General features: G+C 71.1%; 107 protein-coding genes, 1 tRNA gene, 2 pseudogenes and 1 riboswitch (2 of these 111 running past the window's edge). Of the genes and pseudogenes, 60 read left to right on the top strand and 50 right to left on the bottom strand.

The annotated features are described in order from the left end of the window. The 4 genes from IE260_RS18230 to IE260_RS18215 form a co-directional block, all read right to left on the bottom strand. Nucleotides 1-264: the 5' portion of a homoserine dehydrogenase gene (locus IE260_RS18230; protein ID WP_189873111.1), read on the bottom strand. It extends 1029 nt beyond the left edge of the window; only the first 264 of its 1293 coding nucleotides appear in the window; it begins with the start codon at nucleotides 262-264; its stop codon lies beyond the left edge, outside the window. A 159-nt stretch (nucleotides 265-423) separates the two neighbouring features. Beyond that, the gene (lysA, locus tag IE260_RS18225) at nucleotides 424-1815 is read right to left on the bottom strand and encodes a diaminopimelate decarboxylase (protein ID WP_189873109.1); all 1392 of its coding nucleotides are present in this window, start codon (nucleotides 1813-1815) and stop codon (nucleotides 424-426) included. A gap of 18 nt (nucleotides 1816-1833) precedes the next feature. Further along, nucleotides 1834-2943, bottom strand: coding sequence for an ArgS-related anticodon-binding protein NrtL (gene nrtL / locus IE260_RS18220; RefSeq protein ID WP_189873107.1), 1110 nt, complete (start codon nucleotides 2941-2943; stop codon nucleotides 1834-1836). Nucleotides 2944-3046: 103 nt separating this feature from the next. Then, on the bottom strand, nucleotides 3047-3565 hold the full coding sequence (locus IE260_RS18215; RefSeq protein ID WP_189873106.1) for a response regulator: 519 nt from the start codon (nucleotides 3563-3565) through the stop codon (nucleotides 3047-3049). Nucleotides 3566-3696: 131 nt separating this feature from the next. On the opposite strand from IE260_RS18215, the gene IE260_RS18210 reads away from it, so the two are divergent. Beyond that, nucleotides 3697-3768 (top strand) — tRNA-Arg (locus IE260_RS18210). Nucleotides 3769-4123: 355 nt separating this feature from the next. Then, nucleotides 4124-4438, top strand: coding sequence for a hypothetical protein (locus IE260_RS18205; RefSeq protein ID WP_189873104.1), 315 nt, complete (start codon nucleotides 4124-4126; stop codon nucleotides 4436-4438). An 85-nt stretch (nucleotides 4439-4523) separates the two neighbouring features. On the opposite strand, the gene IE260_RS18200 is transcribed toward IE260_RS18205, so the two are convergent. The 3 genes and pseudogenes from IE260_RS18200 to repSA all read right to left on the bottom strand — a co-directional run. Further along, entirely contained in the window at nucleotides 4524-5897 is a 1374-nt protein-coding gene (locus tag IE260_RS18200) for a tyrosine-type recombinase/integrase (protein ID WP_189873102.1), read from the bottom strand. After that, the gene (locus IE260_RS18195; RefSeq protein WP_189873274.1) at nucleotides 5894-6064 is read right to left on the bottom strand and encodes a helix-turn-helix transcriptional regulator; all 171 of its coding nucleotides are present in this window, start codon (nucleotides 6062-6064) and stop codon (nucleotides 5894-5896) included. Before IE260_RS18195 ends, IE260_RS18200 begins: the two co-directional genes overlap by 4 nt. Nucleotides 6065-6080: 16 nt before the next feature. Further along, nucleotides 6081-6599, bottom strand: a pseudogene (gene repSA / locus IE260_RS18190) (replication initiator protein RepSA); the annotation flags it as partial. Nucleotides 6600-7106: 507 nt separating this feature from the next. Here repSA and IE260_RS18185 point away from each other — a divergent pair. The 5 genes from IE260_RS18185 (at nucleotide 7107) to IE260_RS18165 (ending at nucleotide 11897) form a co-directional block, all read left to right on the top strand. Continuing rightward, nucleotides 7107-7565, top strand: coding sequence for an NUDIX domain-containing protein (locus tag IE260_RS18185; protein WP_189873100.1), 459 nt, complete (start codon nucleotides 7107-7109; stop codon nucleotides 7563-7565). Then, entirely contained in the window at nucleotides 7562-7738 is a 177-nt protein-coding gene (locus IE260_RS18180; RefSeq protein ID WP_189873098.1) for a hypothetical protein, read from the top strand. Before IE260_RS18185 ends, IE260_RS18180 begins: the two co-directional genes overlap by 4 nt. Before the next feature lie 220 nt (nucleotides 7739-7958). Further along, the gene (locus IE260_RS18175) at nucleotides 7959-8375 is read left to right on the top strand and encodes an SANT/Myb-like DNA-binding domain-containing protein (RefSeq protein WP_189873096.1); all 417 of its coding nucleotides are present in this window, start codon (nucleotides 7959-7961) and stop codon (nucleotides 8373-8375) included. Between the two features lie 668 nt (nucleotides 8376-9043). Next, the gene (locus IE260_RS18170) at nucleotides 9044-10636 is read left to right on the top strand and encodes a hypothetical protein (protein ID WP_189873094.1); all 1593 of its coding nucleotides are present in this window, start codon (nucleotides 9044-9046) and stop codon (nucleotides 10634-10636) included. A 790-nt stretch (nucleotides 10637-11426) separates the two neighbouring features. Next, on the top strand, nucleotides 11427-11897 hold the full coding sequence (locus tag IE260_RS18165; protein WP_229880859.1) for a GNAT family N-acetyltransferase: 471 nt from the start codon (nucleotides 11427-11429) through the stop codon (nucleotides 11895-11897). A gap of 108 nt (nucleotides 11898-12005) precedes the next feature. On the opposite strand, the gene IE260_RS41690 is transcribed toward IE260_RS18165, so the two are convergent. Together IE260_RS41690 and IE260_RS18160 are read right to left on the bottom strand one after the other, a co-directional pair. After that, nucleotides 12006-12395: a DUF6083 domain-containing protein gene (locus tag IE260_RS41690; RefSeq protein ID WP_229880856.1), complete on the bottom strand. Its 390-nt coding sequence runs from the start codon at nucleotides 12393-12395 to the stop codon at nucleotides 12006-12008. A 280-nt stretch (nucleotides 12396-12675) separates the two neighbouring features. Further along, nucleotides 12676-13017, bottom strand: a complete 342-nt coding sequence (locus IE260_RS18160) for a VOC family protein (RefSeq protein WP_189873092.1) — start codon at nucleotides 13015-13017, stop codon at nucleotides 12676-12678. A 61-nt stretch (nucleotides 13018-13078) separates the two neighbouring features. Between IE260_RS18160 and polX the strand changes: the two genes are divergently transcribed. Next, nucleotides 13079-14839, top strand: a complete 1761-nt coding sequence (gene polX / locus IE260_RS18155; RefSeq protein WP_189873090.1) for a DNA polymerase/3'-5' exonuclease PolX — start codon at nucleotides 13079-13081, stop codon at nucleotides 14837-14839. 21 nt (nucleotides 14840-14860) lie between these two features. On the opposite strand, the gene IE260_RS18150 is transcribed toward polX, so the two are convergent. Further along, nucleotides 14861-15142, bottom strand: coding sequence for a hypothetical protein (locus tag IE260_RS18150; RefSeq protein WP_229880854.1), 282 nt, complete (start codon nucleotides 15140-15142; stop codon nucleotides 14861-14863). Between the two features lie 237 nt (nucleotides 15143-15379). On the opposite strand from IE260_RS18150, the gene IE260_RS18145 reads away from it, so the two are divergent. Next, nucleotides 15380-15841 (top strand): TIGR03668 family PPOX class F420-dependent oxidoreductase, encoded by a 462-nt coding sequence (locus IE260_RS18145; RefSeq protein ID WP_229880852.1) that lies wholly within the window; start codon nucleotides 15380-15382, stop codon nucleotides 15839-15841. 32 nt (nucleotides 15842-15873) lie between these two features. Then, complete coding sequence (locus IE260_RS18140; protein WP_189873085.1) at nucleotides 15874-17286, top strand: RtcB family protein; 1413 nt, start codon at nucleotides 15874-15876, stop codon at nucleotides 17284-17286. A gap of 30 nt (nucleotides 17287-17316) precedes the next feature. Here IE260_RS18140 and IE260_RS18135 read toward each other — a convergent pair whose 3' ends face one another. Continuing rightward, the gene (locus IE260_RS18135; RefSeq protein ID WP_189873083.1) at nucleotides 17317-17772 is read right to left on the bottom strand and encodes an archease; all 456 of its coding nucleotides are present in this window, start codon (nucleotides 17770-17772) and stop codon (nucleotides 17317-17319) included. A 193-nt stretch (nucleotides 17773-17965) separates the two neighbouring features. Continuing rightward, entirely contained in the window at nucleotides 17966-19846 is a 1881-nt protein-coding gene (locus IE260_RS18130) for an FAD-dependent oxidoreductase (protein WP_189873081.1), read from the bottom strand. A 486-nt stretch (nucleotides 19847-20332) separates the two neighbouring features. Here IE260_RS18130 and IE260_RS18125 point away from each other — a divergent pair, with 486 nt between their 5' ends. The 11 genes from IE260_RS18125 (at nucleotide 20333) to IE260_RS18075 (ending at nucleotide 29923) form a co-directional block, all read left to right on the top strand. Then, entirely contained in the window at nucleotides 20333-21538 is a 1206-nt protein-coding gene (locus IE260_RS18125) for a SchA/CurD-like domain-containing protein (RefSeq protein WP_373303360.1), read from the top strand. A gap of 109 nt (nucleotides 21539-21647) precedes the next feature. Further along, the gene (locus IE260_RS18120) at nucleotides 21648-22091 is read left to right on the top strand and encodes a cupin domain-containing protein (protein WP_189873077.1); all 444 of its coding nucleotides are present in this window, start codon (nucleotides 21648-21650) and stop codon (nucleotides 22089-22091) included. Then, complete coding sequence (locus IE260_RS18115; protein WP_189873075.1) at nucleotides 22088-23377, top strand: beta-ketoacyl-[acyl-carrier-protein] synthase family protein; 1290 nt, start codon at nucleotides 22088-22090, stop codon at nucleotides 23375-23377. Before IE260_RS18120 ends, IE260_RS18115 begins: the two co-directional genes overlap by 4 nt. Continuing rightward, nucleotides 23374-24627: a ketosynthase chain-length factor gene (locus IE260_RS18110; protein ID WP_189873073.1), complete on the top strand. Its 1254-nt coding sequence runs from the start codon at nucleotides 23374-23376 to the stop codon at nucleotides 24625-24627. The genes IE260_RS18115 and IE260_RS18110 overlap by 4 nt, the downstream gene beginning before the upstream one ends. Before the next feature lie 14 nt (nucleotides 24628-24641). Then, on the top strand, nucleotides 24642-24911 hold the full coding sequence (locus IE260_RS18105; RefSeq protein ID WP_189873071.1) for an acyl carrier protein: 270 nt from the start codon (nucleotides 24642-24644) through the stop codon (nucleotides 24909-24911). A 1-nt stretch (nucleotide 24912) separates the two neighbouring features. Next, a complete protein-coding gene (locus tag IE260_RS18100; protein ID WP_189873069.1) occupies nucleotides 24913-25392 on the top strand; it encodes an SRPBCC family protein in 480 nt (159 codons plus the stop codon). A gap of 24 nt (nucleotides 25393-25416) precedes the next feature. Next, the gene (locus IE260_RS18095; protein ID WP_189873067.1) at nucleotides 25417-25749 is read left to right on the top strand and encodes a TcmI family type II polyketide cyclase; all 333 of its coding nucleotides are present in this window, start codon (nucleotides 25417-25419) and stop codon (nucleotides 25747-25749) included. Nucleotides 25750-26063: 314 nt separating this feature from the next. Beyond that, the gene (locus IE260_RS18090) at nucleotides 26064-26987 is read left to right on the top strand and encodes a DUF3152 domain-containing protein (RefSeq protein ID WP_189873065.1); all 924 of its coding nucleotides are present in this window, start codon (nucleotides 26064-26066) and stop codon (nucleotides 26985-26987) included. A gap of 59 nt (nucleotides 26988-27046) precedes the next feature. Continuing rightward, a complete protein-coding gene (locus IE260_RS18085; RefSeq protein ID WP_189873063.1) occupies nucleotides 27047-27481 on the top strand; it encodes a PPOX class F420-dependent oxidoreductase in 435 nt (144 codons plus the stop codon). A gap of 937 nt (nucleotides 27482-28418) precedes the next feature. Next, nucleotides 28419-29165 carry a DUF4142 domain-containing protein gene (locus tag IE260_RS18080; protein ID WP_189873061.1) on the top strand — a complete coding sequence of 249 codons (747 nt, stop codon included), beginning with the start codon at nucleotides 28419-28421 and terminating at the stop codon, nucleotides 29163-29165. Between the two features lie 224 nt (nucleotides 29166-29389). Further along, nucleotides 29390-29923, top strand: coding sequence for a hypothetical protein (locus IE260_RS18075; protein ID WP_189873059.1), 534 nt, complete (start codon nucleotides 29390-29392; stop codon nucleotides 29921-29923). A gap of 83 nt (nucleotides 29924-30006) precedes the next feature. Here the strand turns inward: IE260_RS18075 and ku are convergent, their stop codons facing one another. Further along, nucleotides 30007-31062, bottom strand: a complete 1056-nt coding sequence (ku, locus tag IE260_RS18070; RefSeq protein WP_189873057.1) for a non-homologous end joining protein Ku — start codon at nucleotides 31060-31062, stop codon at nucleotides 30007-30009. A gap of 76 nt (nucleotides 31063-31138) precedes the next feature. Between ku and ligD the strand changes: the two genes are divergently transcribed. After that, complete coding sequence (ligD, locus tag IE260_RS18065) at nucleotides 31139-32020, top strand: non-homologous end-joining DNA ligase (protein WP_189873055.1); 882 nt, start codon at nucleotides 31139-31141, stop codon at nucleotides 32018-32020. 209 nt (nucleotides 32021-32229) lie between these two features. Here the strand turns inward: ligD and IE260_RS18060 are convergent, their stop codons facing one another. Next, nucleotides 32230-33033: a nuclease-related domain-containing protein gene (locus IE260_RS18060; protein WP_189873053.1), complete on the bottom strand. Its 804-nt coding sequence runs from the start codon at nucleotides 33031-33033 to the stop codon at nucleotides 32230-32232. 113 nt (nucleotides 33034-33146) lie between these two features. Between IE260_RS18060 and IE260_RS18055 the strand changes: the two genes are divergently transcribed. From IE260_RS18055 to IE260_RS18015, 9 genes are all read left to right on the top strand, one after another. Further along, the gene (locus IE260_RS18055; protein ID WP_189873051.1) at nucleotides 33147-33653 is read left to right on the top strand and encodes a protein-tyrosine phosphatase family protein; all 507 of its coding nucleotides are present in this window, start codon (nucleotides 33147-33149) and stop codon (nucleotides 33651-33653) included. Between the two features lie 88 nt (nucleotides 33654-33741). After that, complete coding sequence (locus IE260_RS18050; RefSeq protein WP_189873049.1) at nucleotides 33742-34503, top strand: hypothetical protein; 762 nt, start codon at nucleotides 33742-33744, stop codon at nucleotides 34501-34503. Continuing rightward, nucleotides 34500-35744, top strand: coding sequence for an ATP-binding protein (locus IE260_RS18045; RefSeq protein ID WP_189873047.1), 1245 nt, complete (start codon nucleotides 34500-34502; stop codon nucleotides 35742-35744). Before IE260_RS18050 ends, IE260_RS18045 begins: the two co-directional genes overlap by 4 nt. Before the next feature lie 260 nt (nucleotides 35745-36004). Beyond that, the gene (locus IE260_RS18040; RefSeq protein WP_189873045.1) at nucleotides 36005-37372 is read left to right on the top strand and encodes an FtsW/RodA/SpoVE family cell cycle protein; all 1368 of its coding nucleotides are present in this window, start codon (nucleotides 36005-36007) and stop codon (nucleotides 37370-37372) included. A 46-nt stretch (nucleotides 37373-37418) separates the two neighbouring features. After that, nucleotides 37419-38876, top strand: a complete 1458-nt coding sequence (locus IE260_RS18035; protein ID WP_189873044.1) for a penicillin-binding transpeptidase domain-containing protein — start codon at nucleotides 37419-37421, stop codon at nucleotides 38874-38876. A 276-nt stretch (nucleotides 38877-39152) separates the two neighbouring features. Next, the gene (locus tag IE260_RS18030; protein WP_188183380.1) at nucleotides 39153-40091 is read left to right on the top strand and encodes an AurF N-oxygenase family protein; all 939 of its coding nucleotides are present in this window, start codon (nucleotides 39153-39155) and stop codon (nucleotides 40089-40091) included. Between the two features lie 207 nt (nucleotides 40092-40298). After that, nucleotides 40299-40952 (top strand): TetR/AcrR family transcriptional regulator, encoded by a 654-nt coding sequence (locus tag IE260_RS18025; RefSeq protein WP_189873042.1) that lies wholly within the window; start codon nucleotides 40299-40301, stop codon nucleotides 40950-40952. Between the two features lie 10 nt (nucleotides 40953-40962). Then, nucleotides 40963-41262 carry a DUF8847 domain-containing protein gene (locus IE260_RS18020; protein ID WP_189873040.1) on the top strand — a complete coding sequence of 100 codons (300 nt, stop codon included), beginning with the start codon at nucleotides 40963-40965 and terminating at the stop codon, nucleotides 41260-41262. Nucleotides 41263-41365: 103 nt separating this feature from the next. Next, entirely contained in the window at nucleotides 41366-42532 is a 1167-nt protein-coding gene (locus IE260_RS18015; RefSeq protein ID WP_189873038.1) for a C40 family peptidase, read from the top strand. Here IE260_RS18015 and IE260_RS18010 read toward each other — a convergent pair. From IE260_RS18010 to IE260_RS17990, 5 genes are read right to left on the bottom strand one after another with little or no spacing between them, the layout of a single operon-like run. Next, nucleotides 42496-43758: a styrene monooxygenase/indole monooxygenase family protein gene (locus tag IE260_RS18010; RefSeq protein ID WP_189873036.1), complete on the bottom strand. Its 1263-nt coding sequence runs from the start codon at nucleotides 43756-43758 to the stop codon at nucleotides 42496-42498. The genes IE260_RS18015 and IE260_RS18010 overlap by 37 nt on opposite strands. Before the next feature lie 15 nt (nucleotides 43759-43773). After that, nucleotides 43774-44415 (bottom strand): GTP-binding protein, encoded by a 642-nt coding sequence (locus tag IE260_RS18005; RefSeq protein ID WP_189873034.1) that lies wholly within the window; start codon nucleotides 44413-44415, stop codon nucleotides 43774-43776. Next, on the bottom strand, nucleotides 44396-44827 hold the full coding sequence (locus IE260_RS18000; RefSeq protein ID WP_189873032.1) for a DUF742 domain-containing protein: 432 nt from the start codon (nucleotides 44825-44827) through the stop codon (nucleotides 44396-44398). The genes IE260_RS18005 and IE260_RS18000 overlap by 20 nt, the downstream gene beginning before the upstream one ends. Continuing rightward, entirely contained in the window at nucleotides 44824-45327 is a 504-nt protein-coding gene (locus IE260_RS17995; RefSeq protein ID WP_189873030.1) for a roadblock/LC7 domain-containing protein, read from the bottom strand. The genes IE260_RS18000 and IE260_RS17995 overlap by 4 nt, the downstream gene beginning before the upstream one ends. Next, on the bottom strand, nucleotides 45324-48224 hold the full coding sequence (locus tag IE260_RS17990; RefSeq protein ID WP_189873028.1) for a sensor histidine kinase: 2901 nt from the start codon (nucleotides 48222-48224) through the stop codon (nucleotides 45324-45326). Before IE260_RS17990 ends, IE260_RS17995 begins: the two co-directional genes overlap by 4 nt. A 435-nt stretch (nucleotides 48225-48659) precedes the next feature. Here IE260_RS17990 and IE260_RS17985 point away from each other — a divergent pair, with 435 nt between their 5' ends. Next, a complete protein-coding gene (locus IE260_RS17985; RefSeq protein WP_189873026.1) occupies nucleotides 48660-49448 on the top strand; it encodes a protein phosphatase 2C domain-containing protein in 789 nt (262 codons plus the stop codon). Nucleotides 49449-49942: 494 nt separating this feature from the next. On the opposite strand, the gene IE260_RS17980 is transcribed toward IE260_RS17985, so the two are convergent. After that, nucleotides 49943-50455, bottom strand: coding sequence for a MarR family winged helix-turn-helix transcriptional regulator (locus IE260_RS17980; protein ID WP_189873024.1), 513 nt, complete (start codon nucleotides 50453-50455; stop codon nucleotides 49943-49945). 214 nt (nucleotides 50456-50669) lie between these two features. Here IE260_RS17980 and IE260_RS17975 point away from each other — a divergent pair, with 214 nt between their 5' ends. Then, entirely contained in the window at nucleotides 50670-51497 is an 828-nt protein-coding gene (locus IE260_RS17975; RefSeq protein WP_189873022.1) for a lysozyme, read from the top strand. A 69-nt stretch (nucleotides 51498-51566) separates the two neighbouring features. On the opposite strand, the gene lon is transcribed toward IE260_RS17975, so the two are convergent. After that, nucleotides 51567-53990 (bottom strand): endopeptidase La, encoded by a 2424-nt coding sequence (lon, locus tag IE260_RS17970; RefSeq protein WP_189873020.1) that lies wholly within the window; start codon nucleotides 53988-53990, stop codon nucleotides 51567-51569. A 202-nt stretch (nucleotides 53991-54192) separates the two neighbouring features. On the opposite strand from lon, the gene IE260_RS17965 reads away from it, so the two are divergent. The 4 genes from IE260_RS17965 (at nucleotide 54193) to IE260_RS17950 (ending at nucleotide 60936) form a co-directional block, all read left to right on the top strand. Beyond that, on the top strand, nucleotides 54193-54873 hold the full coding sequence (locus IE260_RS17965) for a spermine/spermidine synthase domain-containing protein (RefSeq protein WP_189873018.1): 681 nt from the start codon (nucleotides 54193-54195) through the stop codon (nucleotides 54871-54873). A 113-nt stretch (nucleotides 54874-54986) separates the two neighbouring features. Then, nucleotides 54987-55727: a response regulator transcription factor gene (locus IE260_RS17960; RefSeq protein ID WP_189873016.1), complete on the top strand. Its 741-nt coding sequence runs from the start codon at nucleotides 54987-54989 to the stop codon at nucleotides 55725-55727. Further along, entirely contained in the window at nucleotides 55724-56833 is a 1110-nt protein-coding gene (locus IE260_RS17955; protein WP_189873014.1) for a sensor histidine kinase, read from the top strand. The genes IE260_RS17960 and IE260_RS17955 overlap by 4 nt, the downstream gene beginning before the upstream one ends. Nucleotides 56834-57114: 281 nt before the next feature. Further along, nucleotides 57115-60936 carry a multifunctional oxoglutarate decarboxylase/oxoglutarate dehydrogenase thiamine pyrophosphate-binding subunit/dihydrolipoyllysine-residue succinyltransferase subunit gene (locus IE260_RS17950; RefSeq protein WP_189873012.1) on the top strand — a complete coding sequence of 1274 codons (3822 nt, stop codon included), beginning with the start codon at nucleotides 57115-57117 and terminating at the stop codon, nucleotides 60934-60936. A gap of 256 nt (nucleotides 60937-61192) precedes the next feature. Here the strand turns inward: IE260_RS17950 and IE260_RS17945 are convergent, their stop codons facing one another. Then, nucleotides 61193-61372, bottom strand: a complete 180-nt coding sequence (locus IE260_RS17945) for a DUF6104 family protein (protein ID WP_003992906.1) — start codon at nucleotides 61370-61372, stop codon at nucleotides 61193-61195. A gap of 173 nt (nucleotides 61373-61545) precedes the next feature. Here IE260_RS17945 and IE260_RS17940 point away from each other — a divergent pair, with 173 nt between their 5' ends. Then, nucleotides 61546-62505 (top strand): DUF4097 family beta strand repeat-containing protein, encoded by a 960-nt coding sequence (locus IE260_RS17940; RefSeq protein ID WP_189873010.1) that lies wholly within the window; start codon nucleotides 61546-61548, stop codon nucleotides 62503-62505. A gap of 1 nt (nucleotide 62506) precedes the next feature. Continuing rightward, nucleotides 62507-63553, top strand: a complete 1047-nt coding sequence (locus tag IE260_RS17935) for a PadR family transcriptional regulator (protein ID WP_189873008.1) — start codon at nucleotides 62507-62509, stop codon at nucleotides 63551-63553. A gap of 70 nt (nucleotides 63554-63623) precedes the next feature. Here the strand turns inward: IE260_RS17935 and IE260_RS17930 are convergent, their stop codons facing one another. The 4 genes from IE260_RS17930 to IE260_RS17915 form a co-directional block, all read right to left on the bottom strand. Further along, nucleotides 63624-64184 carry a Clp protease N-terminal domain-containing protein gene (locus IE260_RS17930; protein ID WP_189873006.1) on the bottom strand — a complete coding sequence of 187 codons (561 nt, stop codon included), beginning with the start codon at nucleotides 64182-64184 and terminating at the stop codon, nucleotides 63624-63626. Beyond that, a complete protein-coding gene (locus tag IE260_RS17925; RefSeq protein WP_188183355.1) occupies nucleotides 64184-64393 on the bottom strand; it encodes an RNA polymerase sigma factor sigma-70 region 4 domain-containing protein in 210 nt (69 codons plus the stop codon). The genes IE260_RS17930 and IE260_RS17925 overlap by 1 nt, the downstream gene beginning before the upstream one ends. 111 nt (nucleotides 64394-64504) lie before the next feature. Continuing rightward, the gene (locus IE260_RS17920) at nucleotides 64505-65470 is read right to left on the bottom strand and encodes a zinc-binding dehydrogenase (RefSeq protein ID WP_189873004.1); all 966 of its coding nucleotides are present in this window, start codon (nucleotides 65468-65470) and stop codon (nucleotides 64505-64507) included. Between the two features lie 631 nt (nucleotides 65471-66101). After that, nucleotides 66102-67331 (bottom strand): NAD(P)-dependent malic enzyme, encoded by a 1230-nt coding sequence (locus tag IE260_RS17915; protein ID WP_189873002.1) that lies wholly within the window; start codon nucleotides 67329-67331, stop codon nucleotides 66102-66104. A gap of 482 nt (nucleotides 67332-67813) precedes the next feature. Between IE260_RS17915 and IE260_RS17910 the strand changes: the two genes are divergently transcribed. The 3 genes from IE260_RS17910 to IE260_RS17900 are packed head-to-tail and all read left to right on the top strand — an operon-like array spanning nucleotide 67814 to nucleotide 70697. Beyond that, complete coding sequence (locus IE260_RS17910) at nucleotides 67814-68923, top strand: ABC transporter substrate-binding protein (RefSeq protein WP_373303359.1); 1110 nt, start codon at nucleotides 67814-67816, stop codon at nucleotides 68921-68923. Between the two features lie 29 nt (nucleotides 68924-68952). Then, nucleotides 68953-69894, top strand: a complete 942-nt coding sequence (locus IE260_RS17905) for an amino acid ABC transporter permease (protein ID WP_189872999.1) — start codon at nucleotides 68953-68955, stop codon at nucleotides 69892-69894. Then, nucleotides 69891-70697, top strand: a complete 807-nt coding sequence (locus IE260_RS17900; RefSeq protein WP_308434671.1) for an amino acid ABC transporter ATP-binding protein — start codon at nucleotides 69891-69893, stop codon at nucleotides 70695-70697. The genes IE260_RS17905 and IE260_RS17900 overlap by 4 nt, the downstream gene beginning before the upstream one ends. Before the next feature lie 52 nt (nucleotides 70698-70749). On the opposite strand, the gene IE260_RS17895 is transcribed toward IE260_RS17900, so the two are convergent. Continuing rightward, entirely contained in the window at nucleotides 70750-71523 is a 774-nt protein-coding gene (locus IE260_RS17895) for a class I SAM-dependent methyltransferase (protein ID WP_189872997.1), read from the bottom strand. A 98-nt stretch (nucleotides 71524-71621) separates the two neighbouring features. Here IE260_RS17895 and IE260_RS17890 point away from each other — a divergent pair, with 98 nt between their 5' ends. Further along, nucleotides 71622-72251: a CGNR zinc finger domain-containing protein gene (locus IE260_RS17890; protein WP_189872995.1), complete on the top strand. Its 630-nt coding sequence runs from the start codon at nucleotides 71622-71624 to the stop codon at nucleotides 72249-72251. On the opposite strand, the gene sodX is transcribed toward IE260_RS17890, so the two are convergent. Continuing rightward, nucleotides 72155-72589, bottom strand: a complete 435-nt coding sequence (gene sodX, locus IE260_RS17885) for a nickel-type superoxide dismutase maturation protease (protein ID WP_189872993.1) — start codon at nucleotides 72587-72589, stop codon at nucleotides 72155-72157. The two genes, IE260_RS17890 and sodX, sit on opposite strands and share 97 nt — an antisense overlap. Nucleotides 72590-72734: 145 nt before the next feature. On the opposite strand from sodX, the gene sodN reads away from it, so the two are divergent. After that, complete coding sequence (sodN, locus tag IE260_RS17880; RefSeq protein ID WP_189872990.1) at nucleotides 72735-73130, top strand: superoxide dismutase, Ni; 396 nt, start codon at nucleotides 72735-72737, stop codon at nucleotides 73128-73130. Nucleotides 73131-73400: 270 nt separating this feature from the next. Here sodN and IE260_RS17875 read toward each other — a convergent pair whose 3' ends face one another. The 4 genes from IE260_RS17875 to IE260_RS17860 form a co-directional block, all read right to left on the bottom strand. Further along, nucleotides 73401-73646: an LITAF-like zinc ribbon domain-containing protein gene (locus IE260_RS17875; protein ID WP_189872989.1), complete on the bottom strand. Its 246-nt coding sequence runs from the start codon at nucleotides 73644-73646 to the stop codon at nucleotides 73401-73403. Nucleotides 73647-73729: 83 nt separating this feature from the next. Then, the gene (locus tag IE260_RS17870) at nucleotides 73730-74341 is read right to left on the bottom strand and encodes a GNAT family N-acetyltransferase (protein ID WP_189872987.1); all 612 of its coding nucleotides are present in this window, start codon (nucleotides 74339-74341) and stop codon (nucleotides 73730-73732) included. A 236-nt stretch (nucleotides 74342-74577) separates the two neighbouring features. Further along, nucleotides 74578-75711: a family 2 encapsulin nanocompartment cargo protein polyprenyl transferase gene (locus tag IE260_RS17865; RefSeq protein ID WP_189872985.1), complete on the bottom strand. Its 1134-nt coding sequence runs from the start codon at nucleotides 75709-75711 to the stop codon at nucleotides 74578-74580. An 87-nt stretch (nucleotides 75712-75798) separates the two neighbouring features. Further along, entirely contained in the window at nucleotides 75799-77205 is a 1407-nt protein-coding gene (locus IE260_RS17860) for a family 2B encapsulin nanocompartment shell protein (RefSeq protein ID WP_189872983.1), read from the bottom strand. A gap of 310 nt (nucleotides 77206-77515) precedes the next feature. Here IE260_RS17860 and IE260_RS17855 point away from each other — a divergent pair, with 310 nt between their 5' ends. Together IE260_RS17855 and IE260_RS17850 are read left to right on the top strand one after the other, a co-directional pair. Further along, nucleotides 77516-78106, top strand: coding sequence for an N-acetylmuramoyl-L-alanine amidase (locus IE260_RS17855; protein ID WP_189872981.1), 591 nt, complete (start codon nucleotides 77516-77518; stop codon nucleotides 78104-78106). A gap of 37 nt (nucleotides 78107-78143) precedes the next feature. Then, nucleotides 78144-79052, top strand: coding sequence for a 1-aminocyclopropane-1-carboxylate deaminase/D-cysteine desulfhydrase (locus tag IE260_RS17850; RefSeq protein WP_189872979.1), 909 nt, complete (start codon nucleotides 78144-78146; stop codon nucleotides 79050-79052). Between the two features lie 16 nt (nucleotides 79053-79068). On the opposite strand, the gene IE260_RS17845 is transcribed toward IE260_RS17850, so the two are convergent. Beyond that, complete coding sequence (locus IE260_RS17845) at nucleotides 79069-80664, bottom strand: Na+/H+ antiporter (RefSeq protein ID WP_189872977.1); 1596 nt, start codon at nucleotides 80662-80664, stop codon at nucleotides 79069-79071. 61 nt (nucleotides 80665-80725) lie between these two features. On the opposite strand from IE260_RS17845, the gene IE260_RS17840 reads away from it, so the two are divergent. From IE260_RS17840 to IE260_RS17830, 3 genes are all read left to right on the top strand, one after another. Continuing rightward, on the top strand, nucleotides 80726-80986 hold the full coding sequence (locus IE260_RS17840; protein WP_189872975.1) for a UBP-type zinc finger domain-containing protein: 261 nt from the start codon (nucleotides 80726-80728) through the stop codon (nucleotides 80984-80986). A 247-nt stretch (nucleotides 80987-81233) separates the two neighbouring features. Continuing rightward, nucleotides 81234-81647: an ATP-binding protein gene (locus tag IE260_RS17835; RefSeq protein ID WP_003973726.1), complete on the top strand. Its 414-nt coding sequence runs from the start codon at nucleotides 81234-81236 to the stop codon at nucleotides 81645-81647. A 17-nt stretch (nucleotides 81648-81664) separates the two neighbouring features. Further along, the gene (locus IE260_RS17830; RefSeq protein WP_189872973.1) at nucleotides 81665-82774 is read left to right on the top strand and encodes an RNA polymerase sigma factor SigF; all 1110 of its coding nucleotides are present in this window, start codon (nucleotides 81665-81667) and stop codon (nucleotides 82772-82774) included. A gap of 30 nt (nucleotides 82775-82804) precedes the next feature. Here the strand turns inward: IE260_RS17830 and IE260_RS17825 are convergent, their stop codons facing one another. Further along, nucleotides 82805-83251 (bottom strand): hypothetical protein, encoded by a 447-nt coding sequence (locus IE260_RS17825; protein ID WP_189872971.1) that lies wholly within the window; start codon nucleotides 83249-83251, stop codon nucleotides 82805-82807. Nucleotides 83252-83377: 126 nt separating this feature from the next. Between IE260_RS17825 and IE260_RS17820 the strand changes: the two genes are divergently transcribed. Both IE260_RS17820 and IE260_RS17815 read left to right on the top strand, forming a co-directional pair. After that, entirely contained in the window at nucleotides 83378-84346 is a 969-nt protein-coding gene (locus IE260_RS17820) for a diacylglycerol/lipid kinase family protein (RefSeq protein ID WP_189872969.1), read from the top strand. A gap of 319 nt (nucleotides 84347-84665) precedes the next feature. Continuing rightward, the gene (locus IE260_RS17815; RefSeq protein ID WP_029383210.1) at nucleotides 84666-84923 is read left to right on the top strand and encodes a WhiB family transcriptional regulator; all 258 of its coding nucleotides are present in this window, start codon (nucleotides 84666-84668) and stop codon (nucleotides 84921-84923) included. A gap of 191 nt (nucleotides 84924-85114) precedes the next feature. Here IE260_RS17815 and IE260_RS17810 read toward each other — a convergent pair whose 3' ends face one another. Together IE260_RS17810 and IE260_RS17805 are read right to left on the bottom strand one after the other, a co-directional pair. After that, nucleotides 85115-86581: a sensor histidine kinase gene (locus tag IE260_RS17810; protein WP_189873266.1), complete on the bottom strand. Its 1467-nt coding sequence runs from the start codon at nucleotides 86579-86581 to the stop codon at nucleotides 85115-85117. Nucleotides 86582-87006: 425 nt separating this feature from the next. After that, nucleotides 87007-87669 carry a TetR/AcrR family transcriptional regulator gene (locus IE260_RS17805; protein WP_189872967.1) on the bottom strand — a complete coding sequence of 221 codons (663 nt, stop codon included), beginning with the start codon at nucleotides 87667-87669 and terminating at the stop codon, nucleotides 87007-87009. Between the two features lie 96 nt (nucleotides 87670-87765). On the opposite strand from IE260_RS17805, the gene IE260_RS17800 reads away from it, so the two are divergent. After that, on the top strand, nucleotides 87766-88518 hold the full coding sequence (locus IE260_RS17800; protein WP_189872965.1) for an SDR family oxidoreductase: 753 nt from the start codon (nucleotides 87766-87768) through the stop codon (nucleotides 88516-88518). A 15-nt stretch (nucleotides 88519-88533) separates the two neighbouring features. Here the strand turns inward: IE260_RS17800 and IE260_RS17795 are convergent, their stop codons facing one another. Then, on the bottom strand, nucleotides 88534-89607 hold the full coding sequence (locus IE260_RS17795; protein ID WP_189872963.1) for an SIS domain-containing protein: 1074 nt from the start codon (nucleotides 89605-89607) through the stop codon (nucleotides 88534-88536). 405 nt (nucleotides 89608-90012) lie between these two features. On the opposite strand from IE260_RS17795, the gene nagB reads away from it, so the two are divergent. Then, nucleotides 90013-90798, top strand: coding sequence for a glucosamine-6-phosphate deaminase (nagB, locus tag IE260_RS17790; protein ID WP_189872961.1), 786 nt, complete (start codon nucleotides 90013-90015; stop codon nucleotides 90796-90798). Nucleotides 90799-90883: 85 nt separating this feature from the next. On the opposite strand, the gene IE260_RS17785 is transcribed toward nagB, so the two are convergent. From IE260_RS17785 to IE260_RS17770, 4 genes are all read right to left on the bottom strand, one after another. Then, entirely contained in the window at nucleotides 90884-92374 is a 1491-nt protein-coding gene (locus tag IE260_RS17785) for a glycoside hydrolase family 3 protein (protein WP_189872959.1), read from the bottom strand. 9 nt (nucleotides 92375-92383) lie between these two features. Next, nucleotides 92384-93277 carry a carbohydrate ABC transporter permease gene (locus IE260_RS17780; RefSeq protein WP_373303357.1) on the bottom strand — a complete coding sequence of 298 codons (894 nt, stop codon included), beginning with the start codon at nucleotides 93275-93277 and terminating at the stop codon, nucleotides 92384-92386. Then, nucleotides 93274-94266 carry a carbohydrate ABC transporter permease gene (locus IE260_RS17775; RefSeq protein WP_189872957.1) on the bottom strand — a complete coding sequence of 331 codons (993 nt, stop codon included), beginning with the start codon at nucleotides 94264-94266 and terminating at the stop codon, nucleotides 93274-93276. The genes IE260_RS17780 and IE260_RS17775 overlap by 4 nt, the downstream gene beginning before the upstream one ends. Nucleotides 94267-94411: 145 nt before the next feature. Continuing rightward, nucleotides 94412-95713, bottom strand: a complete 1302-nt coding sequence (locus IE260_RS17770) for a sugar ABC transporter substrate-binding protein (RefSeq protein WP_189872955.1) — start codon at nucleotides 95711-95713, stop codon at nucleotides 94412-94414. A gap of 407 nt (nucleotides 95714-96120) precedes the next feature. Between IE260_RS17770 and IE260_RS17765 the strand changes: the two genes are divergently transcribed. From IE260_RS17765 to IE260_RS17740, 6 genes are all read left to right on the top strand, one after another. Continuing rightward, nucleotides 96121-96885, top strand: a complete 765-nt coding sequence (locus IE260_RS17765; RefSeq protein WP_189872953.1) for a GntR family transcriptional regulator — start codon at nucleotides 96121-96123, stop codon at nucleotides 96883-96885. 136 nt (nucleotides 96886-97021) lie between these two features. Beyond that, on the top strand, nucleotides 97022-97279 hold the full coding sequence (locus tag IE260_RS17760) for a DUF3311 domain-containing protein (RefSeq protein ID WP_189872951.1): 258 nt from the start codon (nucleotides 97022-97024) through the stop codon (nucleotides 97277-97279). Further along, nucleotides 97276-98904: a monocarboxylate uptake permease MctP gene (mctP, locus tag IE260_RS17755; RefSeq protein WP_189872949.1), complete on the top strand. Its 1629-nt coding sequence runs from the start codon at nucleotides 97276-97278 to the stop codon at nucleotides 98902-98904. Before IE260_RS17760 ends, mctP begins: the two co-directional genes overlap by 4 nt. A gap of 72 nt (nucleotides 98905-98976) precedes the next feature. Next, the gene (locus tag IE260_RS17750; RefSeq protein ID WP_189872947.1) at nucleotides 98977-99498 is read left to right on the top strand and encodes a GNAT family N-acetyltransferase; all 522 of its coding nucleotides are present in this window, start codon (nucleotides 98977-98979) and stop codon (nucleotides 99496-99498) included. A 556-nt stretch (nucleotides 99499-100054) separates the two neighbouring features. After that, nucleotides 100055-100203, top strand: a riboswitch (cobalamin riboswitch). 124 nt (nucleotides 100204-100327) lie between these two features. Beyond that, entirely contained in the window at nucleotides 100328-102685 is a 2358-nt protein-coding gene (locus IE260_RS17745; RefSeq protein WP_189872946.1) for a ribonucleoside-diphosphate reductase subunit alpha, read from the top strand. After that, nucleotides 102685-103713 (top strand): ribonucleotide-diphosphate reductase subunit beta, encoded by a 1029-nt coding sequence (locus IE260_RS17740; protein ID WP_189872945.1) that lies wholly within the window; start codon nucleotides 102685-102687, stop codon nucleotides 103711-103713. The genes IE260_RS17745 and IE260_RS17740 overlap by 1 nt, the downstream gene beginning before the upstream one ends. Here the strand turns inward: IE260_RS17740 and IE260_RS17735 are convergent. Further along, entirely contained in the window at nucleotides 103626-103886 is a 261-nt protein-coding gene (locus tag IE260_RS17735; RefSeq protein ID WP_189872944.1) for a hypothetical protein, read from the bottom strand. The two genes, IE260_RS17740 and IE260_RS17735, sit on opposite strands and share 88 nt — an antisense overlap. Before the next feature lie 92 nt (nucleotides 103887-103978). On the opposite strand from IE260_RS17735, the gene IE260_RS17730 reads away from it, so the two are divergent. Beyond that, on the top strand, nucleotides 103979-104947 hold the full coding sequence (locus IE260_RS17730) for a GlxA family transcriptional regulator (RefSeq protein WP_189872942.1): 969 nt from the start codon (nucleotides 103979-103981) through the stop codon (nucleotides 104945-104947). 6 nt (nucleotides 104948-104953) lie between these two features. Here the strand turns inward: IE260_RS17730 and IE260_RS17725 are convergent, their stop codons facing one another. The 8 genes and pseudogenes from IE260_RS17725 to sigR all read right to left on the bottom strand — a co-directional run. Beyond that, the gene (locus tag IE260_RS17725) at nucleotides 104954-106330 is read right to left on the bottom strand and encodes a bifunctional albaflavenone monooxygenase/terpene synthase (protein ID WP_189872940.1); all 1377 of its coding nucleotides are present in this window, start codon (nucleotides 106328-106330) and stop codon (nucleotides 104954-104956) included. Beyond that, nucleotides 106327-107412, bottom strand: a complete 1086-nt coding sequence (gene cyc1, locus IE260_RS17720) for an epi-isozizaene synthase (RefSeq protein ID WP_189872938.1) — start codon at nucleotides 107410-107412, stop codon at nucleotides 106327-106329. The genes IE260_RS17725 and cyc1 overlap by 4 nt, the downstream gene beginning before the upstream one ends. 290 nt (nucleotides 107413-107702) lie before the next feature. Beyond that, complete coding sequence (gene def, locus IE260_RS17715) at nucleotides 107703-108353, bottom strand: peptide deformylase (protein WP_189872937.1); 651 nt, start codon at nucleotides 108351-108353, stop codon at nucleotides 107703-107705. 151 nt (nucleotides 108354-108504) lie between these two features. Further along, nucleotides 108505-109485, bottom strand: coding sequence for a tetratricopeptide repeat protein (locus IE260_RS17710; RefSeq protein WP_189872934.1), 981 nt, complete (start codon nucleotides 109483-109485; stop codon nucleotides 108505-108507). A gap of 114 nt (nucleotides 109486-109599) precedes the next feature. Next, on the bottom strand, nucleotides 109600-110856 hold the full coding sequence (locus tag IE260_RS17705) for an HD-GYP domain-containing protein (RefSeq protein WP_189872932.1): 1257 nt from the start codon (nucleotides 110854-110856) through the stop codon (nucleotides 109600-109602). Between the two features lie 656 nt (nucleotides 110857-111512). Beyond that, a pseudogene (locus IE260_RS17700) lies at nucleotides 111513-112820 on the bottom strand (HD-GYP domain-containing protein); the annotation flags it as partial. Between the two features lie 108 nt (nucleotides 112821-112928). Continuing rightward, on the bottom strand, nucleotides 112929-113240 hold the full coding sequence (gene rsrA / locus IE260_RS17695; protein ID WP_189872930.1) for a mycothiol system anti-sigma-R factor: 312 nt from the start codon (nucleotides 113238-113240) through the stop codon (nucleotides 112929-112931). Further along, nucleotides 113237-113675 carry the 3' portion of an RNA polymerase sigma factor SigR gene (gene sigR / locus IE260_RS17690; protein WP_189872928.1) on the bottom strand. 245 nt of this gene lie beyond the right edge of the window, so the window shows 439 of its 684 coding nt (coding positions 246-684); the start codon falls outside the window, past its right edge; it ends in the stop codon at nucleotides 113237-113239. The genes rsrA and sigR overlap by 4 nt, the downstream gene beginning before the upstream one ends.

The following is a 113675-nucleotide window of genomic DNA, read 5'->3' as shown; positions in this document are numbered from 1 at the left end:
GGCGGGCTCGATCCCCCCGATGACCTCGACGACCACGTCGATGTCACCGCGTTTCACCAGGGCGGTGGCGTCGGTGGTGACGAGGGAGGGGTCGATGCCCTCGCGCACCTTGTCGGGCCGCCGTACGGCGACGCCCGCCAGCTCGACGGGCGCCCCGATCCTGGCGGCGAGGTCGTCGGCGTGCGTCGTCATGATGCGCGCCACCTCTGAGCCGACCACTCCACAGCCCAGCAGCGCCACCTTCAGCGGACGCGTACGCATCATCCGACCTCGTTTCCTCATACCGTCTGCGGTTGGACCAGTCTCACTCACCGGACGGGATTTTCTGCCTTTCGTCCGGATCGTGAGACATTTATTTCACTTACACGGGATGCGAAGACAGAAGATCTTCCGCCCGCACCCTGCCGTCACCGGCCGTCGGAATCATCCGACGTCGAGACGCAGGAGGTCTTCCTCGGTCTCCCGGCGGACGATGACCCGCGCCTCGCCGTCCCGTACGGCGACGACCGGCGGGCGCAGCACGTGGTTGTAGTTGCTGGCCATGGACCGGCAGTACGCCCCCGTAGCGGGCACGGCGATCAGGTCGCCCGGCGCCACGTCGGCCGGCAGGAAGGCGTCCCGGACCACGATGTCGCCGCTCTCGCAGTGCTTGCCGACCACGCGCACGAGCATCGGCTCGGCCTCGGAGGCCCGGGAGACGAGCGCGACGCTGTACTCGGCGTCGTACAGCGCGGTGCGGATGTTGTCCGACATGCCGCCGTCGACCGAGACGTACGTCCGCAGCCCGTCGAGGGGCTTGATGGTGCCCACCTCGTAGAGCGTGAAGGCGGTGGGCCCGACGATGGCGCGTCCGGGCTCGACGGAGATCCGGGGCGTGCGCAGCCGGGCACCCTCGCACTCACGGGTGACGATCTCGGTCAGCGCCTTGGCGATCTCGTGCGGCTCGCGCGGATCGTCGTCGCTGGTGTACGCGATGCCGAGCCCGCCGCCGAGGTCGATCTCGGGCAGCTCGATCCCGTGCTCGTCACGGATGTCCTTGAGCAGCCCGACGACGCGATGGGCGGCGACCTCGAACCCGGACATGTCGAAGATCTGCGAGCCGATGTGGCTGTGGATGCCGATCAGCTCGAGCCCGTCGAGCTGCAGCGCCCGCCGCACGGCCTCGGCGGCCTGGCCCCCGGCCAGCGGGATGCCGAACTTCTGGTCCTCGTGGGCGGTGGCGATGAACTCGTGGGTGTGAGCTTCGACACCGACGGTGATACGGATCTGCACGCGCTGCCGCGTGCCCAGCTCCTGGGCGATGTGGGCGACGCGCACGATCTCCTGGAAGGAGTCGAGGACGATCCGCCCGACCCCGGCCTCGACGGCCCGCCGGATCTCCTCGGGGGACTTGTTGTTGCCGTGGAAGGCGATGCGGTCGGCGGGCATGCCGGCGGACAGCGCGGTGGCCAGCTCGCCCCCGGAGCACACGTCCAGGTTCAGCCCCTCCTCGTCCAGCCAGCGCACGACGGCCCGGGACAGGAACGCCTTGCCGGCGTAGAACACGTCGGCGTCGGCCCCGAACGCGGTACGCCAGCTCCGGGCCCGCGCCCGGAAGTCGGCCTCGTCGAGGACGTAGGCGGGGGTGCCGTACTCCTCGGCGATGCGCGTGACGGGGATGCCGCCGACGGTGACGACACCGTCGGCGTCCCGGCCGACGGTCTGCGCCCACACCTTCGCGTCGAGCGCGTTGAGGTCGGCGGGCGGGGCGGAGTAGTGGCCCTCGGGCAGGACATCGGCGTGACGGGGCCCGGCGGGGTGTGCGGAACGGCTCATGGCGTCTTCTGGGCTCTCTCAGAGATGGTCGGGTGCGTCGATGCCGAGCAGGGACAGGCCGCCGGCCAGCACCGTCCCGGCGGCTTCGGCGAGGGCGAGCCGGGCACGGTGGGCGGCCGAGGGTTTCTCCGCACCGCGCGGGAGCACGGTGGGCAGCAGGGGCAGCGCGGCATCGGCGACGGTGACGAGGTGCCGGGCGAGCCGGTCGGGAGCGCGGTGCCGCGCAGCGGCGGCGAGGACGCGGGGGTGATCGGCGAGGGCGGCGAGCAGGCTCTGCGCGTCGGCGGTCACGGCCCCGGGCTCGGGGGCGAACCCGAGGTCGGAAGCATTGCGGAGGAGGGCACGGCTACGGGCGTGGGCGTAACGCACCCGGAAGAGGGGGTTGCTCTCGCGCTGCACGAGGTGCTCGTCGCCGATCCGGGGGAGGTCGTGGGCGGCGGGGTGGAGCAGGGCCCAGCGGGCGGCGTCGCGGCCGAGTGGGACGGGGTCGGCGGGGGCCGGGACGGGACGGAGAACGGCGGCTGCCGATGCTGCGGGCGCCGCCTCGGAGGCGTCGACGTCGACGCCGAGGATGTCCTGCCACTGCGGCGCGGGGCGGCCCTCGCAGCCGGTACGGACGCGGACGCCCTGGGAACGCAGGATGCGGGCGGTGGCGTCCATGACGACGACGGCGCGGACCTCGTCGGGGCAGTGGAGCCGTACGGTGTCGCGGCGGGCGGGGTGGCCGTCGGGTCCGTCGCCTGTTGCTTCGCCTGTTGCCTCGACTGGTCCCCCGCCTGGTCCTTCGATGTGCCCGTACCGGGTCCCGCGCCGGAGGATCTCCTCGACGAGGGCGGCGGGAGCGGTGTCGTACAGGCTGATGTTGAGGAATCCGGGCCCCGTGACGACGACGTCGGTGATGCCGTCGGCGCCGACGAGGTACGGCCGCAGCACCTCGGCGACGCCGAGGGGCGTCCGCCCGGCCGGCCGGGCGAGCTGGAGGGCGACGTTGGTGGCGTAGTCCCCGCACCCCCCGGGCCCCGGCGGCGTGACCACGACGCGCTCGGGCGGGGTCACGCTCAGCTGTCCCGCGTCGACGGCACGACGTACCGCATGCAGCACGGTGCGGGAGAGCTCGGCAGGGGTCACGGGTCAAGCGTAGGGGAGGAGGGGGGTGGGTAAGCCAACTGGTTTGGGCGGGGTCCCGGGATGTGGACGGGACGCGTGCGCGAGGCTTGGCGGTGGCCCTGACCTACCCGGACACCTCACTGTCGCCCGCGGCCGCGGCCCCGAGCACACGCCCGAGCGAAGGGCCCTTGTCCACACCCCCGGCCTCGCGCCGTGCGGGCTTCCCCTCGACCAGCTGCCGTACGAGACCGACGAGCTCGGCGGGTTCGAACGGCTTGGAGAGGAAGGCGTCGACACCGGCATCGAGCCCGGCATCGACCTCGTACTGCGTACAGGCGCTGACGATGGCCAGCGGGAGATGCCGGGTCCGCGGATCCGCACGCAGCCGGGCGGCGGTCCTGAGCCCGTCCAGCCGCGGCATGACCACGTCGAGGGTGACGGCGTCGGGTCGCACCTGATGGACGACATCCAGACACTCGGCACCATCGGCCGCGGTCACCACCTCGAAGCCCTCCAGCTCGAGGTTGACCCTGATCAACTGCCGGATGACCTTGTTGTCGTCCACGACAAGGACCCGGCGCGACGCCCCTGGCACAACTCGAGAGTAGGTCCGGACCGGCCACCGCGTCCGGGTTTTCCCCACTTCCACCCCGTCCGAGGGAGCCAGCCCCCTCCCCCGCCCGACCCGACCCGCAGAAACCCGTTCCTGACCACCCCGGCGAAGCTGGTAGTGTTCTACCCGTCGCCGCGAGCAACCCGCTCCACCAGCGACACGCCCCCGTAGCTCAGGGGATAGAGCAACGGCCTCCGGAGCCGTGTGCGCAGGTTCGAATCCTGCCGGGGGCACCCTGTATGAGGTGCTCAAAGACCCCGTCACCAGCGGAAACGCTGTGAACGGGGTCTTCGCGTATGTGCAGCCGTAGGCCGCCCCGAGCGGGCGTATGTCGGTGTCTGTGGACGAGGCGTGGACGGGATCTTGAAGCATCGCCGCAGATGAGTCCAGCACCTCCGAGGAGCGTGTGGCCGGGAAGGCGAGCAGTCCCCGAACGACCACTACCTTCGCTGCCACGGTCTGGCGATCACGACCTCGTCGGAGCATGATGCCTGCATGCCTCGGGGGGAGAAGGACTATCGATGGCCGCATGTACGTGTGTGGCTTTGGACCGACGAGTCAGGTCAATCGCGCCTCTCGTTCGATCGCGTGCAGGATGTGAAGCCCCAAAAGTTCGAGATGCCCAGAGATCCTGAGTCGCTGATGGCACTGGTCAATGCCACGCGCGGTGCGCTGCGCGAACTAACTGGACTTGATGATCCAGAGGAAGCACGGCTCCTCCTGCGCAAACAGGTCTTCGAGAGCAGAGAGCGCGAAGTCGAAAAGAAGCGCCAGGAAGCAGCTGAATTCGAGGCACGCCGTTGGCGCAGTGAGCCTGTCGACTCGCCACCGGCGTCGGAGGCGAGCGAGAGCATTCGCACATTGTCTGGAGGGCTTCCTACGCTAGGACGCCGTCGACGCTGAGGTCAGCTTGCTCGTTTGTGTCGATGTCCCGGAAAGCAACGAGGCCCCTGGGCGATCGCAGAGGCCTCGAATGCCGAAGTCCTACTTACTCGTACTCACGAAGTAGGTCCTCGATGCGCCGGTTGGCGACGTCCTGCCGTCCGTCGAGGCACTTCGCGTAGCGGGTCAGCAGGACCTCGACGCTGTTGCCGGCACGCTCGGCCACCTCTGTCGGATCGACCCCGGCGTTGAGCCACGTCGACAGCGCCGAGTGCCGGAGGTCGTACGGCCTACTCGCGAGCGGCGAGGCTGCGACGGCCGGCGGAAGCGCGAGGAGCCGGGCCTCCTGCCACACCCGGTAGTAGGTCGAGGACGGGACGACCGAACCCTTCTCACTGAAGAACAGCCGCCCGTCGTCCGTCGTGCCGAAGGTGGCCAGGTGCTCGCGGAGCACGGCGACGAGGTGCGGCGGGATAGGCACCCGGCGGACGTCCTCAGTCGGTCGGTTCTTCAGCCCGCGGTCGTCGTGGGTCTCCCCCAAGTCGGTCCACTGCTTGCCGACCGACGGACGGGTCCGATGGAGCAGCGCCGAGCCCCAGCCGCTTTCGGGGAGGTTCAGATCAGTCTCGACGAGGCCGACCGCTTCCGCCGGCCTGAGACCACCGAAGTACATGGCGGCGAACAGCCCCACGAGGCGACGGCCGCGGGCACGCCGGTACCCGCCCACGTAAGAGACAGCCGCCAGGAGATTCCGAGCCTGCTCCGGGTTAGCAACCACTCGCGGATCAACCTGGTTGGACACCTTGGGCTTCTGCCAGCGAACGGCCGTGATTGGGTTCTCCCTCAGCTCTCCCAGGTCGACCGCGTAATTTGCAGCGTTGACGAGCGTCCGACGCTTACGCCGCACGGTTTCGGCTGCTGCCGCTGTTCCGTCGAGCTTGAGTTTCAGAGAGTCGAGCACTGCGCGCGCCGTGGCGGGTTCGGCGAGATCAGTGAGCGGCCGAGACGCCTTGGAAACCCAGTGGAGAACATTGCGCACGTCGTCCGGGACTTCGCGGTCGTTCGGTGCCGGCAGTACGAAGGCCCAGTTGCGGAGTGCTTTGCGGATCGTGTCGTCAGACGGCCGTCCAGGACGCTCATCCAGAAGTTCCATGGTCACGCTCGTGAGCGACTCGTTGATGCCGTCTCGCGTGTTGGGGGCAGCATGCGGCCACTTCATCGCGAGATAGCGAAGCGCGAAGTCGTACCAGGACACGGCCGACTTCGTCTCCTCCGTCGAGGCCGCAAGACCGGTCTCCGTATCGAACTCCTCGCCGTCGCGCATCGCACGCATGAGCTTCGTGCGGTAGTGGTCAGCGAGCGCCTTCGTGCGGAAGGACTCGGAGAAGACGTTGCCGGCTACCGACCAACGCACTCCGTATGACGGTGTTTTTGTGTCCCGCTTACGGACGCTCCAGACCTTTACGTCGAGAGACTTCACGCGGCGGCCTCCAACTGCCGCAGCCAGGTCCGGAAGTCGCTTCGCCAAATCCGCAGTTCCCCGTTGGGGAGCTTGAAAGCAGCTGGCCCCTGCCCGAGCTCGCGCCACCGATAGAACGTCCGCCGGGAAACTCCCCCGAGCTCTTCGAGGATCTGCGGGACGGTCATCAGCTCGTCTTTCACGTCAGGCTCCTTCCAGGGCCAAGAGTTCTTCGCCGGCGGTTTGGCGGTTGAGCTGGATGTCGCGGGCGATGGTGGCGGCGAGCGCGGATTCGCCGGGGGTGTGGCCGTGGCCGGCGTACTGCCAGTCGGCCAGGACCAGGACGGTGTCCGGCTCGCGGTCGTCGAGACCGAGGGCGGCGTGTTCCTGTGCGGCGCGGTAGTCGGCACGTGCCTGGCGGAGGGCGCCGAGGGTGGTCGAGTAACCGCGGGACTTGGAGGAGAAGTGGCCGCGGAAGCCGAGCATGTGAGCCCAGGCCCACAGGCGCCGGTCCTGGTAGAGCGGATCGAGCGTCTTGCACGCTTCGATGAGCCGGCGAGCGTGGTCGGGGACGCCGTGGCGGTCGAGTTCGGACAGCTCACCGATGCGGCGGTCCAGGGTGCCGGTGTTCTCAGCCGCCTTTGTGGCGTACTTGGCGACGTAGGAGGCGACAGCCTGTTCGGTGATGTCGGAGCCGTCCCCGAACGCCTTGACCGGGCGTCTGTTTCTGGCCGGGTCCATGGCCTCGGCCCGTGCGGACGACCGGGCCACGACGCGAACCTTCCTGGACGAAGCAGAACGGGCAGCCCGCCGACTCGGGACCGACGCTAACCACGTCTGGACCGCCTTCGGCCCTACCAACGTCGCGATCCACCGAGTAGCCACGGCCGCCGAGCTGGGCGACATGCAGGTCGCCGTCGACCTGGGCCCGCGGATTGACACGGCAGGACTGCCGACTGAGCGCCGGACGCGGCACAACCTTCGAAGTGGCGCGAGCGCTCAGCGCCTACAACCGGATGGATGACGCGCTCGCGAAAGTCCTCGAAGCAGAGAGCTGGGCCCCTGAACAGGTGCGGAGCCACTACCTGGCGCGCGAGCTGGTGCTCACCTGGGTGCGGGGGCAGCGCGGCCGGCCGAGCCGGAACCTTTCGCTTCGTGTGCGTTCGCTGCCATGCAGCCGAGGGTACCCAGCTCAGACGACGTGCAGCCTGTCGGCCAGGTCCGCAAAAGATGGCGCATCCGCGCATGGCGGCGGGTGCGCTTTTCTTTGACGACGCGGACCGCGTCCTCATGGTGGAGCCCACGTACAAGGACTACTGGGACATCCCCGGCGGCTACGTCGAGGCCGGCGAATCCCCCCTTCACGCTGCCGTGCGCGAGGTACGCGAAGAGCTGGGGATCACCCCGCCCATCGGACGCCTCCTCGCGGTCGACTGGGCACCGAACGAGGCCGAGGGCGACAAGGTGCTGTACCTCTTCGACGGCGGTCAGCTCAGCCGAGAGCAATTGGCCAGCATCGAGCTGCAGGCCGACGAGCTGAGAAGGTTCGAGTTCCTGGCCTTGGAACAGATCGCCGAGCGCACCATCCCACGACTGGCCCGACGTATCCTCGCAGCGGCAGAGGCCCGGGAGGATGCGGTTCTGGTGTACCTGGAGCACGGGCAGAAGCCCGACAGCCAAGCTGCATGAGCCGCGAGGAAGCCATCCGTCTCGTGCAGCGGCTCATGGACTCCACCTACGCGGACGAGGCCGAGTGTGACGCCATGATCGCGGCCCTCGAACGCGGCACCGGTTGCCCGCACATCAGCGACTACGTCTTCTGGGGACTTCGATCCCGAGCTGACAGCCGCCAAGATCGTTGATCGAGCCATCTCGTACAAGCCGTTCGCCCTGTGATCAGAGCGCGGTAAGACTTTCCCTACTTCATCAAGCCCGCGCACGGCGCGGGAGCGCGCCGCCTGTACGGCGGGGCCGCCGCCCTGTCTTCGCCAGCGGCGGCCCCGCCCGGCGGCGCGCTGCGTGCAGCGGACAAGGACGAGAAACGATCTACCGCGTGCCCAACCGGAACGCCAGGATGGCCCCATGGGGGATTCCACCGTGCGCACAGCGTTCCGTCTGACGTTCAACGACTATCACCAGGACCCGAACGACAGCGACGTCCTACGGCGAGCTGTGACCATCCATGCCGACCGGATCACGTTCGACGACGGCCACCTGAACCTCTGGCTCGCAGGCACCCACGTCGGAGAGTTCCCCCTCAACATCATTGAATCCGTCTGCCCTCATGGCGACGCCGGCAAGAAGCGTGAGACGCCAGAAGAGCTACGAGCTCGCTTCCCACGGATGGGCCACCCTTGGTCGCCCGAGGACGACGCCCGCCTCCTTTCCCTCTACCAACAAGGCGAACGGAACTTTGACACCCTCGGCAAGCAGTTCGGCCGGAAGCCCAGCGCCATCCGGTCGCGACTGGCCAAGCTCGGCCTCGACAGCCTCGCCTGACAGTGCTGAGGCTCAGACGTCGGTGGCCGGGGCAGTCGGCTCCACGGCTTTAGGCAGCCACTTTGGGGCGAGCCTCTAAGATCATGGCCCCAACGTCGTGCTTTAACGGGCAGGTCCACAGACTGCCCGACGCGCCGGAAGCTTACGGGGCCATGATCACTCGCCCCAAAGCAGCTCCAGCCCAAAGCCGCTCCACCGACTGCGTGCTTCAGCTAAGGTCACTTGGAGCTGTGCTGAGCTCGGCGCTGCCGAGTCTCGCACTGTCCCTCTTCGCGGTAGCCGTCATCTGCAAGGTCCTGGCATCGAAGTTGAGCACCAACCAGGACACGAAGACGAACGAGCGTGAGGAGAACCGCATGGCTGATGAATCGAAGTCGAGCAGGATGAAGCAGTGGGCTAGTGCTACTTGCGACGTACTGGGAGACCTTGTAGTCGGCTTCGCGGGTGGGGCAGTGTCGAGCTGAGCGCAGCTCCATGCCGTACAGCACGGAAGTACAGCAACTACAGCAACCGACCATGGCTCACAGTGCCCACCCACGCGGCCTGTGTAACTCACGATGACCGATCTCTGTAGAGCCTCTCCTTAGGAATCAAAACTCGGCAGTACGGGCGTGAAGACCTTGCGGCTGGAGCGCATCGAGGTCGACCATTTGTGACATTTTCAGATATTGAAATTCGGGGGAATTCCTGTGACGCCGGAACAAGAGCTACGTGGTCTGATCTCGGACTGGCGCAAACAAGTCGACCAACTGCCAATTTGGTCAACGGGTGAGGAGCGGCTGCATGCGCTCATGTCGCAAGCCCTCAGCGTGAAAGCAAGCTTCGCACGGAACAGGGTGGATTTTCCAGAGTTTTCGTGGGAAATGTTGCTGGATTTTCTGATCTCATGGCACTTTAAGCATCCGATTGGTAGCGAACCTTGCTATGAAGACGATGTATCAAATGCCGTGAAGGCTGCCGTGGAGGCGACACGCCTCGAATCGCTTGACGCCGCCCTTCGTGCGCAAGCCTATAGGGTTAGAAAGACTGGCGGCACAAAATTTAGGGTCTCATATAAGTGGGATATGGGTCTTGAAGTTGCCGACTTGTATCTTGAGCGACAGGCTGTGCCTGGGAATCGTGAAGAGCCCACACAGAAAGAAGTGGAATGGGCCTCGAAGCAATCTCGCGGAAGGCTTAATGCTTTTATCCCTCCGGATGACGTCATCAGTTCTGCGATGGAGCGGACTCGTCGAGCAGTTCAAGCATGGCGCGCAGTTCACCAAGACCCTCCATTGTCGGATGACACTGACCTTGGCGACGGTCTAACCGTCGGAATAATGGCAGAAGTCCTAGCTGCACTCATGGCAATGGCGGAGCTAGGCGAGATGGCACACTCATCAGCGCGCCTGCGTGGCACGACTCTTCAACACAGCACCGAAGAGGCGATCGTCGACTGGCTCGCACGCCTATGTGGGAGCGTGCCGCGAGAGCTCGCTATACAGGCCATACATAGACTCATGGCCGGCCCGGGTAAGTCGATGAGAACGGCAATCCTAATCCCCAATCATGGGCTTATTACAGTCCTTCCGCTCGTAATGTTCCCTCGCGCCATTGATGCAATCGTTCTGCGAACTGCCGCATCAGATCCGGCCCGATACGGCCCTATTGGCAAGCGCCAAGGCGAGCGAGCCAAAGCGTGGGGTCGTTGGCTGAGGGAAATCCCCGGCGTTAAAGTCACTGAGGGCACGAAAGTGCGGAATTTGAAGGGGCAGGCTGTAGGTGACCTTGACGTAGTGGCGTTCGACCCAGTGTCACGTAAGGGTCTTATCCTGGAAATCAAATGGCCTATCGATGCCCTTACACTTGCTGAAACCTCCAAGACGGATCAAACTATTGTGCTTGCGAGCGCACAACTAGGGAAGGTCAGGAGTTCGCTCGTAGCTGGCGATGTGCAAGCGAAGTTGCCGCCTGACTGGCCAGCCTTTGATGAGATCGACTGGGCGTGGGGAGTCGGCATGCCGCAGCAGCTGACGCCTCGACCTATGCCGGAGCCTGACATGTTTGCTACGTCTTTTCGGTATGTTTCAAATCTCAACCCCGTCAACTCGCTGATTGAATTGATTACTCTGCTCAAAAATCCTATAGTGCCTGAACTGAATAGGCACTACCAAATTCGGAATGTCACGATTCCCCTCCTGGGGCGATACTCCGTTCGCGTTGAGCGGCTAGAATGCCAAGAAATTGACTGGAGCCCAGTGGTGGATGCAAAAAGCGGCTGAAATTCGGCCAACCCTTCCGATCAGTGGTAGAGCGTGCGGACGCTCCTTAGGACAACCCTCGTCGTCACCACGTACCGCCGCACAAGAGCCGTGGGTTGTCTTGGGCCTCTAGCGTCTCGGACCAGGCCCCGAGGCCTCAGCGACCCTCCCGCCCGTAGTTCGTCGAGGAGGGCCAGGCAGTCGCGTCCCGTGGAGCTCCGGAGGGCGCTTCGGTCCCAGCTGTGTGCGCAGGTCACCGGAGATCCTGCCCACCAATAGTCCACGGACCCCCGTCATAGGGCCGCTCGACGCTGCATACGCCTGTACACACAAGAAGACCCCGCACTCAGCGTTTCCGCTGGTGACGGGGTCCTTTGGCACCTTCCTCGAGGTGCCCCCGGCAGGATTCGAACCTGGCGCACACGGGGCCTTCGGTTGATCGACTAACGCTGGCCCGTCCACAAATGGTTGGCTCTTTTATCCAGGTCTGCCCATCCAGCTGCCGAAGGGGCGGCGGTCTAGCCCTAGCCCCAGCGCAAATGATCACGCAACCGGCATTCCTGGCTCCTGGCGCTTTGGGCTCTTGGCATGAGCATCGCCACGTCAGGCCGAGTTGCTCTCCCTTAGGGGCTGCCTTGGACGGGGTCGCAGCCCGGCGTGCCAGTCCCGCTTCGGATCGCCTGTGTCGCATACGCTGCGAAGACGTCCGACCTGGCGGCCTCGATAACGCGGATGCGTGGGAATGCCGCCCGGTGGCGGCTCTTGATCTAGGCCCGGACGGCGCAGCTGTCGGATGCAGAAGGGGTGTGGCATGAGATCCCCGGGCGTGCACCTACGGGAGATCACCGACGACGACCGGGATGCCGTTCGTGCCCTCCGCGTCCGACGTGACCAGAAGCAGTTCGTCGCCTCCGTGTCCCAGTCGCTCAAGGAGGCGGCGAAGAAACCGGAGGCCAATCCGTGGTACCGCGCCGTGTACTGCGGTGACGAGCCAGTCGGCTTCGTGATGCTGTCGTGGAAACCGCCGGCTGGTTTGTACAAAGGGCGGCACTTCCTCTGGCGGCTCCTCGTCGACAAGCGGTACCAGAGGCGTGGGATCGGCCGAGAAGCGCTCATGCAGGTCGCCACGCTGGTGCGCGCGGACGGCGCCACCGAGCTGCTGACCAGCTACGAGCCCGGTGAAGGCGAACCGTGGCCCTTCTATCGGAAGTTCGGGTTCGAGCCCACCGGGGAGATCGACGACGGCGAGATCGTTCTGCGGCTCGCCTTCCCCGCTGAGTGAGCTCATACGGGAGGCGGACGGTTTTGACCTCCGGTGGCCGAACGGCGAGAGGCTGGTGGGCACCTGGAAGTCGCTGCCCATCAGCTGCAGGTCCGCCCCAAGTGACCGTTACCCCGCATCTGGCCATTCCTCCAGAGGCTCTGGCGGCTCCGGGTCGGCCTGCAACTGCCGCTCCGCTCGCCGCCCGTTCTCCGCTCGCAGCGTCGTCAACCACGGCCAAAGGTCCGGTAGCCGTTGTGCCGAGCAGGCCAGCCGGTGTTCGATACGGCAACGTTGAGACGCATCTGGCGGACACACGCCGTAGACGGTGACCCGACCGTCGGAGGTCTCGATCCACCGATGCTCTGCCGGCACCGTATGGGCCAGCGGAGTCATGTCCGGTTCCAACAAGACCCATTCATGCTCGAGCGTCGCCACTCGGTCCTGTAACAGACCGCAGTACGGGCAGCGCAACTGCCCACCATTCAGTCGACGCGGCTCCCCCGGCAATAGCCCCATGACGCCAGAGTCGACAGCTCGGCGGCGCATGCGTAGAGCGCGAATCGGACGAGACTCATGTGGCAGCTAACCACTGGCGAAACGGAAGGCGACGCGGCAGGTGCTGTTAGCAACCAAAGGCCGAAGGCGTGCGGCTGGTATACGACGAAGCCCCCAGCCGGGCGCTGTCACCCAACCAGCGCCCTGGGTGCTGATCGAGCCGTTGCCGTCGCGTGCAGCGCTGTGCGAACGCCTCTGCCCGGTCCGGTAGGGCGGGCTGTGCGGCGGCGGGGGCCCCTCGTCAGAGCGGGGTGCCGCCGAAGCCGATTTCGTTGCCGTCCGGGTCGCGGTACATGGCCTTGCGTACGCCGTTCGCGTACGTCTCGCGGGTCCAGGGTCTCAGGCCCCGGTCGGCGATGCCGGCGACGCGGGTGTCGAAGTCGTCGACGAAGACGGTGTGCATGGCGTGGCCGGCGTGACCGGGGCGGAGCTCGATGTACAGGTAGCGGTGTTCCGCCAGCTCCCACACGGCCTCCGTGTCGTTCGGGATGAACGCCGGTGGCGAGCCGAGCAACCGCTCGTACCAGGCCAGCGCCGCTGCGTAGTCGGTGACTGGGATGCCTGCGAAGAGGTCGACGGCCATGGCGCCATCGTAGGTCCGGCGCCTGCCTCGCGGGGCTGCGCCGCGTGCCTACGCTGGAGGTGTGGCTCGGTCCAATGACGAGGTCGCCGCGCTGTTCCAGGAGTACGCCGACCTGATAGCGATCACCGGTGGGGATGCGTTCAAGGCGCGTGTCTACGAGAAGGCCGCCCGTGCGATCGGTGGGCATCATGCCGATGTGGGCACGCTCGACGCGAAGGGGCTGCAGGAGATCCCGGGCGTCGGCAGGTCCATTGCCGAGAAGGTCGTCGAGTATTTCCGCGATGGGCGTGTCTCCGCCGTGGAGGAGTTGCGGGCGAAGATTCCCGCCGGGGTGCGGCAGCTGACGGCCATCCCCACGCTCGGGCCGAAGAAGGCGCTGGTGCTCCACGAGGAGCTGGGGATCTCCTCCGTCGACGAACTGGCCGACGCGATCCGGGCGGAGCGGCTGCGGGATCTCAAGGGGTTCGGGCCGAGGACGGAGGAGAACATCCTCCACGGCATCGAGCTCCTGCAGTCCTCCGGGGACCGCGTCCTGCTCGACGTGGCGCTCGACCTCGCTGAGGAGACCGTCGCCGGGCTGGCCCGGGTGACCGGCTGCCGGCGGTGCACGTACGCCGGGTCGCTGCGCCGCTACCGGGAGACGATCGGCGACATCGACGTCCTCGCCGCGGCGGAGAGGCCGGCGCCCGTGATGCGGGCGTTCACCGGGCTGCCGTACGTCACGGAGGTCATCGCCCACGGCGACAAGAAGACGTCGGTCCGCACCAGCAAGGGGCTGGCGATCGATCTGCGGGTGGTGCCGCCGGACTCCTGGGGCGCCGCCCTGCTGTACTTCACCGGCTCCAAGACGCACAACATCCGCGTCCGCGAGATCGCCGTGCGCCAAAGGCTGAAGCTCTCCGAGTACGGGCTGTTCGACGTCGAGAGCGGCGAGAAGGTCGTCTCCGCGACGGAGGAGGACGTGTACGCCCGGCTCGGCCTGCCGTGGATCGAGCCCACCCTGCGCGAGGACCGCGGCGAGATCGAGGCCGGGCAGCGCGGTGAGCTGCCCGACCTGGTCACCGAGTCCGACATCCGGGGCGACCTGCACACCCACACCGACCTCACCGACGGCCTCGCCCCGCTGGAGGAGATGGTCCGGGCGGCGGCGGAGCGCGGTTACGCCTACTACGCGATCACCGATCACGGGCCTGATCTGTACATGCAGCGCATGACCGACGAGCGGATGCTGGCCCAACGCGATCAGGTGCGGCAGCTCGACGGCGCGTACGGAAAGCAGGGCAAGCGGGGCGGCATGCGGCTGCTGCACGGGGTGGAGCTGAACATCGCCCCCGACGGCGGCGTGGACTGGCCGGACGACTTCCTGGCCGGCTTCGACCTGTGCGTGGCCTCGGTGCACTCGCACTTCAACCAGGGCCGCGAGGCGCTGACCCGGCGGATCGTGCGCGCCTGCGAGAACCCGTACGTGAATGTCATCGGCCACCCCACGACCCGCATCATCGGCAAGCGGCCGGGGATCGACGCCGACCTCGACCAGGTCTTCGCCGCCTGCGCCCGCACCGGGACGGCCCTGGAGATCAACGCCCATCCGGACCGGCTCGACCTGCGCGACGAGGACATCCTGCGGGCCAGGCGGCACGGGGTGAGGTTCGCGATCGACAGCGACGCCCACGCCACCCTCCATCTGGCCCACATGCGCTACGGCGTGGGCACGGCGCAGCGCGGCTGGCTGACCAAGGAGGACGTGATCAACGCCTGGCCGCTCACCCGGCTGCGACGCTTCCTGGACAAGGGCCGGCGAGGGCGGCGTTCCGCGGCCTGACCGGCGGGGCGGCGGCTCCGGTCAGGGGTGCATCGCGGTGGGGTCGCGGGGCTGGTACGTCCGTGACCTCCTGCGGTGGCGGTGCGACGCCCCGCTCTTCACCGCGGCCACGCCCAGACAGAAGAGCAGGGCCAGCGCGAGGCCGGAGCTGAAGATCGCGAGCGTGTTCAGGGTGACCATCTGCTGGCCGAGCACCGACACGGTGTACTCGGGCCCGCCGGACAGGTTGCCGACGATCACCAGGGCGGTGAAGGCGCCCGTGGCGGCGAGGAGGAGCAGGCCGAGGAACAGCATTCGAGTCATCTCCTCGGAACGAGTGCGTCACCCGTGCGGATACCCCCGCCTCGGCCGGCCATACGACGGGCGGCACGAAGGGGATGCGGGAGAGGGTCGGGAGTCCGAGGAAGGGGTACGCGGATCTCTCAGCAGATCCGCTCAGCAGATCCGCTCAGCAGACCGTTCGGTGGTCCGTTCGGCGGTCCGTTCGGCGGATTCACCGGCAGGTCCTCACGGGCGGACCCCAGGACCCAGGGAGCCCGCGTGCCGGAGATGGGACGGGACGAGGCGCGGCGGCGGTTCGGTGCGGCCCGGGTCGCGCGGCTGGCGACGATCGGACCCGCGGGACGGCCGCATCTCGTACCGGTCGTATTCGCCCGGCGCGGTGACGACGTCGTCACCGCGGTCGACGACAAGCCGAAGCGGTCCCGGCGGCTCGCGCGGCTGCGCCACATCTCCGTACAGCCGGCCGTCAGCCTTCTCGTGGACGCCTACGACGAGGACTGGGACCGTCTGTGGTGGGTACGGGCCGACGGAGAGGCCCGGACGCTGCCGCCCGGCGCGCCCGACGCGCGGACACGGCAGGAGTACGCCGGCGCCGTCGAGCTGCTGCGGTGCAAGTACCCCCAGTACCGGCAGCGTCCGCCGGAGGGACCGGTGATCGCGGTCGGTGTCCTGCGGTGGACCGGCTGGCGGGCCGTACAGGAAGACGACGGGGCCTGGTGAACGCGACCCGGGCACCCGGTTGAGAGGCCGCGATGGAACTCGTCGAGGAGCGTCCCTACCGCTACCGCATCGAGCGGCGGGGGCCGATGCGCGTGCCCGGGGTGGTGTTCGCCTCCCGGGACCTGCTCGCCGATGCCGAGCAGTCGCTGGAACAGGTCGCCAACGTGGCCACCCTGCCGGGCATCGTCGGCGCCTCGTACGCCATGCCGGACATCCACTGGGGGTACGGCTTCCCCATCGGCGGCGTGGCCGCGACCGACCTCGACGACGGCGGGGTGGTCTCGCCCGGCGGGGTCGGGTTCGACATCTCCTGCGGGGTGCGGCTGCTGGCCGCCGACGCCGACCGGCGGACGGTGGAGCCCGCCCTCCCCGCGATCATGGACGGCCTGGACCGTTCGATCCCGCGCGGGGCCGGCCCCGGCGGCGTGTGGCGGATGACCGGCCCCGGACAACTGGAGCGGATCCTGCGTGGCGGCTCCCGGTACGCCGTCGACGAGGGGTACGGCGAACAGCGGGACCTGACCCGCTGCGAGGACGGCGGAGCGGTCGCCGACGCCGACGTGGAGCAGGTGAGTCCGCGGGCGCGGGAGCGCGGCCTCGGGCAGGTCGGCAGCCTGGGATCGGCCAACCACTTCCTGGAGGTCCAGCAGGTCGCCGGCGTCTCCGACGAGCGGGTCGCCGCCGCCTTCGGACTCTCCGTCGGCCAGGTGTGCGTGATGATCCACTGCGGTTCGCGCGGTCTGGGGCACCAGATCTGCACCGATCACGTCCGGGCGATGGGCGACGCCATGAGCCGGTACGGCATCACCGTGCCCGACCGGCAGCTGGCCTGCACCCCGGTCGACTCCCCTCAGGGGCGGGACTATCTGGGCGCGATGGCCGCGGCCGCCAACTACGGACGCGCGAACCGTCAGTTGCTCTCCCATGCCGCACGCCGGGTCTTCGAGAAGGCCGCGGGCGTGGGCCTGTCGCTGGTGTACGACGTCTCCCACAACCTCGCCAAGATCGAGACCCATACGGTGACCGGATCCCGGCGACGCCTGTGCGTCCACCGCAAGGGCGCCACCCGTGCCTTCCCGCCCGGGCACCCCGACCTGCCCGAGGACCTGCGGGAGTTCGGTCAGCCGGTGCTGATCCCCGGAACGATGGGAACGGCCTCGTACGTCCTGGCCGGAGTGCCGGGCGGCGACGCCTTCTTCTCCACCTGCCACGGCGCCGGCCGCGTGATGAGCCGCCACCGGGCCGCCCGTGCGGTCACCGGCAGGGAGCTGCGGGCCCGGCTGGAGGCGGACGGCATCGCGGTGCGCCCGAAGTCGTGGCGGGGGCTGGCCGAGGAGGCGCCGGAAGCGTACAAGGACGTGAGTGAGGTGGTCGCCGCGAGCGAGGCGGCGGGGTTGTGCCGCTCGGTGGCCCGGCTGGTTCCGCTGGGCGTGGTCAAGGGCTGACGTGAGGTCGTCGAGCGGCGGCGGTGCGCCTCACACGTCGACGGTCACCGCGCACGACCAGCCGTACGCGTCCGGCCCGATCCGTAGCTGGTGCCAGGAGACGCCTTTCGGCACCGCGCCGACGATCTCCACGTCCGCCAGCGCGGCGACGGCCAGGCGCACCTCCAGGCCGCCGTCGGCCTCGTCCGTCTCGACGTCGACGGGCACCTGTCCGTGCACCTCCAGCCGGTAGACCACCTCGTCCAGCAGCGCGGCCAGCAGCTCGTCGTCACCGGCCTCGGTGAAGCGCACCCGCTCCACGGCGGTGGGCCGGGCCGCCGAGACGTCCGCGAAGCAGCCCACCATGCCGAGGACGGCCTCCGCCAGGCAGCGCTCCCGGCTCGCCCCCCACGCCTCGATGCGCACGTCGGCCGTGTGCGGCACCAGCCGGTGCCCGCTCTCGCCCTGTCCCCGTGCCGTCCTGTCGTCACCTGATTCGCCGACCATGCTCTTCACCTGCCCGCCCGGCGGCCCGGCACTGCGTGCGCAGGGCCATCCGGCTGACGGTGCCGCGGAGGATCACAGGCCCCGGGGCAGTGGTGGTCGCGTCACCGCGGTCCGGCGGGTGCGGCGCCGTCGTGCGGGCGAACCGGGGCCGGCGGGAGGTCCTCCTCGGCCGGCCCCGGGCCCTCTGGTCGCGTCACGTGGTCCGGGACAGGACCGTCCTCACCACCTGGCCCAGCATCGCCTCCGCGTCCGGGGCCGGGCCCGGGGAGCGCCAGGCGACGAAGCCGTCGGGGCGGACCAGGACCGCGCCCCGGCGGGTCACGCCGTGGTGCTTCGCCCAGTCGGCGTCGGCGTCGTCGGGGGCCAGGTCGGCGTCCGGTGCCGTGCCGATGCGGTACGACGCCAGCGGGACCGGCATCTCCTCGGCCACGCGCGTCGCCGCCTCGTGCCAGTCGCCGCCCTCCACCGCGTCGCTGAGCAGGACCAGGGTGCGTTCGTAGAGGTCGAGGGTGGAGATGCGGTCGGTGCCGCGGCGGAGCCAGAGGTGGGGGGCCCTGCTGCCGGGGGCACCGGAGAGGTCCAGCCCGTCCGGGACGACCGGGGTCGCCGGGTCGGCGCCGACCACGGCGCCCTGCGGGTAGCGGTAGCCGAGGGCGACGTTGAGGATGCCTCGCCCCGGGCCGCCGCCGGGGCCGCCCGGGCCGCCCTGACCTCCCGGAGCGCCGCCGGGGCCACCGCCACCTGGGCCGCCGATGCCAGCGCCGCCGGGGCCACCGCCACCTGGGCCGCCGATGCCAGCGCCGCCCGGGCCTCCCGGAGCGCCGCCGGGACCTCCCGGACCGCCCATGCCTCCCACGCCGCCGACAGGCGGAGTGAAGCCGGGGTGGCTGTGTTCCACCGAGCGGCCGGCCGCGCGGGCGCTGGTGGCCTCCGCGACCGGGCGGCGTTCGGCGTCGTAGGTGTCGAGGAGGCCCTCACCGGCCCAGCCGTCCAGGACCGCGGCGAGCTTCCAGGCAAGGTTGTGGGCGTCCTGGATGCCAGTGTTGGAGCCGAAGGCTCCGGTGGGGGACATCTCGTGGGCCGAGTCGCCGGCCAGCAGGATGCGGCCCGAGCGGTAGCTGCGTGCCACGCGCTGGGCGGCGTGCCAGGGGGCCCTGCCGGTGATCTCCACGTCGATGTCGGGATCGCCGACCGCCCGGCGGATGTGGTCGATGCAGCGTTCGTCGGTGAATTCCTCGAGGGCCTCGCCGTGTTCGGGGTGCCAGGGGGCGTGGAAGACCCAGTTCTCGACGTTGTCCACCGGGAGCAGGGCGCCGTCGGCGTCCGGGGTGGTGAGGTAGCAGACGATGAAGCGGCGGTCGCCCACGACGTCGGCCAGGCGGCGGGAGCGGAAGGTGATGCTGATGTTGTGGAAGAGGTCGCCGGGGCCGCTCTGTCCGATGCCGAGCTGTTCACGGACGGGGCTGCGGGGACCGTCGGCGGCCACGAGGTAGTCCGCGCGGATCGTGGTGTGTTCGCCCGTCTCCCGGCTCTTCACGATCGCCGTGACGCCGTCCGCGTCGGCCTCGAACGACAGCAGTTCCGTGTGGAAACGCAGGTCGCCGCCCAGGCCGACGGCGTGGTCCAGGAGTTCCGGTTCCAGGTCGTTCTGGCTGCACAGGCACCATGAGCTGGGGCTGAAGCGGGCCAGTCCGTTGCCCGGGTCGATCTCCTTGAACAGCCACTCGCCCGCGTCGCCGACGAGGGTGGGTGTCTGGAGGATGCCGTGGTTGTCGGCCAGCGTGGCGGCCGCCCGGCGGATGGCCGGCTCGACGCCGGCCACGCGGTAGATCTCCATGGTGCGGACGTTGTTGCCGCGCCCGCGGGGGTGGATGGAGGTGCCCGCGTGGCGCTCCACCAGCGTGTGCCGGATCCCCAGCCGGCCCAGGAACACCGAGGTCGACAGGCCGACCAGGGAGCCTCCGACGATGAGCACGGGGACCCGGTGGGCCCCGGGGCCGGCTCTGTCCGCTCCCCTGCCCTCGGCCCCGGCGGCCCCGTCGATGCCCTGGGCTCGCTCGGCTCGTTCGTTCATCGCTCGTCCTCCATTGCGTCGTGGCCTCCCTCGTGTCGGGACGTGTCGTTGTCGGGACGTGTTGTCGTGGCGCGCTGGTCGCCCCGTCCGTTCGTGTCACCTCGTCCGTTCGTCTCGCCCGTTCGTCTCGTCCGTTCGTCCCGTCCGTTCGTCGAGTCCGTTCTTCCGGTGCGTACGTACGGATGCGGCTGCGGCTGTCGGGGCCGGTAGCCGCCGGTCGGCCCGCGGCGTTCGGACGGGGCCCGGCCGGGATCTTCATGCATGCCCCGCGAGGCCTGCGGCGGCTCAGGCTTCACCCGCTTAACCCGTCTGGTTCGCGGTCTCCCGGGGTACGGCCCACGATCGTGCTTACGCGACCGGCGGATCCGCCTCGTCACGCGACGCGGCGCGGCGGTCGCTCCCAGTCCATGAGGAAGTTCCCCCGAGAAGAGGTGGCGGATGACGGTCTCTCCCGCCCTGTCGACAGACGCCGTCCCGACAGACGCCGTGGCGACAGACGCCGTGGCGACGGACGCCGTGTCCGCGGGCACCGTGTCCACAAAGGTCCCGGGCGTCTGGTCCGCGGCCGCGGACGGCGTATCGACATCGGCGTTCGACGGATCACGAGTGCGGGTCGTTCTGATGCTGGACATCCACGACGGAACCCAACAGGAGTTCCTGGAGGCCTACGAGCGCATTCGTCACCGGGTCGCCGCCGTGCCGGGCCATGTCAGCGACCAGCTGTGCCAGTCCTTGGAGAATCCCACCCAGTGGCTCCTCACCAGCGAATGGGAGAGCGCGGCTCCCTTCCTGTCCTGGGTCAACAGCGAGGAGCACCTGGACACGGTCCAGCCCCTGCAGAACTGCGTCCGCGACACCCGCTCGCTGCGCTACAGCGTCCTGCGGGAGACCGCCGGCGTCCACGCGGGTCCGCCGAAGGGCGCCGACGAGCAGCTGCGGGCCGCTCCCCGGGTGGGGAGCAACATCGTCCGGCATGCGCTGACCTTCACCGTGCGGCCCGGCAGCGAGGCCGCGGTCGCCGAGATCCTTTCCGGTTACGCATCGCCCGAGCCGCGTGTCGACGACGCCACCCGGCTGCTGCGCACCTCGCTGTTCCTGCACGGCAACCGGGTCGTGCGGGCGGTGGAGGTGCGGGGCGATCTGCAGACCGCGCTGCGCCATGTCGCCCGGCAGCCCGAGGTGCGGGCCGTCGAGGAGGCGCTCAACCCCCATCTGGAGCGGGAACGCGACCTCGACGACCCGCAGTCCGCACGGCGGTTCTTCACCCTGGCCGCCATGCCGGCCGTCCACCATGTGGCGTCCGGGGGCCAGGCGGCGGCCCCGCAGCGGATCGCGCTGTTCTATCCGGTCGTACCCGGTGCCGGTGCCGAACTGGCCCGGTTGCTGGCCCGGCAGGACGAGGCCGCGGCCCACGCGCCGGGCAATCCGGTCCGCGCCGCCACGGTCTTCCACCGCGACGACCTCGTCACCCGGGTCGTCGACGTGGCGGGCGAGCCGGACGAGGCGCCCGCGTTCGTGCTGGCCCTGCGAGGGGCCGCCGGTGACGACGGTGCCGCCGCGCAGGCCGGACGGCTGCTGGACACGGCCGCCGCCGGCCTCGACGGGCCGTTGACGGACCACCGCACGCTGCTGCGGCTGCTCGCGCACGCCCGTATGCGGCCCCTGACGGACCGGCGTTCGCCGGCCTCCTGACCTCGCGGTCCCGGCCGACCGGCGTCCACCGGCCCTGTGCCTCTCGGCTCGCCGTCCGTGCCGCGTCCCCTACTTCTCCCACCGCCTCCCGTTCTCCGGAGTGACCGATATGACAGACCAGCAGGCACGCATCGTCTCCCTCGGCGACGTAGCGCCGAACCGCCGGCGCGGCGGTGACCTCCGCGCCCTTCTCACCCCCAGCACGGCCGGGTCGACCAGCGGCTTCATGGGCGTGGCCATCGTGCAGCCCGGGGAGCGCATCGGCGAGCACTACCACCCGTACTCCGAGGAGTTCGTGTACGTCACGGACGGCTCGTTCGAGGTCGACGTGGACGGCGCGCCCCACCCCCTGGGCACCGGGCAGGGGATGCTGATCCCACCGAATGTGCGGCACCGCTTCCGCAACGTCGGAGACACGGAGGCGCGCATCGTCTTCCACCTGGGCCCGCTGGCCCCGCGGCCGGAGCTCGGCCATGTGGACACGGAGGACGAGACGCAGGGGAACGTGCCCGGGAGCGAGCGCCCGGCCGCTGCCGCCGAGGTGATCTCATGAACGGGCGTCGGGTCGCGGTCACCGGCATAGGCGTCGTCGCCCCCGGCGGGATCGGCGTCCCGCAGTTCTGGGACCTGCTGTCCAACGGCCGCACGGCGACGCGTCGCATCTCCCTGTTCGACCCGGTCGAGCTGCGCTCGCAGATCGCCGCCGAGTGCGACTTCGATCCCTCCGCGCACGGTCTGGACCTGGCAACGGTCCAGCGGTCCGACCGGTACGTGCAGTTCGCGCTCGTCGCCGCCGCCGAGGCGGTCCGGGACGCGAACCTCGACCTGGGCCGGGAGGATCCGTGGCGGGCGGGCGCCACGTTGGGCACCGCGGTCGGCGGCACCACCCGTCTGGAGCACGACTACGTCCTGGTCAGTGAGCGGGGCTCGCGCTGGGACGTCGACGACCGGAAGGCGGAACCGCATCTGCACCGCGCCTTCACTCCCAGCACGCTGGCCTCGGCCGTGGCCGAGCAGTTCGGTCTCCACGGTCCGGTGCAGACGGTGTCCACCGGGTGCACGTCCGGCCTCGACGCGGTGGGGTACGCCTACCACGCCGTCGCCGAGGGGCGCGTCGACGTGTGCCTGGCGGGCGCCGCCGACTCTCCGATATCCCCGATCACGATGGCATGCTTCGACGCCATCAAGGCGACCTCGCCGAACAACGAAGACCCCGCGCACGCCTCCCGCCCGTTCGACGCCGACCGCAACGGGTTCGTGATGGGCGAGGGCGCCGCGGTGCTGGTCCTGGAGGACCTGGAGCACGCCCGGGCCCGCGGTGCGGAGGTGTACTGCGAGATCTCCGGCTACGCGACCTTCGGCAACGCGTACCACATGACCGGGCTCACCAAGGAGGGCCTGGAGATGGCGCGGGCGATCGACACCGCGCTCGACATGGCCCGGCTGGACGGCTCGGCCGTCGATTACGTCAACGCGCACGGCTCCGGCACCCAGCAGAACGACCGGCACGAGACCGCGGCCGTCAAGCGGTCGCTGGGCCAGCACGCTTACGCGACCCCCATGAGCTCGATCAAGTCCATGGTGGGCCACTCGCTCGGCGCGATCGGCTCGATCGAGCTCGCCGCGTGTGTCCTCGCGCTGGCACACCAGGTGGTGCCGCCCACGGCCAACTACGAGACCCCGGACCCCGAGTGCGACCTGGACTACGTGCCGCGCGAGGCACGGGAGCGGGCGCTGCGGCACGTGCTGTCCGTGGGCAGCGGTTTCGGCGGTTTCCAGTCCGCGGTCGTGCTGAGCGGCTGCGGTTCCGGTTCCGGCTTCGAAGGAGGAGGGCGATGAGCGGACGACAACGGTCCCGGCGCGCGGTCGTCACCGGCCTGGGCGTGGTGGCTCCGCACGGCATCGGGGTCGAGGCGTTCTGGAAGGCGACCGTGGACGGAGCCAGCAGCCTCGGTCCGGTCACCAGGGAGGGCTGTGACCACATGCCGCTGCGCGTGGCGGGCGAGGTGCGGGGCTTCGACGCGGAGGAGGTGATCGAGGGGAGGTACCTCGTCCAGACCGACCGGTTCACGCACTTCGCCCTCGCCGCGGCCGAACTGGCCCTGGCCGACGCCCGGTTCGGCCGCGCCGACGTCGAGTCGCCGTACTCGGTGGGCGTCGTGACGGCCGCGGGGTCGGGCGGCGGCGAGTTCGGGCAGCGGGAGCTGCAGAACCTGTGGGGTCAGGGGTCGCGGTACGTGGGTCCGTACCAGTCGATCGCCTGGTTCTACGCGGCCAGCACCGGCCAGATCTCCATCCGCAACGACTTCAAGGGACCTTGCGGTGTGGTGGCCGGGGACGAGGCGGGCGGCCTGGACGCCCTGGCGCGTGCCGCGCTGTCGGTGCGGCAGGGCACCGACACGGTCGTCTGCGGCGCGACGGAGGCGCCACTGGCCCCGTACTCGATCGTCTGCCAGCTGGGCTACCCCGAGTTGAGCCGTGCCACCGAACCGGACCGCGCCTACCGCCCGTTCACGGACGCCGCCTGCGGTTTCGTGCCCGCCGAGGGCGGGGCCGTGCTGCTGGTGGAGGCCGAGGAGGCGGCGCGGGAGCGCGGGGCGGAGGCGCGGGCGACGGTGGCGGGGCACGCGGCGACGTTCACGGGTGCCTCCCGCTGGGAGGAGTCCCGGGCCGGACTGGCCCGGGCGATCGAGGGGGCGCTGGCGGAGGCCGGCTGCCGGCCCGAGGAGGTGGACGTCGTGTTCGCGGACGCCCTCGGTGTCCCGGAGGCGGACCGGGCCGAGGCCCTGGCGCTGGCCGATGCGCTCGGCCCGCACGCGCGGCGCGTGCCCGTCACCGCGCCCAAGACCGGGACGGGACGGGCGTACTGCGCGGCACCGGTGCTCGACGTGGCGTCCGCGGTGCTCGCCATGGAGCACGGACTGATCCCGCCCACGCCGCACGTGTCCGACGTGTGCCACGACCTGGACCTGGTGGCCGGCCGGGCACGGCCCGCCGAGCCGCGTACCGCCCTGGTCCTCAGTCGAGGGCTCATGGGCTTCAACTCGGCGCTCGTCCTGCGACGGGGCGCGGCGCCATCCTCCGAGTGAAGGAGCACATCCGCATGACCGATCAATTGGACTACCAGATGACCATCGAGGATCTGTCGACGCTGATGAAGCGGACGGCCGGGGTGCACGTCGACCCCGTCACCCTGCGTCGTCAGGCCGAGGCCGGCTTCGACACCTTCGGTCTGGACTCGCTCGGCCTGCTGGGCATCGTGGCCGAGTTGGAGAAGCGGTACGGCTTCGGCCTGCCGGAGCAGGCGGAGCGCTGCAAGACGCCCGCGGATTTCCTCGCGCTGGTCAACGGCGCCCTGAAGACGGGAGTGTGACATGGCAGGGCACACCGAGAACGAGATCACCATCGCCGCGCCGATGCAGCTCGTCTGGGACATCACCAACGACATCGAGGGCTGGCCGCGGCTGTTCAGCGAGTACGCCTCCGTGGAGGTGCTGGAACGGGACGGCGACAGCGTCACCTTCCGGCTCACCATGCACCCGGACGAGAACGGGAAGGTGTGGAGCTGGGTGTCCGAGCGCGTCGCCGACCCCGTGTCGCGCACGGTGCGCGCCCACCGGGTCGAGACCGGTCCCTTCCAGTTCATGAACATCGTCTGGGAGTACGCCGAGACCGCGGAGGGTACTCGAATGCGTTGGATCCAGGACTTCGCGATGAAGCCGGACGCGCCCGTGGACGACGCCTGGATGACGGACAACATCAACCGCAACTCCCGTACGCAGATGGCCCTGATCCGGGACCGGATCGAGCAGGCCGCGGGCGAGCGGCGGACCGCCGCGGCGCTCGCCGACTGACACCGACCGAAGGACGGCCTCCCCATGCACCACACCCTGATCGTGGCCCGTATGGCACCGGGCGCGGCACCCGACATCGCCAAGGTGTTCGCCGAGTCCGACCGTGGCGAACTGCCGCACCTGGTGGGCGTCACCGGGCGCAGCCTCTTCGAGTTCGGTGACGTGTACCTGCACCTCATCGAGAGCGAGAGCGACCCGGCCGCCACCATCGCGGGACTGACCGGCCATCCCGAGTTCCGCCAGGTCAGCGAGCGGCTCTCCCCGTACGTCTCCGCGTACGACCCGGCGACGTGGCGCAGTCCCAAGGACGCGATGGCGCGCTGCTTCTACCGCTGGGAACGGACTCCCGTCGGCTGACGGCCGGTTCGTCCGCGTCGGGGCTGCCCAGCATCTTTCGGGCAGCCCCGACGGGCGTGCGGGAGCGGGCGCGCGGACTCCTGAGAGTGCCGGATGGTTGTGCCCGCGGAGTCGAACGCCCGCGTGAGAAGCCCCACGTGGTGGCCTGTGACGGTTCTGTGTGCCCGTCCGCTTTGATCTTGGTGGCACACCACCGCACGGGAGTGCGGTGCGCCCGTGTCACCGCCCGGCGTTCCGCCGTCGAGCCGGGCGTTCGCAGCGGTCGGACCGGGTTCCGCCGCTCGCCCGGCCGCCCAGCAGAGAGGACGCCCGTCGTGGGCCGACGCACAGCCCGCCAGCCCCAGCGAGGAAACCCGGCGGGCCGTGCCCCGCGAGGGTCCCGCGCCCGCGGACGGCGGCGCCGCAGCCGTGCCCGGGTGGCCCTGGCCGGGCTGGCCTTCGGTGCGGTCCTGCTCACGGCCGGCGCCGCCGTGGCGTACTGGCGGGACACGCGGCCCGTGGTCACGGACGACCAGGCTGCCGACGTGGCCGACGCCCTGGAGGCCGCAGGGCCGCCGGCCGGCCCGTCTCCCGACGCGACGGCGACCGCGAGTACGGGGCCCGGCTCCTCAGCCTCGCCGTCCGCTTCCGCCTCCCCGTCGGCCTCGCCCTCCCCCTCCACCATCGCCGTCCCCACGACGGGACCCGGAACCTTCACGACCGCTCGGGCCGACGGGACGACCGTGGGTACGGGCAGCCGGGTACGGCGCTACAAGGTGCTCGTCGAGGACGGCATCGACATCCGGCCGAGCGCCGCCGCCGCCGAGATCTCCGCCGTGCTCGCCGACCGCCGGGGCTGGACCCGGGACGGGGCCAACTCCTTCCGGCTGGTCGGCTCGGGTTCGTACGACTTCGTGGTGAAGATCGCCACGCCGGGCACCGTGGACGAGATCTGCGGCGCGGCGGGGCTGCTCACCCGGGGTGAGGTGAACTGCAGCGTGGGGACGGACGTCGTGGTGAACCTCAAGCGCTGGGTTCTCGGCTCCCCCGAGTTCGACGGCCCGATCGGCGAGTACCGGGCGCTGATCGTCAACCACGAGGTCGGCCACCGGATCGGGCGCGGCCACGAGACCTGCCCGGGGCCCGGCCGGCCCGCTCCGGCGATGATGCAGCAGATCAAGGGCCTCAAGGGCTGCGTGGCCAACGCCTGGCCGTACGACCGCGACGGCGGCTACCTGGGTGGTCCAGCCGTTCCCTGAGCGGGGCCGACGGGGGGATTCGCGGGACACCCCGCGGAGGGAAGGGTGATGATCCTGCCATGACCACCACACCGTCCTTCGACGCCCGCGCGCTGCTGGCGCAGAGCCGGCTCGGCGTGCTCGCGACCATCAAGGCCGACGGCCGCCCCCAGCTCTCCCCCGTCATGCCCGCCTACGACCACGAGGCCGGCGTCATCCGCATCTCCACCCGCGACGGGCTGGCCAAGACGGCCAACCTGCGCCGGGACCCGCGGGCCACCCTGGAGGTGACCAGCCCCGACGGCAGGTCCTGGGCCACCGCGGAGGGCGTCGCGACCCTCACCGGTCCGGGCACGGACCCCCACGGCCCGGAGGTCGAGGCACTGGTGGAGTACTACCGGGCCGCCGCCGGGGAGCACCCGGACTGGGCCGAGTACCGGTCGGTGATGGTGTCCGACCGCCGGGTGCTGATCACGATGACGGTGGACCGCGTGTACGGCGCCGACCTCGGCTGACCGAACCGGGGCTCGTCGCCGCGCGGTACAACCCAGGTCGTACCTTGCCGACTCCTCGCCGCCGGCACCAGCCGGCGGCGAGGCCCGGCACGGAGCCGGACGCGGGCCCTGAGGCATGTACCTGACGCAGGACCGAGGGTGCGGCCCGGGAGCCAGGACCAGAGCGTGGCCCAGACGCACAGCCCAAGCGCGACCGCCGGCACGGTCCGCGTCAGGGACGCCTCCCGACCCGGAACCGGGACCAAAGACGCAGCCCAGACGCCCAGCCCGCCGCGCGACCGGCGGCACGGTCCGCGTCAGGGGCGCCTCCCAACCCGGGACAGGCCCAAAGGCAGGGCCCAGACGCCCAGCCCGCCGCGCGACCGCCGGCACAGCCCCGTCAGGACCGCCTCCCAACCCGGAACCAGGACCAAAGACGCAGCCCAGACGCGCAGCCCGGTGCTTGGGCGCCAGCAGGGTCCGCGTCGGGGCCGCCCCGGGGTCAGGGGGCGGGGTCGAGAAGCCCAGGGGCCGCGCCGGGTGGCCACCGGGGTGGCGTGGGGCCTCGCCCCGCCCGTCCGTGAGCCCCCGGTGGGAGATCGGAGGCGGGATCGGCTCCCGCCTCGGCGCCCGTCCCCGGGAAGCCCTGCGGCGTCGCCCGACGGTGGGATCCGGCACGGGAACCCGCAAGCGTGACCATCCGGCGTCGACCCCAGGGCACGGCCGGGACACGGCCGAGGCCGGCGTCGGGACGGGACCGGGGCACGGCCCGGAGGCCCGGCCCAGGAGGCGGCCGGAGACCGGGTCCGGGGCGCCGGCGGCAGGAGCCAGGGGGCGCCCGCACCCCGGCCTCCAGGGGCAGGTGGCCGGCAAGTTTTACCCCGGCGCGGTGATTGATCCGTCCGCCGCTTGCGTACCTCCTGGCGTACGAGTCGCTCGCGTCGCCCCTGGAGGCATCATGCGCCTGTCCCGCAGCAGGATCGGAGTCGTCGTCCTGTTCGGTGCGATGACCCTGACCCTCACCGCGCTGGCCTTCCCGGCCGTGCTCGGTCTGGACAAGGCCGACGGCGATCCCGGCCGCGTCATCGCCGGCACCAAGTACGGGCCGCTCACCGAGGCCGACCGGGACTTCGTGGTCAAGGTCCGGGCGGCCGGGCTGTGGGAGTACCCGCTGGGCGAGATGGCCATGGCGCGCGGCACGACGAAGGAGATGAAGGAGGCCGGCGAGCACCTGGTCGTCGGGCACGCCGGCCTGGACGCGATGTGCCGTGAGATCGCTCCCGAACTGGGCATCACGCTGCCCAACAAGGCGTCACCGCAGCAGGAGGGCTTCGTGGCGACCGTGGACTCCAAGAGCGGCAGGGAGTTCGACTCGACGGCCGTCAACATCATGCGCGTGACCCACGGGCAGATCTTCCCGGCCATCGCCAAGATCCGGGCGACCACCAAGAACACCCTGGTCCGTCAGCTGGCCGACCTGGCCAACGACACCGTCCTGGACCACATCACGGTCCTGGAGAAGACCGGACTCGTCGAGTACGACCAGGTCACCTTCCAGCAGACCGGACCGGCGAAGCTCCCCGAGGAGAAGGTCACCCCGCCCCCGCCGCAGCCGGGAGAGCGGGTCCTCGTCCTCAAGCCCCGCCCGGACCTGGACGTGAACACGGCCACGCCGACGCCGACGGCGGCACCGACCGTCCGCTGAGCGGGGGCGGGCCGGCCCTCGACTCCGTCACGACCCGGTGCCGCCTGCGGCGCCCGGCGGCCGCGCATGTACATTCCGTGGAGGCACCCCGGGGTGGCACCGGCACATGATCCGGCCATGCGCGGCACACAGGCCGTCGGCGGGCTCCGCTCCCGCTCTTCCGTGACCGCCCCGCCGGCCGGAAACGCGAGGGCGCGAGAGCGCGAGAGGAAGAAGAGGGGACCGTGACCACTCCCTGGCCGGGCAGCGGCGGAACGCCGGAAGAGCCGGACGGTGCGCCCACCGTCCCCGAGGCGGTGTGGCAGAAGTTCCTCATGGACAACGAGCGTGCCATCCGAGCCTCCGCCCTCAGGGAGCCCGCGGCCCGGGAGCGGACGCCGGGCTGGCGTCCCGGGCCGCCGGTCCCCGGCACGCCGGAGGCGGTCGGCGAGCTGTGGCAGGCAGACGACGTGTGGACCGGCCCCGCCTGGCGTGACCTGGACGGCCGTGCCCGGCTCCGGCGGGTCGGCCGGGTGATCGGTACGGCCGCGGCCGTGACCCTCGCGCTGACGGCGTGGTCGCAGTTGTCCACCGACTCGGTCGCCCCGGCCGACGGGCCGGGAGAAACGATCGGGCAGCGACTGGAGGAGGCTCCCGTCGACCTGCCCGCGACGGCGTCCCCTTCGCCGGGCGCGTCCCTCTCGCCCGGTGCCTCCGGGTCCGCGAGCCCCGTGGTCTTCGAGCCCACACGGTCCTCCGCCCCCTGGACGATCGACTGAACGCCTGATCACGGGGCGCCTCGTCACGGCAGGGGCAGCTGCCGCCCACCGGTGCCCGGCCACCCCGGGAGGCCCCGCAGGCGTCAGGCGCTGCGCCTGCGGGACGCCGTCTTCTTCGCGGTGCTCTTGGAACCCGTGCTCTTGGCCGTCGCCTTCTTGGCGGTGCCCTTGGCCGCCGCCGTCTTCTTCCCGGACTGGGCCGACTTCGCCGTCGACTTCTTCGTCGACGCCGCCGTCTTCTTCGCCGCGGTCTTCTTCGCGGCCGTCGACGTCGACTTCTTGCCGCCGGTCTCCTTGGGGGTCCCCCGGGACGCCGTCTTGCGCGGCGGGAGCGACCTGACCTCGGCCTCCTCGGCCGGTTCGCCGCGGGACTCCCGGGCCGCCCGCACACTGCTCTCCAGGGCCGCCATCAGGTCCAGCACCTTGCCGGAGGTGGCCGGCTCGGGCGTCTCGGGCGGCGCCTCCCCGGCGGCCTTGGCGGCGATGACCTCCTCCAGCGCCTCGCGGTACTCGTCGTGCAGGTCGTCCAGGTCGATCTCGCCGAGCGTGTCCATGAGGGCGTCCGCGAGGTCCAGTTCCTGGTCGCGGACCGTGACGCCGGCGTCCGGTGCGACGCCCTCGGGGGCGCGTACCTCGTCCGGCCAGAGCAGGCCGTGCATGGCGATGGCGTCGCCGACGACCCGCAGCATGCCCAGCCGCTCGCGGCCGCGCAGCGCGTACTTCGCGATGGCGACGCGGTTGCTGCGCTTGAGCGCCTCGCGCAGCAGCGTGTACGGCTTGGCGGCGGGGGCGCCGCTCGCCGCCAGGTAGTACGCGGCGCCCATCTGGAGCGGGTCGATGCGCTCCTCCGGTACGAAGGCCACGATCTCGATCGTCCGTGCCGTGGGGATCGGCAGGTGGGAGAGGTCGTCGTCCGTGATCGGGATGATCGTGCCGTCGGCGTCCTCGTAGCCCTTGCCGATCTCGCCCTGGGTGACCTCGCGGTCCTCCAGTTCGCAGACCTTTCGGTAGCGGATCCGGCCGCCGTCCTCCGTGTGGATCTGACGGAAGGCGATCGAGTGGCTCTCGGTCGCGTTCACCAACTTGATCGGGATGCTGACCAGGCCGAACGAGATGGCGCCGTTCCAGATGGATCGCACGTGCAGCACCTTTCCGGTCGATTGCCCCCCAGGGCGACTTGTCCGTGTTTCGAGCGATTCGTGAGATTCTCATCGTATGGCGCCTATCACAGAGGTGGAGGGGCGACGGGTGGCCCTCAGCAACCTGGAGAAGGTGCTGTATCCCGCGACCGGCTTCACGAAGGCCGAGCTGCTGCACTACTACGCGACGACCGCGGAGGTGCTGCTGCCGCACCTGCGGGACCGTCCGGTGTCGTTCCTGCGGTACCCGGACGGCCCGGACGGCCAGCTGTTCTTCACCAAGAACGTGCCGCCGGGTACGCCCGAGTGGGTCACCACGGCCGAGGTGCCCCGGTCGGAGGGGCCGGCGCGGATGGTGCTGGTGCAGGACCTGCCCAGCCTGATGTGGGCGGCGAACCTGGTGACCGAGTTCCACACGCACCAGTGGGTCGCCGACGACCCCGGCGAGGCCGACCGCCTGGTGTTCGACCTCGACCCGGGGCCGCCCGCCACCGTCGTCCACTGCTGCGAGGTCGCCCTGTGGCTGCGGGAGCGGCTCGCGGCCGACGGCGTCGAGGCGTTCGCCAAGACGTCCGGGGCCAAGGGGCTGCATCTGCTGGCGGCGGTGCGGGGGTCGTCGTCCGAGCGGGTGTCGGAGTACGCGAAGGCGCTGGCCGTGGAGGCGGAGCGGGCCATGCCGCGGCTCGTGGTGCACCGGATGACGCGCAGCCTGCGGCCGGGGAAGGTGTTCGTGGACTGGAGCCAGAACGCCGCGCGCAAGACGACGGCCGCTCCGTACACGGTGCGGGCCCGCACCGAGCCGGCCGTCTCCGCGCCGGTGACGTGGGAGGAGGTGGCCCGGTGCCGACGGGCGGAGCAGCTGGTGTTCCGGGCCGGGGAGGTCGGGCCGCGGGTGCAGGACCACGGCGACCTGCTCGCGCCGCTGTTCGATCGGCGGCGTGCGGCCGCCCTGCCGTAGGGCCTGTCCGGCCATTCCCGTCGTCGCCCGGAGGGCGGCCCCGCGGCGTCAGGTGCGTGCTCTCGGCGCGCCGGCGGCGGACCCTCGTACTGGACGTACTCGGGTCTGCACCCGGTGCCCCTCCGCAGGAGCGTGCGTGGCGTCGCGGGGCGGACGGGAACCGTCCGACAGGCCCTGGGGCCGGGACGGGCCCCGGGGAACGGCGGCCGTCACACCCGCGTCCACGTGTTGCGGTCCCGGGCCATCGCGTGCAGGGCCTCCACGTCCGCCGGTTTGAGCACGCCGCCCAGGCGGACCAGGTTCGGCAGCTCCGCGTCGGTGAGGACGCGGACCTCGCGCGGCGGAGTGGTCAGGGCGGTGTCCGCCGGCTCGACCAGGACCAGCACGGGGTGCACCTCGGCCGTCAGGGCGTAGGAGGCGCGGTCGGCGTCCGCGCGGACGCGGCGCAGCAGCGGCCGCGGCTCGTGACGGCCCACGGCGACCAGGGGGTCGGCGATCCGGACCCGCTGTCTGCGGGCCGGCAGCACGTGCAGGGCGAAGAGGCCGCCGGGGCCGATGGCCAGGTGGTGGATGCGGTCGCCGCCCGGCAGCGCGATGGAGTGCAGAGCGTGCCAGCCCGCGCCGTCGAGGCGGTCGAGGGCCCGCCCCGTCGTCTGCTCGGCGGCCAGCGCCCGGCGGCGCGGGTCGGGGCGCAGCCGGTGCGCCGTTCCCGGATCGCGCTCCAGGGCGATCAGATGAGCCTCGCCGGGCCGGTTGGGGGCGAGGTCGTCGTCCGGGTGGAGGGCGAGCCGGGCCAGCTCGGCGGGGGTGGGGACCGGCGGCGGGCCCACGGTGACGGGGCCGGTGAGGAAGGGCCCCAGGGCTTCGAGCACGTCGTCCCTGCGGTCGTCGCCGAGGAGGTTGACCCGGGCGGCCTCGCGGTCGTACCAGGCGATGTTCCTGCCGTCCGGGAGGCAGACGTAGAGCCGCTCCTGACCGTGCCGCCAGGTCGGTATGACGCGCAGTCCACTCATGCACCATCACCCCATGACCATGGGAACAGGCGGGGTGCTCCGGGGGCAAGAACCCGGTTACCTTTGACAGGAGTTGGGTCTGCCCGACGGGCGGGGATGGTGGGGAGGCGCCGTTGCGTACGCGCGGGAAGGTACCCGACGTACCGGCCCCGGACAGGCCGTGGTGCGAGATCGTGCCCGGTCTGTGGATGGGCGGGCACGAGTTCCGGCGGCAGGCCGGGCAGGTGGAGTTGGCCGTGGTGAGGGACGAGTTCGATCTCGTGCAGACCCTGCTGCGGCTGCCTGGGCACGGCCCCGACCCGGGCGTCGAGCACCATGTGTGGCCGATTCCCGACGGACCGCTCGACGGGACCCAGCTCGCGGGCGTGATCCGGCTGGCGGAGGCGGCGGCCGAGGCGCTGGACCAGGGCCGCAGGGTCCTCGTCCGCTGTTACCACGGCTACAACCGCTCGGGGCTGGTCGTCGCCCACGCGCTGATGCGCCGGGGCGGCAGCGCCGAGGAGGCGATCCGGCTGATCCGGTCCCGGCGCTCGCCGTGGGCGCTGCACAACGAGCTGTTCGTGGAGTACCTGCGGGCCGGCCTGCCCACGGCCCGGCTGCTGGAGGAACTGGCCGAGTAGCCCGGCCGCGCCCCCACGCAGGCAGAGTGGACTTCCGTACGAATAGGGTGTACAGGGCCATCGACGTTCCCCGAACCGCAGGAGTGCAGTGCTCCCCAGCCGCCGCGGGCGCGCAGCCCGCGTCTGTGCCGCCCTCGCCCTGTCCCTGGTGACGGCCGCGACCGGGGCGGCCGTGGCCGGCTGCGGTGACACCGGCGGGCTGCGCAGCGCCGGGCCGACCCCGACCGCGGCGAGCCCGGCCCGGCTGTGGCCGGACCTGACGCCGGCGTCGAGTCCCGCCTACGACATCGGCGAGGTGGACCACGAGGTCGTCAAGGGTGTCGCCGTGCCCGGCGGGGACATCCGCAGGGCGGACCCGGTGGCCGTCGTACGGGCGGAGATCGGCGAGCACCCGGACGAGTACGCGGGCGCGAAGGCGCCGTACCGCGAGACGGCCCGCCGGATGGCCGACTGCGGCCCGGACGGGGAGCGCGGCCGGTGCCCGGTGCTCACGCCGTACTTCCGCGACCTGACCGGTGACGGACGGGCCGAGATGACGCTGGGGTTCCGGCTCCTGCCGGAGAAGATGACCGCCGTGCGCGTCTACACGGTCGAGCGGGACAGGCTCGTGCGGGTGATGTCCTACGAGGACGCCGTGAGCGCGGTCGAGGTCGCCGGGCGGTCGCTGATCATCCGGTCGCCGTCCGAGGTGGCGGGGTACGAGTACCGCCTCCAGTGGACCTGGGACCCCGATCAGCGCGCGATGCTCCTCACCCACGACGAGATGCTGCGCACCGGCCACGGGAAGCCGTCGCAGCACACCTCGCCCCCGCCCGCTCCCTCGCGCTCCCCCTCGGCGAGTGGGCGATGAGGATCGTGCTCCCGCGGTGGGCCGGCGCGCTCGCCGTGAAGGCCGCCGCGTTCATCACCGTGATGTGCTGCGCGCTGGCCGCGCTGCTCGGTGTCCTGGTGCACGTCTCGGTGACCGGCCAGACCGTGGACCGGGCCCGTGACGCCGCCCTCGCCCGGCTCCGGGAGGCGACGGAGGCGTACGAGGCCGGGAACCCCCTCGGGCCGGGCGCGGGCGTCGATCCCCCGGGGCTGCCGGAGCGGCTGCGGGAGCTGGCCGCCACGGGCGAGCGCGGGACGACGGTCGCCGAGCACGACGGCCGCCCCATCATGTGGGCGGCGGGCCCCGCCGACGGCGGCCGGGTCCTCGCAGCCGAGGTCGACTACTCCCAGGGCAAGGGCACGATCGACGGCCTCGACCGGGCGATCGTGTGGTCCTCGGCGCTGGCCATCGGGGCGACGCTGCTGGTGGGGTCGTTCGCCGTGACGCGGGTGACGCGGCGGCTGCACACGACGGCGCGGGTGGCGCGGCGGATCAGCGCGGGCGACCTCGACGCCCGGGTGGACGACCCCCGCGCGAAGGATCCGACGCGTCCGCAGGACGAGGTGGCCTCGGTCGCCGCCGCGCTGGACTCCATGGCGTCGTCGCTGCAGGGCAAGCTGCTCGCCGAGCAGCGGTTCACTGCGGACGTGGCGCACGAACTGCGCACCCCGCTGACCGGCCTGCACGCGGCGGCCGAGCTGCTGCCGCCGGGCCGCCCGACCGAGCTGGTGCGGGACCGGGTGGCCGCCCTGCGCACGCTCACCGAGGACCTGCTGGAGATCTCCCGGCTCGACACCGGACGGGAACGGCTGGAGGTGGACACCGAGGCGCTGGGCGCGCTCGCCGAACGGGTGGTCCGGGGCTCCGGCACCGACACGCGGGTCGACGTCGTGCGGGACGCGCGCGTGGAGACCGACCGGCGGCGGCTGGAGCGGGTGCTCGGCAACCTGGTCGCGAACGCGCACCGGCACGGACGGACGCCGGTGGTGCTGACGGTGGACGGTCCGGTGATCACCGTGCGGGACCACGGGGACGGATATCCGGCCTACCTCCTGGCGCACGGGCCGCAGCGGTTCCGCACGGAGGGCGGGACGAGGGGGCACGGGCTCGGGCTGACGATCGCGCTCGGGCAGGCTGAGGTGCTCGGCGCGCGACTGGAGTTCACGAACGCGCCCGGCGGCGGCGCGGTGGCGACCCTGACGCTGCCTCGCCGGCCCTGACGCCCGCCGGTCCGTTCCGACAGCCCGTCACCCGGGGTCGGCGTCCTCTCACCGATGGCGCAGCGAGACGGGCGCGCCCCACGCGCCGCTCCTAATGTGGCGATGGGTCAGCCGTGGCCCGTTCGCTCCCGCTGGAGGTGACCGCCGTGCCCCCGCACTCCCCCTTCGCGTGCCGCATCGCCATGGCCGTCGTCGCCCCGCGCCGCGCTGGTGCCGATGCGGAAGACCAGCAAGACGCACCATTTGGGTAAGTTCCGGACATGACGAAGGCCGGAACCGGAATCACCGTGGCGGCGGCGGACGCCCCCGCTCCCGTCGGCCGCCTCCCCCGGCGGCGCGGCATCGAACTGGCGCTCATCGTCGTGGCCGTCCTGCTGTCGGTGTACGGCTACTGCAACGTCGGCCTCGCGCAGCAGGGCACCCTTCCGCCCGGCGCCGCCGGCTACGGTGCCGGGCTCGGGGTGCTCGCGCTGCTCGCCCATGTGGCGGTCCGCCTGCGCGCCCCTTGCGCCGATCCGCTGCTGCTGCCCATCGGCGTGCTGCTCAACGGCCTCGGCCTGGTGCTGATCTACCGGCTCGACCTGGAGACGCCGGGCGACCGAGCGGCGCCCACCCAGCTGGTGTGGTCCACGCTGGGCGTCGGGCTGTTCATCGTCGTGGTGCTGATCCTGCGCGACCACCGCGTCCTCGCGCGCTACACCTACGTCTGCGTGGTCGTCGCGCTGATCCTGCTCACGCTGCCGATCCTGTTCCCGGCGGTGAACGGCGCCCGCATCTGGATCAGGGTGGCCGGCTTCTCCATCCAGCCGGGCGAGTTCGCGAAGGTGCTGCTGGCGGTGTTCTTCGCCGCGTACCTGGCCGCCAACCGCAGCGCGCTGGCCTACGCGGGCCGGCAGGCGTGGCGCCTGCAGCTGCCCACCGGGCGGGTGCTCGGCCCGATCGTGGCCGTGTGGCTGGTCAGCGTCGGCGTCCTGGTCCTGGAACGGGACCTCGGGACCTCGCTGCTCTTCTTCGGCCTGTTCGTCGTCCTGCTGTACGTGGCCACCGGCCGCACCGGATGGATCGCCGTCGGCCTGCTGCTGGCCTCGCTGGGCGCGGTCGCCGTGGGCTGGCTGGAGCCGCACGTGCACAGCCGGGTGGAGGACTGGCTGCACCCCTTCGCGTCGATCGAGGCCGGGCAGGGGCCGAACCAGCTGGCCCAGTCGCTGTTCGCGTTCGCGGCGGGCGGCCTGACCGGGACGGGCCTCGGCCTCGGCCACTCCGTCCTCATCGGCTTCGCCACCAAGTCGGACTTCATCCTGGCCACGGCCGGGGAGGAGCTGGGCTTCCTCGGCCTGACCGCGATCTTCCTGCTGTACGCCCTGCTGGTGGAGCGCGGCTACCGGGCGGGGCTCGCCCTGCGCGACCCGTTCGGCCGGCTGCTCGCGGTGGGCCTCTCCTCGATCGTGGCGCTCCAGGTCTTCGTGATCGCGGGCGGGGTGACCGGGCTGATCCCACTGACCGGGATGGCGATGCCGTTCCTGGCCCAGGGCGGCTCCTCGGTCGTCACCAACTGGGCGATCGTGGCCCTGCTGATCCGGGTCAGCCACGCGGCGCGCCGCGAGCACTCCGGGCGGGTGACGGCGTGAGGGAGGGGACTGTGACGTCCGGGGCGGTGCGGGCCCGGGAGGACGCGTGACACGGCACATCCGGCACGCCGCCGCCTTCTGCGCCCTGCTGCTGGTCGCCCTGCTGGTGAACGCCGCCCGCGTGCAGGTGGTCCAGGCCCCCGAGTACGACGCCAACCCCGCCAACCGCCGCCCCGACATCGCCCGTTACCAGCAGCCCCGCGGGGACATCCTGGTCGGCGGCGAGCCGGTCACCGGCTCCCGGGACACCGGAGAGCACCTGCGGTTCGAACGGACCTACCGGGACGGCCCGCTGTACGCGCCGATCACCGGCTTCGCCTCCCAGGAGTACGGGACGACGCTGCTGGAGCACACCGAGGACGGCCTGCTCTCCGGCGCGGACCCGATGCTCGCGCCGCTCCCCCTGTGGAACGACGTCACGGGGGCCCGCAATCCGGGCGGCGACGTCGTGACGACGATCAACCGGGCCGCGCAGCGGGCGGCGTACGAGGGGCTCGGCCCGCACAAGGGGGCGGTGGCCGCGGTCGAGCCGTCGACCGGCCGGATCCTGGCCCTGGCGTCCGCCCCCTCGTACGACCCCCAGAGGCTGTCCGGGAACGATGCGACCGCCGGCCGGACCTGGCGGCGGCTGAACGAGGACCCGGACAAGCCGATGCTCAACCGGGCCGTGCGCCGGACCTATCCGCCGGGTTCCACGTTCAAGGTGGTCACCGCGGCGGCGGCGCTGGACGCCGGCGTGATCCGGAACCTCGACGCGCCGACCCGCTCGCCCGACCCGTACACCCTGCCGGGGACGCGGACGCGGCTGACGAACGAGTCCGGCGGGTGCAAGGACGCCTCGCTGCGGGAGGCCTTCGAGCGGTCCTGCAACACGGTGTTCGCCAAGCTCGGCGTGGACGTGGGCGCGACGGACATGGCGGCCACGGCGGAGGGCTTCGGTTTCAACGACGACGGGCTGCTGGTCCCCTTCTCCGTCTCGCGGAGCACCTTCGACACCTCGGTGGACAAGGCCCAGCTCGGGCTGTCGTCGATCGGACAGTACAACACGCGCGCCACCCCGCTGCAGATGGCGATGGTGGCGGCGGCCGTGGCCAACGACGGGCAGCTGCGGGCGCCGTACCTGGTGGAGCGGACGGTCCGGGCGGGCGGCAGCCTGGTGGCGGCCGCCGGGTCGAGCCCCTCCCGGCAGGCGATGCTGCCGGCCACGGCCGCCCTGCTGAAGAAGCTGATGACCGGCGTCGTGGAGAACGGCACCGGGTCGAAGGCGGCGATCCGCGGCGCCGTCGTCGGCGGCAAGACCGGCACCGCGCAGCACGGCGTCGGCAACTCGGGCACGCCGTACGCCTGGTTCGTCTCCTGGGCGCAGAGCGAGCGGGCCCCGGAACCGGCGGTCGCGGTGGCGGTGGTGGTCGAGGGGTCGGCGGCGGACCGCGAGCGGGTCAGCGGGGGCGGGCTGGCGGCGCCGATCGCGCGGGCGGTGATGGAGGCGGTGCTCGCGTCGTGAGACCGGGGTACCGGACGGACGGTACCCCGACCTGCCGCCGGCGCGGCCCCGGGAGCGGTTCGAGCGGCCGGGGGACCGTGACGGCTCCGTCGTGCGCCGTGCGCCTTCCCGCTGCGCATCTCCTGCCCCGCGGGCCGGGCTGCCCGGCCTGAAGTAGACGCGGAGTAAACAAGTCGCGCGCGGGGGATTGACGGGCTTGCTGACAGGCAGTCTCATAAGACGAGTGAGTGACCGCGGGTAACCCGACGCAATCCCGTACGACGAGGTGGGACAGCCATGACGACCCTGACGGAAGCCGACGCGCTCGATGGCCTGCGCGACGCGCTCGGCCTGCTCAAGGACCGGGAGCAGGTGGCCGAACGGCTGCTCGACTCTTCCGCCAAGCACTCCTTCGACCCGGACAAGGAGCTGGACTGGGACGCGCCCTTCGAGGAGGGCAAATGGTTCTGGCCGCCGGAGCTCGTGTCGCTGTACGACACCCCGATGTGGAAGCGGATGAGCGAGGAGCAGCGGATCCTGCTCTCCCAGCACGAGGCCGCCGCGCTCGCCTCGCTCGGCATCTGGTTCGAGCTCATCCTGATGCAGCTGCTGGTCCGGCACATCTACGACAAGTCGGCGACGAGCGCGCACGTGCGGTACGCGCTCACCGAGATCGAGGACGAGTGCCGGCACTCGAAGATGTTCGCCCGGCTGATATCCCGCGGTGAGACCCCGTGGTACCCGGTGAGCCCGGTCCACCAGCACCTGGGCCGTCTGTTCAAGACGATCTCCACCACGCCCGGCTCCTTCACCGCCACGCTGCTCGGCGAGGAGGTCCTGGACTGGATGCAGCGCCTGACCTTCCCCGACGAGCGGATCCAGCCGTTGATCCGGGGCGTCACGCGCATCCACGTGGTGGAGGAGGCGCGCCACGTGCGGTACGCGCGCGAGGAGCTGCGTCGGCAGATGGTGACGGCCCCGAAGTGGTCGCAGGAGTTCACCCGCATCACCTCGGGTGAGTTCGCCCGGGTCTTCTCGGTCGCCTTCATCAACCCCGAGGTCTACACGAACGTGGGACTGGACAAGCGGGAGGCCATGGCCCAGGTCAAGGCCAGCGGTCACCGCCGCGAGGTGATGCAGACAGGCGCCAAGCGGCTGACCGACTTCCTGGACGACATCGGCGTCCTGCGGGGCGTCGGGCGGCGGCTGTGGAGGTCGTCGGGCCTGCTGGCGTAGGACGCGGCCGCTGGCCGCCGTGCCGCAGGGCGGCACGGGTGGGCGATGGGGGTCCCCCCGCTCGAGCGAAGCCGAGAGCGGGGAGGCACCCCGCAGCGCCGGACCGCGCGACCCGCCCCCGCCCACCGCACCGGACGGCACCTTTCGGCCGCCGCTCGCACAACGGCCGCACCCGGCCCCGGAAGCGGAGCGATTACGCTGCGGTTCATGACCCCGCAGGCCCCCACCCCCGCCTACCGCCGGCTCAGCGTCGAGGAGCGCCGCAGTCAGCTGCTCGACGCCGCGCTCGCCCTCTTCGCGCACCGGCCGCCGGAGGAGGTCTCCCTGGACGACGTGGCGGAGCGGGCCGGGGTCTCTCGCCCCCTGGTGTACCGGTACTTCCCCGGCGGCAAGCAGCAGCTGTACGAGGCCGCCCTCCGGTCGGCCGCCGACGAGCTGCGGCTGTGCTTCGACGAACCCCGCAACGGCCCGCTGCTGGCCCGCCTGTCCCGGGCCCTGGACCGGTATCTGGCCTTCGTGGACCAGCACGACACCGGCTTCAGCGCCCTGCTGCGCGGCGGCAGCGTGGCCGAGACCTCGCGGACCACGGCCATCGTGGACGGCGTGCGCCGGGCCGCCGCCGAGCACATCATGAGCCACCTGGAGGTCACCGAGCCCGGCCCCCGGCTGCGGATGACCGTCCGGATGTGGATCACGGCCGTGGAGGCGGCCTCCCTGATCTGGCTGGACGAGGGCAAGCAGCCGCCCGTCGAGGAGCTGCGGGAGTGGCTCGTGGACCAGTTCGTTGCCGTGCTGAGCGTCACCGCGCGGCGCGACCCGCAGACCGAGGCGCTGGTCGAGGCGCTGGCGGCGGATGTCTGACACTGGTGCCGTGAAGAGCGAAGACACCCCCTTCGAGGGCGGCCCCATGGACGGGCGGGTGCTGCCCGTGCTCGTCGGGATGACCGGGCACCCGCCGAAGACGTACCGCATCCCGGTCCCGGCCCCGGACGGCGGGCCGCCCACGGTGCTGGTCTACCGCCGTGTCCCGCGCGAGGGAGGCGGCCGGATCGGGTTCGCCCGCTGGAAGTACGCCTACGACCCCACGGGCAAGAAGGGCGGCCGCCGGAGGTGGCCCTGGTCGAAGCCAGACGCCACGCCGTCCGTCAAGCCGGACGACGCGGAAGGGTGATCCCGTTCCGCCGAACCGCGCATGCTTGACGCACGCACCGCGTGCACACGTCTGATGCTCGCCGTGCGGAGTGGACGGGCCGCTCCGCATCGGAGGTGATGACGTGTCAGGAAGGCTTCTGCGTCTGGTGTGCACGACGGCGGTGGCGACCGGGATCGTCCTCGCACCCGTGCCCGCCGAGGCCGGTCCCGAACCCGCCGGACCCGCCCGACCCGCCGAGCGCACCGTCGCCGAGCTGCTGACGGATCTTCAGCGGTTGTACCGGGAGGCCGAGAAGGCCACCGAGACCTACAACGGCACCGAGGAGCGGCTGAAGAAGCAGCGCGCCGAGGTGAAGCGCCTGGACGCCGAGCTGGCCCGGGCCCGGCTGTCCCTGCACGACAGCCGCGGCGCGGCGGGGCGGCTGGCCCGGCAGCAGTACCAGAACAGCAGCGACCTCTCCCCCTACGTACGGCTGCTGCTGGCCCGCGATCCGCAGCGCGCGCTCGACCAGGGCCATGTCATCGGGCAGCTGGCGCGGAAGCGGGCCGAGACGGTGGGCCGGCTGACCGGGAACGAGAGGAAGGCGGACGAGCTGGCCCGCCGGGCCCGCAAGGCCCTCGACGGGCACATCGCCCTCGCCGAGCAGCAGAAGAAGCAGCGGGACGACGTGGACGACCGGCTCCGGGACGTCGAAAAACTGCTCGCCTCGCTCACCCCGCGGAAGCTGACCGAGCTGGCCGCGTTCGAGGCGGCCGGCATCGCGAAGGCGCAGGAACGGTTCATCGCGTCCGGGGCGCTGAGCGGCGACGGCAAGCCCTCCGCGGCGGGCGACCGGGCGGTGCGCTTCGCGGTGGAGCAGGTCGGGAAGCCGTACCAGTGGGGCGCGGAGGGCCCGGCGTCGTACGACTGCTCGGGACTGACGTCCCAGGCGTGGGAGCGGGCCGGGACGCCGATCCCGCGGACCAGCCAGGAGCAGTGGGCCCGGCTGCAGCGCGTCCCGCTCGGCGAGCTGCGCCCGGGTGACCTCGTCGTCTACTTCCCCGAGGCCACCCACGTGGCGATGTACCTGGGCGGCGGGATGGTCGTCCAGGCTCCGCGTCCCGGCGCCAGGGTCAAGGTTTCGCCCATCGCGGCCAACCCGGTCCTGGGCGCCGTGCGGCCCGACCCCGCCGGGGAGCCCGTGCGGCGGTACGTTCCGCCGAGGCTCCCCGCGGGGGCGACGGACGGGTCCGACGCGGGGTACGCCGCCGCTTACGCGCCCGCGGCGCCGGAGACCTCCGCCAGGTAGGCCTCGGTCTTCTGCGGCTCGTAGAAGAAGTTCTCGAAGTCGGCCGGGTTGTTGAAGCCGTTGGCGAAGCGGTCCGCGACCGGCTGGAGCTGGCCGGCGGCGCCGATGAGGTTCAGGATGTGCTCCGGCGGCGGGGCGAGCATGGCGTTCGTCCACTTGGTGACGTGCTGGGCCGTCTCCCAGTAGCGGTCGAAGGTCGACTGCATCCAGGACTCGTCGAACTCCTTCTCGCCGTTCTCCAGGATCGAGGCGAGGTAGGAGGCGGCGCACTTGGAGGCGGAGTTCGAGCCCTGGCCGGTGATCGGGTCGTTGGCGACGACCACGTCGGCGACGCCCAGGACCAGGCCGCCGCCGGGCAGGCGGCCGATGGGGTTGCGGACGGTGGGTGCGTAGCGGCCGGCGAGGGTGCCGCCGGCGTCGGTCAGTTCGACCTTGGTGGCCCGCGCGTACTCCCAGGGGAGGAACTTCTCCATGAGTTCCAGGGTCAGGGAGAGGTGCTCCCCCGGGTCCTTCACGTCCTTGAAGGCGTCGAGGGGGCCGCCGGGTATGCCCTCCCAGAACAGGATGTCGGCGCGGCCGGAGGTGGTGAAGGTCGGCATGATGAACATCTCGCCGACGCCGGGCACCAGGTTGCAGCGGACGGCCTCGGTGTCCGGGTGCTCCGGGCGCGGGCCCAGGCCGTGGACGTAGGCCACCGCCAGCGCGCGCTGCGGCTCGCTGTACGGGGAGCGGGACGCGTCCCGGCCGAACATCTGCACCAGCTCGCCCTTGCCCGCCGAGACCAGGACGAGGTCGTAGGCGCGGGAGAAGTAGTCCAGGTCGCCGACCGCAGCGCCGTGGATGACCAGCTGGCCGCCGCGCTGGGCGAAGGTCTCCATCCAGCCGGCCATCTTCACCCGCTGGTCCACCGACTGCGCGAACCCGTCGAGCCGTCCCAACCAGTCGATCGCGCGCTGCGACGGGCCCGGGTCGAAGGAGCCGGGGGCCGCCACCGAGACGCCGAGTCCTTCGATCTTCGGGGCCTGGGACTCCCAGAAGTTCAGCTGGAGGTCGCGCTCGTGCTGGAGTGCCGTGTGGAACATGCACTGCGTCGACATGACCCGGCCCGTGCGGATCTCGTCCGCGGTCCGGTTGGACATCAGGGTGACCTCGTACCCGTGCGACTGGAGGCCGAGGGCGAGCTGGAGACCGGACTGACCGGCTCCGACGACGAGTATCTTCCGCATGCGGGGGTTCGTCTCCTACTCGGGGGTTTCGTCGAGCGCGTGGCCCACGAGGGACAAGAGGGTCTCGATGACCGAGATCCGACGGCGCGCATCCATGATCATTACAGGTATGTGCGCGGGGATCGTCAACGCCTCCCGCACGTCCTCCGCTTCGAACAGCTCACTGCCGTCGAAGTGGTTGACCGCGACGACGTAGGGCAGTCCGCAGCTCTCGAAGTAGTCGAGCGCCGGGAAGCTGTCCTTCAGGCGGCGGGTGTCGGCCATCACCACGGCGCCGATCGCGCCGCGCACCAGGTCGTCCCACATGAACCAGAACCGCTGCTGGCCCGGCGTGCCGAACAGGTAGAGCACCAGGTCGTCGTCGAGCGTGATGCGGCCGAAGTCCATGGCCACCGTGGTGGTGAGCTTGTCCGGCGTGGCGGTGAGGTCGTCGGTCTCCTCGCTCGCCTCGGTCATCAGCGCCTCGGTCTGCAGGGGCGTGATCTCCGAGACGGAGGTGACCAGCGTGGTCTTGCCGACACCGAACCCGCCCGCCACCACGATCTTCGTCGCGATCGGGGCGCGGTTGCGGTCCGTCTGCCAGGGCTGTACGGGCTCGTCGGGCTCGACGAGGGGGGAGACGCCGAAGGCGGCGGCGTCAGAGACGACGGAGTCCACTGAGCACCCTTTCCAGCAGAGCGCGGTCCGGACGGCCCGTGCCGTGGCCGGTTCCGGTGCCGTATACACGGATCTTTCCCTGGTCCGCGAGGTCGCTGAGGAGCACGCGGACCACGCCGAGCGGCATCTTCAGCAGCGCGGCGATCTCGGCCACCGTACGCATACGGCGGCACAGTTCGACGATGGCCCGCATCTCCGGCATCACGCGGGAGGTGAGATGGCCGTTCGTCAGTTCCCTGCGCTCCTCGGCGGCTTCGAGCGCGGCGGTGGTCCCCACGAAGGTCTCGACGAGGAGCACGTGGCCGAACCGGGTACGGCCGCCGGTGAGCGAGTACGGACGTACGCGGGCCGGCTTGCGGTCCGCGCCACGTACGGGGAGGTTGTTCGGGGTCTTCCTGGGACTACTGCTCATCGGGCACTCCCCGTCGACTCGGACTCCAGGGATTTCCGCAGCTCGCTGCGGAGTTCGGGGGTCAGGACGTGGCCGGCGCGGCCGACGAACAGCGCCATGTGGTAGGCGACGACGCTCATGTCGCAGTCCGCGGAGCCGTGCACGCCGAGCAGTGAGCCGTCGCTGATCGACATGACGAACAGGCTGCCCTCGTCCATCGCGACCATCGTGTGCTTCACCCCGCCGAAGTCCATCAGCCGGGCCGCGCCGATGGTCAGGCTGCCGACGCCGGAGACGATGGTGGCCAGGTCGGCGGCGGAGCCGCGCGGGCCGGTGCGCCGCTCGGTCCCGGCCTGCCGGGCCGCGTCGTTCCGCTCGGGGTCGGAGGAGAGCAGCAGCAGTCCGTCCGAGGAGACCACCGCGACCGAGAGGATGCCGGGCACCTCCTCGACGAGGTTGGTCAGCAGCCAGTGCAGATTGCGGGCTTCACTGCTCAGTCCGAAGGTACTGGGCGCGGTCAACTGCTTGCCTCCTCGACAGTGCCCCCCGTGGCTTCTTCGGTTGTACCTGCTGCGGCGGTCGGCGCCTGGTGCTGATCTGTCCGGTCGCCGATCTCCGCCTCGACATCGCGCCGCCCGGCCTCCGCCCCCCGGCGGAATCCGCCCAGGCGGCGGCGCAGTGCCTCGGCGTCGACGGAACCCGTGCGCGGGCGCGGTGTCGACGCGGGTGTGGTGAGCTTCGGGGTCCGCTTGGGCAGCCCCTTGTCGGTGACGGGCTCGGCCGGCTCGGCGGCCTCGTCCGCGGTGCGTTCGTGGGCGTCGGGGCCGATGGCGTAGGGGTCGGGTGCCGCTGCCGGTGCGGGGTCGGGCTCCGTCGCCTGTGCCGGGATCAGGAGCTCCATCGTCGTCTCGTCCGGGAGGGCGCCGGGGCTGCCGGGAGCGGCCTCGCGCTTCTCGCGGGCCGTCGCCTCCTCGGCGGGCTCAGCGGCGGCCGGCTTCTCCGCGGGCGCCTCGCCGGCCTCCACCGGGGCGTCCGGTGCCGAGTCCCGCTCCGCCAGAGGAGTGGGCGACGCCGTACCGGTCCCGGTGTCGGCGTCCTTCCCGGTTCGGGTCTCCGCCTCGGCCTCCGCGCGCCGTACGGCCTGTTCCGCCGAGGCCACCAGCGGGTCGACGCCCTTCTCCACGCGGCCGTGCAGGACGTTGGAGTTGGCCTCCGCGTCGGCTCCCGGCAGGGAGAAGGAGTGGGTGCCCTCGCCCACCGGCGAGGCGGACGGCGCGACGGCGGCCGGCGGTGCCGCCGCGAGCAGCATCTTCGGCAGCACCACGACGGCCGCGACACCGCCCTGCTTCTGCTCCCTCAGCTGCACCCGCGCCCCGTGGCGGTGGGCGAGCCGGGCCACCACGTACAGGCCGAGCCCGAGCCCGTCCTCGCCCTCCTGGTCGTAGGGCGCGTCCGGGTCGAAGTCGGTGAGCCGGGCGTTGAGCCGCTCCAGCCGCTCGCTGGTCGTGCCGATGCCCTCGTCCTGGACGGAGAGCATGACCTCGCCGTTCTCCAGCAGCCAGCCGGAGACCTCGACGGGCAGGTCCGGGGGCGAGAACGTGGTGGCGTTCTCCATCAGCTCGGCCAGCAGGTGGGAGAGGTCGTCCGCGGCGAAACCGGCCACGTGCGCGTGGGGCGGCAGCGCGGCGATACGGACCCGCTCGTAGCGCTCGATCTCGCTGACGGCGGCCCGGACGACGTCGACCAGCGGCACCGGCCCGGCGGTGTGCTGGACGTGCTCGGTACCGGCCAGCACGAGGAGGTTCTCACTGTGCCGGCGCATGACCGTGGCGAAGTGGTCGAGCTTGAACAGGGTGGACAGCCGCTCCGGGTCCTGCTCGCGCTCCTCCAGGCTCTCGATGACGGCCAGTTGCCGCTCCACCAGGCCGAGAGTGCGCAGCGCGAGGTTGACGAAGGTGCCGCCGATGCTCTTGCGCATGACCTCCAGCTGGGCGGCGGAATCGGCCAGTTCGGCGCGCAGCTCCTCGCGGGCGTCGGCCATCTTCTGCCGCTGGCCGACGAGGTGCTTGCGGTCGGCCTCCAGCGTGGTGACGCGCTCGGCGAGGGTGGCGGCGTGCGCGTGCAGGGCGTTGACGGAGCGGACGACCTGGGCGAACTCGTCGTTGCGGCCGGTGAAGGCGACGGGCTCCTCGACCGTCGGGTCCTCCGCTTCCGCGAGCCGGGCCGAGCCGCGGCGCAGCACGGAGAGCGGGCGGGTGAGGGTGCGGGCCATGGCCGTGGCGATGCCGACGGCGAGCAGCATCAGGGCGCCGAGGGCGGCGATCCGGATCTCCAGCGCGGTGACGTCGTCGTCGCGCAGCTGCTCCAGGGACTTGGTGCGCTTGTCGTAGAGCGCGGACTCGGCACCGCGCATCGCGTCGACGCGGGCGGACAGCGCGGCGTCCAGCCTCTTCACGCTGGTGCCGAGGTCGTCGTCGGAGAGGGTGGGCTGGTCGGTGAGGCCGGCGAGGTACTTCTCGGCGGAGTTGACCTCGGGGCCGGTGACCGTGGCGTCGTAGCTGTCCCGGGCCTTCTTCGGCGCGCCCTCGCGGAAGTCGGCGAGGGCGGCGTCGGAGCGCACCCGGGCCTGCTGGGCGGCGGCGGCGAGCGCGTCGCGCTGCTCGGCTTCGGCGTCCGAGGACGTGGTCGTCTCGGTCGGCAGGCCGGTGATCGGGTCGATGACGGTCTGGGTGCTGCTCGGCACGTTCAGGGCCGCCAGCAGCAGCCCTCGGGTGGCGGCGGCCTGCTGGACGGCGGTGTCCAGCTCGGCCAGGGCGTACGCACCGGCGCCCGCGCGGGGCGGCAGCTGCTCGGCCAGTTCCTCGGCGAGGGCGTGGAGTTCGGCGATCGCCTCCGAGTACGCCTCGTGCGCCTCGAGGGCGGTGCTCTTCCCGGTGAGGGCCGCTCGGCGCAGCGACGCGATGGCGTCGAGGTCCTCGCGCAGGGAGGCGGGCGTGTCGGTGTCGGCGCCCAGTTCCTCCACCTGCCGGTCCACGCGGGCGCTGCGCTGCTCCGACGGCGCCTTCGACTTGGGGCGGCCTGCGGCGATGTAGGAGGTGACCTCGTCCCGCTCGTCGGCGAGGGAGTGGGCGAGGGTCAGCGCGTCCTGGGTCCGCTCGGCGAGCGTCACCAGGTCCTGGGTCTCGCTCAGTTGCCCGGAGGCGGCGACGACCGAGGGCGCTCCGGCTCCGGCGATGGCGGCGGCCACGACCGCCACGGCGACGATCAGCCGGTTGCGTACGTGGGTCGGGCGGCCCTTGCCGACGGGGGGCGCCGGCGTTTCCGGGGCGGTGACGCCGGGGGTCCGCTCCGCGCCCCCCGCGGGGGTCGTCTGCTTGCCTGTGCGACGAGGCCGCGTCTTCTGCACCGGTGCTCGCATTCCTGACTCGTGTACCCGTGGGCCCGGGTGGCGCTCCGTCAACTGGCCGGTCGGCGCATGCACTCTCCCCCGAGCTCTGCTCCCCCGCACCCGACTCGGCGTCGAGCGGGGAGACCCATGAGCAGGGCAGGACCCCCCACCGGTTCCCGACCCTCCCAGTGCCGGTGGGCAGTGGGCGTGCATCACCTGACCCGCCACCCGAAGGAGTGAACCCCGGACGGGAGTTGGGGAGCAAGTTCCCCTGGCTCATGCACCCTGCCCCCGCGGCGTGCCGGTTGGACGTCTGCGGCGGGCGATGGCACTATTTGCCGCCACGCGTTCCCGGAGTGAAGCATTCCACCCCAAATCCGACGCCTGACCTGCGCTGCCGGGCCGATTCCGGAAGAGATGCCAGCCTTTTGCGGACAGTGTGAAGGGGTCGTGCAGACTGGCCGGATGCGCACGGAACTCGTCTCGGAACCCGGCAGTCCCGACCGCCCCAACGAGGACTTCGCGAGCGTCGGACTACCGGCCTCCGGACAGGGCGGTTCACTCGTCGTGCTGGACGGCGTGACACCGCCCTCCGGCGGGACGGGCTGTCTGCATTCCGTCCCCTGGTTCACAGCGCGCCTCGGTGGCGCCCTGACCGAACTGACCGTTTCACTCCCGGATGTTCCCCTCGCCGAAGCCCTGCACCGCGCCATCGCGCGTACCTCCGCGGCACACGCGGAAACCTGTGAGCTTTCTCACCCGCGGACACCGCAGGCAACGGTGGTTCTGGCCCGCTGGTCGCCCACCGTGGTCGAGTACCTGGTCCTGTCGGACTCGGCGCTGCTGGTGGAGGCCCCCGACGGCGCGGTCACGGCCCTCCTCGACGACCGGCTGGCCCGCCTGCCCCGTTCGGCCCTCGCCACGGACGCGCTGGTGGACTCCACCCTCCGCAACAAGGAAGGCGGCTTCTTCACGGCGGCGGCCGATCCGTCGGTGGCGGCCCGGGCGGTGACGGGGGTGCTGCCGCGGGACCGGGTGCGGGCCCTGGCCGCGCTGACGGACGGAGCGACGCGGTGGGTGGAGAAGTTCCGGGAGGGCGACTGGACGGACTGCTTCGGCCTCGTGCGCAAGGAGGGCGCACGGGCGTTGGTGGACCGGGTGCGGGAGCTGGAGCGCGGCGACGCGGGGACGCGGACGTTCCTGGGCCGCGGCAAGACGCACGACGACGCGACGGTGGCCTACGCGGAACTCTGAACCGCCCCGCGCGCGGCCCTCGCCCCCGGGCACGCAGGGCGGCCGGGCGGGGACGCGGGCAACGGACCGCTCATGGCCCGACCAGGGGAAACCGGGGTTCCCGCAGTCGGCTCCGGACACGCACGCCGTTCCGGGCGGCGACCCGCTCCGACCGCGCACGCGATGCTCCGGCTGAGGAACACCCAGCCTGCACCCGCAGAACCCCACGCTGATCAACTCCGGACACGCACGCCGTCTGGCGGCGGTCCACTCCGACCGCGCCCGCGGTGGTCCCGCCAGGGGGAAGCAGGGGGTTCACGCAGGGATACGGGTGATGGTCGCCTCGGGGCACGCACGCCGGTCCGCCGGGACCGTGCGGTGGTGCGAACAGGGCACCTACGGCGGCCCTCGCCCGGGACGAGCACGACGCGCGCCCCGGGGCGAAGTCGCCGGTCGGGCCGTCGGACGCGCGCAGCCGCACGCACGGCGGGCGCGGCCGTCGGTGCGGCGGCGGGCTACTTCTCCATGCCGCGGTTGAGTTCGTGCAGCAGCCGGGCCAGCTCCGCCACCTCGCGCGGGTCCCAGTCGGCGAGCCGGCGGGCGTAGCGGGCCCGGCGGGCCTCCCGCACGCGGCCGACGCGTTCCTGGCCCTCGCGGGTCAGGGTGACCACCCAGGCGCGGCCGTCGGCGGGGTCGGGCTCGCGGGTGACGAGGCCCAGTTCCTCCAGGGCGCGCAGTTGCCGGGACATCGTCGCCTTGCCGACGCCGATGTAGGCGGCCAGTTCCGTCGCCCGCTGCCCGCCGCACTCGCCGAGCCGTACGAGGAGCCCGTACGCGGAGGACTCCAGGTCCGGGTGGACCTCCCGCGCCATCTCGCCCTGGTTGGCCCGGGCACGTCGCAGCAGCACCGTCAACTCGCGCTCCAGCGCCAGGAATTCCGGCTGGTTCACACCACTGCGCGGTTCTCCCCCGGAGGGGGCACCCCCGGAGTCGACTCCACGACAGCCGCCGTTTCCGTCTTCGTGCACGTCAGCCCCTGCCTGAATTTTCCCGGTCCTGAAAGTTTTCGCCACGGGCCGCCATCGCCGCAGCTCCGCAAGTATTTCGCAGGCTTAGACCAACGGCAGCTTCCGAACCCTCTTCCCACCGGGCGTTCTACGTGCGTAGCTTCTTCACCGGTCAATGAATGGCATGCTCACACCATCCCCCACCGTGCACCACCGAGCCTTCGGAGGCACGTCCATGCCCGTGCACAGATCCGGATCGGCCCGCGGCCGGCGCCTGACCCTCACCGGGATCCTGCTCGCCGCGTTCTCCCTGCTCCTCACCGTCCCCGCCCAGTCCTCGTCGGCCGCCGACACACCGCCGCGCGGATCCGCCCACATGGGCATGGGCGTGGTGGAACACGACGGGCAGCACGGCACACCCGTACCCGGCGACGCCACCCAGACGGAGGGCGTCGACGTCTCCAGCCACCAGGGCAACGTCGCCTGGTCGACCCTGTGGAACAGCGGGGTCAAGTGGGCCTACGTGAAGGCGACCGAGGGGACGTACTACACGAACCCCTACTTCGCCCAGCAGTACAACGGCTCCTACAACGTAGGCATGATCCGCGGCGCGTACCACTTCGCCACCCCCGACACCACCAGCGGCGCCACCCAGGCCAACTACTTCGTCGACCACGGCGGCGGCTGGTCCCGCGACGGCAAGACGCTGCCGGGCGCCCTGGACATCGAGTGGAACCCGTACGGGGCCGCCTGCTACGGCAAGACGCAGAGCCAGATGGTCTCCTGGATCCGCGACTTCCTGAACACCTACAAGGCCCGCACCGGCCGGGACGCCGTGATCTACACGGCCACCAGCTGGTGGACCCAGTGCACCGGCAACTACTCCGGCTTCGCCGCCTACAACCCGCTGTGGATCGCCCGCTACGCCTCGACGGTGGGCACCCTTCCGGCGGGCTGGTCGTACTACACGATGTGGCAGTACACCTCGTCCGGCCCGACGGTCGGCGACCACAACAGGTTCAACGGCGCCCTCGACCGCGTCCAGGCGCTCGCCAACGGCTGACGCGCACGTACGGTGAAGGCCCGGGCCTCCCTCACGGGACCCGGGCCTCCCCTCATCCGGGGGCGTCCGTCACGCCGCCGCCGGAACCTCCGGCACCGCGCCGTTCGTGGCCGGCGCGAGCGCCAGCTCCAGGACCTGGCGGACGTCCGTGACGGTGTGGACGTCGAGCTTGTCCAGCACCTCCGCCGGGACGTCGTCCAGGTCGGGCTCGTTGCGCTTGGGGATGATCACCGTGGTGATGCCCGCCCGGTGCGCCGCGAGCAGCTTCTGCTTCACCCCGCCGATCGGCAGCACGCGCCCGGTCAGCGAGACCTCACCGGTCATCGCCACGTCGGTGCGTACCAGCCGGCCCGACAGGAGCGAGGCGAGGGCCGTCGTCATCGTGATGCCGGCGCTGGGGCCGTCCTTGGGGACCGCGCCCGCCGGGAAGTGGATGTGCACGCCCCGGTCCTTCAGGTCGGCCACCGGCAGCTCCAGCTCGGCGCCGTGGCTGCGCAGGAAGCTCAGCGCGATCTGCGCCGACTCCTTCATCACGTCGCCCAGCTGCCCGGTCAGCGTCAGGCCCGACGCGCCCGTCTCGGGGTCGGCGAGGGACGCCTCGACGTACAGCACGTCGCCGCCCGCTCCGGTGACCGCGAGGCCCGTGGCCACACCCGGCACCGAGGTGCGGCGCTCGGCCGGGTCCTGGGCGGACTCGGGCACGTGGTGCGGCCGGCCGATCAGGGCGCGCAGATCGCCGTCGGTGACGGTGAACGGCAGCTTCCGCTCCCCCAGTTCGTGCTGGGCCGCGATCTTGCGCAGCAGCCGTGCGACGGACCGCTCCAGGTTGCGCACGCCCGCCTCACGCGTGTACTCGCCGGCCAGCTTGCGCAGCGCGCTCTCGTCGAGGGTCACCTCGTCCGGGCCCAGGCCCGCCCGCTCCAGCTGGCGCGGGAGCAGGTGGTCGCGGGCGATGACGACCTTCTCGTCCTCGGTGTAGCCGTCGAGCCGGACCAGCTCCATGCGGTCGAGCAGGGCCTCGGGAATGGCTTCGAGGACGTTGGCGGTGGCGAGGAACACCACGTCCGACAGGTCGAGTTCGACCTCCAGGTAGTGGTCCCGGAAGGTGTGGTTCTGGGCCGGGTCCAGGACCTCCAGCAGGGCCGCGGCAGGGTCGCCGCGGAAGTCGGAGCCGACCTTGTCGATCTCGTCCAGCAGGACGACCGGGTTCATCGAGCCGGCCTCCTTGATCGCGCGGACGATTCGGCCGGGCAGCGCGCCCACGTACGTACGCCGGTGGCCGCGGATCTCGGCCTCGTCGCGGACGCCGCCGAGGGCGACCCGCACGAACTTGCGGCCCATGGCGTGCGCGACGGACTCGCCCAGGCTGGTCTTGCCGACGCCGGGCGGGCCCACCAGGGCCAGCACGGCGCCCCCGCGCCGCCCGCCGACGACGCCGAGCCCGCGGTCGGCGCGCCGCTTGCGCACCGCCAGGTACTCGGTGATCCGCTCCTTCACGTCCTCCAGGCCGGCGTGCTCGGCGTCGAGCACCGCCTTGGCGCCCTGGATGTCGTAGGCGTCCTCGGTGCGCTCGTTCCACGGCAGTTCGAGGACGGTGTCGAGCCAGGTGCGGATCCACGACCCCTCGGGCGACTGGTCGGAGGCGCGCTCCAGCTTGTCGACCTCCTTGAGCGCGGCCTCGCGGACCTTGTCGGGCAGGTCGGCGGCCTCCACACGGGCGCGGTAGTCGTCGGACTCCTCGCCGTCCTGTTCGCCGTTGAGCTCGCGCAGTTCCTTGCGCACGGCCTCCAGCTGGCGGCGCAGAAGGAATTCGCGCTGCTGCTTGTCGACGCCCTCCTGGACGTCCTTGGCGATGGTCTCGGCGACGTCCTGCTCGGCGAGGTGGTCGCGCAGTTGCTTCGTGGCGAGCTTCAGCCGGGCGACCGGGTCGGCGGTCTCCAGCAGCTCGACCTTCTGGTCGGTGGTCAGGAACGGCGAGTAGCCGGAGTTGTCGGCCAGCGCGGAGACGTCGTCGATCGCCTGGACGCGGTCCACGACCTGCCAGGCGCCGCGCTTGCGCAGCCAGGCGGTGGCGAGGGCCTTGTACTCCTTGACCAGTTCGGCGACCTGCCCGGGCAGCGGCTCGGGCACGCTCTCGTCGATCCGCGTGCCCTCGACCCACAGCGCCGCGCCGGGACCGGTGGTGCCGGCGCCGATCTTCACCCGGCCCCGGCCGCGGATCAGAGCGCCCGGGTCGCCGTCGGCGAGGCGGCCGACCTGCTCGACCGTGCCGAGGACGCCGGTGCCGGCGTACGTGCCGTCGACGCGCGGGACGAGGAGGACCCGGGGCTTGCCCGGTTCCGACCTCGCGGCGGCCTGTGCGGCCTCCACCGCGGCCCGCACCTCGGTGTCGCTCAGATCCAGCGGGACCACCATCCCGGGCAGCACGACCTCGTCGTCGAGCGGCAGCACGGGCAGGGTGAGCGGTGTGAACGCCGTGGACTCAGCAGCCATGATCTCCCCTTCGGCAGTCAAGTTGAGTTACGTGGACTCAATGCTTGCCGCAGGCGGATTGTTCCCCACGCCGTGTTCGCTCTCAGCGATCATGGGCCGACGGGTCCCCGGGGGGCGGACCACGGCGGTCCCCTTTCACCAGCACGGGCGGTCCGCCGGTAATTCCGCCCACTGCGCCCGCCCCGCCTGCCAGGATGGGTCGATGTCCACCACCTCGTTCGAGAAACCCGAAGTGCTGGACCGTCGCGAGGGCCCGTACGGCGAGGTCGTCCTGCGCCGTCACGGAGCGTTGCTCCAGATCATCGCGAACGGCTGCTTCCTGATGGACACCTCCGACGGGCGCTCGGAGCGGCGGCTCGTCGACGTGGCGGCCGAGGCGCTCGGCGAGCGGGCCGCGCCGCACGTGCTGATCGGCGGGCTGGGCGTCGGCTTCTCGCTCGCACACGCCGCCGCCGACCCCCGCTGGGGCCGCATCACGGTCGTCGAACGCGAGCGCGCCGTCATCGACTGGCACCGCGACGGACCCTTGGCCCCCTTCTCCGCGGGGGCTCTGGCCGACCCGCGCACGGAGGTCGTGGAAGCGGATCTGGTCGCATACGTCAATGAGACATGCGCCACGTACGACGCCCTGTGCCTCGACATCGACAACGGCCCCGGCTGGACCGTCACCGAGGGCAACGACGGGTTGTACGCACCGGCCGGACTGGCTTGCTGCGCAAGGGTGTTGAGACCCGGCGGGGTGCTCGCCGTATGGTCGGCGCAGCCCTCTCCGGAATTCGAAGAATCCTTGCGTAATGCCGGGTTCCAGCAGGTGCGTACCGAAGAGATCCCCGTTGCCCGGGGCGTTCCGGACGTCGTCCACCTCGGCGTCGGACCTGGATAGCAAAGGCCCGGTGAGTCCCCGTACGCTGCTGCCTTGGCGCGGATCATTCAAGCGTCAATCGCAGTCATGGGATCACCCCACGGATTCCGGAAAGCACACCTCAGGGGCGGGCGATGGAGCAGACACACACCTCCCACAACGGCACGGCGGCGGCCACCCCGGGCGCTCAGCGCCGGGTGCTGGTGGTCGAGGACGACCAGACGATCGTGGACGCCATCGCGACCCGCCTGCGTGCCGAGGGATTCCTGGTGCAAACGGCGGGCGACGGTCCGTCCGCCGTCGACACGGCCGAGGCTTGGCAGCCCGACCTGCTGATCCTCGACATCATGCTGCCCGGCTTCGACGGCCTGGAGGTCTGCCGGCGCGTGCAGGCCCAGCGCCCGGTGCCGGTGCTGATGCTCACCGCGCGCGACGACGAGACGGACATGCTGGTCGGGCTCGGCGTCGGCGCCGACGACTACATGACGAAGCCGTTCTCGATGCGGGAGCTGGCGGCCCGCGTCCACGTGCTGCTGCGCCGCGTGGAGCGGGCCGTGGTGGCCGCCTCGACGCCGCGCAGCGGCATCCTGCGGCTCGGCGAGCTGGAGATCGACCACGCGCAGCGCCGGGTGCGGGTGCGCAGCGAGGACGTCCACCTCACGCCCACCGAGTTCGACCTGCTGGTGTGCCTGGCGAACACCCCGCGCGCGGTGCTCTCCCGTGAGCAGCTGCTGGCCGAGGTGTGGGACTGGGCGGACGCCTCCGGCACCCGGACCGTGGACAGCCACATCAAGGCTCTGCGGCGGAAGATCGGCGCCGAGCGGATCCGTACCGTGCACGGTGTGGGCTACGCGCTGGAGACGCCGACGCCATGAGCCGAGGGCGGGAAGCCGCACGGAGGAGCCCCGGGGAACCCTGGGGCGGCGTACGCCCGTTCTCGATCAAGACCAAGCTGGGTGCGCTGGTCGTCACCTCGGTGCTGATCACCACCGGGCTGTCGGTGATAGCGGTGCACACCAAGACGGAGCTGCGCTTCATCACGGTCTTCTCGATGATCGCCACACTGCTGATCACGCAGTTCGTGGCCCACTCGCTGACCGCGCCGCTGGACGAGATGAACGCGGTGGCGCGGTCCATCTCGCACGGCGACTACACCCGCCGGGTGCGTGAGAACCGCCGCGACGAGCTGGGCGACCTGGCCGTCACGATCAACCGCATGGCCGACGACCTGGAGGCCCAGGACCGGCAGCGCAAGGAGCTGGTGGCGAACGTCTCCCACGAGCTGCGCACGCCCATCGCGGGGCTGCGCGCGGTGCTGGAGAACATCGTCGACGGCGTCACCGAGGCCGACCCGGAGACCATGCGGACGGCGCTGAAGCAGACCGAGCGGCTCGGCCGGCTGGTGGAGACGCTGCTGGACCTCTCCCGCCTGGACAACGGCGTCGTACCGCTGCGCAAGCGGCGCTTCGAGGTGTGGCCCTACCTGTCGGGCGTGCTGAAGGAGGCCAACATGGTCGCGTCGGCGCGCGCGGGCATCGCCTCCGGGTCCGGCAGCCACACCCGCAAGGACGTCCACCTGGCCCTGGACGTCTTCCCGTCGGAGCTGACCGCGCACGCGGACCCCGAGCGCATCCACCAGGTGGTCGCCAACCTCATCGACAACGCGGTCAAGCACAGCCCGCCGCACGGCCGGGTGACGGTCAAGGCGCGGCGCGGGGCCCTTCCGGAGTCGCTCGAGCTGGAGGTTCTGGACGAGGGTCCCGGCATTCCCCGGTCGGAGTGGCACCGGGTGTTCGAGCGGTTCAACCGCGGAGCGGTGTCCCGGCCGCACGGCCCGGGCAGCGACGGGGGCACGGGGCTCGGCCTGGCGATCGCGCGCTGGGCGGTGGATCTCCACGGCGGCCGGATCGGTGTGGCCGAATCCGAGCGGGGCTGCCGGATCCTCGTCACCCTTCCGGGCCTTCCGTCTTCGCCAAGTTGACGTACAGTTCGAAGCGGAGCCACAAGATCCACGAGCGTCCGCGCCGACGGACACGTGTGATCAGCCACAGGCCCGCGCCTCGCCTGCGCCGGGTCCCGGTGCCCCGTTCCCATCTGAAGCAGAACCACGCTTGTTTCCCGCCATTTCCAGCGCCGAAACACGGTCTGCAATGTGACTTACGCGACGATGAACGGGCCCGGCCTGACCTTCCCGCTCTTGGAGGCGTAGCCTTAATTCCCGCTGTCCATCACCTTGTGAAGCGGAAGAGGGCGGTTGCCGCCGTGTCGCCACAGTCCCCCAGTAACTCGAGCATCTCGACCGACACCGACCAAGCGGGCAAGAACCCCGCTGCGGCGTTCGGTCCCAATGAGTGGCTCGTCGACGAGATCTATCAGCAGTACCTCCAGGACCCGAATTCCGTGGACCGTGCCTGGTGGGACTTCTTCGCCGACTACAAGCCGGGGGCGGCCGCCGCCCAGGCCGCGTCGGGCGTCGCGACCGCGGAGACCACGAGCGCGCCCCAGGCCGCCCCGGCGCCGCAGGCGCAGGCCCCGGCCGCGGCTCCGGCCGCTCCGGCGAAGCCCGCCCAGGCCCCGGCCGCTCCCCAGCCGGCCGCCGCCGCGAAGCCCGCCGCCCCGGCGGCCCCGGCCGCCAAGGCCGCCGCTCCCGCCGCCCCGGCCGCGAAGCCCGCCGCCAAGGCGCCGGCGAAGGCCGAGCCGGCCAAGGAGGCGCCCGCGGGCCCCGAGCTGGTCACGCTGCGCGGCCCCGCCGCCGCGGTGGCGAAGAACATGAACGCCTCGCTGGAGCTGCCCACGGCCACGTCCGTGCGCGCGGTCCCGGTGAAGCTGCTGTTCGACAACCGCATCGTCATCAACAACCACCTCAAGCGCGCCCGGGGCGGGAAGATCTCCTTCACGCACCTGATCGGCTACGCGATGGTGCAGGCCATCAAGGCCATGCCGTCGATGAACTACGCGTTCGGCGAGAAGGACGGCAAGCCGACGCTGATCAAGCCGGCGCACGTCAACCTCGGCCTCGCCATCGACCTGGTCAAGCCCAACGGCGACCGCCAGCTGGTCGTCGCGGCGATCAAGAAGGCCGAGACGCTGAACTTCTTCGAGTTCTGGCAGGCCTACGAGGACATCGTCCGCCGCGCCCGCGACGGCAAGCTGACGATGGACGACTTCACCGGCGTCACGGTCTCCCTGACCAACCCCGGCGGCCTCGGCACCGTGCACTCGGTGCCGCGCCTGATGCCCGGCCAGTCGGTCATCATGGGCGTCGGCTCCATGGACTACCCGGCGGAGTTCCAGGGCACCAGCCAGGACACCCTGAACAAGCTCGGCATCTCGAAGGTCATGACGCTCACGTCGACCTACGACCACCGGGTGATCCAGGGCGCCGCCTCCGGCGAGTTCCTCCGCCAGGTCGCCAACCTCCTGCTCGGCGAGAACGACTTCTACGACGAGATCTTCGAGGCGCTGCGCATCCCCTACGAGCCGGTCCGCTGGCTCAAGGACATCGACGCCTCCCACGACGACGACGTCACGAAGGCCGCCCGCGTCTTCGAGCTGATCCACTCCTACCGGGTCCGCGGCCACGTCATGGCCGACACCGACCCGCTGGAGTACCAGCAGCGCAAGCACCCCGACCTGGACATCACCGAGCACGGCCTCACCCTGTGGGACCTGGAGCGCGAGTTCGCCGTCGGCGGCTTCGCCGGCAAGTCGATGATGAAGCTGCGCGACATCCTCGGCGTGCTGCGCGACTCGTACTGCCGCACCACCGGCATCGAGTTCATGCACATCCAGGACCCGAAGCAGCGCAAGTGGATCCAGGACCGCGTGGAGCGCGCGCACTCCAAGCCGGAGCGCGAGGAGCAGCTGCGCATCCTGCGCCGCCTGAACGCGGCGGAGGCCTTCGAGACCTTCCTGCAGACGAAGTACGTCGGCCAGAAGCGCTTCTCCCTGGAGGGCGGCGAGTCCGTCATCCCGCTGCTGGACGCGGTCCTCGACTCGGCGGCCGAGTCCCGCCTGGACGAGGTCGTCATCGGCATGGCCCACCGCGGCCGCCTGAACGTCCTGGCGAACATCGTCGGCAAGTCGTACGCGCAGATCTTCCGCGAGTTCGAGGGCAACCTCGACCCGAAGTCGATGCACGGCTCCGGCGACGTGAAGTACCACCTGGGCGCCGAGGGCACCTTCACGGGCCTGGACGGCGAGCAGATCAAGGTCTCCCTGGTCGCGAACCCCTCGCACCTGGAGGCGGTGGACCCGGTCCTGGAGGGCGTCGCCCGCGCCAAGCAGGACATCATCAACAAGGGCGGCACGGACTTCACCGTCCTGCCGGTGGCGATCCACGGCGACGCGGCCTTCGCGGGCCAGGGCGTGGTGGCCGAGACCCTGAACATGTCGCAGCTGCGCGGCTACCGCACCGGCGGCACGGTCCACATCGTCATCAACAACCAGGTCGGCTTCACCGCGGCCCCCGAGTCGTCGCGTTCGTCCATGTACGCCACGGACGTGGCCCGCATGATCGAGGCCCCGATCTTCCACGTGAACGGCGACGACCCCGAGGCCGTCGTCCGCGTTGCGCGGCTGGCGTTCGAGTTCCGCCAGGCGTTCAACAAGGACGTGGTCATCGACCTCATCTGCTACCGCCGCCGCGGTCACAACGAGTCGGACAACCCGGCCTTCACCCAGCCGCTGATGTACGACCTGATCGACAAGAAGCGCTCGGTGCGCAAGCTCTACACCGAGTCCCTCATCGGTCGCGGCGACATCACCCTGGAAGAGGCCGAGCAGGCGCTGCAGGACTACCAGGGCCAGCTGGAGAAGGTCTTCACGGAGGTCCGCGAGGCCACCTCGCAGCCGGCCGCCGTGGAGCCGACCGACCCGCAGGCCGAGTTCCCGGTCGCCGTGAACACCGCGGTCACCTCCGAGGTCGTCAAGCGGATCGCCGAGTCCCAGGTCAACATCCCCGACCACATCACCGTCCACCCGCGCCTGCTGCCGCAGCTGCAGCGCCGGGCGGCGATGGTCGAGGACGGCACCATCGACTGGGGCATGGGCGAGACCCTCGCCGTCGGCTCCCTCCTGCTGGAGGGCGTCCCGGTCCGGCTCGCCGGCCAGGACTCCCAGCGCGGCACCTTCGGCCAGCGCCACGCGGTGCTCATCGACCGCGCGACGGGCGAGGACTACACCCCGCTGCTGTACCTGTCCGAGGACCAGGCCCGCCTGAACGTCTACAACTCCCTCCTCTCCGAGTACGCGGCGATGGGCTTCGAGTACGGCTACTCGCTGGCCCGCCCCGACGCGCTCGTGATGTGGGAGGCGCAGTTCGGCGACTTCGTCAACGGCGCCCAGACGGTCGTGGACGAGTTCATCTCGTCGGCGGAGCAGAAGTGGAACCAGACGAGCGGCGTGGTGCTCCTGCTGCCGCACGGCTACGAGGGCCAGGGTCCGGACCACTCCTCGGCCCGCCCGGAGCGCTTCCTGCAGCTCTGCGCGCAGAACAACATGACGGTCGCCATGCCGACGTCGCCGTCGAACTACTTCCACCTCCTGCGGTGGCAGGTGCACAACCCGCACCACAAGCCGCTGGTCGTCTTCACCCCGAAGTCGATGCTGCGCCTGAAGGCGGCGGCCTCGAAGGCGGAGGAGTTCACGACGGGCCAGTTCCGCCCGGTCATCGGCGACGCCTCGGTCGACCCGGCCGCGGTGAAGAAGGTCGTCTTCTGCGCCGGCAAGGTCTACTACGACCTGGAGGCCGAGCGGAAGAAGCGCGGCGTCACGGACACGGCCATCATCCGCATCGAGCGCCTGTACCCGCTGCCGGGTGCCGAGCTCCAGGCGGAGATCGCCAAGTACCCGAACGCCGAGAAGTACCTGTGGGCCCAGGAGGAGCCGGCGAACCAGGGTGCGTGGCCGTTCATCGCCCTGAACCTGATCGACCACCTGGACCTGGCGGTCGGCGCCGACGTCCCGCACGGCGAGCGCCTGCGCCGCATCTCGCGCCCGCACAGCTCGTCCCCGGCCGTCGGTTCCGCCAAGCGGCACCAGGCCGAGCAGGAGCAGCTGGTGCGTGAGGTGTTCGAGGCGTGAGCCTCTGAACCCGGCGCTCCGCGCGCCGCGTCCACAGCCGAAGGGCCCGGCCCCGAGTCACCAGGACTCGGGGCCGGGCCCTTTGCCGCGGTCGGCCGAGACGGCGTCTCCTTTGCCGCGGTCGGCCGAGACGGCGTCCGAGGTCCCGGGAGGGCCGGGTACGCCGACGGGCAGAGACGGTGTGCGCATGCCGGGCGCCCCGAGCGGCCGTCCTGCCGGCGCAGCGACTCCCGGCCCGGCTCCAGGGCGCCGGGGCCTACTCGTCGTCTTCGTCGTCCAGCCGCGCGAGCCAGGTGGCGAGCCGCTCGACGGGCACCTCGAAGTCGGGGTTGAGGTCCACGAACGTACGCAACTGCTCGGCGAGCCACTCGAAGGTGACCTCTTCCTCGCCGCGCCGCTTCTCCAGCTCCTCGATACCGCGGTCGGTGAAGTACATGGCGTGTGTTCCCCTGCGTGCGTCCGTGTTCCGATTCCGCCCCCAAGCCTATGCAACGCGCGGTCCGGGGCGGGTGGGGGTGCCACAGCCGCGGACCTTGACTTCCGGCACCTGCGATATATCGTGAGTGATGGAGGACGCGATATGGCGCGTCCGGTCGAGGAGGTCTGCCCATGTCCGAGTGGTCCGTCGCGGCACCCAGGAAGCTCACCTTCGACGAGCCGGTGGGCGAGCTCCAGGTACGCATCGTCAACGGAACGGTGAACGTGGTGGGCACGGACGAGGGTTCCGCCCGCCTGGAGGTCTCCGAGATCGAGGGACCGCCCCTGATCGTGACCCACGAGGGCGGCACACTCACGGTGGCCTACGAGGACCTGCCCTGGAAGGGCTTCCTCAAGTGGCTCGACCGCAAGGGCTGGCGGCGCAGCGCGGTGGTCTCCCTGGCCGTCCCGTCGGACACCCGCGTGGAGGTGGGCGTGGTCAGCGCCACGGCCGTGGTCTCCGGCATCGACGGACGCGCGGAGGTGAAGGGGGTCTCCGGGGACACCACGCTGGTGAGCCTCGCGGGCCCGGTCCGCGCCGACACCGTGTCGGGGAACGTGGAGGCGCAGGCACTCACCGGAGACCTCCGGTTCAACTCCGTCTCCGGGGACCTCACGGTGGTCGAGGCGGGTTCCTCCGTGAGGGCCGACTCGGTGAGCGGTTCGATGATCGTCGACCTCGACACGGCCGGCGGGCCCACCGACATCGGTCTGACCAGCGTCTCGGGCGAGATCGCCATCCGGCTGCCCCACCCCGCCGACGCCGAGGTGGAGGCGAACACGGCGAGCGGCACCGTCTCCAGCGCCTTCGAGGACCTGCGGGTCGCCGGGCAGTGGGGCGCCAAGCGCATCACCGGCCGGCTCGGCGCGGGCAACGGCAGGCTGAAGGCCACCACGGTCTCCGGTTCGATCGCCCTGCTGCGCCGGCCGCCGACGGAGGACGGGCCATGGGCGGAGGAACCGCAGGACGCCGGTCCGGCGACCGGCGGCCCGGGCGCCCCCGGCGACCCGGGGGACAATTCCGGTTCCGGCCCGGGGAACGGCGCCACCGGCGCCCCGGCCGACGGTACGACCGACAAGAAGGTGCTCTGACATGTCCCCCGTCTTCGCCCACGGCCGCCTGCGCCTCTACCTCCTCAAGCTGCTGGACGAGGCCCCGCGTCACGGCTACGAGGTGATCCGCCTCCTCGAAGAGCGCTTCCAGGGGCTGTACGCACCGTCGGCGGGCACCGTGTACCCGCGCCTGGCCAAGCTGGAGGCCGAGGGCCTGGTCACCCACACCACCGAGGGCGGCCGGAAGGTCTACGCCATCACGGACGCCGGCCGGGCCGAACTGGCCGACCGCAGCGGTGAGCTGGCCGACCTGGAACTGGAGATCCGGGAGTCGGTGGCCGAACTCGCCGCCGAGATCCGGGCCGACGTCCGCGGTGCGGCGGGCGACCTGCGCCGCGAGATGCGCGCGGCGGCCAGCGAGGCCCGCCGGGGCGCCGGCACCGGCGAGCGGACCGGCACCTTCGGCGACGCCACGTACACCGACCAGGAGGCCTGGCGCGCCGCCAAGGAGGAGATGCGGCGCGTCAAGCAGGAATGGAAGGACCAGGCCCGCCGCGCCAAGGACGAGAGCCGCCGCGCCCGCGAAGAGGCCCAGCGGGCCCGGCACCAGGCCCAGGAGGCGCAGGAGCGGGCCCGGGCCCAGGCACAGGAGGAGGTGCAGCGCATCGCCAGGCGGGTCCAGGAGCAGGTGCAGGACCACTTCGCGCGGGGCGACTGGCCGACGGGCCTGCGGGAAGGTCTGAGCGAACTGGCCAAGGAGGTCGGCGAGTTCGGCAAGGAGTTCGGGAAGGACTGGGGCTTCGGACGCGCCGGGACCGACACGCCGGCACCGCCCCGGCCGGAGTACTCCCACACCCCGGAGGACTTCCCGGCCGATTACGCACCGGCCTGGGCTCACGAGGACCCCGCGAACTCCACCGGTGACCCGTCCCGCGACCTCGACCGGCTGCTCGACCGCTTCCGGGACGACATCCGCGACGCGGCCCGGGACCACGGCGTCACGGCCGACCAACTGCGCGACGCCCGCCGCCACCTCTCGACGGCGGCGGCGCACATCGGGGCGATACTGCGGGCCCCGAAGGACTGACCCCGCGGCGCCCCCGGGCGACGCCTCCTCCACCGGGAGCGCGCCGCGCCGCCGGGGGCGCACACCCACCTCAGGCGCAGGCCTCCCCCTCGCCCCCCAGCACCCTGGTCAGCGACTCATGGGTCACTCCGTGGTCGGCGAGCACCTCGGCCGGCACGCCGGGACGCACGGTCAGAGCGAGAAGGATGTGCTCGTCCCCGATGTGCCGGTCACGCCGGGCGACGGCGACCCTCAGCGCCTTCTCCAGCACGTCCTTGGCCCCCCGGCCGAAGCCGGGCCGCCCCGGCCGCCGCCCCTTGTCCGTCCGCCCGCCGGACATCGCCCCGACGCCGTGCGCCTCCTCCACCCGGGCGACGATCTCGGAGACGTCGATCCCGAGCCCGGCGAGGGCGTCGGTCTCGGCCTGCGACAGTCCGGCACGCCGCCGCGCGTCCTCCAGCGCCTGCCGCACCGACTCCTTGCGCTCACCGGCCCCGAGCGCCGCCAGCGCGAACGAGCCACGGCTCCCCTCACGCTCCAGCAGCGCGAGCAGCAGGTGCTCGGCGTCGACAGTCGACGCCTTCGCCCTCTCGGCGCACTCGACCGCCCCCTGGACGACGGCGCGGGCGTCCTTCGTGAACCGCTCGAACATCAATGCCTCCCGTACTTCTTGTGCACGGCCTGCCTGCTCACCCCGAGCTCCGTGGCGATCTCCTGCCACGACCACCCCTGATTGCGCGCACTGCGCACCTGCACCGACTCCAGCTGCTCCAGCAGCCTGCGCAGTGCGGCGACGGCCCGCAGCCCGACCCGAGGATCGCGATCACCCGCGCGTGCGGCGAGATCCGTAGCTTCAGTCATGCAGTCAACGTAAGTTGACACCTTCGCCCTGTCAACCCTAGTTGACAGGGCGGCCGAAGAAAGGGCGGGCCCGAACCACCGGACCCGCCGTGACGACCTCGCCGAGAACCCTCAGGAACCGCTGAGCACGATCTTGCCGAACTGCTCCCCGGACTCCATCCGCTCGAAGCCCTCGCGCGCCCGGTCCATCGGCAGCACCTCGTCGATGACGGGCCGCACACCGGTGGCGGCGCAGAAGGACAGCAGATCCTCCAACTCCTCCTTGGTGCCCATCGTGGACCCGACGACCTTGAGCTCCAGGAAGAAGATCCGGGTCAGCTCGGCATGCGAGGGACGGTCACCACTCGTGGCACCCGAGATGACGACCGTCCCACCGGGCCGCAGGGACTTCACCGAGTGGGACCACGTCGCCGCGCCTACCGTCTCGATCACGGCGTCGACCCGCTGCGGCAGCCGGGCACCCGGCTCCACCGCCTCCACGGCCCCCAGTTCCACGGCACGCTTCCGCTTGGCCTCGTCCCGGCTGGTGGCGAAGACACGAAGCCCGGCGGCCTTCCCCAGCACGATGGCGGCCGTGGCGACCCCGCCGCCGGCCCCCTGCACCAGCACCGAGTCACCGGGACGCACCCCGGCGTTGGTGAACAGCATCCGGTACGCCGTCAGCCAGGCGGTCGGCAGGCAGGCGGCCTCCTCAAAGGACAGTTCCTTGGGCTTCGGCAGGACGTTCCACGTCGGTACGGCGACCCGTTCGGCGAAGGTGCCCTGATAGCGCTCGGTGAGGATGGACCGGGGCTCCTTGGGTCCCACCCCGTACCCGGTCTGACCGATCACGGAGTGCAGGACGACCTCGTTGCCGTCCTCGTCGACCCCGGCGGCATCGCAGCCGAGGATCATCGGCAGCCGGTCCTCCGGGAGACCGACACCGCGCAGGGACCAGAGGTCGTGGTGATTGAGGGAGGCGGCCCTGACGTCGACGACACTCCAGCCGGGGCGGGCCTCGGGAGCCGGGCGCTCTCCCAATTCCAGTCCGGAGAGCGGCTGGTCGCGGTCGATTCGGGCGGCGTAGACAGCGAACATGACCTTGACGATAGGTTCCGCGTCGCCCATCCGAAACCACGCGCCCCTGTGACACACGCCCTCTTGCCACCCGACGGCGCGGGTGCGGGCCGGGGGTGGGTCGCGCGGCCCGGCACTGACGGGTTGCCTCCCCCACTCTCGGCTTCGCTCGAGCAGGGCCCCGCATCGCCCACCCGTGCCGCCCCTGGGGGTACCTCCCAGGCCGTTCAGGCACTGGGGGAGGCACGACTGCCCGCGGCAGGGCGACCCCGGCAACCTGCGGCTGGGCGGCACGGCACCCGCGGTCACGTCAGCGACGCGGCACCCGGCGGGCACGCCGGCGCGGCGTTGCGTTGCGCGGGCACCGCGACGGACCCGCAGTCGCGTACGGCGGGAGAGGGCCGTGTCGGGGGGTGTCCGCCCGCAGCGGTTGGCGCGTCAACACGGGCACCTCGGTAGGTGACCGATTCCGCGCCGTTCCGAGGACGGACACCCCCCGGCGCGGCCCCGACCCACCCACAACCGAAAGCGCTACGCGCACGCCCACCGAACCCGCACAGGCCGCCGCAGGCATCGTCATCCCAAGACCACCGGCGTAGACATGGAAAACGGCCCCGCCCACCCAAGGACGGGGCCGTTCACCTGCACGGCGTCACCGACGCGCGACGCCCTCCGCCCGAGCGGCCGCCGCCACCGCCGCCGTGACCGCGGGAGCGACCCGCTCGTCGAACGGGGACGGGATGACGTAGTCCGCCGCGAGGTCGTCACCGACGACCGACGCAAGCGCCTCGGCCGCCGCGAGCTTCATGCCCTCGGTGATCCGGGAGGCCCGCACCTGCAGCGCCCCCGCGAAGATGCCCGGGAACGCCAGCACGTTGTTGATCTGGTTCGGGAAGTCGGACCGCCCCGTCGCCACGACCGCCGCGTACTTGTGCGCGACGTCCGGGTGCACCTCGGGATTCGGGTTCGCCATCGCGAACACGAACGCCCCCTCGGCCATCGACGCCACCGCCGGCTCCGGCACCGTACCGCCGGAGACCCCGATGAAGACGTCGGCACCGGCGAGCGCCGCCTCCAGCGACCCGGACAGCCCCGCCTTGTTCGTGAAGGAGGCCAGCTCCCGCTTCACCGGCGTCAGATCGTCCCGGTCCGCCGAGACGACCCCCTTCCGGTCGGCCACCGCGACGTCCCCGATCCCGGCCTCGACGAGCATCTTGGCGATGGCCACCCCGGCCGCACCCGCGCCCGAGATCACCGCCCGCAGCTCGCCCAGCGTCCGTCCGCTCAGCCGCGCGGCGTTCCGCAGCGCCGCCAGCGTCACGACCGCCGTGCCGTGCTGGTCGTCGTGGAAGATCGGAATGTCCAGCCGCTCCTGCAGCTTCCGCTCGATCTCGAAGCACCGCGGCGCCGAGATGTCCTCCAGGTTGACCCCGCCGAACGAGGGCGCGAGCCGCACCACCGTCTCGACGATCTCGTCGGCGTCCGTGCAGTCGAGCGCGATCGGAACCGCGTCCACACCGCCGAACTGCTTGAACAGGATCGCTTTCCCTTCCATCACCGGAAGAGAGGCCTCCGGCCCGATGTCCCCGAGCCCGAGGACGGCCGTACCGTCCGTCACCACCGCCACGACGGACGACTTCCACGTGTAGTCGTGAACGAGCTCCGGCTTCTCGGCGATCGCGCTGCACACCTTCGCGACGCCGGGCGTGTATGCCAGGGACAGGTCGTCCTTGTCACGCACCGGCACGGTGGCCTGCACGGCCATCTTGCCGCCGCGGTGCAGCGCGAACGCGGGATCGAAGGTGTCGAGGGGCTCCGCCCCCGCCTCCTGCTCCGTACTGGCGTCGCTGTCGCTGCGAGGATTGACGATCTCCGCTGCCACTTCGTTTTACCCCTTAATTGTTCATGGTTTGAGGGTTTGTCCGCTCCTGGTGAGGAGCGGGCGGGCACCGCGCAAGGACCTGGCCGTTGTTGCACATGGACCCTGCGCGACGGGCACGCCGCACACGCGCCCTGAGCCCCTGATGAGGGGTGTAAAGAACCTTCTTACCCGACGGACGCCCCCTGCGACGAGTCCGTTAAGCGCAAGCTCACATGCCGGACCCCGAACGTCGTATGTCGGTGACATGACTCATAGACAGGCATCCGGACAACTTCTCGGCAGCTCTTGACAAACACCGGAAACGGCGCCTGAACGGCCGCACGGATCGGCGCGCGATGCCCGCATACCGAGATGCGCCGAAGATCTTCCGGCCGGAAGGGCGGATTCCCGCAAAGGTTCGGTCGTGATGTACCGACCTGGTGCGGTTCGGGTCGCCGAGGGGCGTCACCCGTTATCCGATTTTGACATTGCGTCCCCCTCGAATGGCTCAGTCCGAATGGCAAGATGCCGTAATCACACGAGGTCGCGACACTCGAAGGCGTGTGCTCTCGTCGACCCCACGGCACCTGCCGATCGACTCGGCCGGCGCCCCCGCCCCATCGGCAACTCCATCTTCCGCCGGAGGAACCACCATGACCGCAAGCTCCACCCGTCGTACGACCGCCGCGTACTCCCGCACTGCAGCGGTCGGTGCGATCGCGGTCGCAGGCGCTCTGCTGCTCACCGGATGCGGCGACCAGACCGAGGACAGCGGCTCCAGCAAGGACGAGCAGTCCACGAGCGCGGCCCCGCTGGCCGACAAGCTGCCCCAGTCCATCCGCGACAAGGGCGTCGTCAAGGTCGGGTCCGACATCGCGTACGCACCCGTCGAATTCAAGGACGGCTCCGGCAAGACGGTCGGTATCGACCCGGACCTCGCGGACGCGATGGGCAAGCAGCTCGGCGTGAAGTTCGAGTTCGAGAACGGCACGTTCGACACCCTGATCACCGGTCTGCGCTCCAAGCGCTACGACATCGCCATGTCCGCGATGACCGACACGAAGGACCGCCAGGAGGGCATCGACTCCGACACCGGCAAGAAGGTCGGTGAGGGCGTCGACTTCGTGGACTACTTCACCGCCGGTGTCTCGATCTACACCAAGAAGGGCGACGACCAGGGCATCAAGACCTGGTCCGACCTGTGCGGCAAGAAGATCGTGCTCCAGCGCGGCACGGTGTCGGAGGACCTCGCCAAGGCCGAGGCCCAGAAGTGCCCGGCCGGCAAGAAGATCTCCATCGAGGCCTTCGACAACGACCAGCAGGCCCAGACCCGCCTGCGCGCGGGCGGCGCCGACGCCGGCTCCTCCGACTTCCCGGTCGCGGCCTACGCGGTGAAGACCTCCGGCGGCGGCAAGGACTTCCAGCTCGTCGGCGAGCAGGTCGAGGCCGCGCCGTACGGCATCGCGGTCGCAAAGGACAACACCCAGCTCCGCGACGCCCTGAAGGCCGCTCTGGACGCGGTCATCGCGAACGGCGAGTACAAGAAGATCCTCGACAAGTGGGGCGTGGCGGACGGTGCCGTCACGGAGGGCACCATCAACGGCGGCAAGTGACCGCGGGGCGGCACTGAAAGGCATCACCCGTGACTGTTGACATCGACAAGACGGCGGGCGGTCCGGCCGGCACGCCCCCGGCCGGACCGGAGGCCATCAAGGCCATCCCGGTACGGCACTACGGCCGGTACATCTCCGCCGTCATCGCTCTCGCGCTGCTGGCGGCGGTCGTCTACGCCTTCTCCCAGGGCAAGATCAACTGGGGCGCGATCCCGGACTACTTCTTCGACGACCGCATCCTGTCCGGCATGGGCAAGACGCTGCTGCTGACCGTCCTGGCCATGCTCATCGGCGTCGTCGGCGGCATCCTGCTCGCCGTGATGCGCCTGTCGAAGAACCCGGTGACCTCGTCCATCGCGTGGTTCTACATCTGGTTCTTCCGCGGCACGCCCGTGCTGGTCCAGCTGGTCGTCTGGTTCAACCTGGGCCTGGTCTTCGAGTACATCAACCTCGGCCCGTTCTACCGGGACGAGTGGTCGGACTTCATGACGCCGTTCCTGACGGCGCTGCTCGGCCTCGGCCTCAACGAGGCCGCGTACATGGCGGAGATCTGCCGCGCCGGTCTGCTCGCCGTCGACGAGGGCCAGACCGAGGCGGCGCACGCGCTGGGCATGAGCCACGCCAAGACGCTGCGCCGGATCGTCGTCCCGCAGGCGATGCGCGTGATCGTGCCGCCGACGGGCAACGAGGTCATCAACATGCTGAAGACGACCTCGCTGGTGTCGGTCGTCCAGTACTCCGAACTGTTCCGCGTCGCCCAGGACATCGGCCAGACCTCCGGCGCCCCCGCCGAGATGCTGTTCCTGGCCGCGGCCTGGTACCTGCTGCTGACATCGGTCTTCAGCGTCGGCCAGTACTACCTGGAGCGCTACTACGCCCGCGGCGCCAGCCGCCAGCTGCCGCCCACGCCGTGGCAGAAGGTGAAGGCGAACCTGTTCTCCCTGTCGAGCCGGAAGGGAGCGGCGGCATGACCGAGAAGCTCAGCAGGACGGACGCCGTCGTGAAGGACTCCACCGTGCCCATGGTCAAGGCCGAGGGCGTCCACAAGTCCTTCGGTCCCGTCGAGGTGCTCAAGGGCATCGACCTGGAGGTGAAGTCCGGCGAGGTGTTCTGCCTCATCGGCCCCTCCGGCTCCGGCAAGTCGACCTTCCTCAGGTGCATCAACCACCTGGAGAAGATCAACGCCGGCCGTCTGTACGTCGACGGCGAGCTGGTCGGCTACCGCCAGAAGGGCGACAAGCTGTACGAGCTGAAGGACAGCGAGGTCGCCGTCAAGCGCCGGGACATCGGCATGGTCTTCCAGCGCTTCAACCTCTTCCCGCACATGACGGCCGCCGAGAACGTCATCGAGGCGCCGGTGCAGGTCAAGGGCGTGAGCAAGGGCCAGGCCAGGGAGCGCGCGATGCAGCTCCTGGACCGCGTGGGCCTGGCCGACAAGGCCGGCAACTACCCCTCGCAGCTCTCCGGCGGCCAGCAGCAGCGGGTCGCGATCGCCCGGGCGCTCGCGATGGACCCGAAGCTGATGCTGTTCGACGAGCCGACCTCGGCCCTCGACCCGGAGCTGGTCGGCGACGTCCTCGACGTCATGCGCGACCTCGCCGAGTCGGGCATGACAATGGTCGTCGTCACCCACGAGATGGGCTTCGCCCGCGAGGTGGGCGACAGCCTGGTCTTCATGGACGGCGGCGTGGTGGTCGAGTCGGGCAACCCGCGCGACGTCCTGACCGACCCGCAGCACGAACGGACGAAGGCGTTCCTGTCCAAGGTGCTCTGACGGTACGCACGCGAAGGGGCGGTACGGGGTGTTCCCGTACCGCCCCTTCGGGCTACTTCAGCGCCAGCAGCAGCGTGTCCGACGGCGAGCACCACACGGGCCGCACCTCGCCGAAGCCCTTCTCGCGCAGCACGCGCGCGTGCCACGCCGCCGACGGCATGTCGCCGTCGGCGTGCTCGCCGTAGATCTCGAAACGCCGGGCCGTGGGCTGCGCCAGCACCGGGTCCTTGGCGGCGACCTGCCACCACTCGGACCAGTCGAGGGCGCCTTCCTGCTTGGCGCTCTCCATGCGCGCGTGCCGCTGGGCGCGCTCGGCCGCGTTGATCCGGGGCGTCGTGTCGTCGATCATGTGGTCCGCGTTCATGAAGACACCGCCGTCGCGGACGACGCCCGCGACCTGACCGTAGAGGGCGGCGAGGGGTTCGCTGTGGAACCAGTGCAGGGCCGTGGCGGTCAGGACGGCGTCGTAGGAGTCGTACGGCAGCTTCGCCGTCCAGTCGGGGTCCTTGAGGTCGGCGGTGACGAGGGAGACCCGCTCGTCGCCCTCGAAGGTGCCCTCGGCGATGGCCAGGAGCGCGGGGTCGAGGTCGACGCCGGTGCTGAGGGCGTCCGGGAACCGCGCGAGCAGCCGCGCCGTGATGGTTCCCGTGCCGCACGCGAGGTCGAGCACGCGCGGTGCGGTGCCGACCAGGGCCTCCACCATGTCGAGCATGATCCGGAAGCGTTCCTCGCGGTCGGGCATGTACCACTCCTGCTGCCGGTCCCAGCTCTCCTGCCAGGCGTGCCAGTCGGCTGCGTTCGTGGTGGTGATGTCCGCGTCCGTCATCGACCCCTCCTGAGGTACGTCACGTAATACCCTGGAACCACGATCAGCTGTTACCTGATCGCAGGCACGACCATAGAGCCCCTTCGTAAGGACTACAAGTGGAACTGGCCTATTACTCGGATTACGCCGTGCGTCTCGTCAACACCGAGGAACCGGCCCGGGGCAAGGACTCACTGACGTCGATCGAGGCCGTCCGCGAACTCTTCGGCGCCAATCAGTCGGCGGCCCGGCGCGCCGCGGAGGCGGACGTGACCCGGTTCCGCTCGGTCCGGGCACGGCTGCGCGCCGTCTTCGAGGCCGCGGACGGCGGCGACGAGACGCTCGCGGTGGACCTGCTGAACTCCCTCCTCCTGGAGTTCCCGGTGAGCCCGCAGATCTCCGGGCACGACCACCGCGACGACGACGGCCGCCCCCTGTGGCACATGCACCTGGCGGACCATCCGTCCAACGCGACCGCCGGTTTCGCCGCCATCGCGGCGATGGGCCTGGCGTTCCACCTCACGGAGTACGGCGTGGACCGCCTGGGCCTGTGCGAGGCGGCCCCCTGCCGCAACGCCTACCTGGACACCTCCACCAACCGCTCCCGGCGCTACTGCTCCGACCGCTGCGCCACCCGCGCCAACGTGGCGGCCTACCGCGCTCGCAAGCGCCTGGAGGCGGACCGGTCGGACAGCACCGGTCGGACGGCCGACAGCGCCCAGCGGACCACGGTGAACGGCGAGCGCTGATCGCGGCGGAGCGGCCGGTAGCGGAAACGGACCCTGCCGAGGACGAACTCCTCGGGAACGGCCCCGTAGTCGGTGCTGTCGCCCCCCGCGAACGCGTTGTCCCCGAGCACCCACCAACCGGCCTCACGCCGCTGTGCGGCCCGCTTGACCACGAGCAGGTCCTGCTGGAAGGGGTGCCGCAGCACGACGACGTCACCGGGTTTGATCCTGGCCCCCCAGTGCACGAGGAGCAGGTCCCCGTGGTGCAGCGTGGGCACCATCGACGGCCCGGTCACCTCGGCCGGCCCGAACGGCAGCGGTCCTCTCGCGCGATCGGTCTCCTGCGACAGCTCCGGCATCACCCGGCACCTCCCCGGTTCTTCCTCCACCAGTCTCAGTCTGACCCCGGACTTTTGTCCTAAGCCCACGGGGGCACTCGCGAAATCGGGCCTCCCAGGGAGTAATGTCCCCCCTGAGAAGACGATCACGAGGAAGGAACGCTTCATGCTTTCCCGCCTGTTTGCCCCCAAGGCCAAGGTCAGCGCCCACTGCGACCTGCCCTGCGGCGTGTACGACCCTGCCCAGGCCCGCATCGAGGCGGAGTCGGTGAAGGCCGTCCAGGAGAAGATGGCCGGCAACGACGACCCGCACTTCCAGGCGCGTGCCACGGTCATCAAGGAGCAGCGCGCAGAGCTCGCGAAGCACCACGTCTCCGTGCTCTGGAGCGACTACTTCAAGCCGCCGCACTTCGAGAAGTACCCCGAGCTGCACCAGCTGGTCAACGACACCCTGAAGGCCCTGTCGGCCGCCAAGGCGTCGACCGACCCGGCCACCGGCCAGAAGGCCCTGGACTACATCGCCCAGATCGACAAGATCTTCTGGGAGACCAAGAAGGCCTGACCTGCGGTCAGTCCCTCTCCGGGCCGGCGATCGGTGCACCATCGCAGGCCGACGGGCAACCCGAAGGGGCCCGGCCGTACCCGGCCGGGCCCCTTCGGCGTACCCGTTCGTCGTACGCTTCGCGCGGTCGTCCCTCGAGCCAGGGGCAGCGGGCGTACGGCCCGTCGGTGATCGCCGTCCCGCCGTTCTCGCCTCGCCGGACCAGCCGGGCCCGTGCGGGTTCGGCCGGTCCTGGCCGCGGATCGGCTCGCCGGACCCGGAGAGTTGGGTTCAGGAGTTCTCCGTGGCCCTTTCCCGCGGCCTGGAGGCCCGAATCCGGGTGTCGGACCCGCCGTCCTTCTTGTCCTCTCCGGTCTCCGCGGCTTCCGCGCTCTCGTCGGAGCGTGCCTCGCAGGCCGGGTTGCGGCACGGGCCTGGCACCCATACCGGTACCCACGCGCCCAGCGTCTTGTGGCGCCGGACGACCGTCTCGACCGCCTGCCCGCAGCTGGGGCAGACGTGCTTTGTGCCGTCCATGTCCCCAGCGTAGAGCGGGCGGCGGCTCAGTGCTCCCTGCTGTGCCTGCGCGCCTGCGCCCCGTTGCCGCAGGCGCGTACCGGCTACCGGCGCGCCGGGCGCAGCGGCTCGCGCCACATCGGCCACATGCGGGGGCCGTCCGGCAGGTCCAGGACCTCGCCCGTGAGCTCGAAGCCGAGACGTTCGTACAGCCCGCGGCTGCGTGCGCTGCTCGCCTCCAGATAGGCCGGCAGGCCCTCGCGGTCGCAGCGGTCGAGGACCGACGCGATGAGCGCGGTGCCCAGGCCCTCGCCCTGCCGCTCCGGGACCACGCCGATCATCCAGAGGTACTCGTGGGCCCGGCCGGAGGGGTGGATGCCGGCCGTCAGCCGGCCGATCAGCTCGACGCGTTCGTTGCCCGGGTCGACGGCCTCGCGGACCTGGGCGGGGCCCTCGTCCGGCCCGTCGCCGCCGTGCTCGTGCGCGGGCACCGACAGCCACAGCGCGCAGGCCGCACCGTCCTCGGTGACGTCTATGCGCCCGTCGGCGAGCACGGCGTCGGTGAAGGCGGCCATGAGCCTGTGGTGGGTCTTACGGCGGTACTCCGCGCCGGGGAAGACCCAGCTGCTCACCGGATCGTCCCGGAACGCCTCGTCCAGCAGCCGGACGACCAGCTCCCGGTCGCCCTCCCCCGCCGTCCGGATCGCCACGCCCATGTCCCGCCCGCCCCTTCGATTCAACAGCGCTTCCCTGCAAGGCCGTTGAAGACTATCGGGCGACGCGGGCCGTGCGGGGCGAGGTGTGGGGCCGTGCGGAGGCACGGCTGAAGGGGACGGGCCCCGCACACCGTGGGGAAGTGCGGGACCCGCCGGACCGGAGCCCTGGGCGCTGCGGCCGTACGGGGTCAGGTGCCGTACGGCCTTGCACGGGCTCCGGAGCCTTCCGCGGCCGGTCAGGTGCTGCGCCGGGTCACGAACTCCGCCAGCGAGAGCAGGCCGCCGGCGGCCTCCGGGTCGGGTACGGCACGGGACAGCTCGTGCATGGCCCTCGCCATCCGGTCGGCCGCCTTGGCCTGCGCCCAGTCCCGGCCACCGGCCCGCTCCACAGCCAGTGCGATGCGCTCCAGCTCCTCCTTGTCGTCCTCGTAGGGCACCCCGTACAGCTCGGCCAGTTCGACCGCAGCCGGCGTGCCGGAGGTGAGGGCGGCGACCACCGGCAGCGACTTCTTGCGGACGGCCAGGTCCGCGCCGGCCGGTTTGCCGGTGCGGCACGGGTCGCCCCATATGCCGATGACGTCGTCGATGAGCTGGAAGGCCAGCCCGGCCTCGCGGCCGAAGGCGTCCAGCGCCTCGACGTCCTCCTCGGTCGCGCCGGCGTACAGCCCGCCGAGGGCACAGGCACACCCCAGCAGCGCGCCCGTCTTGGCCTCGGCCATGGCGAGCGTCTCCTCGAGCGTGACCTCGTCCGGGCCGCGCCGCTCCATGGCCGTGTCCGCGTGCTGGCCGGCGCACAGCTCCACGACGCAGTCCGCGAGCCGGGTGACCGCCGCCGCGGACGCCGGGTGCGGATCCGCGGCGAGCAGCCGCAGGGCCAGTGCCTGGAGGGCGTCCCCCGCGAGGATCGCGTCGGCGTCGCCGAACACGGTCCAGGCGGTGGGCCGGTGTCGCCGGGTGGTGTCCCGGTCCATCACGTCGTCGTGCAGCAGGCTGAAGTTGTGGACCAGTTCCACCGCCACTGCCGCCCGGACGGCCGCCGCGCGGGCCCCCGTGCCGCCGAGCGCGGCGGCCGAGGCGAGGACGAGCGCCGGGCGGATCGCCTTGCCCGCGTTGCCCTCGGCCGGCGTGCCGTCCGCGTGCTCCCAGCCGAAGTGGTACAGCGCGATCCGGCGCATCGAAACGGGCAGGGACGCGATGGCGGCCCGCAGCTCCGGGTCGACCGACGCCCTGGCCTGCCGCAGCAGCGCCTCCGCCTCCTGCCCGTCGGCCGCCCCCGGCCCCTTGTCCCGCTGCGTCCCGATGGGTCCGTGCCTTTCCAGGGTTCCGGTGGGACCTCGCGTCTCGACGGCGCTGTGCCGAGTCTCCGTCATGGACTCATTCCCCCCATCGGCCCGCCTCCGTACCCCCGGGGTGTACCCGCCCGGGCGGGCGGGAACACGGCGTTCGGGAGACAGGCGTCACCGCCAGCGGCCGATCTCGACGTTCTCCAGGACGCCGAGTGCGTCCGGCACGAGGACCGCGGCCGAGTAGTAGGCGGTCACCAGGTACTTGATGATGGCCTGTTCGTTGATGCCCATGAAGCGCACCGACAGGCTCGGCTCGATCTCGTCCGGGATGCCGGTGGCCCGCAGGCCGATGACGCCCTGGTCCTGCTCGCCCGTACGCATCGCGATGATCGAGGACGTACGGGACTCGGTGACGGGGATCTTGTTGCACGGGTAGATCGGCACGCCCCGCCAGGTGGGAATGCGGTTGCCGCCGATGTCGATGGTCTCGGGCACGAGTCCGCGCTTGTTCAGCTCGCGGCCGAACGCGGCGATCGCGCGCGGGTGGGCGAGGAACAGCTTGGTGCCGCGCCGCCGGCTGAGCAGCTCGTCCATGTCGTCCGGGCCCGGCACCCCGTCGTGCGGCTGGATCCGCTGGTCGTACTCGCAGTTGTGCAGGAGGCCGAACTCGCGGTTGTTGACCAGCTCGTGCTCCTGACGCTCCTTCAGTGCCTCGACCGTCAGCCGGATCTGCTGCTCGGTCTGGTTCATCGGCTGGTTGTACAGGTCGGCCACGCGGGAGTGGATGCGCAGCACGGTCTGGGCCACGCTCAGTTCGTACTCGCGGGGCCTGGCCTCGTAGTCGACGAAGGTGTGCGGGATGTCGGGCTCCCCGCTGTGGCCTGCGGCGAGGTCGATCGCCTTCTCACCGTGCTTGTTGGTGCGCTGCTCGGGGATGGAGCGGCGCTGCCGGAGGTGCTCGCGCAGCGAGTCCGCGCGCTCCGCGATCTGCTCCACGTCCTGACGGGGCAGCACGAGCACCGTGCACGCGGTGACCGTGCGGGCGGTGTACTCCCAGATGGCGTCGCCGTCGAGCAGGGCCTGGTCACCGAAGTAGGAGCCGTCGGCGAGGACCCCGAGAACCGCGTCGTCCCCGTAGGGGCCGGTGCCGATCTTCTCCACCTTGCCGTGCGCCAGCAGGTACACCTCGTCGGCCTGGCTGCCGAACGAGGCGATCACCTCTCCCGGGCCGAACTCCCGCTGCTCGCAGCGCTGGGCGAGTTCCGAGAGCACCTCCTCGTCCTCGTACGACCGCAGGGCCGGCAGTTCGCCCAGCTCCGCGGGGATGACCTCGACGCGGTCGCCGGTCTTCACGAACGTCACCCGGCCGTCGCCGACGGCGAAGGTCAGGCGCCGGTTCACCCGGTACGTGCCGCCCTGGACGTCCACCCAGGGAAGGGTGCGCAGCAGCCAGCGGGAGCTGATCTCCTGCATCTGGGGTACGGACTTGGTGGTGGTGGCCAGGTTCCGCGCGGCCGCCGTGCCGAGGCTCTGCTGCGGCCTGGTCTGCTCGGTGCGGACCTCTTCGCCTACCGACATAAGGAATTGCCCTCCCGGTACATGCCGGACGCACCTGCGCCCGGCATCGATGTGCACGGACCAGCCTTCCTCACGTAGCGTGCCGGTGCTATTACACGAAAGAGCGGGAATGGATCACCGGCGGGCGGGGCACATAGGGGGCGCGCCCGGCGGCCGCCCACGGGGCCCACCGGGCCGGACCTTGTCCGGATCGGCTCGCACACGACCCGAACACGTTCCGAGCACGTGGTGAGAGGCGCTCCGTTTCGGTACAAGCACCGGTAGGGGCGGTCGCGCCGGGCGGCCGTCGCGCTGGACGAAGGAGCCGGTCATGGCCTCACCCATGTCCACGGGCAGTTTCCTGAAAGCCCTCAGAGCGGAGGGCCTCACCGTCGTCGAGGTCGGTGACTGGCGGCACCACAACCGCAACCACAAGGGCCCCTGGGGCCCCGTCCACGGCGTGATGATCCACCACACGGTGACCAGGGGCAGCGCACGGACGGTGGAGATCTGCCGCAACGGCTACGAGGGACTGCCCGGCCCGCTGTGCCACGGTGTGATCACCAAGGACGGCAAGGTCCACCTGGTCGGGTACGGCCGTGCCAACCACGCCGGGCTCGGCGACGACGAGGTGCTGCGCGCGGTGATCGCCGAGAAGGCGCTGCCGCGGGACAACGAGGCGAACACCGACGGCAACCGGCACTTCTACGGCTTCGAGTGCGAGAACCTGGGCGACGGTGAGGACCCCTGGCCCGCGGCGCAGTTGAAGGCCATCGAGAGAGCCGCCGCGGCGGTCTGCCGCCACCACGGCTGGAACGAGCGGTCGGTCATCGGCCACCTGGAGTGGCAGCCGGGCAAGGTGGACCCGCGGGGCTTCTCGATGGCGTCGATGCGCGGGCGCATCCGGGACCGGCTGAAGTGATCCGGGCGCCGCGCGGTGCCGGGGTGACAATGGTGGGGTGACCAGCACCGACGCCCCCGGCCTCGCCGGCCTTCGCCCCCGGCTGCCGTCGCCGTTGCAGGAGGTCGCGGACGAGCGGTTCGAGCGGCACGGCGTGCGGTTGCTGCTGAAGCGGGACGATCTGATCCACCCGGAGCTGGTCGGCAACAAATGGCGGAAACTCGCGCCGAACCTCGCCGCGGCGGACGGCCGCGGTGTCGTCACATTCGGCGGCGCCTACTCCAACCATCTGCGTGCCACGGCCGCGGCCGGCCGACTGCTCGGTCTGCCCACGGTCGGCGTGGTGCGCGGGCAGGAGCTGGCCGGACGGCCGCTCAACCCGTCCCTGGCCCGGTGCGCGGCCGACGGGATGCGGCTGCACTTCGTCGACCGGTCGGCGTACCGCCGCAAGACCGATCCCGACACCCTGGCGGCCCTCCTGCGCGCGGCGGGCGCCGAGGACGCCCACGTCATACCCGAGGGCGGCAGCAACGCGGAGGCCGTCCGTGGCTGCCGGACGCTCGGTGAGGAGCTCGACGGCCGCGCCGACGTCGTCGCGCTCGCCTGCGGCACGGGCGGCACGCTCGCGGGACTGGCCGCCGGGCTCGGCCCGGGTGGGCGGGCGCTGGGCATACCCGTGCTCAAGGGCGGTTTCCTGGCCGGCGACATACGGCGGCTGCAGGAGCTGGCGTTCGGCGGGCCCCGCGGCACCTGGAGCCTCGACGACCGCTTCCACTTCGGCGGTTACGCCCGCACCACCGCCGAGCTGGGCGCGTTCGCCGACGACTTCGAGCGCCGTCACGGCCTGCCCGTGGAACGCCTGTACGTCGCGAAGATGCTCTACGGCCTTCTCGTGCTGGCCCGGGAGGGCGCGTTCGCGCCCGGGACGACGCTGGCGGCGGTCGTCACCGGCCGCCCGTTCCCCTGAGCCCCCGGCATCCCCTTCAGGCCGCCTCCCGGTAGGCCGCCGCCTCTTCCAGGTCCAGCCTCCGCAGCAGCGTCCGCAGCATCTCGTCGTCGATGTAGCGGCCGTCCCGCAACCGGACGAACACCTCGCGCTCCGCGCCGATCATCTCCCGCGACAGCCGCCGGTAGGTGTCGTCGACGGTCTCCCCGGTGACCGGGTTGACCTGGCCGAGGCGCTCCCAGACGGCGTTGCGGCGGCGTTCCAGGACCGTGCGCAGGCGCTCGGCGAGCGGGCCCGGCAGGGCGTTGCGCTCGTCGTTGAGGAGGTCGTCCAGGCGCTGCTCGGCGGCCCGGGACGCCTGGGCCTGGGCATTGGCCTCCGCGAGCGTCTGGGCCTGCACGTCGGGTCCGGGGAACTTCAGCAGGCGGATCAGGGGCGGCAGCGTCACGCCCTGGACGACGAGCGTGCCGATGACCGTCGTGAAGGTCAGGAACAGGATGAGGTTGCGCTGCGGGAAGGGTTCGCCGCCGTCCACGGTGAGCGGGATGGAGAAGGCGATGGCGAGGGAGACCACGCCCCGCATCCCGGCCCAGCCGATGACGAACGGGCCCTTCCAGGTCGGGTTCTCCTCGCGCGCGCGGATGCGTGCCGACAGCATCCGGGGCAGGAAGGTCGCCGGGTACACCCACACGAACCGGGCCACGGCCACGACCAGGAAGACGGCGACCGCGTACCAGGCGGCGTCGGCGCCCTCGTACGTGCCGAGGCCCCTCAGGACCACCGGCAGCTGCAGGCCGATCAGGGCGAACACCGCCGACTCCAGCACGAACGCGACCATCTTCCACACGGCCTCCTCCTGGAGGCGGGTGGCGAAATCGACCTCCCACGCGCGGTGGCCGAGATGGAGCGCGACGACCACCACGGCCAGCACACCGGAGGCGTGCACCTGCTCGGCCGCCGCGTAGGCGACGAACGGGATCAGCAGGGAGAGCGTGTTCTGCAGCAGCGCCTCCCTCACGTGGGTGCGCAGCCAGTGGATCGGCACCATCAGCACCAGCCCGACGCCGACGCCGCCGATCGCCGCGATCAGGAACTCGGCGATCCCGCCGGCCCAGGTGGCGCCCTCGCCGACGGCGGCGGCGAGCGCCACCTTGAAGGCGGTGATCGCGGTGGCGTCGTTCACCAGGGACTCGCCCTGGAGGATCGTGGTGATCCGGGAGGGCAGGCCCACCCGGCGGGCGACCGCGGTGGCGGCGACGGCGTCCGGCGGCGCCACCACCGCGCCGAGCACCAGCGCCGCCGTCAGCGGCAGGCCCGGCACGATCAGGTACACGGCCCAGCCGACGACGAAGGTCGCGAAGAGCACGTAGCCCACGGACAGCAGCGCCACGGGGCGCAGCTGGGCACGCAGGTCCAGGTAGGAGCTGTCGGTGGCCGCCGTGTACAGCAGCGGGGGCAGCAGCAGCGGCAGGACGACGTGCGGGTCGAGGGTGTAGTCGGGCACGCCGGGGACGTAGCTCACCGCCAGACCGGCCGCGACCAGCAGCAGCGGCGCCGGCACCGGGGTGCGCCGGCCCGCCGCGGCGATCGCGGCGCTCCCCGCCACCAGCAACAGCAGTGGCATCACGTCCATCGTCCTCGCCCACCCTCTTATTCCGCGCGGTCATCCGCAGACCCGTCGTAACCTGGCAATCATGAAACAGTGCACGCACGCCGACGCGCTGCCGCACCAGGAACCCGAGCCGCTGGGCGACACCTGTCCGGAATGTCTGGCCGAGGGCACGGACCCGGTGCAGCTGCGGCTGTGCCTCACCTGCGGTCACGTCGGCTGCTGCGACTCCTCGCCGGGACGGCACGCGACGGCGCACTACAAGGAGACCGGCCACCCGTTGATGAGGACCTTCGAGCCCGGGGAGAGCTGGCGCTGGTGCTTCATCGACCACGTACTCGTGTGACCTGTCGCGGGGACGGTTCGACCGTCTGACGCCTGGGTACGTCAACCCGGCGCGCTCTCCCGATTTGAGCCCGCCCAACCCCTAGCCACTGTGCGTGTTCACGTGTTTACTATGAGTGACAGCAAGGGGTTGGGGTCTCGGGGACAGAAAAGTTCGGAGCGCGATAACGTCACCGCTGAACCACGTGTCGCGTTACCCCGGGGGCGACCCTCGGCCCTGTAACGCTTGTACCACCTTGGAGGTGAGGGTGTCCCAGATCGCAGGCGAGCCCGCGACCCAGGACTTCGTGGAAGTCCGGCTGCCGGCCGCGGGTGCCTACCTGTCGGTGCTGCGTACGGCGACGGCCGGCCTCGCGGCCCGTTTGGACTTCACCCTCGACGAGATCGAGGACCTGCGCATCGCAGTGGACGAGGCCTGCGCGATCCTGCTTCAGCAGGCCGTGCCGGGCTCGGTGCTCAGTTGCGTCTTCCGGCTTGTCGACGACTCGCTCGAGGTCACGGTCTCGGCGCCGACCACGGACGGTCACGCCCCCTCGCGGGACACCTTCGCCTGGACCGTCCTGTCCGCCCTCGCGGGCAAGGTCTCCTCCGCCGTGGACGAGGACAAAACCGTTTCGATCAGCCTTTACAAACAGCGCGGCGCGGGACCCGGGCCGACGTGAGGGACGGGGACGGGCCGGTGCGGGACGAAGAGCGCGACACACGGGAGCTGCCGGCCGAGGGCGCACGTTCTCCGGACGGTGCCGGACGCGTGGCGGACGGCATCGACGGCATCCCCGAGCAGGCCCGGCCGCATCCGGAGGAGGCCGCCGCGGAGGCGGTCGTCCCGGGCGACGGGCAGCGGACCGGACAGGGGGACGGTGCCGTGCGGAGCACGCCTGCGGACGGCCGGACCGGGGTCACCCCGGTCCGGCCCGCCCGCGCGGAGGCGAGGGCTCGGGAAAGGGCGACGGGCGGGACGATGAGCGAGCACGAGCGGTACTCCGAGGACCACGTGTCCGGCGCACGCGGCGCGCAGGGCACGCAGCACGACCCGCAGGACCGCAGCGGGGCGCGCGCGAAGTTCGCCGAGCTGCGTTCGCTGCCGAAGGACAGCCCGGAGTACGCGGAGCTGCGCAACCAGCTGGTCCGCATGCACCTGCCGCTCGTCGAGCATCTCGCGCGCCGCTTCCGCAACCGCGGTGAGCCCCTGGACGACCTCACGCAGGTCGCCACCATCGGACTGATCAAGTCCGTCGACCGTTTCGACCCGGACCGCGGGGTGGAGTTCTCCACCTACGCCACCCCCACGGTCGTCGGTGAGATCAAGCGGCACTTCCGGGACAAGGGCTGGGCGGTGCGGGTCCCGCGCCGGCTGCAGGAGCTGCGGCTGTCGCTGACCACGGCCACGGCGGAGCTCTCCCAGCTGCACGGCCGCTCCCCCACGGTCCACGAGCTCGCCGAGAAGCTGTCGATCTCGGAGGAGGAGGTCCTGGAGGGCCTGGAGTCCGCCAACGCGTACTCCACACTGTCCCTGGACGTCCCGGACACCGACGACGAGTCCCCGGCGGTCGCGGACACCCTCGGCGCCGAGGACGAGGCGCTGGAGGGCGTCGAGTACCGGGAGTCCCTCAAACCGCTGCTGGAGGACCTGCCGCCGCGGGAGAAGCGGATCCTGCTGCTGCGCTTCTTCGGCAACATGACCCAGTCCCAGATCGCGCAGGAGGTCGGGATCTCGCAGATGCACGTGTCGCGGCTGTTGGCGCGCACGCTGGCCCAGCTGCGGGAGAAGCTGCTGGTCGAGGAGTAGCCACCGCCGAGCAGCAGCGGTCGAGCGGGGTTACTTCTCGACGCTGCCGGGCCCCCGGATCCCGAGGGCCCGGGTGGTCGTGGGGTTCACCAGCAGCACCAGCGCCGTGACGGCCACGACCCCGAGGACGATCCCCGCCGGGATGGCGATGCTGTCGACCTGCAGCAGGTTGTAGGCCACGGGCAGCGCCATGATCTGCGTGATGACGGCGGGCCCCCGGCTCCAGCTGCGCCGGGCCAGCAGCCCGCGGGCGGCGAGCAGCGGCAGCAGGGCGAGGACGATGAGCGTGGCACCGCCGGTGAGGGCCGAGGTCCGGTCGTCGGGGTGACCGGTGAGGCCGCCCACGAGCATCCAGGCGCCGCCGACGACGAGCGCCAGCCCCTCCAGCGCGGCGAGTGCCGCGGCCGCGGTCAGCCGGCCGGGACGGGGGCCCGCCTCTTCGGCGGCTTCGGGCGTGGGGGTCTGCTCACTGCTCACCCCTGAAGGGTAGCCCTCACCGTGCGGGCGCCCGTGGCGGGCCCGCACGCCGGTTCGCGCGCCGATCTATGGCCGATCTCCGCCTCGGTCTGGGCCAGGTACCGCCCAGTAGGTACCCTGCAACCCATGCGTGCACTTCTCGTGGTCAATCCGGCGGCAACCACCACGAGTGCGCGTACGCGCGACGTGCTGATCCACGCGCTCGCGAGCGAGATGAAGCTGGAGGCGGTCACCACCGAGTACCGCGGCCACGCGCGCGACCTGGGCCGGCAGGCGGCCCAGAGCGACGACATCGAGCTGGTGGTGGCGCTCGGCGGCGACGGCACGGTCAATGAGGTCGTCAACGGCCTGCTGCACGCCGGCCCCGACCCCGAGCACCTGCCCGGCCTGGCGGTGGTCCCCGGTGGTTCCACCAACGTCTTCGCCCGCGCCCTCGGCCTGCCCAACCACGCGGTGGAGGCCACCGGCGCGCTGCTGGACGCACTGCGCGAGGGCAGCGAGCGGACCGTCGGACTGGGCCTCGCCTCGGGCACGCCGGGCTCGGACGACGAGTCCGTCCCGGCCCGCTGGTTCACCTTCAACGCCGGACTCGGTTTCGACGCCGGCGTGGTCGGCCGGGTCGAGCAGCACCGCGAGCGTGGCAAGAAGTCCACGCACGCCCTCTACGTCCGCCAGGTGGTGCGCCAGCTCATCGGCGAGCCGCACCGCCGCAGCGGGACGATCACCCTGGAGCGGGCCGGTGAGGAACCGGTCACAGATCTGGTGCTGTCCATAGTCTCGAACACCTCGCCGTGGACGTTCCTCGGCAACCGCCCGATCTACGCGTCGCCCGAGGCCTCGTTCGACACCGGGCTCGACGTCTTCGGCCTGCGCCGTCTGTCGACGGCCGCGGTTGCCCGGTATGGCACGCAGTTGCTCACTTCGTCCCCGGAGCGCGGACCCCGTGGCCGGCATGCCGCCTCACTGCACGACATGACCGAGTTCACCTTGCATTCGAAGGTGCCGCTGCCCCTCCAGATGGACGGTGACCACCTGGGGCTGCGAACGAGCGTGACGTTCACAGGCGTACGCCGTGCACTGCGTGTGATTGTGTGAGCAGAACCGGCAAAAGTCCTTTCACTCGAACGTTTAGACCAGGGTCCACCCCATGGAAGTACGGCTGTGACCTAGTCGACACCGAAGAATCAAAAAAAACTTTCCGGAAGGGGTTGTATCCGCCGCCGAGGTTTGCGAGTCTCTTCTTGGCGATCGGGACGGCCCGCAAGACCGGCCTCCACAGATCACCGGAACCCCTCTTCAAACCACAGGACCACGCCAGGGAACCTGGCGGTAGGCCCTTCCCTTGTTGAGGGATTCGTGAAAGCGTTCACATTCACAAGCAACCTGCACGTAATACCAAGGAGAGGTAGCAGCCATGGACTGGCGTCACCGCGCCGTTTGCCGCGAGGAAGACCCCGAGCTCTTCTTCCCCATCGGCAACACCGGTCCCGCGCTGCTGCAGATCGAGGAAGCCAAGGCCGTCTGCCGTCGCTGCCCGGTGATCGAGCAGTGTCTGCAGTGGGCGCTCGAGTCCGGCCAGGACTCCGGCGTCTGGGGTGGTCTCAGCGAGGACGAGCGCCGTGCGATGAAGCGCCGCGCCGCCCGCAACCGGGCCCGTCAGGCCTCCGCCTGACCATCCACCCCTGCTGACAGCCTGAGCTTGGCGGCGCGTACAGCGAGTACGCAACTCCCGCCCCCGAGCCGCAGCGCGCAGTACCCCCGATGCTCCCCAACCCTCGACTTCGCTCGAGCCGGGGGGACCCCCATCGCACGAGCACTGGCCCCGGACCTTCACCGGTCCGGGGCTTTTTGCTGTCCGCCGTCCTACTTCTGCGGCGGCACCGGTATGTCCAGGATCACCCGAGTGCCGCGCTCCGGGGCCGGGACCATGTCGAAGGTGCCGCCCAGTTCGCCCTCCACCAGGGTGCGGACGATCTGCAGTCCGAGATTGCCGGAGCGGTGCGGGTCGAAGTCCTCGGGCAGGCCGACGCCGTCGTCCTGGACGGTGACGAGGAGGCGGGCCTCCTTCGTGGTGCCGCCACGGACCGCGGAGACCTCCACCGTGCCGGTGTCGCCCTCGCGGAAGCCGTGCTCCAGCGCGTTCTGCAGGACTTCGGTCAGCACCATCGACAGGGGCGTGGCGACCTCGGCGTCCAGGATGCCGAAGCGGCCGGTGCGCCGGCCGGTGACCTTGCCGGGTGAGATCTCGGCCACCATCGCCAGCACGCGGTCGGCGATCTCGTCGAACTCCACGCGCTCGTCCAGGTTCTGAGACAGCGTCTCATGGACGATCGCGATCGAGCCGACCCGGCGTACGGCCTCTTCGAGGGCTTCGCGGCCCCGCTCCGAACCGATGCGCCGGGCCTGGAGGCGGAGCAGGGCCGCGACCGTCTGGAGGTTGTTCTTCACCCGGTGGTGGATCTCCCGGATGGTCGCGTCCTTGGTGATCAACTCGCGCTCGCGGCGCCGCAGTTCGGTGACGTCGCGGAGCAGTACCAGGGAACCGATGCGCGTGCCCTTCGGCTTGAGCGGGATCGCGCGGAACTGGATCACCCCGTCGTTCGCCTCGATCTCGAACTCGCGCGGCGCCCAGCCGCTGGCCACCTTGGCGAGCGCCTCGTCCACCGGGCCGCGGGACGGGGCGAGTTCGGCGGTCGTCCTGCCCAGGTGGTGGCCGACCAGATCGGCGGCCAGGCCCATGCGGTGGTACGCGGACAGAGCGTTCGGGGACGCGTAGTGCACGATGCCTTCCGCGTCGAGCCGGATGAGGCCGTCGCCGACGCGGGGCGAGGCGTCCATGTCGACCTGCTGGTTCTCGAACGGGAAGGCGCCGGCCGCGATCATCTGCGCGAGGTCCGAGGCGCTCTGGAGGTAGGTGAGCTCCAGCCGGCTCGGGGTGCGCACGGTGAGGAGGTTGGTGTTGCGGGCGATGACCCCAAGGACGCGGCCCTGGCGTCGCACGGGGATCGACTCGACGCGGACGGGGACCTCTTCGCGCCACTCCGGGTCGCCCTCGCGCACGATCCGGCCCTCGTCCAGGGCGGCGTCCAGCATGGGGCGCCGGCCGCGCGGGACCAGGTGGCCGACCATGTCGTCCTGGTACGAGGTCGGGCCGGTGTTGGGCCGCATCTGGGCGACGGACACGTACCGCGTGCCGTCGCGGGTGGGGACCCACAGGACGAGGTCGGCGAAGGAGAGGTCGGAGAGGAGCTGCCACTCCGAGACCAGCAGATGGAGCCACTCGAGGTCGGAGTCGTCGAGGGCGGTGTGCTGGCGTACGAGTTCGTTCATGGAGGGCACGTTGCCGAGCGTACCTGGCGGTTCGGACAGCGATCGAAACCAGCCGGATCGCGCCCCACCGGTCACCGGGAGCACCTCCGGAAAGGTCCCGGGAACACCCGCGGGCCGCGGCGCCTGAGAGGGACCCTCAACCCTCCCGGCACCGCAGCCCGGAGCAACATCGGCCGTGGGGTGTGCGGTCCCGGTCGGCCGAAGGGTGAGGAGCCGGGGCAGTCAGGGCAGAGAGCTCCGGTTCCTCGGTCCCGCCCTCCTGTGCGGGGAAGGCGGAAGCCTGATGTTCACCTTGCGTAAGTGCCTCAGTGGCCATTGTGGACTAGACCACTGTGCATGTCCATGCGCTGGACGGTGTTTGTTGTTGTCACTTCCGACGACTGCTCGGACGTCCGAGCACCGGGCAGAAGCCTAACCCTGTTGGCTCACGAGCGGGGCCAGACGGCGAGGGCGATTTCCGCGAGCGACTCCAGTTCCTCGCGACTCGCGCCGTCGCGCGCCTGCTGGGACATGCCCTGGATGATCGCGCCGGCGTGCCGGGCGAGGGCGGCGGCGTCGGTGCCCTCCGGCAGGACACCCGCGGCGACGTCGGCGCGGATGCGGCGCTCGAACGCGGCGATGTTGGCGTTGCGCCGCTCGCGCAGGGACTCCTCCACCTCGGGGGTGGAGCAGTTGGCGGCGGCGTGGATGACGAGGCAGCCGTGCGGACGCCCGGGGGTCGTGTACTCCACGGCCGCCTCGCGGAGCATGCGCTCTATGCCCGCCCGGGCCGTCGGCTCCTCGGCGAGGGCCCGGTCGCCGAAGGAGCCGTACCGCGTGCCGTACTCCCGGACGACTTCCTCGAAGAGCGTGCGCTTGTCGCCGAAGGCCGCGTACAGACTCGGGGCGCCGATGTCCATGACCCGGGTGAGGTCGGAGACGGACGTGGCCTCGTAGCCGTGTTCCCAGAAGGCCATGAGCGCCCTCTCCAGGGCCGCTTCCCGGTCGAAGGAGCGGGGGCGTCCGCGCGCCCTGGCCGGACGGCCGCGGGTCTCGGTCGCGGACCGGGCCGGCGCCCCGCCCCGCTCGGTCTCCTCGCTGCTCACCATGGGGTTCATTTTATAGCGGGCACTAGAGAAATGTCTGCGGGCTGCGGTACCGTCATTTCTGTAGCGACCACTAGAAAATGCGAAGGGGGCGCCGGCATGGGCGTGCTCACGGGCAGGACGGCTCTCGTCACGGGGGCGAGCAGGGGCATCGGACGGGGCATCGCCGAGCGGCTGGGCCGCGACGGCGCACGGGTCGCGGTGCACTACGGCAGGAGCGAGGCGGCGGCGAAGGAGACGGTCGCCGCGATCGAGGCGGCGGGCGGCTCGGCGTTCACGATCGGGGTGGAGCTGGGCGTTCCCGGGGACGCGGAGGCACTGTGGCAGGAGTTCGACCGGCACGCGGACGGCCTGGACATCCTGGTGAACAACGCCGGGATCGGCAGTACGCGACCGATCGGGGAGATAAGTGAGGAGGAGTACGACAGGGTCTTCGCGGTGAACGTGAGGGCGCCGTTCTTCATCCTCCGCCACGGCATGGGGCGGCTGCGCGACGGCGGCCGGGTCGTCAACGTCTCGTCGGGGCTGGCCCGCACCGCGGTGATGCCGGACAACATGGCGTACGCGATGACGAAGGGCGCGCTGGACGTCTTCTCCCGCGACCTCTCCAAGGTGCTGGGCGCCCGCGGCATCACGGTGAACTCGGTGGCGCCCGGCATCATCGACACGGACAACACGGCCGAGCTGCTGCACGGCAGTGCGGACGGCTGGGCTCGGGCGGCGGCGCTCTCGGCGCTGGGCGGGGTGGGGACGCCGGCCGAGGTCGCCGACGTGGTCGCCTTCCTGGCGTCGGACGCGGGCCGGTGGGTCACCGGGAGCTGGGTCGACGCGACGGGAGGTTCGCTGACCTAGCTCGCGTCCGCGGGCTCAGTGGGTCTCCGTCACCTTCGCCAGGGCGCGGGGGGCGTCCGGGTCCTGGCCGCGGGCGATCGTGACCTCGTACGCCAGCAGCTGGAGCGGGATGATCTCCAGCACGGGCTGGACCTCCTCGGCCACGCCCTCGGTGGGCATCACGAATCCGGCGGACGCCCGCTCGACCCGGCTCCTGGGGCCGACGACGAACAGGTCGGCGCCCCGGCCGCGCAGCCGGTCCAGCACGGGCTGGAGCGCCTCGCCGCCCTTGCCGTCGGTGACGACGGCGATCACCGGTGAGACGTTGTCGACCATGGCGAGCGGGCCGTGCAGAAGGTCGGCTCCGGAGTACGAGAGGGCAGGGATGTAGCTGGTCTCCATGAGTTTGAGAGCGGCCTCCTTGGCCGTGGGATAGCCGTAACCGCGCGAGGTGATCACCATGCGCTCGGCGAAGCGGTAGCGGGCGGCGAGAGCGCGCACCTCGTCCTGCCGGGCGAGCAGCCGATCGGCGAGGTCCGGCAGCACCCGGGCGGCCGCGCCGTCGCCGTCGCGCAGGCCCTCGGTGAAGAGGTACAGGGCGAGAAGGGAGGCGGTGTAGGTCTTGGTCGCGGGCAGGGCCCTCTCCGGTCCGGCCATGATGTCGACGTGGTACTCGGAGACGCCGGCCAGCGCGGAGTCGGGGTTGTTGGTCACCGCCAGGGTGATGGCGCCGGCCTCGCGGGCGGCGCGGGTGGAGGCCACCAGGTCCGGCGAGCCGCGGGACTGGCTGACGGTGATGACGAGGACGTCGGTGAGGTGCGGGCGGGCACCGTAGGCGGTGGTGGTCGACATCGAGGCCAGACCGCAGGGCAGGCCGAGGCGGATCTCCAGGAGGTACTTGGCGTACAGCGCGGCGTTGTCGGAGGAGCCGCGGGCGGTCAGCAGCACGAAACGGGGTGCGCGGGCGGCGATCTCGCGGGCCACCTGCCGGATGGAGGCGGCGCCGTCGTCCAGGATCCGGCGCAGGACGGCGGGCTGCTCGGCCATCTCCCGGGCCATGATGCGGCCGGGCAGGTCGCTGTGGAGGCCCGGTGCGGGGGCGGCGGTCATGCGGGTTCCCTCCGGGGTGCGGGGTGGGTGCCGGTGCTGTGGAACGGTGGTGCGTCGCGGGGCCTGAAGGCGGGCGGGGTTCTCAGGGCCGACGGGAGTGCGGTGGCCGGGGAGGCGGACGAGGAGCGGGTGCGGTGGCCGGGTGCACCCGCCCACGGGGCGGTGAGGCGGCCGGGCGGCGGCACGCCGCCGTGCCGTACGGCTTCGCCGGTCCGGCGCGGTGCTTCTCGGCCCCTCTTCTTCATTCCACTCCATCCGGACCGGACGCGCCCGCGCTGAGCCGGAACGGGCTGCCGGACGGCCGCCGGGAAACCGGGGGAAAGAGGACCCCGCTCTGTTAGATTGGTCTAAACCACATATGTCCTTCGGGTTCTCGAGTCCCCTCTTCAGAACGGCAGGCCCAGCGTGGAAGTTGTCATCGTTCCCGACGCCAAGGCGGGCGGCGAGCTCATCGCCGAGGCCATGGCGCAGCTGCTCCGGCGCAAGCCCGACGCCCTGCTCGGGGTGGCCACCGGCTCGACGCCGCTGCCCGTGTACGAGGCGCTGGCGGCCAAGGTGCGCTCGGGTGCCGTGGACACCGCGCGGGCGCGGATCGCCCAGCTCGACGAGTACGTGGGACTGCCCGCGGAACACCTGGAGTCCTACCGCTCGGTGCTGCGGCGCGAGGTGCTGGAGCCGCTGCGCATCGGCATGGACGCCTTCATGGGGCCCGACGGCACGGCCGAGGACGTCCAGGGGGCCTGCGAGGCGTACGACAGTGCGCTGGCCGCGGCCGGCGGGGTGGACCTGCAGTTGCTGGGGATCGGCACCGACGGGCACATCGGGTTCAACGAGCCGTGCTCGTCGCTGGCCTCGCGGACCCGGATCAAGACGCTGACCGAGCAGACCCGCGTCGACAACGCCCGCTTCTTCGACGGCGACATCGATCAGGTGCCGCACCACGTCATCACGCAGGGCATCGGCACCATCCTGGAGGCGCGGCACCTGGTGCTGCTCGCCACCGGTGAGGGCAAGGCCGACGCGGTGGCCGCGAGTGTCGAGGGACCGGTCGCGGCCGTGTGCCCGGCCTCCGCGCTGCAGCTGCACCCGCATGCCACGGTCGTCGTGGACGAGGCCGCCGCCTCCAAGCTGAAGCTCGCCGACTACTTCCGGCACACGTACGCGCACAAGCCCGAGTGGCAGGGGCTCTGAGCCTTCGATCGACCGCGGTGCCCGTGAGAAGGCGCCGGTCCCCATGGCGGGGCCCGGCGCCTTCGTCGTACCGGTGGGCGTGCGCTCACGCGCCCGCGATGGCCTCCGCCGCCGCCCGGCCGCAGACGCGGGCCGCACCGTGGGTGGCCAGGTGCAGGGCACCGCGCGGCGCGGCCTGCGGAACGCCCATCTCGACCACCACGGTGTCGGGGCGGGCCTTGAGCAGGGTGTCGAGGGCCGCCGCCATCCAGGGGTGACGGTGCTCGTCGCGGACGACGGCCACGATGCGGCGGGCGCCGGCCGCCTCCAGCACCTGGTTACCGGCGTCCGGTCCCGCGAAGCCGCCGGTCTGCGTGCCGGGCAGCAGACGCAGGAGCTCCGCGGCGACGCCCCAGGGGGTCTCGTCGCCGACCGCGATGTTGGCGACGGGGGTGAAGGAGGCGACGTAGGGCGGTTCGGTGACGGGAGCGAAGCTCTCGGCGGCGGTGGCCTTCAGGGCGCGGCGGGCGGCGCGCAGGCCCACATCGCCGTCGGCCGCGGACCCGGCCCGCGTGCGGGCCGGGTCCGCGGCCGTCCAGCGGGCCAGGGCGCGGACGCGTTCCGCCGCGTCCGCCAGCCGTTCCTCGGGCAGCTCGCCCGAGCGGACGGCGTCGACCAGGGCGTCCCGCAGCCGCAGGACGATGTCGTCGTCCGCGAGGCCGCCGCCCACGCAGATCGCGTCGGCGCCGGCCGCGACGGCCAGCACGCTGCCGCGTTCGATGCCGTAGGTGCCCGCGATGGCCCGCATCTCCATGCCGTCGGTGACGATCAGGCCGTCGTAGCCGAGTTCGCCGCGCAGCAGATCGGTCAGGATGCGGCGGGAGAGGGTGGCCGGCCGCTCCGGGTCCAGGGCGGGGACCAGGATGTGGGCGCTCATCACCGCGCGGGTGCCCGCGGCGATCGCCTCCCGGAAGGGGGCCAGTTCGCGCTCGGCGAGCACGGCGGCGTCCACGTCGATGCGGGGCATGGCGTGGTGGGAGTCGACGGCCGTGTCGCCGTGGCCGGGGAAGTGCTTGGTGCAGGCGGCCACTCCCACCGACTGCAGGCCGGTGACGTAGGCGGCGGTGTGGCGGGCGACCAGGCGTGCGTCGGCGCCGAAGGAGCGCACGCCGATGACCGGGTTGTCCGGGTCGGAGTTCACGTCGGCGGACGGGGCCCAGTTGAAGTTCACCCCGCAGGCCGCGAGGCGGCGGCCCAGTTCCGCGGCCACCTGGCGGGTCAGTTCCACGTCGTCCACCGCGCCGAGCGCGTGGTTGCCGGGGAAGGAGGAACCGGTGCGCACCTCCAGGCGGGTGACGTCGCCGCCCTCCTCGTCGATCGCGACCAGCACGTCCTCGCGTTCGGCGCGCAGCTGGGCGGTCAGGGCGGCGAGTTGCTCGGGCGAGGCGATGTTGCGACCGAACAGGCCGACGGAGGCCAGTCCCTGGCCGAGGCGGCGCAGCAGCCAGTCGGGGGCGGTGGTGCCGGTGAAGCCGGGCTGGAGGACCGTCAGCGCGTCGCGCGTGAGGGTGTCGGTACCACGGGCGAAAGTCGTCATCGGGTGGCGTTATCCCTTCACGGCGCCGGAGGTGAGGCCGGCGGCCATCTTCTTCTGGACGATCATGAAGAACGCGACGACGGGTATCGCGATCAGCGTCGAGGCGGCCATCAGGGCGCCGTAGTCGGTGCCGCGCGAGGTGGTGAAGTTCATGAGCCAGACGTTGAGCGTGTACTTGTCGTTGTCCTGCAGCACGATGTAGGCGAGCAGGTACTCGTTCCACGCGTTGATCAGCGAGAAGATCGACGCGGCGGCGAGACCCGGCGCGAGCAGCGGGAACACCACGCGCCAAAAGGCGCCCATGCGGGAGCAGCCGTCCACCATCGCGGCCTCTTCCAGCTCCAGGGGGATGTTCACGACGAACCCGCGGATCATCCAGGTGGCGAACGGCAGCGTGGAGACGAGGTAGATGACGATGACGCCCCAGTACTCGTTGATCGCGCCCAGGTCGTTCAACTGGATGTAGAGGGGGATGAGCATGGCCGTCGGCGGCAGCAGCTGCACCACGAGCAGCACGATCATGAAGATCTTGCGGCCGGCGAACCGGAAGCGGCCGATGGCGAAGGCCGCGATGGTGGACAGCACCATCGCCCCGACGACGGCGGTCACGCAGACGATCAGGCTGGACTGGATGGCGGTGCCGAAGTTCGGCGCGTCGATCGCCCGGCGGAAGTTGTCCAGGGTCAGGGACGTCGGCCAGAGCTTCTGGTCGTAGGAGCGGATCTCGGCGTTGGGGCGCAGGGCGCTGACCACGAGCCAGTACACCGGGAAGGCCATCACCAGGAAGGCGACGACGCCCACGGCGTTGTGGAAGTGACGACTGGGCTTCTTGCGGTCGGGCCGGTGGGCGGGCGCCGAGGCTCCCACGGTCTTCGTGGCGGTCGTGGCGGTGGTGTCGCTCACTCGACCTCTCCGATCTTGAGCAGCTGGCGCAGGTAGTAGACGGCCACGCCGGACAGGAGCAGCACGGTGATCAGCGCGATGGCGGCGCCCTGGCTGAAGGAGTTCGACTCGAAGGCCTTCTCGTAGGAGTAGAGGCCGAGGAGGTTGTACTCGGGTTCCGGCTTGTTGCCGCGCATCAGGAAGACCTGGCCGAAGACGTTGAAGTCCCAGATCACCGAGAGCGTGGCCACCATCTGGAAGACGGGTTTGATCACCGGCCAGGTCACGTAGCGGAAGACGCCGATCCGTCCGGCACCGTCGAGTTCCGCGGCCTCCTCCAGTTCGGCCGGCACCTGGGTGAGCGCGGCGTACAGGGTGACGGCGACGAACGGCACCGCGCCCCACACCACCACGGCGCCGATCATGAAGAAGCCCTGCTTGGGGTCGAGCCACCAGTTGTGGCCCTGGTAGTCGAGGCCGAGGTACTTGGTCAGCACCATGTTGGCGACGCCGTAGTCGGAGTCGGCGAACCAGCGGAAGATCGAGGTGGCGACGAGCAGGGGCAGGGACCAGGCGGCGATGAGCGCGCCGGTCAGCAGCAGGCGTACCGCCTTGGTCATGCGCTGCATGGAGTGGGCGAGGAAGAGCCCGAGCGCCATGGTGGCGACGACGCACACGACCATGAACAGGACGGTGCGCCACAGGACGTCGTAGAACTCGCCGTCACCGAGGATGTTGGTGAACTGCTCGAAGCCGACCCACTCGGCGGCCTGTCCCGTCCACAGTTCCCGTCGGCCGACGTCCTGGAAGGACATGATCACGGTCTTGATCAGCGGCCAGACGAACACCGCGGCGAGTGCCACGACAGCCGGGGCGATCAGCAGGTAGGGCAGCAGGGGCCCGTTCGTCCACCGGCTTCGCCGAGGGGTGGACGGTGCCGGGCCGTCACCGTCGCGCGCCCGCGGAGCGGACACCTCCGGCTCGGCTGCTTTGATGTCGGCGGCACTCACTGTGCTGGCCTTCCGTTCGAAGGGTCTGCATCGGATCGGTGGCCGGCACACCCCGGGCGGCCGGCACACCCAACCGGCCTTGTCCAGCCGGGCGGCCGGACAAGGCACCGGAGGTCAACGAGGGCTGGGCACCTGGGCTCAGGGCTCAGGCGGTCTCGTTGATCATCGAGTTGATCTCCGCGTCCGCCGCCTTGGTGGCCTCGGCGACCGACTTGCCCTTGAGGATGTCCAGGAGCATCGTCTCGAGGGTCTCCTTCTTCTCGATCGCGGCCCAGCCGGGGGCGATCGGGGTGAACCAGGCGTCGGGGACGGCGTTGGCGATCGGGGCCGTCGCCGGCTTGGACTTCAGCGGCTCCAGCTGCTTGGTGTTGTTGGGCAGGATGTCCTTGGCGGCCAGCGCGGCCTGGGCCTTCTCGTTGGTGAACATCGAGATCCAGTCCTGCGCCATGTCCTGGTTCTCGGACTTGGAGATCGTGGCCAGGTCGGAGCCGCCGATGAAGGAGGGCAGCGCCTTGCCGTTCGGGCCGGGCATGCCCGCCGTGACGATCTTGTCCTTCAGCCTGGGGTTGCCGTTCGTCTTGGAGTCGACGACGCTGCCGGCCTCCCAGCCGTTGCCGTAGAGCATGGCCGCCTTCTCGTTGGCCATGACGTTGGCGTGGTCCTGCTCGTCCTTGGTCTGGTCACCGTTGTTGTACTTCTTGACCAGGTCGACGAAGTGCTGGATGCCCTTCTGGGACTCCGGCGAGGAGAGTGCGGCCTTCCACTCCTTGCCGCCCTCGTCGTAGGTGGCGATCTGGCCGCCGTAGGCGGCGACGTAGGACATGGCGGCGTACCAGTAGCGCCCCGGCAGGTACAGCGAGGAGAAGGCGTTGTCCTTCTTGTACTTGTCCTGGACCTTGTCGAGCGCCTTGAGCAGTTCGGCCTCGGTCGTCGGCAGCTGGTCCGAGCCGGTGCCGGCCTTGAACATGTCCTTGTTGTAGATGGCGACGCGGGCACCGGCGTAGTACGGGACGCAGTACAGCTTGCCCTCGTACGAGCAGGTGTCCTTCAGGCCCTTGATCCAGGTGTCGGAGTTGTCGTACTTCTTCTCGTCGATCTCGCCGAGGGCACCGTTGAGGATGTAGGTCATCGTCTCGGTGTTGCCCAGCTCGACCACATCGGGGAACTTGTCGCCGGAGAGCGCGGCGTCGAGCTTCTTGGTCTTGTCGGCCCACTGCTGGTACTGGACGTTGACCTTGACGCCGGGGTACTTCTTGTTGAAGTCGGCGTTCGCCTGCTTGACCAGCTCGGGCCAGCTGCTCTGGGCGTCCACCATGAGCCAGACGGTGAGTTCGCCCTTGCGGTCCTTCGGGTCCTGCTTGGACGCGCCGTCGTCCGACCCCCCGCACGCCGCGATGGAGACCATCATGCCCGCGATACCGATCGCGGCTGCCAGCTTGCGCTTCACGCCACCCTCCTCAGGGATGCCACAAACCCCCCTGCCTCCCCGCGGTCGAGCGTGAACGCGTACCGCCCTTGGGGCCGGGACTGGACCAATGGTGTAGACCAGTACGGGGGAGCTTGGCCCAGACCAATAGGGCTGTCAAGGGTGTTCGAGCGGGCACCAGACGTCCGTTATGGGACCGCGATATGCAGGGACTTTTCATTTCGCAAGCGGCACATCGGGCCACCGCGCGGACCTCGGCCGGGGCCATCGCCTCGGCGCGGTGGACTAGACCAACCGGGGCACCGGAGGTATACAGAAGGGATCACGGAGCGTGCGGGACTCTCCCGGCACGAAGCCGTGCCACGATGTGAGCCGTGGCCGATAGGTGATGTCGGTCGCTTCGGCACCCGGAGCCGGGAAGGCAGAGCATGAGCACCGACGTCAGCAGTGCGGAGAACGAGGGTGGGGCGACCGTCCGTACCGCGCGCGTGCCCAAGTACTACCGTCTGAAGAAGCACCTGCTCGACATGACCCGGACACAGGCGCCGGGCACACCCGTCCCGCCCGAGCGCACCCTGGCCGCGGAGTTCGACACCTCGCGCACGACCGTCCGCCAGGCCCTGCAGGAACTGGTCGTCGAGGGCCGGCTGGAGCGCATCCAGGGCAAGGGCACGTTCGTCGCCAAGCCCAAGGTCTCGCAGGCCCTGCAACTCACCTCCTACACCGAGGACATGCGGGCCCAGGGCCTCGAACCCACCTCCCAGCTGCTGGACATCGGCTACATCACCGCCGACGACCGGCTCGCCGGTCTGCTGGACATCAGCACGGGCGGACGGGTTCTGCGCATCGAACGGCTGCGCATGGCCAACGGCGAGCCCATGGCCATCGAGACCACGCACCTGTCGGCGAAGCGCTTCCCGGCGCTGCGCCGCTCCCTCGTCAAGTACACGTCCCTCTACACGGCGCTCGCCGAGGTGTACGACGTCCACCTCGCCGAGGCCGAGGAGACCATCGAGACCTCGCTGGCCACCCCGCGCGAGGCGGGCCTGCTCGGCACCGACGTGGGCCTGCCCATGCTGATGCTCTCCCGGCACTCGCGGGACCGGGACGGACAGCCGGTCGAGTGGGTGCGGTCGGTGTACCGGGGCGACCGCTACAAGTTCGTCGCGCGACTGAAGCGCCCCCAGGACTGAGAGCGCACGCGCCCGCACCGCACGTTACGTTGCGGTTGCGGACCGATATGCGGACAAGGGCTTCCGCTCTGTTGACGGGTCACCTACATTTCGTGCGCACCGCACCAGGTGATCAGTGAGGGGACGGAGTCGCCACATGTCACAAGCCCCAGAAGTGAACAGAGGGCCGGTGGTGACGCCCATGCGCGTCGTCATCGCCCTCTGCCTTTTCGCACCGTTCGTCGCCATGTTGTGGGTCGGTTCGTACGCGAAGACGGACCCGGCCTTCATAGGCATCCCGTTCTTCTACTGGTACCAGATGGCCTGGGTGCTGATCTCCACCGCCCTGACCATGATCGCGTACAAGTTGTGGCAGCGTGACCAGCGCGCTCGCCGGGGAGGCGGGGCCAAGTGAACGACGGCGTGAACGGCGTCGCACTCGCCGTCTTCATCTTCTTCTTCGTGCTCGTCACCGCCATGGGCTTCCTGGCCGCGCGCTGGCGCAAGGCCGAGAACGAGCACAGCCTCGACGAGTGGGGCCTGGGCGGCCGCTCGTTCGGCACCTGGGTCACCTGGTTCCTGCTGGGCGGCGACCTGTACACGGCGTACACCTTCGTGGCCGTCCCCGCGGCGATCTACGCGGCGGGCGCGGCCGGCTTCTTCGCCGTGCCGTACACCATCCTGGTCTACCCGCTGATCTTCACCTTCCTGCCCCGCCTGTGGTCGGTCTCCCACAAGCACGGCTACGTGACGACCTCGGACTTCGTGCGCGGCCGGTTCGGCTCGAAGGGCCTGTCGCTGGCGGTCGCCGTCACCGGCATCCTGGCCACGATGCCGTACATCGCGCTCCAGCTCGTCGGCATCCAGGCCGTGCTGGACGTGATGGGCGTCGGGGGCGGTGAGGACACCCACTGGTTCATCAAGGACCTGCCGCTGCTGATCGCCTTCGGCGTGCTCGCGGCGTACACCTACTCGTCGGGGCTGCGGGCGCCCGCGCTGATCGCGTTCGTGAAGGACACGCTGATCTACATCGTGATCGCGGTGGCGATCATCTACATCCCGATCAAGCTGGGCGGGTTCGACGACATCTTCGCCAAGGCCGGCGAGGCGTTCAGCCAGACCAACCCGGCCACCGGGCAGCCGCGCGGCGCGCTGGCTCCGGGCGAGGCGGGCCAGTGGACGTACGCCACGCTGGCGCTCGGCTCGGCGCTCGCGCTCTTCATGTACCCGCACTCGATCACCGCGACGCTGTCCTCGCGCAGCCGTGAGGTGATCCGCCGCAACACCACGATCCTGCCCCTGTACTCGCTGATGCTCGGTCTTCTGGCGCTGCTGGGCTTCATGGCGATCGCGGCCGGCGTCAAGGTCAGCAACGGGCAGTTGGCGATCCCGCAGCTGTTCGAGAACATGTTCCCGGACTGGTTCGCGGGCGTGGCCTTCGCGGCGATCGGCATCGGCGCGCTGGTCCCGGCGGCGATCATGTCGATCGCGGCCGCGAACCTCTTCACCCGCAACATCTACAAGGACTTCATCAAGCCGGACGCCACCCCGGCCCAGGAGACGAAGGTCTCCAAGCTGGTGTCGCTGCTGGTGAAGGTGGGCGCGCTGGTCTTCGTCCTCGGCATGGACAAGACGGTCGCGATCAACTTCCAGCTGCTCGGCGGAATCTGGATCCTGCAGACCTTCCCGGCCCTGGTCGGCGGCCTGTTCACCCGGTGGTTCCACCGCTGGGCGCTGCTCGCCGGCTGGGCGGTCGGCATGGTCTACGGAACGGCCGCCGCGTACGGCGTCGCCTCGCCGACGCAGAAGCACTTCGGCGGCTCCTCCAAGGAGATCCCCGGCATCGGCGAGATCGGCTACATCGGTCTCACCGCCTTCGTGCTGAACGTCCTGGTCACCGTGGTCCTGACCTTCGTCCTGAAGGCCGTCAAGGCCCCGGAGGGCGTGGACGAGACCAAGCCGGAGGACTACACGGCGGACGCGGGCGACCCGGGCGTCCAGGTCGAGCTGCCGCCGGCCACGGCGGGTACGTCGCACTGACACCCCGTACGCAACGGGCCGTCGGAGAAATCCGGCGGCCCGTCGTCGTACCCGTCCGGCACACTCGCCCCCATGGACATCGTCATCCGGCAGGCGGCACCCGGCGAGTACGGCACCCTCGGCGAGATCACCGCGCAGGCATACCTCCATGACGGCCTCCTCGACTTCGGGGAGAGCGACGCGTACCTCCGCGAACTGCGGGACGTGGCCAAGCGGGCGGCCGCCGCCGAGGTGCTGGTCGCCGCGGCGGACGACCGGGTCCTGGGCGGCGTCACGTTCGTGCCGTCCGGCGGCCCCATGGCCGACATCGCCGCGCCCGGCGAGGCCGAGATACGCATGCTCGCCGTCGCCCGGGAGGCACGCGGACGCGGCGTCGGCGAGGCCCTGGTGCGCTCCTGCGTCGACCGCGCCCGGACCGTCGGGGGCTGTGAGCGTCTGGTGCTGTCGACCCAGCGCACGATGCGCGCCGCGCACCGGATCTACGAACGTCTGGGCTTCGTCCGCACCCCGGAGCGGGACTGGAACCCGCTCCCGGACCTGGACGACATCACTCTCCTCACCTACGAGTTGACCCTGTCAACGACCCGGGACTGAAGTCCCTGGCTTGCACAACGGGCATCACTGGCGGTGATGCCGCGTTTGCGTCCAGCCCCGGCCCGCTGTTGCGGAGGTGGGGCAGGGGCCGTTGGCGGGGCCCCGCGTCGCCACAACTCCCGCTTGCACAGGGTGAAGTTCTTGAACTCCCCGTGTTCGAAGGCCACCTCACTCGCCCAGGTCGCCGCCTGATTGCAGGCACGCAGGGTCGCCTTCAGGGCCGCCGCCTGCACCGGCGTCGGCAGCAGTCCGACCTGCACCACCAGCTTCACGATCACCGATCGTGGACATCTGCACGACAGCCCACCACACGTTCCCCACGCACCACCCCAACGAGTGGCACCCCCGCCCCAGGGCCCCCCTACCCCGCAACCCCGACAGGGAGCAAGACCGGCCGCTGCGCGGCCGGACGCGCACAACGACACCGCGGCGCTGCGCGCGGTGCACGAGGATGCGATTTCTCCCGGGGCTGAAGCCCTGGGATTCCTCGCAAGAATGAGCTGAAGCCTACGAGACACAACATCTGGGGGTGTCACCGGAACCCGGCACAAGATGTATGCTCATGCTCGCTGTCGCCGCAGGGGAATCCGGTGCGAATCCGGAACTGTCCCGCAACGGTGTACTTGTGCGTGTTCGCGTAGCTGTGTTTTCACGTGAGCCCGCCCAGGCTTCAGTCCGAGGACCTGCCGACAGTGCGCCCGGCCGTCCCGGTCCGGGTGCCATGACGTCCGGGCCTCGTGGAGTGGGCCGGTGGACGCGACGCCGTGCGCGCTCGTGAGCTGCCCCCTGCCCTCCGCCAGGCCCCGTGCCGAGCGAGGGAGAGCCCCACGTGACCATCGCGCCAGCCGATCCGGCTTCAGCGACCCCGGTGACCGAGGAACCCGACGGACCCGGTGCCGCGCTGCTGCGGACCCTGACCGGGCTGACCGCCGACCTCCCCGACACCGACCCCGGCCGGGTCGCCGCCGCCGCACTGCGCGGCCGGTCCGCGCACGCCGACGAGACGGAGCTGCGGGAGCTGGCCACGGAGGCCGCGGCCGGCCTGATCTCGGAGGACCCCGCCTACTCCCGGCTGGCCGCCCGGCTGCTGACCATCGGCATCCGCGCCGAGGCCGCCTCCCAGGGCGTCACGAGCTTCACCGAGTCCGTCGCCACCGGCCACCGCGAGGGCCTGATCGCCGACCGCACGGCCGCCTTCGTCCGGCTGCACGCGGACCGGCTGGACGCGCTGATCGACCCGGACGCCGACGACCGGTTCGGCTACTTCGGCCTGCGCACGCTGTACAGCCGCTATCTGCTCCGGCACCCGATCACCCGCAAGGTCGTCGAGACGCCCCAGCACTTCCTGCTGCGCGTCGCCGCCGGCCTCGCCGAGGACGACACCGAGCGGTCCGCCCGCGAAGTGGCCGCGCTCTACGGGCTGATGAGCCGCCTGGACTATCTGCCCTCCTCCCCCACCCTGTTCAACTCCGGTACCCGGCACGCCCAGATGTCGTCCTGCTACCTCCTGGACTCCCCCAAGGACGAGCTGGACTCGATCTACGAGCGCTACCTCCAGGTCGCCCGCCTCTCCAAGCACGCCGGCGGCATCGGCATCGCCTACTCCCGCGTCCGCGCCCGCGGTTCGCTGATCCGCGGCACCAACGGGCACTCCAACGGCATCGTCCCGTTCCTGAAGACGCTGGACGCCTCGGTCGCCGCGGTGAACCAGGGCGGCCGCCGCAAGGGGGCGGCGGCGGTCTACCTGGAGACCTGGCACGCGGACATCGAGGAGTTCCTGGAGCTGCGGGACAACACCGGCGAGGACGCCCGCCGCACGCACAACCTGAACCTCGCGCACTGGATCCCGGACGAGTTCATGCGCCGGGTGGACGCCGACGGGCAGTGGTCGCTGTTCTCCCCCTCCGACGTGCCCGAGCTGGTCGACCTGTGGGGCGAGGAGTTCGACGCGGCCTACCGGGAGGCCGAGGCGAGGGGTCTGGCGAAGAAGACCCTCCCCGCCCGTGAGCTGTACGGCCGCATGATGCGCACCCTCGCACAGACCGGCAACGGCTGGATGACCTTCAAGGACACCGCCAACCGCACCGCCAACCAGACCGCGGAGCCCGGTCACGTCGTCCACTCCTCCAACCTCTGCACGGAGATCCTGGAGGTCACGGACGACGGGGAGACGGCCGTCTGCAATCTGGGCTCGGTCAACCTCGGCGCCTTCGTGGCCGGCGGGGACATCGACTGGGAGCGGCTGGACGCCACGGTCCGTACCGCCGTGACCTTCCTGGACCGGGTCGTCGACATCAACTTCTACCCGACCGAGCAGGCGGGCCGCTCCAACGCCCGCTGGCGTCCGGTGGGCCTCGGTGCGATGGGCCTCCAGGACGTCTTCTTCCAGCTGCGGCTGCCCTTCGACTCCCCCGAGGCGCGTGCCCTCTCCACCCGTATCGCCGAGCGGATCATGCTCGCCGCCTACGAGACCTCCGCGGACCTCGCCGAGCGCAACGGCCCGCTGCCGGCGTGGGAGAAGACCCGTACGGCCCGGGGCGTCCTGCACCCCGACCACTACGGTGTCGAGCCGGCCTGGCCCGAGCGCTGGGCGGCCCTGCGGACCCGCATCGCCGCGACCGGCCTGCGCAACTCCCTGCTCCTCGCGATCGCGCCCACCGCCACGATCGCCTCCATCGCGGGCGTCTACGAGTGCATCGAGCCGCAGGTGTCCAACCTGTTCAAGCGCGAGACGCTGTCCGGCGAGTTCCTCCAGGTCAACTCCTACCTGGTGAACGACCTCAAGCAGCTCGGCGTGTGGGACGCCCGCACCCGTGAGGCGCTGCGCGAGGCGAACGGCTCGGTGCAGGACTTCGCCTGGATCCCCGAGGACGTGCGCAGGCTGTACCGCACCGCCTGGGAGATCCCGCAGCGCGGCCTGATCGACATGGCCGCCGCCCGCACGCCGTACCTCGACCAGGCACAGTCCCTGAACCTGTTCATGGAGACGCCGACCATCGGGAAGCTCTCCTCGATGTACGCGTACGCCTGGAAGCAGGGCCTGAAGACCACGTACTACCTGCGCTCGCGCCCGGCGACCCGCATCGCCCGCGCGGCCCGCGCCGCCGTCCCCGTGCAGGCCACCCCGGACCCCGAAGCGGTCGCCTGCTCCCTGGAAAACCCCGAGTCCTGCGAGGCCTGCCAGTAATGACCACCGAAACCCCGTCCGGCACGACCAAGAACCTGCTCGACCCCGGCTTCGAGCTGACCCTGCGCCCCATGCGCTACCCGGACTTCTACGAGCGCTACCGGGACGCCATCAAGAACACCTGGACCGTGGAGGAGGTCGACCTCCACTCGGACGTGGCCGACCTCGCCAGGCTCAGCCCGGCCGAGCAGCACCTCATCGGCCGGCTGGTCGCCTTCTTCGCCACCGGCGACTCGATCGTGGCGAACAACCTGGTGCTGACCCTGTACAAGCACATCAACTCCCCCGAGGCGCGGCTGTACCTGTCCCGCCAGCTCTTCGAGGAGGCCGTCCACGTCCAGTTCTATCTGACCCTGCTGGACACCTACCTCCCCGACCCGGACGACCGCGCCGCCGCGTTCGCGGCCGTGGAGAACATCCCCTCCATCCGGGAGAAGGCCGAGTTCTGCTTCACGTGGATGGACTCGGTGGAGGAGATCGACCGCCTGGAGACCCGGGCCGACCGGCGCCGCTTCCTGCTCAACCTCATCTGCTTCGCCGCGTGCATCGAGGGCCTGTTCTTCTACGGCGCCTTCGCCTACGTGTACTGGTTCCGCAGCCGGGGCCTGCTGCACGGTCTGGCCACCGGCACCAACTGGGTGTTCCGGGACGAGACGATGCACATGTCCTTCGCCTTCGACGTGGTCGACACCGTGCGCAAGGAGGAGCCGGAGCTCTTCGACGACGCGCTCCGGCAGCAGGTCACCGACATGCTGGGGGAGGCCGTCGAGGCCGAGCTGCAGTTCGCGCGCGACCTGTGCGGTGACGGCCTCCCGGGCATGAACACCGACTCGATGCGGCAGTACCTGGAGTGCGTGGCCGATCAGCGTCTGACGCGGCTCGGCTTCGCCCCGGTGTACGGCTCCGAGAACCCCTTCTCCTTCATGGAGCTCCAGGGGGTTCAGGAGCTGACCAACTTCTTCGAGCGGCGTCCCTCGGCGTACCAGGTGGCGGTGGAGGGCACCGTCGACCTGTCCGAGGACTTCTGAGTCTTCTGCGCCTCCTTCCTCCCGGCCTCCCGGGCGCCCTCCTGGGCCTCCCTGAGCTGACGGTCGATGCGCCGGTCGCGCACGATGCCGGTCAGCGAGGGGAGGACCATGAGGACCAGGAGTCCGAAGGTCACGAGCATTCCGATCAGGGCTTCCGTCTGTTCTCCGGTCATGACACCACTGTCGCGCCGGATACTCCTTACCGGGAGTGGCAGGACTGCCGTAGGCCCTCGATTTCCTGCCACTCCCGAGGCACACTGGCGGCATGCTGCAGAACGTGGCCACGGTCCTGCTGGACGGTGTGCATCCCTTCGAACTCGGCGTGGTCTGCGAGGTATTCGGCATCGACCGCAGCGACGACGGACTGCCGGTGTACGACTTCGCGGTGGTCTCCGCGGAGGGCCCCGCGCTGAGCACCCACGTCGGCGGGCTGAGCGTCTCCACGCCGTACGGTCTCGACCGGCTCGACGAGGCGGACCTGATCGCCGTGCCGGCCGGGAGCGACTACGCCCGCCGGGAGTATCCGCCCGAGCTGCTGGACGCCCTGCGGCGGGCCGTGGACCGGGGCGCGCGGGTGCTGAGCGTGTGCTCGGGGGTCTTCGTGCTGGGCGCCGCCGGGCTGCTGGACGGGCGGCGGTGCGCGGTGCACTGGCACCACGCCGCCGAGCTGGCCCGGCAGTTCCCGCGGGCGGCCGTGGCGCCGGACGTGCTCTACGTCGACGAGGACCCGGTGATCACCTCCGCGGGCACGGCCGCCGGGATCGACGCCTGTCTGCACATCGTCCGCAAGGAGCAGGGGCCGGAGGTCGCCAACAAGATCGCCCGGCGCATGGTCGTACCGCCGCACCGGGCCGGCGGACAGGCGCAGTACATCGAGCGGCCGCTGCCGCGCTCCGCCTGCGACACCGTCGGCGAGGTGCTGGCCTGGATGGAACGGCACCTCGACCAGGAGGTCACCGTCGAGCAGCTCGCCGCCCGTGCGCACATGTCCCCGCGCACCTTCGCCCGCCGCTTCCAGCAGGAGACGGGTACGACTCCCTACCGCTGGATCCTGCGCCAGCGCGTGCTGCTGGCCCAGCGGCTGCTGGAGGCGACGGACGAGACGATGGACGCGATCGCCTGGCGCACCGGCTTCGGTACGGCGGCGGCCCTCAGGCACCAGTTCGTCAGGGCTCTGGGCACCACCCCGCACGCCTACCGGCGCACCTTCCGGGGCCCGGAGGCCGCCGCCTGAGCCGCCTCACCTCGCCACGGGCCTGACCAGCAGGTCGTGGGGACGAAGGGTGATGCCCACGCGGACGGCGTCGTTCGAGCCCGGGACCTGCTCGAAGCGGTACTTGGTGGCCAGCGCCGCCGTGATCAGGGTGAGCTGCGCCATCGAGAAGTGGTCGCTGGGGCACTTGCGGTTGCCCAGGCTGAACGGCCTCATGGCGTATTTCGGCAGGTCCTTCACGCGCTCCGGAAGCCAACGGTCGGGGTCGAACTCCAGGTGAGCGGCGTACGACTTCGGATCGCGCTGGATGGCGTACGGGCTGTAGATGATGTCGGACCCGGCCGGAATGCGATAGTCACCGAGTTCCGTGTCGACCACCGCTCGGCGCGTCAATACCCATACGGCGGGACGCAAACGCATCGCCTCGACGATGACATTGGCGGTGTGCGTGAGCTTGCGGACGTCCTCGAATGCCACGGGGCGCCCACCGGTGACAGCTTCCACTTCGTCGCGGATGCGGTCGGTGTGTTCCGGGTGTTCGGCAAGTGCCTGCAGCAACCACATGATCGTGGAGGCGATGGTTTCACTGCCGGGGGTGAGTATCGCGACGACCTGGTCGTGGATCTCCTGTTCCCCGATCGGGTCGCCATTGTCGTCCTTTGCTTCCAGCAATGCCGTCAGCAAATCGTCCGGCTTTTGACCGGATGCGCGGCGCTCGGCGATGATCTCGTCGACCAGGAGATGCAAATCGGCCAGGGCGCTGTTGAATTCCCGGTTGGCGGGCAGCGGCAGCCGGTAGAGCGGTCCGAGCGGGACCACCATGCGCCGGTACATGCCCCGGAAGACGGTGGCGAGGGCGACGCACAGGCGCTCGGCGCGCTCGTCCATGTACTGGCCGCGCAGCAGGCAGCGGGCCGCGACGCGCACGGCGACGCGGAAGGACTCGGAGGTGGCGTCGATGGTCCGGCCGGGCTGCCACCGCTCGGTGAGCGCGTGCGCCTCCTCCTCCATGATCGGCCCGTAGGCCGGGATGGCGTCGAGCTTGAAGGCCGGCTGGATGGTGCGCCGCTGGCGCCGGTGCAGCGGGCCGTTGGCGGTCGCCACGCCCTCCTTGCCGAGCAGGCCCTCCAGGGACTCCCACAGCGGTCCGGCGATGTGGTAGTCGGGGCTCAGCGCCAGGGCGCCGGTGAGGGCTGGGGTGGTGACCGCGTACACGGTCTTCGGGCCGAGCTTGATGCGGACGACGTCGCCGTGGTCGCGCAGCTGGGCCATGAAGGCCAGCGGGTCGCGGGCGAGCTTCCAGCCGTGGCCGAGGAGCGGGACGCCGCCGCCGGCCAGGGGCGGCTCGCGCAGCTCCGTCGCCGGCTCCGCCCGGGTCTCGGGGTTGACGGACTCGACGGTCATTTCTCACCTGCCGCTTCGTTGTTGACGTACGGGGGCGTGGACCGGTCGTCCCAGCTGTCGACCATGTACCGGCCGGACTCGTGGTGGAACCAGTAGACGGAACTGAACCAGTTCCGCATATTGCCGACGCAGGCGCGCACGGCGCCGCTCAGTTCTTTTCCGCGCACGGTTCCGTCGGCGAGTTCGTCGGCGAACCGTAACACCTCCCTTTCCACCACGATGAATTCCGTGATGCATTCCTCGACGCGTCGCCGGACTTCTACGACGGCTTCCTCCAGAGTCAGCCCCTCATGCGTGATGAGGCTGATTCCGAGATTGTGCACCTCGTCGCCCGCTATTTCCTTCGGCAGCGAGCAGAGGTCGTTGTACCAGGCGGCGAATTCCTGGCTCAACAGCGCCGCCCGGCGATATGCGGGGTGTTTCCTTACGCTGTCCGGGAGTTCGCAGCCCGCGCTCGGCTCCAGCAGGTCGGTCCAGATCCAGTGGGCGAAGGTGAGCCGGCGCAGTTCGAGGTACTCCTCGACGCCGGGCACGATTCCGTGGGTCCGGTTGTGGAACTCCCGGTCGTAGGCCTCGATCACCGTGTGGAAGTGCCGGGCGAACCGGGCGTTCCACGTCGCCGGCAGGAACGCGTACAGGCGCTGCACGCTGTCGGCGAACCCGGCGACCAGCGCGTCCTCGTGACGCAGATGGTCCCCGGGGGAGTCGAGAGCCGTGTGCAGCCGGTCCCGCAGCCTCCGCCAGGCGGCAGGGCGGCGGTGGACGATGTCGCGGTCGTGCCGGTCGTCCCAGACGAAGAACCACGCGCTGTAGTCCGCTATCGCCTGGAGGACCTCGTCGGGGGCGCCCAGGTAGTACCCCGCCATGAGGTCCGTGTAGCACAGGCCATCGGCATATTCCTCCACCTTGTCCGCCGGCATGAGGCGCTTTTCGAGCAGCCAGGTGCGGGTCTTCTCCTGGAGCCTCGGCCAATACGGGTGCAGTTGCCGGGGAAAGGCCGCCTCGATCACCGGGAGTGAAAGCTGTGGTGGTACCGCGATCGCCGTCGGTGCCGCTGTGGTGCCGTGTGAGAAAGCATGCACGAACAAACCCCTCTCAGCCGCCGGTGGCGCACCCCTCCGGTTGTGCGGGGCGTGCGCCGTTGCGTATCCCCACACTTCCTATTCAGCACCACAACTGACCGTTCTGGGAACGGATTTGCTCCATTCACTACCCCGTGATGCCTGAATTCTCCTGTTGTGTGACAGGTTTGGGATCAGCGGAAGAGCGTGCGGGATCGAACAGGTGACGGACAGACGAACGGCGCCTGCTGCGGGAGGTGTTCCCGAACAGGCGCCGTGCGCGCGAGGATGGTGGGGCCGGTGGGGCGGTCTCAGTCGTTCGCGACCACCGGGTAGCGCGGCTCGTTCTCGGCCATCTGCCGCAGCGCGTCCTTGCGTTCGCGCTTGGAGAGCCGGTCGATGTAGAGGTACCCGTACAGGTGGTCGGTCTCGTGCTGCAGGCACCGCGCGAAGTATCCGGTACCGCGCACCTTGATCGGGTTGCCCTTCTCGTCCTGCCCGGTCACCTCGGCGTAGTCGGGGCGGGCGAGCGGCGCGTAGGCGGTCGGCACGGACAGGCAACCCTCGTTGCTGTCGTCCAGCCGGCGCCGGTCGGCGGGCAGTTCGACGAGCTTGGGGTTGCAGACCACGCCGACGTGCCGGACGCCCTCGTCGTCGGGGCAGTCGTAGACGAAGACCTTCTTGTCGACGCCGATCTGGTTGGCGGCCAGGCCCACGCCCTCGGCGGTGCGCTGGCTGGCGAACATGTCCGCGACCAGCTGCTGGAGCTCGTCCCCGAACTCGGTGACGTCCTTGCACTCCTTGTGCAGGACCGGGTTCCCGACCACCGTGATCGGACGCGAGGTGCCGCGCTCACGCCAGGCGGTCTCGCGCTCCTCGCAGTCCTCGGTGTCGACGACGAAGCCCTCGTCGTCCACGGGGAGCACGCCCGCGTGCTGCTGATCGGTGTCCTGCTGCGCCATGACCGACGAATGCCTTCCTGAGTGAAACCCGGGTTCGATGCCTGATACAGGGTACGGGGGGAGCGCCCCTCAGGGCGCGGGACTGTGTCGCTGTGCGGCTCCGCCGCCTGGGCGCGACCAGCCACGACGGACCCGCTGTCGGCAACGGCTCTCAGCAGACCTCTTCAAGATCCCGCCAGTCGCGCGAATCCGGGCTGTCCGCGACCCACCCGTCCAGCAACCCCCTCACCAGCGCAGCCGGCGCGGCCACCCCGCACTCCCGCTCCGGCACCCACAGCTGCCCGTCCGTGCGGTGGCCGAGCGGCCCCGGGTGGCCCGGTTCGCTGTGATCGTGCGGGTCGAGGTGCTCACCGTCGCCCTCGTCGGACGGCATCCGGGACTCCGAGCACATCCGGCACAGCAGACGTACGGAGGACGACCAGTCCTCGGCGGCGAAGCCGGCGTCGGCGGCGAGCTGCTCCAGCGCGTCCCGGTCGGACTCGGTGGCGGCCTCCAGCAGCACCACCCAGGTCGGCACGGGCGACGGCGCCCACAGCTCGATCTCGTCGAAGACCGGGTAGGCGTGCCCGGCGGCGGTGGTCCGCTCGCCGTGCGGCACTCCGTCGTGCAGCACGACCTCGCCCCAGCGCCGCCCCGAGGACGGCAGCGGAATGGACAGCACCTCGATCCGGGCGGGGTCCAGCCGCCGCCCCCACACCACCTCGGCCTCCCCTTCCGGGGACAGCCGTACGGCCGCGCTGCCGAGGTCCATGCCGAGCGGCTCGCCGGAGTCCGTCGCGTCCCCCGGCGTGCGCAGCCCGTACGCCTGCCAGGCCCGCCGGGCCAGCGGCCAGTCCTGCAGGGCGGTGGCGGCGATGCCGACGTTCCACCAGTCGGGCGCCCCGGTGTCCCGGTCGAGCAGCGCCACGGCCCGCAGGCCCGCCGCCCTGGCCTGCTCCCAGTCGTGCCGGAACTTGTGCAGCAGGGCGAGGTTGAACCACGACTCCGACAGCCAGGGTTCCAGGTCGGCGGCCCGCGTCAGCAGTGCGCCGGCGTCCTCGTACCGACCGTCGCCGATCAGCGTGAACGCGCGGTCGGTGGCCTGCCGCCAGGAGGCGGAGGGCCGGTGCCGTCCCTTGCCGAAGATCCTCACGATTCCCGCCTGCCAGTTCCGTTCAGTGGGCTGGCTGTGCCTTGCTGCGCCCCCGGACACCCTCTCCTTCGCATCCAACCACGTGCGGCTGGAAGCGCGCTCATTACCCATGGGTTACCCAGCTCGGGCAGGGTCAGACAGCCCGGGCCGGCCCCGCGAGAGTACCCGTGCGAGTGACTCCACGACCTCGGGAGCGTAGTCACCCGCGGTGGCCAGACGCAGTTCCTCCAGCGCCGTGAGGGCACCCTGGGGACCGGCGTCCCGCGCCTTCTCCTCGTAGGCGTTCACGGCCCGTACGATCCGCGCGGCGACCGGCTGCTCCCGGCAGGGGTCGGCCTGCCTCTCCACCACGACCGCGACCGCCGCGTCGACCCCGGTCTGGCGGACGACCGCCCCGCCGAGCAGCGCGATCCGCCGCTGCTGCGCGGCGGGCAGGCCGGCGGTGGCGCCGGCCGGAACCGGGTCGACCAGGCTGAGCTGCCCGATGTCGTGCATGAGGGCCGCGTACTCCAGCACGGTCAGGTCCGGCCCGGACAGGCCCAGGTCACGCCCGACGGCCACGCCGAGTTCGGCGACGCGCCGGGCGTGCCCGGCCGGGGTGTAGCCGGCGATCTCGGTGGCCCGGGCGAGGGAGGCGATGGTCTGCCGGTAGGTGGCCCTCACGGCGGCGTAGCGGCGGTAGGACAGCTGGGTGAGCAGCAGCGGCACGGAGAAGACGGGCAGCGCCCACAGCCCGGCGACGGCCACCGCGAGTGCCATCACCGCTCCCGTCGCGCACACGGCGGAGGTGATCCCGACCATGCCGCGCAGTTCCTCGCGCAGCAGCGGTCCGAAGGGCCACCCGGTGCGCGCGTGCGCGGGTGCCGCGGCGAGCACGGCGTCGCACAGCGCGGTCACGGCGAGCAGCGCGAGCAGGAGCAGCGCGTGGGCGGGGCCGCCCCAGTCGCGGAAGACACCCTGGCTGGACAGCGGCTGGAAGCACACGGCGGCGAAGGCGACGGTGAGCACACGCCGCGCCACCTGGTCCAGCACGGGCCCGCCACCGCGCGCGATGTGCGGCACGCTGCCGAGCAGCGAGGCCGCGAGCACCACGGTGACGGTCTGGGCGACGCCGTGCTGGGCGGGCCGCCCGGCGTCCTCGCCGAGCAGGGCGTACGCCAGGGCACCCGCCGCTCCGAGCGGCGCCGCCTCCCGGGCCTCGGTCGCGGTGCGGCGGGTCAGCTCCCCCAGGGTGACGAGGGCACCGAAGGCGAGGGCGACGGGGCGGTCCTCCAGTCCGGTCCACAGGACGGAGGCGAGGCAGGAGAGCGCGACGAGGCCCGCGCAGACGTGGATCGCGGGGAGGACCGGAGGAAGTCGCACCGGCCTCATGACCCGCTCCGGCCCACGCCGCGGGGTCGCGCGGCGCTCGGCTCTGACGAGGGCCGTGCACCGGCCGGATCCCGCGCGGACCGCGCCTCGCCCGCACCGGACGGGTCCCCCGCACCGCTCCACCTGTCCTCGGACCGCCCACGGGCCGGGTCGGACGAAGCCCCCGCACCGTCCCGCCCCGACGACGACCGCACACCACTCGGACCGACCGAAGCCCGCCCACCAGCCCGCTCCGACGACGTCCCCGCACCGCTCCGCCCGGGCCAGGACGCCCCCGCGACCGCATCGGCCGACGACGGCCGCTCGGCCGAGCCGGGCGAGGGCCGCCCGGTCGGATCGGACGACGGCAGCACCATGGCATCGGACGACGGCCGCACAGTCGAGCCCGACGACGGCCGCACATCCGAATCGGGCACGAAACGCCCAGCCCCACCCGACAACGCCCGCCCCGCCGGATCGCACGAGGAACGCACCACCACACCCGACGACGACCCCCCGACCGAACCCGACGACGGCCGCACAGCCGAATCGGGCACGAAACGCCCAGCCCCACCCGACAACGCCCGCCCCGCCGGATCAGACGAGGAACGCACCACCACACCCGACGACGACCCCCCGACCGAACCCGACGACGGCCGCACGGACGAGTCGGGAACGGGGCGCCCGGTCCGATCGGGCGAGGGTGGCGGCGTCGGCGGGGGTGCGGTGGGCGGGGGGCCGTCCGCCGTCACCGCGGGGCGCCATCCGTGCCGGTCCAGCGCCCGCACCAACGCCCCCACCATCCGCGCGTCGAACTGCGCCCCCGCGCACCGCTGGAGTTCCTCCACCGCGGCCTCGACGGGCCGGGCGCGGCTGTAGGACCGGGTGGACGTCATCGCGTCGAACGCGTCGGCGACGGCCACCACCCGTGCCGACTCCGGGATCTGGGCGCCGGCCAGCCCGTAGGGGTAGCCGCTGCCGTCCAGCCGTTCGTGGTGGTGCAGGACGGCGGCCCGCGCCTCCCCGAGGAAGCGGATGCCGCGCACCATCTCGTGCCCGTACTCGGGATGCAGCTCGATCACCCGACGCTCCTCGGGCGTCAGCGGCCCGTCCTTGCGCAGCAGCCTGGTGGGGACCCCGAGCTTGCCCACGTCGTGCAGGATGCCCGCGAAGCGGAGCACCTCGACCCGCTCGTCGTCCATGCCCAGCTCGCGGGCGATCATCATCGACGCCTGTCCGACCCGCTCGCTGTGACCGCGCGTGTAGCCGTCCTTGATGTCGACGGCCTGCACCAGCGCGCGGATCGTCGCCTGGTGCGCGGCCCTCTCCCGGTGGTACTGGGCGAACGCCCACCACGCCACGCACATCGGCAGCAGCACCAGCAGCGCGGCGACGGGGCCGTACGGGCTGCGCCACAGCACCGCCATCATCAGCCCGACGAGCCCGTGCACGGAGACCGGCGCGAGCGACCGCGCGAACAGCCCGCACCAGGCCCGGCCCACGGACACCCGGTCGGCCGGCGCCAGGATCCCGCCGTCCAGCAGGGTCAGCACCAGGCAGAACGCCAGCACGGCGGCTCCGGCCGGCACGAGCGCGTAGGGGAAGTCGGGCGCCAGGACCGCGGCCTGCCCGCCCAGGTACCGGTGGACCCGGGCCGCGGCCCACACGGCCAGCATCAGCTGCGCGGCCCGCCAGATCCGCCGCAGGGCGAAGGGCGGCTGCTCCACGGGGGCCAGCAGCACCCCGGGCAACGCCACGAGCGCGGCGGCGGGCGGCGGCAGCAGGAAGGCCCCGGCGAACAGGACGGGGTAGCAGGTGCCTACGGAACGCGACCGTGCGACATGCTCACAGCCCGCGTACAGGGCGGCGAGGAGCAGCACGGCCCCCCAGGGCGTGTGCACGGCGGGCAGCGGGCGCAGGCAGAGCAGGGCGGCGACGACGCCACCGGCGACGTACGCACGCGCCCGCCCCGGTATCGCGTCCATGAGCCCTCCCCCCGGCCACGCCTGTCAGGCTCCGGAGCCTAGGGCGGCGGCAGGGGGGCACGCGGGTCGATGACCCGCGGATTAGCACGTACGAGTGACGCGCCGAACTCAGGACTCCTGCGGTGTCGCGGGAGCGGCCGTGACGTCGTGCTCGGGCACGGACTGCCCGGAGCGGATCAGGTCGATCCGGCCCATGACCTTGGCGCGCAGGTCGCCCGGCACGTCGTCATGGCCGCAGCAGCGCTTGACCAGCTTCTTCACGGCCTGCTCGAGCCCGTACTTCTCCAGGCACGGCGAGCACTCCTCGAAGTGATGCTCGAACTTGGTGCACTCGGCATCCGGCATCTCACGGTCGAGGAACTCGTAGAGATGATCGAGGATCTCGCTGCAATCCGTCTCGTGCGGCTCTCCGCAGCTCATGACCCCGAGCCTTTCGCTTCGTTCGACTCTCCGGCGCCGGCCGGGACCAGACCGCGGTCACGGGCGTAGTCCTCCAGCATGCCGCGCAGCTGACGGCGGCCCCGGTGCAGCCGGGACATCACCGTACCGATGGGTGTCCCCATGATGTCGGCGATCTCCTTGTAGGCAAAGCCCTCCACATCCGCGAGATACACGGCGATGCGGAATTCCTCGGGGATCGCCTGGAGCGCCTGCTTCACGTCGGAGTCGGGCAGGTGATCCAGCGCCTGCGACTCCGCGGAGCGCAGACCGGTCGACATGTGCGACTCGGCGCGCGCGAGCTGCCAGTCCTCGATCTCCTCGGCCGCGCTGCGCTGGGGTTCGCGCTGCTTCTTGCGGTACGAGTTGATGAAGGTGTTCGTGAGGATCCGGTACAGCCACGCCTTGAGGTTGGTG

Source organism: Streptomyces viridiviolaceus, assembly GCF_014650995.1.
GTDB classification, from domain to species: domain Bacteria; phylum Actinomycetota; class Actinomycetes; order Streptomycetales; family Streptomycetaceae; genus Streptomyces; species Streptomyces viridiviolaceus.
This window is presented reverse-complemented; position numbering and strand designations above follow the sequence as displayed.

Coding starts and splice junctions, on each gene's coding strand:
- lysA (WP_189873109.1), bottom strand. CDS start 1,815: ATGAGCCGTTCCGCACACCCCGCCGGGCCCCGTCACGCCGATGTCCTG.
- IE260_RS18195 (WP_189873274.1), bottom strand. CDS start 6,064: ATGACCGTCCCGCAGATCCTCGAAGAGCTCGGGGGAGTTTCCCGGCGG.
- IE260_RS18185 (WP_189873100.1), top strand. CDS start 7,107: ATGGCGCATCCGCGCATGGCGGCGGGTGCGCTTTTCTTTGACGACGCG.
- IE260_RS18180 (WP_189873098.1), top strand. CDS start 7,562: ATGAGCCGCGAGGAAGCCATCCGTCTCGTGCAGCGGCTCATGGACTCC.
- IE260_RS18175 (WP_189873096.1), top strand. CDS start 7,959: ATGGGGGATTCCACCGTGCGCACAGCGTTCCGTCTGACGTTCAACGAC.
- IE260_RS18165 (WP_229880859.1), top strand. CDS start 11,427: ATGAGATCCCCGGGCGTGCACCTACGGGAGATCACCGACGACGACCGG.
- IE260_RS41690 (WP_229880856.1), bottom strand. CDS start 12,395: ATGGGGCTATTGCCGGGGGAGCCGCGTCGACTGAATGGTGGGCAGTTG.
- IE260_RS18160 (WP_189873092.1), bottom strand. CDS start 13,017: ATGGCCGTCGACCTCTTCGCAGGCATCCCAGTCACCGACTACGCAGCG.
- IE260_RS18150 (WP_229880854.1), bottom strand. CDS start 15,142: ATGACTCGAATGCTGTTCCTCGGCCTGCTCCTCCTCGCCGCCACGGGC.
- IE260_RS18140 (WP_189873085.1), top strand. CDS start 15,874: ATGGAACTCGTCGAGGAGCGTCCCTACCGCTACCGCATCGAGCGGCGG.
- IE260_RS18135 (WP_189873083.1), bottom strand. CDS start 17,772: ATGGTCGGCGAATCAGGTGACGACAGGACGGCACGGGGACAGGGCGAG.
- IE260_RS18130 (WP_189873081.1), bottom strand. CDS start 19,846: ATGAACGAACGAGCCGAGCGAGCCCAGGGCATCGACGGGGCCGCCGGG.
- IE260_RS18120 (WP_189873077.1), top strand. CDS start 21,648: ATGACAGACCAGCAGGCACGCATCGTCTCCCTCGGCGACGTAGCGCCG.
- IE260_RS18115 (WP_189873075.1), top strand. CDS start 22,088: ATGAACGGGCGTCGGGTCGCGGTCACCGGCATAGGCGTCGTCGCCCCC.
- IE260_RS18110 (WP_189873073.1), top strand. CDS start 23,374: ATGAGCGGACGACAACGGTCCCGGCGCGCGGTCGTCACCGGCCTGGGC.
- IE260_RS18105 (WP_189873071.1), top strand. CDS start 24,642: ATGACCGATCAATTGGACTACCAGATGACCATCGAGGATCTGTCGACG.
- IE260_RS18100 (WP_189873069.1), top strand. CDS start 24,913: ATGGCAGGGCACACCGAGAACGAGATCACCATCGCCGCGCCGATGCAG.
- IE260_RS18095 (WP_189873067.1), top strand. CDS start 25,417: ATGCACCACACCCTGATCGTGGCCCGTATGGCACCGGGCGCGGCACCC.
- IE260_RS18085 (WP_189873063.1), top strand. CDS start 27,047: ATGACCACCACACCGTCCTTCGACGCCCGCGCGCTGCTGGCGCAGAGC.
- IE260_RS18080 (WP_189873061.1), top strand. CDS start 28,419: ATGCGCCTGTCCCGCAGCAGGATCGGAGTCGTCGTCCTGTTCGGTGCG.
- ligD (WP_189873055.1), top strand. CDS start 31,139: ATGGCGCCTATCACAGAGGTGGAGGGGCGACGGGTGGCCCTCAGCAAC.
- IE260_RS18060 (WP_189873053.1), bottom strand. CDS start 33,033: ATGAGTGGACTGCGCGTCATACCGACCTGGCGGCACGGTCAGGAGCGG.
- IE260_RS18045 (WP_189873047.1), top strand. CDS start 34,500: ATGAGGATCGTGCTCCCGCGGTGGGCCGGCGCGCTCGCCGTGAAGGCC.
- IE260_RS18040 (WP_189873045.1), top strand. CDS start 36,005: ATGACGAAGGCCGGAACCGGAATCACCGTGGCGGCGGCGGACGCCCCC.
- IE260_RS18030 (WP_188183380.1), top strand. CDS start 39,153: ATGACGACCCTGACGGAAGCCGACGCGCTCGATGGCCTGCGCGACGCG.
- IE260_RS18025 (WP_189873042.1), top strand. CDS start 40,299: ATGACCCCGCAGGCCCCCACCCCCGCCTACCGCCGGCTCAGCGTCGAG.
- IE260_RS18010 (WP_189873036.1), bottom strand. CDS start 43,758: ATGCGGAAGATACTCGTCGTCGGAGCCGGTCAGTCCGGTCTCCAGCTC.
- IE260_RS18000 (WP_189873032.1), bottom strand. CDS start 44,827: ATGAGCAGTAGTCCCAGGAAGACCCCGAACAACCTCCCCGTACGTGGC.
- IE260_RS17990 (WP_189873028.1), bottom strand. CDS start 48,224: ATGCGAGCACCGGTGCAGAAGACGCGGCCTCGTCGCACAGGCAAGCAG.
- IE260_RS17985 (WP_189873026.1), top strand. CDS start 48,660: ATGCGCACGGAACTCGTCTCGGAACCCGGCAGTCCCGACCGCCCCAAC.
- IE260_RS17975 (WP_189873022.1), top strand. CDS start 50,670: ATGCCCGTGCACAGATCCGGATCGGCCCGCGGCCGGCGCCTGACCCTC.
- lon (WP_189873020.1), bottom strand. CDS start 53,990: ATGGCTGCTGAGTCCACGGCGTTCACACCGCTCACCCTGCCCGTGCTG.
- IE260_RS17965 (WP_189873018.1), top strand. CDS start 54,193: ATGTCCACCACCTCGTTCGAGAAACCCGAAGTGCTGGACCGTCGCGAG.
- IE260_RS17960 (WP_189873016.1), top strand. CDS start 54,987: ATGGAGCAGACACACACCTCCCACAACGGCACGGCGGCGGCCACCCCG.
- IE260_RS17955 (WP_189873014.1), top strand. CDS start 55,724: ATGAGCCGAGGGCGGGAAGCCGCACGGAGGAGCCCCGGGGAACCCTGG.
- IE260_RS17945 (WP_003992906.1), bottom strand. CDS start 61,372: ATGTACTTCACCGACCGCGGTATCGAGGAGCTGGAGAAGCGGCGCGGC.
- IE260_RS17940 (WP_189873010.1), top strand. CDS start 61,546: ATGTCCGAGTGGTCCGTCGCGGCACCCAGGAAGCTCACCTTCGACGAG.
- IE260_RS17935 (WP_189873008.1), top strand. CDS start 62,507: ATGTCCCCCGTCTTCGCCCACGGCCGCCTGCGCCTCTACCTCCTCAAG.
- IE260_RS17930 (WP_189873006.1), bottom strand. CDS start 64,184: ATGTTCGAGCGGTTCACGAAGGACGCCCGCGCCGTCGTCCAGGGGGCG.
- IE260_RS17925 (WP_188183355.1), bottom strand. CDS start 64,393: ATGACTGAAGCTACGGATCTCGCCGCACGCGCGGGTGATCGCGATCCT.
- IE260_RS17920 (WP_189873004.1), bottom strand. CDS start 65,470: ATGTTCGCTGTCTACGCCGCCCGAATCGACCGCGACCAGCCGCTCTCC.
- IE260_RS17910 (WP_373303359.1), top strand. CDS start 67,814: ATGGCTCAGTCCGAATGGCAAGATGCCGTAATCACACGAGGTCGCGAC.
- IE260_RS17900 (WP_308434671.1), top strand. CDS start 69,891: ATGACCGAGAAGCTCAGCAGGACGGACGCCGTCGTGAAGGACTCCACC.
- IE260_RS17895 (WP_189872997.1), bottom strand. CDS start 71,523: ATGACGGACGCGGACATCACCACCACGAACGCAGCCGACTGGCACGCC.
- sodX (WP_189872993.1), bottom strand. CDS start 72,589: ATGCCGGAGCTGTCGCAGGAGACCGATCGCGCGAGAGGACCGCTGCCG.
- sodN (WP_189872990.1), top strand. CDS start 72,735: ATGCTTTCCCGCCTGTTTGCCCCCAAGGCCAAGGTCAGCGCCCACTGC.
- IE260_RS17875 (WP_189872989.1), bottom strand. CDS start 73,646: ATGGACGGCACAAAGCACGTCTGCCCCAGCTGCGGGCAGGCGGTCGAG.
- IE260_RS17870 (WP_189872987.1), bottom strand. CDS start 74,341: ATGGGCGTGGCGATCCGGACGGCGGGGGAGGGCGACCGGGAGCTGGTC.
- IE260_RS17865 (WP_189872985.1), bottom strand. CDS start 75,711: ATGACGGAGACTCGGCACAGCGCCGTCGAGACGCGAGGTCCCACCGGA.
- IE260_RS17860 (WP_189872983.1), bottom strand. CDS start 77,205: ATGTCGGTAGGCGAAGAGGTCCGCACCGAGCAGACCAGGCCGCAGCAG.
- IE260_RS17855 (WP_189872981.1), top strand. CDS start 77,516: ATGGCCTCACCCATGTCCACGGGCAGTTTCCTGAAAGCCCTCAGAGCG.
- IE260_RS17845 (WP_189872977.1), bottom strand. CDS start 80,664: ATGGACGTGATGCCACTGCTGTTGCTGGTGGCGGGGAGCGCCGCGATC.
- IE260_RS17840 (WP_189872975.1), top strand. CDS start 80,726: ATGAAACAGTGCACGCACGCCGACGCGCTGCCGCACCAGGAACCCGAG.
- IE260_RS17820 (WP_189872969.1), top strand. CDS start 83,378: ATGCGTGCACTTCTCGTGGTCAATCCGGCGGCAACCACCACGAGTGCG.
- IE260_RS17815 (WP_029383210.1), top strand. CDS start 84,666: ATGGACTGGCGTCACCGCGCCGTTTGCCGCGAGGAAGACCCCGAGCTC.
- IE260_RS17810 (WP_189873266.1), bottom strand. CDS start 86,581: ATGAACGAACTCGTACGCCAGCACACCGCCCTCGACGACTCCGACCTC.
- IE260_RS17805 (WP_189872967.1), bottom strand. CDS start 87,669: ATGGTGAGCAGCGAGGAGACCGAGCGGGGCGGGGCGCCGGCCCGGTCC.
- IE260_RS17800 (WP_189872965.1), top strand. CDS start 87,766: ATGGGCGTGCTCACGGGCAGGACGGCTCTCGTCACGGGGGCGAGCAGG.
- IE260_RS17795 (WP_189872963.1), bottom strand. CDS start 89,607: ATGACCGCCGCCCCCGCACCGGGCCTCCACAGCGACCTGCCCGGCCGC.
- IE260_RS17785 (WP_189872959.1), bottom strand. CDS start 92,374: ATGACGACTTTCGCCCGTGGTACCGACACCCTCACGCGCGACGCGCTG.
- IE260_RS17765 (WP_189872953.1), top strand. CDS start 96,121: ATGAGCACCGACGTCAGCAGTGCGGAGAACGAGGGTGGGGCGACCGTC.
- IE260_RS17760 (WP_189872951.1), top strand. CDS start 97,022: ATGTCACAAGCCCCAGAAGTGAACAGAGGGCCGGTGGTGACGCCCATG.
- IE260_RS17750 (WP_189872947.1), top strand. CDS start 98,977: ATGGACATCGTCATCCGGCAGGCGGCACCCGGCGAGTACGGCACCCTC.
- IE260_RS17740 (WP_189872945.1), top strand. CDS start 102,685: ATGACCACCGAAACCCCGTCCGGCACGACCAAGAACCTGCTCGACCCC.
- IE260_RS17735 (WP_189872944.1), bottom strand. CDS start 103,886: ATGACCGGAGAACAGACGGAAGCCCTGATCGGAATGCTCGTGACCTTC.
- IE260_RS17730 (WP_189872942.1), top strand. CDS start 103,979: ATGCTGCAGAACGTGGCCACGGTCCTGCTGGACGGTGTGCATCCCTTC.
- IE260_RS17725 (WP_189872940.1), bottom strand. CDS start 106,330: ATGACCGTCGAGTCCGTCAACCCCGAGACCCGGGCGGAGCCGGCGACG.
- def (WP_189872937.1), bottom strand. CDS start 108,353: ATGGCGCAGCAGGACACCGATCAGCAGCACGCGGGCGTGCTCCCCGTG.
- IE260_RS17705 (WP_189872932.1), bottom strand. CDS start 110,856: ATGAGGCCGGTGCGACTTCCTCCGGTCCTCCCCGCGATCCACGTCTGC.
- rsrA (WP_189872930.1), bottom strand. CDS start 113,240: ATGAGCTGCGGAGAGCCGCACGAGACGGATTGCAGCGAGATCCTCGAT.